Source organism: Salibaculum griseiflavum, from assembly GCF_003129565.1.
In the GTDB taxonomy this organism is placed as follows: Bacteria; Pseudomonadota; Alphaproteobacteria; order Rhodobacterales; family Rhodobacteraceae; genus Salibaculum; species Salibaculum griseiflavum.
Map to the genome: position 1 here is coordinate 222,871 of NZ_QETF01000002.1, position 83,557 is coordinate 306,427.

General features: G+C 64.6%; 91 protein-coding genes, 1 tRNA gene and 2 pseudogenes (1 of these 94 cut by a window edge). 33 read left to right on the forward strand and 61 right to left on the reverse strand.

Annotated elements, in window-relative coordinates:
• Positions 1 to 1,677 carry the 5' portion of a [protein-PII] uridylyltransferase family protein gene (locus DFK10_RS03015; RefSeq protein WP_109386424.1) on the reverse strand. The gene continues 1,101 nt to the left of window position 1, outside the view, so only the first 1,677 of its 2,778 coding nucleotides appear in the window; it begins with the start codon at positions 1,675 to 1,677; its stop codon lies off the left edge, out of view.
• Positions 1,674 to 2,048, reverse strand: coding sequence for a nuclear transport factor 2 family protein (locus DFK10_RS03020; protein ID WP_235866750.1), 375 nt, complete (start codon positions 2,046 to 2,048; stop codon positions 1,674 to 1,676). The genes DFK10_RS03015 and DFK10_RS03020 overlap by 4 nt, the downstream gene beginning before the upstream one ends.
• Before the next feature lie 61 nt (positions 2,049 to 2,109).
• Between DFK10_RS03020 and DFK10_RS03025 the strand changes: the two are divergent.
• The 4 genes and pseudogenes from DFK10_RS03025 to DFK10_RS03040 all read left to right on the forward strand — a co-directional run bounded on the left by DFK10_RS03025 (position 2,110) and on the right by DFK10_RS03040 (position 4,586).
• Positions 2,110 to 2,579: pseudogene (locus DFK10_RS03025) on the forward strand (YbaK/EbsC family protein).
• Between the two features lie 124 nt (positions 2,580 to 2,703).
• A complete protein-coding gene (locus DFK10_RS03030; RefSeq protein ID WP_109386428.1) occupies positions 2,704 to 3,153 on the forward strand; it encodes a DUF2852 domain-containing protein in 450 nt (149 codons plus the stop codon).
• An 81-nt stretch (positions 3,154 to 3,234) separates the two neighbouring features.
• Entirely contained in the window at positions 3,235 to 3,687 is a 453-nt protein-coding gene (locus DFK10_RS03035) for an RDD family protein (protein ID WP_109386430.1), read from the forward strand.
• 77 nt (positions 3,688 to 3,764) lie between these two features.
• Entirely contained in the window at positions 3,765 to 4,586 is an 822-nt protein-coding gene (locus DFK10_RS03040; RefSeq protein ID WP_109386432.1) for an arginyltransferase, read from the forward strand.
• 63 nt (positions 4,587 to 4,649) lie between these two features.
• Here DFK10_RS03040 and DFK10_RS03045 read toward each other — a convergent pair whose 3' ends face one another.
• The gene (locus DFK10_RS03045) at positions 4,650 to 6,398 is read right to left on the reverse strand and encodes a calcium-binding protein (protein ID WP_109386434.1); all 1,749 of its coding nucleotides are present in this window, start codon (positions 6,396 to 6,398) and stop codon (positions 4,650 to 4,652) included.
• A gap of 471 nt (positions 6,399 to 6,869) precedes the next feature.
• Here DFK10_RS03045 and DFK10_RS03050 point away from each other — a divergent pair, with 471 nt between their 5' ends.
• Positions 6,870 to 8,624 (forward strand): acetolactate synthase 3 large subunit, encoded by a 1,755-nt coding sequence (locus DFK10_RS03050; RefSeq protein ID WP_109386436.1) that lies wholly within the window; start codon positions 6,870 to 6,872, stop codon positions 8,622 to 8,624.
• Between the two features lie 296 nt (positions 8,625 to 8,920).
• A complete protein-coding gene (ilvN, locus tag DFK10_RS03055) occupies positions 8,921 to 9,484 on the forward strand; it encodes an acetolactate synthase small subunit (protein WP_109386438.1) in 564 nt (187 codons plus the stop codon).
• A gap of 117 nt (positions 9,485 to 9,601) precedes the next feature.
• Here the strand turns inward: ilvN and DFK10_RS03060 are convergent, their stop codons facing one another.
• Positions 9,602 to 9,859, reverse strand: a complete 258-nt coding sequence (locus DFK10_RS03060) for an EF-hand domain-containing protein (protein ID WP_109386440.1) — start codon at positions 9,857 to 9,859, stop codon at positions 9,602 to 9,604.
• Positions 9,860 to 9,903: 44 nt separating this feature from the next.
• Positions 9,904 to 10,110: a hypothetical protein gene (locus tag DFK10_RS03065; protein ID WP_109386442.1), complete on the reverse strand. Its 207-nt coding sequence runs from the start codon at positions 10,108 to 10,110 to the stop codon at positions 9,904 to 9,906.
• A 95-nt stretch (positions 10,111 to 10,205) separates the two neighbouring features.
• Between DFK10_RS03065 and DFK10_RS03070 the strand changes: the two genes are divergently transcribed.
• From DFK10_RS03070 to DFK10_RS03090, 5 genes are read left to right on the forward strand one after another with little or no spacing between them, the layout of a single operon-like run.
• Positions 10,206 to 11,351: an aromatic ring-hydroxylating oxygenase subunit alpha gene (locus DFK10_RS03070; protein ID WP_109386444.1), complete on the forward strand. Its 1,146-nt coding sequence runs from the start codon at positions 10,206 to 10,208 to the stop codon at positions 11,349 to 11,351.
• Positions 11,344 to 11,553, forward strand: coding sequence for a hypothetical protein (locus DFK10_RS03075; protein ID WP_109386446.1), 210 nt, complete (start codon positions 11,344 to 11,346; stop codon positions 11,551 to 11,553). The genes DFK10_RS03070 and DFK10_RS03075 overlap by 8 nt, the downstream gene beginning before the upstream one ends.
• A 41-nt stretch (positions 11,554 to 11,594) precedes the next feature.
• The gene (locus tag DFK10_RS03080; RefSeq protein WP_109386448.1) at positions 11,595 to 12,545 is read left to right on the forward strand and encodes a nucleoside hydrolase; all 951 of its coding nucleotides are present in this window, start codon (positions 11,595 to 11,597) and stop codon (positions 12,543 to 12,545) included.
• Positions 12,542 to 12,988, forward strand: a complete 447-nt coding sequence (locus DFK10_RS03085) for a GNAT family N-acetyltransferase (protein WP_109386450.1) — start codon at positions 12,542 to 12,544, stop codon at positions 12,986 to 12,988. Before DFK10_RS03080 ends, DFK10_RS03085 begins: the two co-directional genes overlap by 4 nt.
• Positions 12,989 to 13,025: 37 nt before the next feature.
• On the forward strand, positions 13,026 to 14,405 hold the full coding sequence (locus DFK10_RS03090) for a protein adenylyltransferase SelO (protein WP_109386452.1): 1,380 nt from the start codon (positions 13,026 to 13,028) through the stop codon (positions 14,403 to 14,405).
• Here DFK10_RS03090 and DFK10_RS03095 read toward each other — a convergent pair.
• From DFK10_RS03095 to DFK10_RS03110, 4 genes are all read right to left on the reverse strand, one after another.
• Positions 14,348 to 15,274 carry a DMT family transporter gene (locus tag DFK10_RS03095; RefSeq protein ID WP_109386454.1) on the reverse strand — a complete coding sequence of 309 codons (927 nt, stop codon included), beginning with the start codon at positions 15,272 to 15,274 and terminating at the stop codon, positions 14,348 to 14,350. The two genes, DFK10_RS03090 and DFK10_RS03095, sit on opposite strands and share 58 nt — an antisense overlap.
• Before the next feature lie 122 nt (positions 15,275 to 15,396).
• Positions 15,397 to 16,362 (reverse strand): DUF3179 domain-containing protein, encoded by a 966-nt coding sequence (locus DFK10_RS03100; RefSeq protein WP_109386456.1) that lies wholly within the window; start codon positions 16,360 to 16,362, stop codon positions 15,397 to 15,399.
• Between the two features lie 77 nt (positions 16,363 to 16,439).
• A complete protein-coding gene (locus DFK10_RS03105; protein ID WP_109386458.1) occupies positions 16,440 to 16,997 on the reverse strand; it encodes a peptidylprolyl isomerase in 558 nt (185 codons plus the stop codon).
• Positions 16,990 to 17,496: a peptidylprolyl isomerase gene (locus DFK10_RS03110; RefSeq protein WP_109386460.1), complete on the reverse strand. Its 507-nt coding sequence runs from the start codon at positions 17,494 to 17,496 to the stop codon at positions 16,990 to 16,992. Before DFK10_RS03110 ends, DFK10_RS03105 begins: the two co-directional genes overlap by 8 nt.
• A gap of 133 nt (positions 17,497 to 17,629) precedes the next feature.
• Between DFK10_RS03110 and DFK10_RS03115 the strand changes: the two genes are divergently transcribed.
• From DFK10_RS03115 to DFK10_RS03145, 7 genes are all read left to right on the forward strand, one after another.
• Positions 17,630 to 18,805, forward strand: a complete 1,176-nt coding sequence (locus DFK10_RS03115) for a phosphoglycerate kinase (protein ID WP_109386462.1) — start codon at positions 17,630 to 17,632, stop codon at positions 18,803 to 18,805.
• Between the two features lie 82 nt (positions 18,806 to 18,887).
• Complete coding sequence (locus DFK10_RS03120; RefSeq protein ID WP_109386464.1) at positions 18,888 to 19,778, forward strand: fructose bisphosphate aldolase; 891 nt, start codon at positions 18,888 to 18,890, stop codon at positions 19,776 to 19,778.
• 98 nt (positions 19,779 to 19,876) lie between these two features.
• The gene (locus DFK10_RS03125; RefSeq protein WP_109386466.1) at positions 19,877 to 20,176 is read left to right on the forward strand and encodes an FtsB family cell division protein; all 300 of its coding nucleotides are present in this window, start codon (positions 19,877 to 19,879) and stop codon (positions 20,174 to 20,176) included.
• A gap of 144 nt (positions 20,177 to 20,320) precedes the next feature.
• The gene (pdhA, locus tag DFK10_RS03130) at positions 20,321 to 21,331 is read left to right on the forward strand and encodes a pyruvate dehydrogenase (acetyl-transferring) E1 component subunit alpha (RefSeq protein WP_109386468.1); all 1,011 of its coding nucleotides are present in this window, start codon (positions 20,321 to 20,323) and stop codon (positions 21,329 to 21,331) included.
• Between the two features lie 15 nt (positions 21,332 to 21,346).
• A complete protein-coding gene (locus tag DFK10_RS03135; RefSeq protein WP_109386470.1) occupies positions 21,347 to 22,714 on the forward strand; it encodes a pyruvate dehydrogenase complex E1 component subunit beta in 1,368 nt (455 codons plus the stop codon).
• A gap of 12 nt (positions 22,715 to 22,726) precedes the next feature.
• A complete protein-coding gene (locus DFK10_RS03140; RefSeq protein ID WP_109386472.1) occupies positions 22,727 to 24,034 on the forward strand; it encodes a pyruvate dehydrogenase complex dihydrolipoamide acetyltransferase in 1,308 nt (435 codons plus the stop codon).
• A gap of 244 nt (positions 24,035 to 24,278) precedes the next feature.
• Positions 24,279 to 24,611, forward strand: a complete 333-nt coding sequence (locus DFK10_RS03145; protein WP_109386474.1) for a carboxymuconolactone decarboxylase family protein — start codon at positions 24,279 to 24,281, stop codon at positions 24,609 to 24,611.
• On the opposite strand, the gene DFK10_RS03150 is transcribed toward DFK10_RS03145, so the two are convergent.
• Both DFK10_RS03150 and cysE read right to left on the reverse strand, forming a co-directional pair.
• Positions 24,608 to 25,810 carry a permease gene (locus DFK10_RS03150; RefSeq protein WP_109386476.1) on the reverse strand — a complete coding sequence of 401 codons (1,203 nt, stop codon included), beginning with the start codon at positions 25,808 to 25,810 and terminating at the stop codon, positions 24,608 to 24,610. The two genes, DFK10_RS03145 and DFK10_RS03150, sit on opposite strands and share 4 nt — an antisense overlap.
• Positions 25,811 to 25,835: 25 nt before the next feature.
• On the reverse strand, positions 25,836 to 26,645 hold the full coding sequence (gene cysE / locus DFK10_RS03155; RefSeq protein ID WP_109386478.1) for a serine O-acetyltransferase: 810 nt from the start codon (positions 26,643 to 26,645) through the stop codon (positions 25,836 to 25,838).
• A gap of 82 nt (positions 26,646 to 26,727) precedes the next feature.
• Here cysE and DFK10_RS03160 point away from each other — a divergent pair, with 82 nt between their 5' ends.
• A complete protein-coding gene (locus tag DFK10_RS03160; protein WP_235866751.1) occupies positions 26,728 to 27,066 on the forward strand; it encodes a TraR/DksA C4-type zinc finger protein in 339 nt (112 codons plus the stop codon).
• Here DFK10_RS03160 and DFK10_RS03165 read toward each other — a convergent pair whose 3' ends face one another.
• The 25 genes from DFK10_RS03165 to DFK10_RS03285 form a co-directional block, all read right to left on the reverse strand.
• Positions 27,067 to 27,366 (reverse strand): DUF7742 family protein, encoded by a 300-nt coding sequence (locus DFK10_RS03165; RefSeq protein ID WP_109386482.1) that lies wholly within the window; start codon positions 27,364 to 27,366, stop codon positions 27,067 to 27,069. It abuts the gene before it with no gap.
• Positions 27,366 to 31,271, reverse strand: a complete 3,906-nt coding sequence (locus tag DFK10_RS03170) for a baseplate multidomain protein megatron (RefSeq protein WP_109386484.1) — start codon at positions 31,269 to 31,271, stop codon at positions 27,366 to 27,368. Before DFK10_RS03170 ends, DFK10_RS03165 begins: the two co-directional genes overlap by 1 nt.
• Positions 31,272 to 31,274: 3 nt before the next feature.
• The gene (locus tag DFK10_RS03175; protein WP_109386486.1) at positions 31,275 to 31,718 is read right to left on the reverse strand and encodes an NlpC/P60 family protein; all 444 of its coding nucleotides are present in this window, start codon (positions 31,716 to 31,718) and stop codon (positions 31,275 to 31,277) included.
• Positions 31,715 to 32,593 carry a DUF2163 domain-containing protein gene (locus DFK10_RS03180; RefSeq protein WP_109386488.1) on the reverse strand — a complete coding sequence of 293 codons (879 nt, stop codon included), beginning with the start codon at positions 32,591 to 32,593 and terminating at the stop codon, positions 31,715 to 31,717. The genes DFK10_RS03175 and DFK10_RS03180 overlap by 4 nt, the downstream gene beginning before the upstream one ends.
• Positions 32,590 to 33,222, reverse strand: a complete 633-nt coding sequence (locus DFK10_RS03185; protein WP_109386645.1) for a DUF2460 domain-containing protein — start codon at positions 33,220 to 33,222, stop codon at positions 32,590 to 32,592. Before DFK10_RS03185 ends, DFK10_RS03180 begins: the two co-directional genes overlap by 4 nt.
• Before the next feature lie 10 nt (positions 33,223 to 33,232).
• Entirely contained in the window at positions 33,233 to 33,892 is a 660-nt protein-coding gene (locus DFK10_RS03190; RefSeq protein ID WP_109386490.1) for a phage tail tape measure protein, read from the reverse strand.
• Positions 33,879 to 34,073: a rcc01693 family protein gene (locus tag DFK10_RS03195; RefSeq protein ID WP_109386492.1), complete on the reverse strand. Its 195-nt coding sequence runs from the start codon at positions 34,071 to 34,073 to the stop codon at positions 33,879 to 33,881. Before DFK10_RS03195 ends, DFK10_RS03190 begins: the two co-directional genes overlap by 14 nt.
• Before the next feature lie 5 nt (positions 34,074 to 34,078).
• Complete coding sequence (locus DFK10_RS03200) at positions 34,079 to 34,393, reverse strand: gene transfer agent family protein (RefSeq protein ID WP_109386494.1); 315 nt, start codon at positions 34,391 to 34,393, stop codon at positions 34,079 to 34,081.
• On the reverse strand, positions 34,393 to 34,809 hold the full coding sequence (locus DFK10_RS03205; RefSeq protein ID WP_109386496.1) for a phage major tail protein, TP901-1 family: 417 nt from the start codon (positions 34,807 to 34,809) through the stop codon (positions 34,393 to 34,395). Before DFK10_RS03205 ends, DFK10_RS03200 begins: the two co-directional genes overlap by 1 nt.
• Positions 34,810 to 34,835: 26 nt before the next feature.
• Positions 34,836 to 35,246, reverse strand: coding sequence for a DUF3168 domain-containing protein (locus tag DFK10_RS03210; protein ID WP_109386498.1), 411 nt, complete (start codon positions 35,244 to 35,246; stop codon positions 34,836 to 34,838).
• The gene (locus DFK10_RS03215) at positions 35,243 to 35,578 is read right to left on the reverse strand and encodes a head-tail adaptor protein (protein ID WP_109386500.1); all 336 of its coding nucleotides are present in this window, start codon (positions 35,576 to 35,578) and stop codon (positions 35,243 to 35,245) included. Before DFK10_RS03215 ends, DFK10_RS03210 begins: the two co-directional genes overlap by 4 nt.
• Positions 35,578 to 36,174, reverse strand: a complete 597-nt coding sequence (locus DFK10_RS03220; protein WP_109386502.1) for a head-tail connector protein — start codon at positions 36,172 to 36,174, stop codon at positions 35,578 to 35,580. Before DFK10_RS03220 ends, DFK10_RS03215 begins: the two co-directional genes overlap by 1 nt.
• Positions 36,175 to 36,342: 168 nt before the next feature.
• A complete protein-coding gene (locus DFK10_RS03225) occupies positions 36,343 to 37,536 on the reverse strand; it encodes a phage major capsid protein (protein WP_109386504.1) in 1,194 nt (397 codons plus the stop codon).
• 38 nt (positions 37,537 to 37,574) lie between these two features.
• Positions 37,575 to 38,114, reverse strand: a complete 540-nt coding sequence (locus tag DFK10_RS03230; RefSeq protein WP_109386506.1) for an HK97 family phage prohead protease — start codon at positions 38,112 to 38,114, stop codon at positions 37,575 to 37,577.
• A gap of 12 nt (positions 38,115 to 38,126) precedes the next feature.
• A complete protein-coding gene (locus tag DFK10_RS03235) occupies positions 38,127 to 38,354 on the reverse strand; it encodes a GTA head formation protein, RCAP_rcc01685 family (RefSeq protein ID WP_109386508.1) in 228 nt (75 codons plus the stop codon).
• Complete coding sequence (locus DFK10_RS03240) at positions 38,347 to 39,528, reverse strand: phage portal protein (protein ID WP_109386510.1); 1,182 nt, start codon at positions 39,526 to 39,528, stop codon at positions 38,347 to 38,349. Before DFK10_RS03240 ends, DFK10_RS03235 begins: the two co-directional genes overlap by 8 nt.
• Positions 39,529 to 39,658: 130 nt before the next feature.
• On the reverse strand, positions 39,659 to 40,897 hold the full coding sequence (locus DFK10_RS03245; RefSeq protein ID WP_217810045.1) for a glycosyltransferase family 87 protein: 1,239 nt from the start codon (positions 40,895 to 40,897) through the stop codon (positions 39,659 to 39,661).
• A 74-nt stretch (positions 40,898 to 40,971) separates the two neighbouring features.
• A complete protein-coding gene (locus tag DFK10_RS03250; protein ID WP_109386647.1) occupies positions 40,972 to 42,348 on the reverse strand; it encodes a DNA-packaging protein in 1,377 nt (458 codons plus the stop codon).
• A complete protein-coding gene (locus tag DFK10_RS16410) occupies positions 42,236 to 42,589 on the reverse strand; it encodes a hypothetical protein (protein WP_217810046.1) in 354 nt (117 codons plus the stop codon). The genes DFK10_RS03250 and DFK10_RS16410 overlap by 113 nt, the downstream gene beginning before the upstream one ends.
• Before the next feature lie 163 nt (positions 42,590 to 42,752).
• Positions 42,753 to 43,913 carry an endolytic transglycosylase MltG gene (gene mltG / locus DFK10_RS03260; protein ID WP_109386516.1) on the reverse strand — a complete coding sequence of 387 codons (1,161 nt, stop codon included), beginning with the start codon at positions 43,911 to 43,913 and terminating at the stop codon, positions 42,753 to 42,755.
• Positions 43,914 to 45,173: a beta-ketoacyl-ACP synthase II gene (gene fabF, locus DFK10_RS03265; protein WP_109386518.1), complete on the reverse strand. Its 1,260-nt coding sequence runs from the start codon at positions 45,171 to 45,173 to the stop codon at positions 43,914 to 43,916. It abuts the gene before it with no gap.
• A gap of 181 nt (positions 45,174 to 45,354) precedes the next feature.
• Complete coding sequence (locus DFK10_RS03270) at positions 45,355 to 45,588, reverse strand: acyl carrier protein (RefSeq protein WP_109386520.1); 234 nt, start codon at positions 45,586 to 45,588, stop codon at positions 45,355 to 45,357.
• Between the two features lie 192 nt (positions 45,589 to 45,780).
• A complete protein-coding gene (gene fabG / locus DFK10_RS03275) occupies positions 45,781 to 46,518 on the reverse strand; it encodes a 3-oxoacyl-[acyl-carrier-protein] reductase (protein WP_109386522.1) in 738 nt (245 codons plus the stop codon).
• Between the two features lie 85 nt (positions 46,519 to 46,603).
• Positions 46,604 to 47,542, reverse strand: a complete 939-nt coding sequence (fabD, locus tag DFK10_RS03280) for an ACP S-malonyltransferase (protein WP_109386524.1) — start codon at positions 47,540 to 47,542, stop codon at positions 46,604 to 46,606.
• A gap of 119 nt (positions 47,543 to 47,661) precedes the next feature.
• A complete protein-coding gene (locus DFK10_RS03285; protein WP_109386526.1) occupies positions 47,662 to 47,859 on the reverse strand; it encodes a hypothetical protein in 198 nt (65 codons plus the stop codon).
• A 261-nt stretch (positions 47,860 to 48,120) separates the two neighbouring features.
• Between DFK10_RS03285 and rpsF the strand changes: the two genes are divergently transcribed.
• The 3 genes from rpsF to rplI are packed head-to-tail and all read left to right on the forward strand — an operon-like array spanning position 48,121 to position 49,373.
• Positions 48,121 to 48,465 carry a 30S ribosomal protein S6 gene (gene rpsF, locus DFK10_RS03290; protein ID WP_109386528.1) on the forward strand — a complete coding sequence of 115 codons (345 nt, stop codon included), beginning with the start codon at positions 48,121 to 48,123 and terminating at the stop codon, positions 48,463 to 48,465.
• A gap of 29 nt (positions 48,466 to 48,494) precedes the next feature.
• Positions 48,495 to 48,722 (forward strand): 30S ribosomal protein S18, encoded by a 228-nt coding sequence (gene rpsR, locus DFK10_RS03295; protein ID WP_109386530.1) that lies wholly within the window; start codon positions 48,495 to 48,497, stop codon positions 48,720 to 48,722.
• 12 nt (positions 48,723 to 48,734) lie between these two features.
• On the forward strand, positions 48,735 to 49,373 hold the full coding sequence (rplI, locus tag DFK10_RS03300) for a 50S ribosomal protein L9 (protein WP_109386532.1): 639 nt from the start codon (positions 48,735 to 48,737) through the stop codon (positions 49,371 to 49,373).
• Between the two features lie 69 nt (positions 49,374 to 49,442).
• Here the strand turns inward: rplI and DFK10_RS03305 are convergent, their stop codons facing one another.
• The 6 genes from DFK10_RS03305 to DFK10_RS03330 form a co-directional block, all read right to left on the reverse strand.
• On the reverse strand, positions 49,443 to 49,919 hold the full coding sequence (locus DFK10_RS03305; protein WP_109386534.1) for a hypothetical protein: 477 nt from the start codon (positions 49,917 to 49,919) through the stop codon (positions 49,443 to 49,445).
• 131 nt (positions 49,920 to 50,050) lie between these two features.
• Complete coding sequence (gene tig / locus DFK10_RS03310; RefSeq protein ID WP_109386536.1) at positions 50,051 to 51,385, reverse strand: trigger factor; 1,335 nt, start codon at positions 51,383 to 51,385, stop codon at positions 50,051 to 50,053.
• Between the two features lie 104 nt (positions 51,386 to 51,489).
• Positions 51,490 to 52,473, reverse strand: coding sequence for an NAD-dependent epimerase/dehydratase family protein (locus DFK10_RS03315; RefSeq protein ID WP_109386538.1), 984 nt, complete (start codon positions 52,471 to 52,473; stop codon positions 51,490 to 51,492).
• Positions 52,470 to 53,477 carry a glycosyl transferase family 90 gene (locus DFK10_RS03320; RefSeq protein WP_109386540.1) on the reverse strand — a complete coding sequence of 336 codons (1,008 nt, stop codon included), beginning with the start codon at positions 53,475 to 53,477 and terminating at the stop codon, positions 52,470 to 52,472. Before DFK10_RS03320 ends, DFK10_RS03315 begins: the two co-directional genes overlap by 4 nt.
• Before the next feature lie 90 nt (positions 53,478 to 53,567).
• Positions 53,568 to 53,652 (reverse strand) — tRNA-Leu (locus DFK10_RS03325).
• A 68-nt stretch (positions 53,653 to 53,720) separates the two neighbouring features.
• Positions 53,721 to 54,776 carry a Hint domain-containing protein gene (locus tag DFK10_RS03330; RefSeq protein ID WP_109386542.1) on the reverse strand — a complete coding sequence of 352 codons (1,056 nt, stop codon included), beginning with the start codon at positions 54,774 to 54,776 and terminating at the stop codon, positions 53,721 to 53,723.
• A gap of 246 nt (positions 54,777 to 55,022) precedes the next feature.
• Here DFK10_RS03330 and DFK10_RS03335 point away from each other — a divergent pair, with 246 nt between their 5' ends.
• Entirely contained in the window at positions 55,023 to 55,487 is a 465-nt protein-coding gene (locus tag DFK10_RS03335; RefSeq protein WP_109386544.1) for a Hint domain-containing protein, read from the forward strand.
• A gap of 56 nt (positions 55,488 to 55,543) precedes the next feature.
• Here DFK10_RS03335 and DFK10_RS03340 read toward each other — a convergent pair whose 3' ends face one another.
• The gene (locus DFK10_RS03340) at positions 55,544 to 57,085 is read right to left on the reverse strand and encodes an NAD(P)H-hydrate dehydratase (protein WP_109386546.1); all 1,542 of its coding nucleotides are present in this window, start codon (positions 57,083 to 57,085) and stop codon (positions 55,544 to 55,546) included.
• Between the two features lie 180 nt (positions 57,086 to 57,265).
• Between DFK10_RS03340 and DFK10_RS03345 the strand changes: the two genes are divergently transcribed.
• From DFK10_RS03345 to DFK10_RS03355, 3 genes are all read left to right on the forward strand, one after another.
• Positions 57,266 to 57,604 (forward strand): P-II family nitrogen regulator, encoded by a 339-nt coding sequence (locus tag DFK10_RS03345; RefSeq protein ID WP_109386548.1) that lies wholly within the window; start codon positions 57,266 to 57,268, stop codon positions 57,602 to 57,604.
• A 45-nt stretch (positions 57,605 to 57,649) separates the two neighbouring features.
• Positions 57,650 to 59,056: a type I glutamate--ammonia ligase gene (gene glnA, locus DFK10_RS03350; protein WP_109386550.1), complete on the forward strand. Its 1,407-nt coding sequence runs from the start codon at positions 57,650 to 57,652 to the stop codon at positions 59,054 to 59,056.
• Between the two features lie 228 nt (positions 59,057 to 59,284).
• The gene (locus DFK10_RS03355) at positions 59,285 to 60,148 is read left to right on the forward strand and encodes a hypothetical protein (RefSeq protein WP_146193219.1); all 864 of its coding nucleotides are present in this window, start codon (positions 59,285 to 59,287) and stop codon (positions 60,146 to 60,148) included.
• Here the strand turns inward: DFK10_RS03355 and DFK10_RS03360 are convergent.
• A complete protein-coding gene (locus DFK10_RS03360) occupies positions 60,136 to 60,873 on the reverse strand; it encodes a heme-dependent oxidative N-demethylase family protein (RefSeq protein WP_109386554.1) in 738 nt (245 codons plus the stop codon). The two genes, DFK10_RS03355 and DFK10_RS03360, sit on opposite strands and share 13 nt — an antisense overlap.
• Positions 60,874 to 60,969: 96 nt before the next feature.
• Between DFK10_RS03360 and dddP the strand changes: the two genes are divergently transcribed.
• Both dddP and DFK10_RS03370 read left to right on the forward strand, forming a co-directional pair.
• Entirely contained in the window at positions 60,970 to 62,313 is a 1,344-nt protein-coding gene (dddP, locus tag DFK10_RS03365) for a dimethylsulfonioproprionate lyase DddP (RefSeq protein WP_109386556.1), read from the forward strand.
• Positions 62,314 to 62,398: 85 nt separating this feature from the next.
• A complete protein-coding gene (locus DFK10_RS03370; protein ID WP_109386558.1) occupies positions 62,399 to 63,610 on the forward strand; it encodes a bifunctional alpha/beta hydrolase/OsmC family protein in 1,212 nt (403 codons plus the stop codon).
• Between the two features lie 157 nt (positions 63,611 to 63,767).
• Here the strand turns inward: DFK10_RS03370 and DFK10_RS03375 are convergent, their stop codons facing one another.
• Both DFK10_RS03375 and DFK10_RS03380 read right to left on the reverse strand, forming a co-directional pair.
• Entirely contained in the window at positions 63,768 to 64,364 is a 597-nt protein-coding gene (locus DFK10_RS03375; protein ID WP_109386560.1) for a biotin transporter BioY, read from the reverse strand.
• A gap of 141 nt (positions 64,365 to 64,505) precedes the next feature.
• The gene (locus DFK10_RS03380; RefSeq protein ID WP_235866752.1) at positions 64,506 to 64,928 is read right to left on the reverse strand and encodes a DUF6314 family protein; all 423 of its coding nucleotides are present in this window, start codon (positions 64,926 to 64,928) and stop codon (positions 64,506 to 64,508) included.
• A gap of 102 nt (positions 64,929 to 65,030) precedes the next feature.
• Here DFK10_RS03380 and purB point away from each other — a divergent pair, with 102 nt between their 5' ends.
• Complete coding sequence (gene purB, locus DFK10_RS03385; protein WP_109386562.1) at positions 65,031 to 66,335, forward strand: adenylosuccinate lyase; 1,305 nt, start codon at positions 65,031 to 65,033, stop codon at positions 66,333 to 66,335.
• A gap of 61 nt (positions 66,336 to 66,396) precedes the next feature.
• On the opposite strand, the gene DFK10_RS03390 is transcribed toward purB, so the two are convergent.
• The gene (locus DFK10_RS03390) at positions 66,397 to 67,071 is read right to left on the reverse strand and encodes an acyl-homoserine-lactone synthase (protein ID WP_109386564.1); all 675 of its coding nucleotides are present in this window, start codon (positions 67,069 to 67,071) and stop codon (positions 66,397 to 66,399) included.
• Between the two features lie 128 nt (positions 67,072 to 67,199).
• Positions 67,200 to 67,970: a helix-turn-helix transcriptional regulator gene (locus DFK10_RS03395; RefSeq protein WP_109386566.1), complete on the reverse strand. Its 771-nt coding sequence runs from the start codon at positions 67,968 to 67,970 to the stop codon at positions 67,200 to 67,202.
• Between DFK10_RS03395 and DFK10_RS03400 the strand changes: the two genes are divergently transcribed.
• The gene (locus tag DFK10_RS03400; RefSeq protein WP_109386569.1) at positions 67,951 to 68,451 is read left to right on the forward strand and encodes an autoinducer binding domain-containing protein; all 501 of its coding nucleotides are present in this window, start codon (positions 67,951 to 67,953) and stop codon (positions 68,449 to 68,451) included. The genes DFK10_RS03395 and DFK10_RS03400 overlap by 20 nt on opposite strands.
• 125 nt (positions 68,452 to 68,576) lie before the next feature.
• Entirely contained in the window at positions 68,577 to 69,599 is a 1,023-nt protein-coding gene (locus DFK10_RS03405) for a FliG C-terminal domain-containing protein (protein WP_109386571.1), read from the forward strand.
• Here DFK10_RS03405 and DFK10_RS03410 read toward each other — a convergent pair.
• The gene (locus DFK10_RS03410; RefSeq protein WP_109386573.1) at positions 69,596 to 70,294 is read right to left on the reverse strand and encodes a DUF1223 domain-containing protein; all 699 of its coding nucleotides are present in this window, start codon (positions 70,292 to 70,294) and stop codon (positions 69,596 to 69,598) included. The two genes, DFK10_RS03405 and DFK10_RS03410, sit on opposite strands and share 4 nt — an antisense overlap.
• 235 nt (positions 70,295 to 70,529) lie before the next feature.
• Between DFK10_RS03410 and acnA the strand changes: the two genes are divergently transcribed.
• A complete protein-coding gene (gene acnA, locus DFK10_RS03415) occupies positions 70,530 to 73,277 on the forward strand; it encodes an aconitate hydratase AcnA (RefSeq protein WP_109386575.1) in 2,748 nt (915 codons plus the stop codon).
• Positions 73,278 to 73,439: 162 nt separating this feature from the next.
• Positions 73,440 to 74,228: a dimethylarginine dimethylaminohydrolase family protein gene (locus DFK10_RS03420; RefSeq protein ID WP_109386577.1), complete on the forward strand. Its 789-nt coding sequence runs from the start codon at positions 73,440 to 73,442 to the stop codon at positions 74,226 to 74,228.
• On the opposite strand, the gene DFK10_RS03425 is transcribed toward DFK10_RS03420, so the two are convergent.
• The 12 genes and pseudogenes from DFK10_RS03425 to DFK10_RS03480 all read right to left on the reverse strand — a co-directional run.
• Positions 74,211 to 75,569, reverse strand: a complete 1,359-nt coding sequence (locus DFK10_RS03425; RefSeq protein ID WP_109386579.1) for a phosphohexomutase domain-containing protein — start codon at positions 75,567 to 75,569, stop codon at positions 74,211 to 74,213. The two genes, DFK10_RS03420 and DFK10_RS03425, sit on opposite strands and share 18 nt — an antisense overlap.
• 24 nt (positions 75,570 to 75,593) lie before the next feature.
• Positions 75,594 to 76,127: a DsbE family thiol:disulfide interchange protein gene (locus DFK10_RS03430; protein ID WP_109386581.1), complete on the reverse strand. Its 534-nt coding sequence runs from the start codon at positions 76,125 to 76,127 to the stop codon at positions 75,594 to 75,596.
• Positions 76,120 to 76,281, reverse strand: a complete 162-nt coding sequence (gene ccmD / locus DFK10_RS03435) for a heme exporter protein CcmD (RefSeq protein WP_109386583.1) — start codon at positions 76,279 to 76,281, stop codon at positions 76,120 to 76,122. The genes DFK10_RS03430 and ccmD overlap by 8 nt, the downstream gene beginning before the upstream one ends.
• Entirely contained in the window at positions 76,278 to 77,003 is a 726-nt protein-coding gene (locus tag DFK10_RS03440; RefSeq protein WP_109386585.1) for a heme ABC transporter permease, read from the reverse strand. The genes ccmD and DFK10_RS03440 overlap by 4 nt, the downstream gene beginning before the upstream one ends.
• Before the next feature lie 42 nt (positions 77,004 to 77,045).
• Positions 77,046 to 77,702 carry a heme exporter protein CcmB gene (gene ccmB / locus DFK10_RS03445; RefSeq protein WP_109386587.1) on the reverse strand — a complete coding sequence of 219 codons (657 nt, stop codon included), beginning with the start codon at positions 77,700 to 77,702 and terminating at the stop codon, positions 77,046 to 77,048.
• Positions 77,699 to 78,316: a heme ABC exporter ATP-binding protein CcmA gene (gene ccmA, locus DFK10_RS03450; protein WP_109386589.1), complete on the reverse strand. Its 618-nt coding sequence runs from the start codon at positions 78,314 to 78,316 to the stop codon at positions 77,699 to 77,701. The genes ccmB and ccmA overlap by 4 nt, the downstream gene beginning before the upstream one ends.
• 22 nt (positions 78,317 to 78,338) lie before the next feature.
• Positions 78,339 to 78,692, reverse strand: a complete 354-nt coding sequence (locus tag DFK10_RS03455) for an Mth938-like domain-containing protein (RefSeq protein ID WP_109386591.1) — start codon at positions 78,690 to 78,692, stop codon at positions 78,339 to 78,341.
• A 3-nt stretch (positions 78,693 to 78,695) separates the two neighbouring features.
• Positions 78,696 to 79,412, reverse strand: a complete 717-nt coding sequence (locus DFK10_RS03460) for a sulfite exporter TauE/SafE family protein (protein ID WP_109386593.1) — start codon at positions 79,410 to 79,412, stop codon at positions 78,696 to 78,698.
• A 66-nt stretch (positions 79,413 to 79,478) separates the two neighbouring features.
• Positions 79,479 to 82,115, reverse strand: coding sequence for a protein translocase subunit SecD (gene secD, locus DFK10_RS03465; protein ID WP_109386595.1), 2,637 nt, complete (start codon positions 82,113 to 82,115; stop codon positions 79,479 to 79,481).
• A 71-nt stretch (positions 82,116 to 82,186) separates the two neighbouring features.
• On the reverse strand, positions 82,187 to 82,468 hold the full coding sequence (gene yajC, locus DFK10_RS03470; RefSeq protein ID WP_109386597.1) for a preprotein translocase subunit YajC: 282 nt from the start codon (positions 82,466 to 82,468) through the stop codon (positions 82,187 to 82,189).
• A 346-nt stretch (positions 82,469 to 82,814) separates the two neighbouring features.
• Positions 82,815 to 83,414 (reverse strand): outer membrane beta-barrel protein, encoded by a 600-nt coding sequence (locus DFK10_RS03475; protein WP_217810047.1) that lies wholly within the window; start codon positions 83,412 to 83,414, stop codon positions 82,815 to 82,817.
• 28 nt (positions 83,415 to 83,442) lie between these two features.
• Positions 83,443 to 83,557: pseudogene (locus tag DFK10_RS03480) on the reverse strand (IS5/IS1182 family transposase); the annotation flags it as partial.

The window sequence follows — 83,557 nt, forward strand, 5'->3', positions numbered from 1 at the left end:
CACCCCCGGCCACTCCTCGAAGAAGCTGCCGCCGATCACCGCGTCCAGAACGCCGGAGTTGCGGCCGAGATACTGCGCCAGCGCCGGGGCCGTGGCGGCGATATCGACGATCAGCCGGGTCAGCTGCGGGTTCGCCTCGAAGAGCGAGAACAGTTGCACCCCGGCAGGCAACCCGCGCAGGAACCCGTCAAAGGCCAGCAGCGCCTCGTCGGGTTTCGCGGCCTCGGACAGGCGCGACAGCAGCATCGGCTTCAGCCGGTTGAAGATCTCCACCGCCCGGTCCGAGCGCAGCGCCGGATAGGTCAGCCAGCGGTCGGTGATCTCTTCGCCGAAATCGGGCGCGGCGGTGGTGGGTTCGGTGGGGGCGAAGAACCCCTCGGTCAACTCGTGGACCTCCTCCAGCCGATCCTTCAGCGTCGCCTTCAGGCTCTCCGCATCCGTGCCGCAGAAAGCCGCGAGCCGGTCGAACTCCTCGTCCGATTGCGGCAGGTCGTGGGTCTGGGCGTCGCGGATCATCTGCACCCGGTGCTCGATCTCGCGATGCGCGCGGTAATGAGCAAAGAGCGTTTCGGCATCAGCGTCGGGCACCCAGCCGGCTGTGGCCAGCGCGGCCAGCCCCTCGCCCGTGCCACGCACCCTCAGGCTTTCGTCGCGCCCGCCCGCGATCAACTGGCGGGTCTGGGTGAAGAACTCGATCTCGCGAATACCGCCCCGGCCCAGCTTCATGTTGTGCCCCGGCAGGGTGATCGGCCCGCCCAGCCCCTTATGGGCGCGGATGCGCAGCCGCATGTCATGGGCATCCTGGATGGCGGCGAAATCGAGGTGCTTGCGCCAGACGAAGGGACGCAGGGTTTCCAGGAACCGCGCCCCCGCCGCGATATCCCCGGCAGAGGGCCGCGCCTTGATATAGGCCGCCCGTTCCCAGGTGCGGCCGACGCTTTCGTAGTAGCGTTCGGCGGTTTCCATCGACAGGCAGACCGGCGTGACGCTGGCATCGGGGCGCAGGCGCAGGTCGGTGCGGAACACGTAGCCCTCGGCGGTGTTTTCACCGATCAGGGCGCACATGCGGCGGGTCACCTTGATGAACCCGGCGCGGGCCTCGTGGTAGTCGCCCGGGTCGAACCGGGTTTCATCGAACAGGCAGATCAGGTCGATATCGCTGGAATAATTCAGCTCAAAGGCCCCGCCCTTGCCCATGGCCAGCGCCACCATGCCGCCCGCGCTCTCGGCATCCTGCTCGCTCAGCCCCGGCAGCTTGCCGCGCCCGATCTCTGCGGCGACCAGCCGTTTCAGCGCGGTATCCACCGCCATGTCGGCCAACCGCGTCAGCGCACCGGTCACATCTTCCAGGGGCCAGACCCCGGCCAGGTCGGCCAGTCCGGCCAAAAGGGCCACGCGCCGCTTGGCCTGGCGCAGACCGTCCCCCAGTTTCGGCAGCTCCAGCGCGGCCTTGTCCGACAGTTCCGCCTCCAGCGCCGCCTCGGGATCGTCCAGCGCGCCGGGCAGCCAATCGCGCTCCTTCTGCATCAGGCCAAGCAGGTAGGGGCTGCAGCCCGCGGTGCCCTCGATCACGTCCAGCACCTCGGGGGCAAGATCCGGGAACAGCGCCCGGCCATCGGCGCCGCGCTCGGTATCATGAGGATGGGGCGACCGGGTGATGCGGGACGCGAACCTCATGGGACAGGGCGTCCTTCGGGGGTATCCTGGCTGAAGAGGTTGACCCAGCCCGCCCCCTCGCGCCGCCAGAGAGACGAGACGCGCATCTCTTCCCAGGCGGTTTGCCCGGCCCGCTGGAACCGCGCGTGATAGGACAAGAGCGCATGATCGTCGCCGATCCGCCGCACCCGTTCCTGCGACAGTTGATAGGCGGCGACGGTCGGGCCGGTGGTCAGCGTGGCGATCTGATCCTCGCGCCCGAAAAAGCCATCGGGATAGACGCCTTCGAAATCCTCGGACAGGGCCGCGCGATAGCTGCGCGTGTCACCGGACACCAATGCGTCCCAGACCATGCATTCCATGGTCAGCACATCCTGCAAAAGATCATCCATGCTCTTGCCCTTCATGCCGGGATCACTAGCCTTCGGCGCGAAGCTAGAGAGGGCGAAGACCATGAGCAAGAGCCTGAAACGCGTCAAAGGCGCCCTGTCAGCGGCCGGGATCGATGCCGAGCCGATGGAAATGGGGGCCGAGACCCGCACCGCCGAACAGGCGGCGGCCGCAGCCGGCTGCGCCATCGACCAGATCTGCAAGTCGATCATCTTCCAGGGCCATGACAGCGGCGACTGCATCCTGTTCCTGACTGCCGGCGGCAACCAGGTGGACGCGGCCAAGGCGGCAAAGGTCGCGGGCGAGGCACTGGACCGCGCCGATGCAAACGCGGTGCGGGCGCAGACCGGGTTCGCAATCGGGGCGTTGCGCCCGTCGGGCACCTCAACCCGATCCGCGCCTACTGGGATCCGCGCCTGTCCGATTTCCCCGAAATCTGGGCCGCAGCGGGCACGCCGCGCCATATCTTCCCGATCCCCCCGGAAAAACTGCAGCCGCTGGCAGAGGCGCAAGTCGCTGATTTCACGGCCTGATCCGGGACGACTCCGAAAAAATGTAAAAAACATTCACATCTTGTCTTGAAGGACAGGCAAGGCTTGCCCATCTGTGTTCATGTGAAAAGCATTCACATCGAAAACGCAAACCTTGGGAGCCGAAATGTCCACCTCGACCACGAATATCGATTACACCGCGCCTTATGCCCGCGAAGTGCGGCAAGGCAACTGGTTCACCCGCGCCGAAGCCTGGCTGGACGACAAGGGCAAGGGCGCATGGATCGCCGCCATGGTGCTGGGATTCATCTTCGTCTGGCCCGTCGGCCTTGCCATTCTCGCCTACATGATCTGGAGCAAACGCATGTTTTCTGGAAACTGCGCCGCCAAGCGCACCCGCCATTCCTATCGCGCCGCGACCAAGTCCAGCGGCAACACCGCCTTCGACGCCTACAAGCAGGACACGCTGCGCCGCCTTGAAGAGGAACAGCAGCAGTTCGAGGATTTCCTCCAGCGCCTGCGCGAAGCCAAGGACAAGGCCGAGTTCGACCAGTTCATGGAAGACCGCGCCAAGCGTCGCGACGACGATGGCGACGAAAGCGAAAACGCGGCCTGATCCGTTCTGATCGCCCGCGTCCCCGGCCGCCCGTCCTGTCCCTGCGGGCGGCCACCCCATTTTCGCAGACGGAGACCCCCAATGAACCCGCGCCGCCCCAACACCCCCGGTCACCCAAGCCCCGAGCGCCTGCCCGAGTTCTACGAAGGCGTGCCGCTCAAGCGGCTCTTTGCCTGGCTCATCGACTGGATGGTGGCCGCCGTGATCTCGGCGCTGCTTCTGCCGCTGACCCTGTTCATCGGCCTCTTCGTCTTTCCGCTGATGGTCGCGGTGGTCGGCTTCTTCTATCGCTGGTCCACGTTGGCGGGCGGCTCGGCCACCTGGGGCATGCGCCTGATGGCGATCGAGATGCGCGACGCCGAGGGGTTCCGGCTCGACGGTCGCACGGCCTTCTGGCACGTCGCATTGCATTACGGGTTGATGATCGTTTCTCCCGGCCTGCTGATCTCTGCCCTTACCACTCTGATGACCCGCAAGAAACAGGGCCTGCACGACCTTCTACTGGGCACGGTGGCGCTCAACCGCGCGCTCTGACGCGGATCGACCGTTGGGGGCTTGGCCCCCGCTGCAGCCCTTGCTAGGCTTTCCTCAAAGCTGCAACAGAAAGCCCCATGCGCCACTCGCTTCCCATCGCGCCGCAGTTCTACGTGACGGCCCCTCAACCTTGCCCCTATCTGCCGGGCCGGATGGAGCGGAAACTGTTCACCGCCCTTCAAGGCGAGAATGCAGAGAAGCTGAACGATACCCTGTCGAAACAGGGCTTCCGGCGGTCGCAGAACGTGCTCTATCGCCCGTCCTGCGCGGATTGCACGGCCTGCCTGTCGGCCCGGATCCGGGTGGCCGATTTCAAGATGTCGCGCAGCCAGCGCCGGGTCTGGAAGCGCAATTCCTATCTGCGGCGCACCGCCTCCTCGCCCTGGGCGACCGAGGAACAATACGAGCTGTTCCGCCGCTACCTGGACAGCCGCCACGCCGATGGCGGGATGGCCGATATGGACCTGTTCGAATTCGCCGCCATGGTCGAGGAAACCCCGATCCGCACCCGGCTGATCGAATATGCCGAGGGCGGCAGCGGGCGCGGCGGCGAGCTGCGCGCGGTCAGCCTGACGGATATGCTCGATGACGGGCTGAGCATGGTCTATTCCTTCTTCGACCCGGATCTGACACGGGAGTCCCTTGGCACCCACCTTATCCTCGACCATGTCCAGATCGCCCGAGAGCTGGGCCTGCCCTATGTCTACCTGGGCTATTGGGTGCCGGGGTCCGACAAGATGGGCTACAAGGCCAAGTTCGCCGCGCTGGAAGTCTATCGCCGGGGCAACTGGGAAGACCTGAAAGACCCCGCCTCCTACGAGGCGGAAACCCACCCGCTGGAGGTCGATCCGATCGCCGACCAGGTGGCGCGCATCACCCTGCCCGACGGTGGCCGCTAGAGGTCTTCTGCAAGGGCGCCGGACAGGCCGGAAATGCAAGGAGCGCCCGCAGGCGCCCCCCGGTCAGAAGACGAAATCGTCGGCGTCAAGGTCCTCGGCATCGGTGCCTTCGAGGCGGATCGTCACGTCCCCTGCGGCAATGATCGCTGCGCTCTCATCCTGGCTCAGGAACAGGTCATCGAAGGTCAGGCCGGTCTGGGACAGGTCGATCTTGTCGGCGCCATTTCCGAAATCCTCGATCACGTCCGACCCGTCGCCCGCGGCATAGGCAAAGATGTCGTCGCCATCCCCGCCACGCAGCACGTCGTCATCGACGCCGCCCATGATATAGTCGTTATCCTTGCCGCCATGGATGATGTCATCGTCATCGGCGCCGAACAGGCTGTCATCGCCGGCATGACCACGAATGATGTCCTTGCCATTATCCGTCACCAGGTCGCCCATGTCGTCGGCGACGTTCAGTGCATCGGGGAAGGACGGATCGAGCCCGCCATAGATGATATCGTCGCCCGCGCCGCCGATCAGCGTGTCGTTGCCCTCGCCGCCGATGATCGTGTCGTCGCCCTCGTTGCCGCGCACGAAATCGTCGTCGAAGCCCGCGTCGATGTAGTCGTCGCCCTGCCCTGCTCGGATCATATCATCGTCGTCACCGGTGATGACCGTGTCGTTGCCGCCCCCGGCATTCACAACGTCGCGGTCATCGGTGGGGTCGTCATCGGCCTCGAACAGGCCCGGATAGCCCCGGTCGGGACTGCCGGACAGGCCGAACACCGCGTCCACGTTGCCCGAGGTGTCGATGTAGTCATTGCCGCCACCACCCCAGGCGGTATCGGCGCCATCGCCGCCATAGACATGATCCCAGCCATTGCCCGCCCGCAGCAGGTCGTCGCCTTCGCCGCCAATCAACGTATCGCCCTGGGTGCCACCGAAGAGCGCGTCGTCGCCCTGCGCGCCGACCAGCGTGTCGTGCCCCTTTGAGCCCCAGAGCGTATCGTTGCCCGACGCCCCGTGCAGGAAATCGTTCTGGCTGCCGCCATACAAGAAGTCATTGCCCTTGTTGCCATGCAACCGGTCGGCCCCGGCCCCGCCATAGAGCGTGTCGTTCCCGTCTCCGCCATGCAGGCTGTCCTCGCCGAGATTGCCATAAAGCGTGTCGTTGTTATGCCCGCCATAGGCCTCGTCATTGCCCATGCCGCCGTTGATGAAATCATGGCCTTCACCGCCATGGATGTAGTCATGCCCGGTATAGCCGCGGATGATGTCGTCGCCCTTGTTTCCGAACAGGCTGTCATCGCCCTGGTGGCCATGGATGGTATCGCCGCCGCGCCCGCCATAGACAACATCGTCGCCCGACCCTGCCGCGATGAAGTCATGGGCATGACCGCCGGTGATATAATCGTCGCCGTCGCGCCCGAAGAGCCCGTCGCGGAACGGCGTGCCGTCCAGACCCTCATAGGCCAGGGCACCCAGAAGGACGGAATCCGCCACGGTGAGGTTGACGCGGGTCTGGTCCTCGCCCGGCACCCCGAACTCGACCCCGATCCCGTCATTGAAATAGGCCAGCGAGATCGCCGTGTCGTCGAGGTCGTCGACCAGCACGCCCAGCGCCACCGTCTCGACACCGCCCGATTGCGGCACCACGTCGCCATCCTCGTCGGCGGCCGCGAAAACCCACTCGTAGACGTCCGGATCGCCGGGCGTCGCCACCAGCCAGAGCGCAACCTCGCTGCCGTCATTGGCGGTTGCCATCATACCCCCGCCCCAGCTGTCCAAGGCGGCCTGGGCATTGAAGAGATCAATCAGTTTGGTCATTCGGAATCCCCTATCTGGCCATCCGAAGGGATGGCCGTGCAAAACTATGGATGTCCGAAAAAGGCCGGTGACCCCGGCAGAACATCCCCCACAGGACAAAACGATACAGGCGAAACCGCCCCCCGGAACCTGTACTTAAGGACAGCGAGGGATTGTTTCCCATTTGGAAACATAGAGTTCCCGGCCTTCACGAACCTGCCCCGCGCCCGACATATCCAGAAAGAAAATTCCAAAAAGCCACCCCGGTGCGACATTTTCTCCGAATTCGCGGTTGACCCTCGGGCGCGTGCATGCAAACTGGCGCGCACGCAGAAGGAAGCCAACGAGAATGACCGACATCCTGGTACTTGTAGGGACAAAGCGCATGGGCCGGTAACGGTATTGCCATAACGGACACCCATGCGCCCTCGGACACCGCCGGGGGCTTTTTTATGCGCAGCGCAAACAACGTCACGAGATGAGGAAAAGACGATGTCAGCACAGATGACCGGAGCGAAAATGGTGGTTCAGGCCTTGATCGATCAGGGTGTGGACACGGTATTCGGCTACCCCGGCGGCGCCGTCCTACCCATCTATGACGAAATCTTTCAGCAGAACTCGATCAAGCACGTGCTGGTGCGCCATGAACAGGGTGCGATCCATGCGGCCGAGGGCTATGCCCGCTCGACCGGCAAGGTCGGCGTGGCGCTGGTGACCTCCGGCCCAGGCGCGACCAATGCCGTGACCGGCCTGACCGACGCGCTGATGGATTCGATCCCCCTGGTGGTCTTCTCGGGGCAGGTTCCGACCTTCATGATCGGCTCGGACGCCTTCCAGGAGGCCGACACCGTGGGCATCACCCGCCCCTGCACCAAGCACAATTGGCTGGTCAAGGATACCGCGGCCCTGTCGGGCACCATTCACGAGGCCTTTCACGTCGCGGCCTCCGGCCGTCCCGGTCCGGTTCTGATCGACGTGCCCAAGGACGTGCAGTTCGCCAGCGCCAAGTATACCGGCCCCAAGGCGATGACCTCGCATTACCAGCCCCAGGTCAAGGGCGATATCGAGGGCATCACCGACCTGGTCGCGGCCATCGAGAAGGCGAAGAAGCCGATCTTCTACACCGGCGGCGGTGTCATCAATTCCGGGCCGGCGGCCAGCCAGCTCTTGCGGGAACTGGTCGAGGCCACGGGCTTTCCGATCACCTCGACGCTGATGGGCCTGGGCGCCTACCCCGCCTCGGGCGACAAGTGGCTGGGAATGCTGGGTATGCACGGCCTTTATGAAGCCAACATGGCGATGCATGATTGCGACCTGATGATCAATATCGGCGCCCGGTTCGACGACCGGATCACCGGCCGGATCGACGCGTTCAGCCCCAAGTCGAAGAAGGTGCACATCGACATTGACCCGTCCTCGATCAACAAGGTCATCCAGACCGATATCGCCATCATCGGCGATGTGGGTCACGTGCTGGAGGACGTGCTCAAGGTCTGGAAATCGCGCGGTCGCAAGACCGAACGCGAGGCGCTGGCCGGCTGGTGGGACCAGATCGGCGAGTGGCGCAAGGTCAACTGCCTGGCCTACGCCCAGGAGGGCAACACGATCCGCCCGCAATACGCGCTGGAACGGCTGGAAGCGCTGACCAAGGACCGCAAGGACAGGTTCATCTGCACCGAGGTCGGCCAGCACCAGATGTGGGCGGCCCAGTTCATGGGCTTCGACGATCCCAACCACTGGATGACAAGTGGTGGATTGGGCACCATGGGTTACGGTTTCCCCGCCTCGATCGGCGTGCAGCTGGCCCACCCTGACGCACTGGTCATCAACGTCGCCGGCGAAGCAAGCTGGCTGATGAACATGCAGGAAATGGGCACCGCGGTGCAGTATCGCCTGCCGGTCAAGCAGTTCATCCTGAACAATGAACGGCTGGGCATGGTCCGCCAGTGGCAGGAATTGCTGCATGGCGAGCGCTATTCGTCCAGCTGGTCCGAGGCCCTGCCCGATTTCGTGAAACTGGCCGAAGCCTTCGGCGCCAAGGGCATCCAGTGCCACGACCCCGCGGACCTCGATGACGCGATCATGGAAATGCTGAACCATGACGGGCCGGTGATCTTCGATTGCTTGGTCGAGAAGCACGAGAATTGCTTCCCGATGATCCCGTCGGGCAAAGCCCATAACGAGATGCTGCTGGGCGAGGCCGAGACCCAGGGCGTGATCGACAGCAAGGGATCGGTGCTGGTTTGATCGTTAGTCGAAATACCTCCAAGACACTAATCACCCTACTCGTTTGTCTTGGGCAGCCAGCTTGGTCTGACGAACGAACTGAACCGTTGGTACAGTTCGTTGAAAGGATGCCATTGGGCGTATTGGGAATACCAGACCAATGGTTAGAAATGGAGTCGGTCTTGGGCTGGGAAAAGATGATGCTGATCGTCGGATATGCGGATAATCGCACTGTCTGTCTTTCACTTTCGGAGATCGCCAGGAAAGAGAGTCCCATGCGCAACTTTCGCTGCGTCGACGCAAACTGAGGAACAAACATGTCCGCGCTAAAAATCAAGAAAGGCTCCACGAGCCACTCCGCCTACAACCTGCGGCCCACCTTCTCGGACCACGAGGAACGGCACACGCTGGCCGTTCTGGTGGAAAACGAGCCCGGGGTGCTGGCCCGCGTGATCGGCCTCTTCTCGGGCCGGGGTTACAACATCGAGAGCCTCACCGTGGCCGAGGTGGACCATACCGGGCACCTATCCCGCATCACCATCGTCACCACCGGCACGCCGCAGGTCATCAACCAGATCACCGCCCAGCTGGGCCGGATCGTGTCGGTGCACGAGGTGCATGACCTGACCGTGGCAGGCCGCAGCGTCGAACGCGAACTGGCGCTCTTCAAGGTCACCGGCAAGGGCGAAGACCGGGTCGAGGCACTGCGCCTTGCGGACGTGTTCCGCGCCAGCGTGGTGGACAGCACGCTTGAAAGCTTCGTCTTCGAGATCACCGGCACACCGGAGAAGATCGACGCCTTCGCCGACCTGATGCGCCCCATCGGCCTGGTGGAAATGGCCCGCACCGGCGTCGCCGCCCTGTCGCGCGGAGCCGCCTAGGCCGAACCCCGCCCCGGGGCATGTCCCGGGACGGGGCGGATCAGGGGCGCGGGTGCAGACCGGCTTGGGGGGACCGGTCGGGGGTTCTGCATGTCCTGCGCCCCGATGCGGGGCTGATCAGCCTTCGCTGTCGTCCATCGGCATGATGCCCGCCTCTTGCCCAGCGGTCAGTTCTGCCATGTCGAGCAGACCGTCGCCAGTGGTGTCCATCTCCGAAAAGGTCTCGGCATCCAGTTCGGGATAGGCTGCGCTGAGTTCGGGGAAGCTGTAGAAGCCGTCGCCGTTCACATCGATCACCGGGTCGGCCTCCTGGGCGAAGGCGGCACCGGCCACCAGGACAATGGCGGCGATCGCAAGGATGGGAGTCTTGGTCATGGGGATCTCCTGTTGAGGCTTGGGCCGGATCCTGTCCGGCCCGGTCAGATCAGCATGACCGCCCCGCCCTCGCGACAGCGGCGCCGCACGGGGCATGTTTTGCGCACGCCGCCGCCCCGGGCCGGGGTCACGATCGGCGGCGCTTGGCCCGTCTGCGGGCGGCGCCCGACCATGGGCGGAAAACCGGCATCTTCGGCCACCGCAACCGGCAATCCACCGCCCGTGCGACCCTCCGACTCGCCGTCAGGCATGTCGCGGTGAGAAAACCGCATGTCGCTGCGATAGCGGCCCGGACGCCCGGCGCGGGCTATTCTTGGTCACCACGCGACAACAGGAGATTCGCCCGATGGCCAAGGATATCGAGCTCGATGCGCTGGATGCGGTGCGCCGCCCGGTCGAAACCGCGAACGGCCTGCCGAACGCGCATTACACCGATCCCGCGATGTTCCGCACCGAGGCACAGGCGCTGCTGATGTCCACCTGGGCGGGGCTGGCCGTGACCGCGGACGTGCCCGAACCGGGGGACGCCGTGCCGATGGATTTTCTGGGCATGCCGCTGCTGCTGATCCGCGACAAGGACGGTGACGTTCGGGTCTTCCAGAACATCTGCCGCCATCGCGGCATGGTGCTGGTGACCGAGCCGCGTAAGATCGAGGGCGCGATCCGCTGCCCCTACCATTCCTGGTGCTACTCGACCAAGGGCAAGCTGGTCTCGACCCCGCATGTGGGCGGGCCGGGCCACAACACGCACGAGGCGATCAAGAAGGACGACCTGGGCCTGGTCGAAGTGCCCAGTCATGTCTGGCGCGAGGTGGTCTTCATCAATGTCGACGGCACCGCGCCGCCCTTCGAAGAGGTTCATGCGGACCTGCTCGAGCGGTGGAAAGAGCACGACGTGCCGCTCTACCATGGCGGGGCGGACAGCACCTTCATGCTGGACGTGGGCACCAACTGGAAACTGGCGGTCGAAAACTACTGCGAAAGCTACCACCTGCCCTGGGTCCATCCGGGCCTGAACAGCTATTCGCGGCTGGAAGACCATTACAACATCGAGGTGCCGGGGCAGTATTCCGGCCAGGGCACGCTGGTCTACCGGCAGCTGCGCGGCGTCAACGAAGAGGTCTTCCCGGATTTCCCGGGCTTGTCGGAAAAGTGGGACGAAGGCGGGGAATACGTGGCACTCTATCCCAATGTCCTGTTGGGGGTGCAGCGCGACCATGCCTTCGCCATCATCCTCGAACCCATGGCCCATGACCGCACCCGGGAGCATATCCACCTGTTCTATGCCACGCCCCAGACCGACGAAGGCATGCGGGCCAAGAACGCGACCCTTTGGAAAACCGTTTTCGAAGAGGATATCGGCGTCTGCGAGGGCATGCAGAAGGGCCGCAGCGCGCCGGGCTTCGACGGCGGCCGGTTCAGCCCCGTGATGGACAGCCCGACCCATTGCTTCCACGACTGGGTCGCGGGAAGGCTTCAGGCCCATGGCTGACCTGGCCCGCCGCCTGCTGGACGCCCATGCCCGCGATGATCGGGTCGCGCTGGTCGCCCTCTACGAAGAGGCCGCGACCACCTCCAACGACATGGACGCGGCCTGCTTCTACCTGACCCATGCCTGGGTCTTCGCGCTGGATGTCGGGCATTCCGCCGCCGATGCGCTCTATGAACGGCTGCGCGGTCTGGGCCGGGCCTGATCGGGCCTTGCGCCCCGGCCGCGCCGGGGTGACAAGGGGACATGAGCAAGACCCAAGCCCCCCGCAAGATCATCATCGACACCGATCCCGGCCAGGACGATGCCGTGGCCATCCTTCTGGCGCTGGCCGCGCCCGAGCTGGACCTGCTGGGTATCACCGCCGTGGCCGGCAACGTGCCGCTGGAGCTGACCCAGACCAATGCCCGCAAGATCTGCGAACTGGCGGGCCGGACGGACGTGCCGGTATTCGCCGGTTGTGACCGGCCATTGGCCCATAGCCTTGTCACCGCCGAGCATGTCCACGGCAAGACCGGCCTCGACGGCCCCGAGCTGCCCGAACCGACCATGCCGCTACAAGACCAACACGCGGTCGATTTCCTGATCGAGACCCTGCGCCGCGAGCCGCCGAAATCGGTCACGCTTTGTCCCATCGGGCCGCTGACCAATATCGCCACCGCCTTCCAGCGGGCCCCCGATATCGTGGACCGGGTTCAGGAGATCGTGCTGATGGGCGGCGCCTATTTCGAGGTGGGCAACATCACCCCGGCGGCGGAGTTCAATATCTACGTGGACCCGGAGGCCGCCGAGATCGTGTTCCGGTCCGGCGTGCCGCTGGTGGTCATGCCGCTGGACGTGACGCACAAGGCGCTGACCACGCCCGCCCATATCAAGGGTTTCCGCGAGATGGGCACGGCGGTGGGCGATGCGGTCGCCGCGTGGACGGATTTCTTCGAACGCTTCGACAAGGAAAAATACGGCAGCCAGGGCGCGCCGCTGCATGACCCCTGCACCATCGCCTACCTGCTGGAACCTGACCTGTTCTCGGGCCGTCATATCAATGTCGAGATCGAAACCGCCAGCGCCCTGACCCGCGGCATGACCGTCGCCGATTGGTGGCGCGTGACCGACCGGGCGCCCAACGCGCTGTTCATCGGCGACGTGGAGGCCGACCGGTTCTTTGCCCTGCTGACGAACCGGATCGCACGCCTATGACCCAGCTGCACCTATGCGGGCCCGAAGACGCGGCCAAGCTGCTGCCCCTCATCGCAGCCTTTCACGCGGAATTCGGACTGGACCTCGATGACGCGCACCGCGAACGCGCGGTGCTTCCCCTGCTGGAGGGGTCGCCCCTTGGGGCGATCTGGCTGCTCGGGCCGCGCCGGGCGCCGGTGGGCTATGTCGTGGTCAGTTTCGGCTGGGCGATCGAGATGGGCGGCCTCGACGCCTTCGTCGACGAGCTGTTCGTGCGCCCAGCGGTGCGCGGCCGCGGCCTTGCAACCGAAGCGCTGAACGACCTCGCCGGTGCCTTGCGCGAGGCGGGCGTGACCATGCTGCACATGGAGGTCGACCGCGAGGATGCGGCGGTTCAGCGATTCTACGGGCGGGCGGGTTTTGCCCTGCGCGACCGTTACACGCTGATGTCCCGCAAACTGTGACCCTTCGCTTTCGGAAATTCGCGCCTAGATTCGGCTCATGACCCTTTCGATCCCCTTCGACAACAGCTACGCCACCCTGCCCGACCGGTTCTATACCCGGCAGGGCGCGGCCCCCGTGCGCGAGCCCCGGCTTTTCGCGTTCAATGACGCGCTGGCCCGGACCCTCGGCTTGGAGGGTTTCGACGACCCCGCCGAGTTGGCCGAAATCTTCGCGGGCAATACGCTGCCCGAAGGCGCCGCACCTTTGGCCCAGCTTTACGCGGGCCACCAGTTCGGCGGGTTTTCCCCGCAACTGGGCGATGGGCGGGCGTTGCTGCTGGGCGAGGTGGCAACCGGCACGGGCCGGTTCGACATTCAGCTCAAGGGCTCGGGCCCCACCCCTTATTCGCGCATGGGCGATGGGCGGGCCTGGGTCGGGCCGGTGATCCGCGAATACCTGATGTCCGAGGCGATGGCCGCCATAGGCGTGCCCACCACGCGCGCGCTGGCCGCCGTGACCACCGGAGAGCCCGTCCTGCGCGAGGACGGCCCCCTGCCCGGCGCCATCCTGACCCGTGTCGCCGCCAGCCATATCCGGGTCGGCACCTTCCAGGTCTTTGCCGCTCGCGCCGACCGCGACGCGCTGCAACAGCTGACCGACTACACGATCGCCCGGCATTTCCCTCGGGCCGGTGGCCCGATGGGCTTGCTGCACGCCTTGATGGAGGTGCAGGCCGATCTGGTGGCACACTGGATGTCCATCGGTTTCATCCATGGCGTGATGAACACTGACAACATGGCGATTTCCGGCGAAACCATCGATTACGGCCCCTGCGCCTTCATGGATGCCTATCACCCGAACACGGTCTTTTCCTCGATCGACCGGCAAGGGCGCTATGCCTATTCAAACCAGCCGCCCATCGCCCATTGGAACATCGCCCAGTTCGCCAGCGCGCTGGTGCCGATCATGGGGGACGAGGACAAGGCGGTCGATGACCTGACCGAGGCGATCAAGGCCTTCCCGCCGCTCTACGAGGCGGCCTGGCTGCGCCATTTCGGGGCCAAGTTCGGGCTGGCCGAGGCCACGCCGGACGACCGCCCGTTGATCGAAGAGTTCCTGACGCATATGGCGCAGGAAGGCCTGGATTTCACCAATACGTTCGCCGCCCTGCCGGATGTGCCTGCGGGGCTGCAGGATTGGGCGCGGCGCTGGCAGGCACGCGGGCCGGACATGGACCTGGTGGCCCGATCCAACCCGCGCGTGATCCCGCGCCTGCACCGGATCGAGGCCGTGATCCAGTCCGCCGTGGCCGATGACTTCGCCCCGTTCGACGAGATGCTGTCGGTGGTGACCGATCCCTTCGCCCCGGCTGATCCGCTCTATACCGCGCCGCCCGCGCCGGAAGAGCGCGTCTCGCGCACCTTCTGCGGCACCTGACGGTTGATCAGAAAAAGGCCTGCCGCCACCAGCGCAAGGGCCACCAGCAGTTCCGCCCCGACCGCCTCGTCCAACAAGAGCCAGCCCAGCCCGACCCCGAAAACCGGCGTCAGAAAGCTGAACGAGGCCACAGCCGCCGCCGGGTATATCGACAACAGCCAAAGCCAGAAGATGAAGCCGGCCCCGACGACGATGAGAATCTGGAAGGCCAGCCCCCAGAGGTGAATGGCCTGCACGTCGCGGATCAAGTCCCCGAAGAGCGGCGCCGCCACCAGAAGGATCGGCGCCGAGACCAGCACCTGCCAGAACAACTGCACCTCGGGGCGCAGGGTCCGGAGCCGGGTGCCCTTGGCCAGAAAGGCGAGGCTGGCCCAGCTCATCGCGCCCGCGATGGAAAGCAGGTCGCCGGCCAGGCTGGCCGGCCCGCCCTGCCGCCCGGCGAATGCCACCACGACGCCCGCCACGGCCAGTGCCAGACCGGCCCCTTTGAGCGGGGTGAGCGCCTCACCGGGGATGAAGAAATGCGCCAGAAGCGCCAGCCAGACCGGCATGGTATAGAAGAGCACCGAGGTCCGCGCCACGGTGGTCAGGTCCAGCGCGATGAAAAGAAAAATGAATTCGACCGCGAAGGCGACCCCGATCAGCACCGCGAAGGGCAGCACATCGCGCGGCACGGTCAGGGACAGGCCCCGGTAACGCAACCAGAGCGCCACGACGACGATGGCCCCGGCGCTGCGCAGCCCGGCGAAAAAGACCGGCTGAAACCCCTCGTTCGTGACCTTGATCACGACCTGGTTGAAGGCCAGAAGGATCGCGAAGCCGATCAGCGACAGCGCACCGAAGCGGTCCATTTCGGTTTTCTTTTCCATCGGGCCAACGGACGGGGGAACGGCGCGGAAGTCAATGGGCCAATCCCGAGGCCGGGGGCGCTGCCCCCGTCGCGCGGGACGCGCGACTCCCCCGCGGTATTTCGGCCCCAAAGAAGCGGTGGTCAGTTCCCCAGCATCCAATGTCCGTCGGGCCAGAAGGCATGGAAGGCGAAAGCGAACATCACGTCATGGGGCACGTCCGCGCCCTGCTCGTCGCGGACCCGAACGGTGCCCACGTCGCGCGCATCCGCGATCAGCGCCGTATCCAGCGCCGAGGCCTGCCCCGCAGACCATGACAGGACATATCCCGCTTCCTCGATCCGGCCCTCTTCGGCCAGACGCGTCAGAGGCCAGGCCTGCCCGTCGATCGCGACGACACGCACCAGCGGCGGGATTCCATGTGGTGGATTTTCTCCACGATAGAGAAAGGGCCGCGTGGAACTGTCGTATTTGACATACGGATTTCGGCCGTAGTCGCGCGGATAGGCCGGTTCGTCCATCACGAGCCCGTCGGGATTGCGGGCGATGAACTCGTCCCAGCTTTCCATCCAGGTGGGCAGCCGGTCCAGTTCCATGCCGGTCAACTCGCCGACGATTGCCTCGCCCAGCGCCTGTTGCCACCAGCTCTCGGTCTGGCGGTCATACATGACCATGTCGGAATGGCGCAGCTTGCCGGAGACGCCGAACTCCAGCACCCCGGCCTCGGTCCGACGATCGAAGGTGATGCCGGAATTGCACAACGGGCAGAAGGTCACGGCGATGGGGCGGCCGCCGACAACGTCGTTCACGATCTCATGCCATGTGAGATAGCGGATCGGATAGGCGCGTGGCGTTTCGCCCGCGATCTCGACGGTGATGACAGGCTCGCGCCCGGCGATGCGGGTTTCGTCGGCGGCCGGCAGAAAACCGGGGTCGGTCAGGGCCGGGATGCCGTCCTTGGGGGGACCGCCGGACATGATCTCGGACCAATCGTCGATAACAGTCGTCTCGAAATCCGTATCCGGCCATGCCCGCGCCCAGTCTTGCGGGTCGGCAAGACTGGCACTGCAGAAGAGCGAGAGTGTGAGGGCGAGCAATGTATGGCGCATGGAATTGTCCTCCTGCGCCCAGCATGGCGAGGCCGGGCGTCGCCGCCCAGCCCCCCTGACCGGAACGTGATGGGACGTCAGTCGGTGACCGAGACCGAAACCATCCAGTCCGGTTCGCCGATCACAGCGCCATTACGGCCCTGTCCACGCTTGATGGCATCGACCACCTCCATGCCTTCGGTCACTTCGCCGACGATGGTGTATTGGCTGTCCAGATGGGGCGCGGGCGCGAACATGATGAAGAACTGGCTGTTGGCGCTGTCGGGATCGGCGGCGCGGGCCATGCCGACCACGCCGCGATCAAAGGACAGGCTGTCCGAGAACTCGGCCTCGAGGTTACCCCGATCCGACCCGCCGGTGCCGGCGCGGCGCATGTCGAAATCATCGGCATTGCGGTCGCCGTATTGCACGTCGCCGGTCTGGGCCATGAACCCGTCGATCACCCGGTGGAAGACCACCCCGTCATAGGCGCCCGCTTCGGCCAGCGCAGTGATCTGGTCCACATGGCCCGGGGCGCTGTCTTCGAAAAGGTCGATGGCGATGGTGCCGGTGGCCTCGCCGGCGACCTCGATCTCAAGACCCGCCGCGGCGGCCTGCGTGCCCATCAGGGCGGCGATGACAGCAAGCTTACGCATCGGCGGCCACCTTCACGGAGATCATCTTGTCGGGGTTCATGGGCGGCTCCCCTTTGGTAATGTTGTCGACCAGGTCCATCCCCTCGATCACCCGGCCATAAACGGTGTATTGGCCGTTGAGGAAATGGTTGTCCTTGAAATTGATGAAGAACTGCGAATTGGCCGAGTTGGGGTTCGCCGCGCGGGCGGCGCCCAGCGTGCCGCGATCATGGGGCAGCTTCGAGAACTCGGCCGGCAGGTCCGGCTTGTCCGACCCGCCAGTGCCGGCGCGGGCCAGGTTGAAGCCGTCATTGGTATTGCCGAATTGCACGTCGCCCGACTGGGCCATGAACCCGTCGATCACCCGGTGAAAGATCACCCCGTCATAGGCCCCGGCGCGGGCCAGCTCTTTCATCCGGTCGCAATGCTGGGGCGCCACGTCGGGCAGAAGCTCGATGGTGACGGTGCCACCCTCAAGCTCGACGAGGATGGTGTTTTCGGGGTCCTTGATTTCGGCCATGCCGGTCTCCTTGATTGACTGTTATCGGGCAACCTATGCCGCCCCCCGGCCCTTGCCAAGGCAGGAGGTTGACGCGACGGGCGGAAAAGCACATCACCCCGATCAGCCTTGATCCACAGCGGGAGAAGACGAGATGAGCTGGAAGACCCTCGACGACATGGACCTGAACGGCAAGACCGTGCTGACCCGCGTGGACATCAACGTGCCGGTCGAGGATGGCCGGGTCACCGACACCACCCGTATCGAGCGGATCAGGCCCACCATCGACGATATTCTGGCCAAGGGGGGCAAGCCGGTGCTGCTGGCCCATTTCGGGCGACCCAAGGGCCAGCCCAACCCCGATATGTCCCTGCGCCTTGTCCAGCCCGCGCTGGAACAGGTTCTGGGCCGCGACGTGACCTTCATCGAACGGCCCGACAGGGGCGCCATTGACGGCGCAGAAGGTGTCATTCTGCTGGAGAACACCCGGTTCAGCCCCATGGAAACCGATAATGACCCGAAGATGGCCCGGTTCCTGGCCAGCCTCGGTGACATCTATTGCAACGATGCTTTTTCCGCCGCGCACCGCGCCCATGCCAGCACCGAGGGCGTGGCGCACCTGCTGCCCAATTGCGCGGGCCGGCTGATGGCGCAGGAACTGGGCGCGCTGGAAAAGGCGCTCGGTACGCCCGAGCGGCCGGTGGTGGCCGTGGTGGGCGGAGCCAAGGTGTCGACCAAGCTGGACCTGCTGGGCAACCTGATCGAAAAGGTCGATACGCTGGTGATCGGCGGCGGCATGGCCAATACCTTCCTGGCGGCCAAGGGCATCGACGTGGGCAAGTCGCTTTGTGAACATGACCTGGCCGAGACCGCGCGCGAGATCATGGCCAAGGCCGAGGCCGGCGGCTGCTCCATCCTGTTGCCCTCGGATGTCGTGGTCGCGCGCGAGTTCAAGGCCGGCGCGGCACATGAGGTCGTCGCCGCTGACGCCTGCCCGGCCGATGCCATGATCCTCGATGCCGGGCCCGAAGCGGTCAAGGCGGTGGTCTCGGCGCTGGAGGGCGCGAAAACGCTGGTCTGGAACGGCCCGCTGGGCGCCTTCGAGATCGAGCCTTTCGATGCGGCCACCAATGCCGCCGCCGCCCGAGCGGCCGAGCTTTCCAAAGCGGGCCAGCTGGTCTCGGTCGCAGGCGGGGGCGACACCGTGGCCGCGCTCAACAAGGCCGGGGCCGCGCAGGATTTCAGCTATATCTCGACCGCCGGGGGGGCCTTCCTGGAATGGATGGAGGGCAAGACCCTGCCCGGCGTCGCCGCGCTGGAGCCATCCTGACGCCGTTAGCGCGACCATGATTGCGGGGCCGGCGCCCCTTGCCTTAGAAGACGCAGGAACAGACAAAGCACGGAGCCAGACCATGACCGACCAAGCCCAAGCCGACCAGATGCGCAACGCCACCGGCTTTATCGCGGCGCTGGACCAGTCGGGCGGTTCCACCCCCAAGGCGCTGGCCCAGTATGGAGTCGAGGAAAGCGAATATTCCGGCGAGGCCGAGATGTTCGACATGATCCACGCCATGCGCTCGCGCATCGTCAAATCCCCCGCATTCACCGGCGACAAGGTTATCGGCGCGATCCTGTTCGAAATGACCATGGACCGCGAGATCGACGGCATGCCCAGTGCGCAATTCCTGTGGGAAAAGCGCGGCGTCGTGCCGTTCCTGAAGGTGGACAAGGGGCTTGAAGAAGAAGCCAACGGTGTGCGCCTGATGAAGCCGATCCCGACGCTGGACACCCTGTGCGAACGCGCGGTCAGCCACGGGGTCTTTGGCACCAAGATGCGCTCGGTCATCGACGCGGCCAATGCCGAGGGCATCCGCGCCAACGTGGCCCAGCAATTCCAGTATGGCGAACAGATCATGCGCCACGGGCTGATGCCGATCCTCGAACCCGAGGTAACCATCTCGATCGCCGACAAGGCAGAGGCCGAGGACATGCTGCTGGCCGAAATCCTGTCCGCTCTGGACGCCCTGCCCGAGGGGCAGGAGGTGATGCTGAAACTGTCCCTGCCGACCAAGGCGAACCACTACAAGCCGCTGATCGACCACCCCAAGGTCATGCGGGTCGTGGCCTTGTCGGGCGGCTACAGCCGGGACGAGGCCAACGCCCTGCTGGCGCAGAACGAAGGCATGATCGCCAGTTTCAGCCGGGCCCTGGCCGAGGGACTGTCGGCCAAGCAGTCGGACGCCGATTTCGACGCGACCCTCGCCGCCTCGATCGACAGCATCTACGGGGCATCCGCAACCTGATCCGAGCCCCCTGAAAAAGGGGATTCACAAAGCGAATCAAACATGCGATTCTGGTCGGTGAGCGGGGCGAAAAGACCCCGCCGCACCGAGGCAGAACCATGAGCACACGCAGACGCGCGCCCCTGGGCGTGATCCTCTACTTCACGACGCTCCTGCTGTTGGGGCTCTATTTCACCTTTGCCGCGGTGCAGGGTGACTACGGCGTGTTCAAACGCGCCGAGATCGAGGCCGAGGGCCGCGTTCTGGCCGAGGAACTGGCCGTGCTGGAGGCCGAGGTCGCCCGGATGGAGAACCTGACGCGACGCCTGTCCGACACCTATCTCGACCTCGACCTGCTGGACGAACGGGCCCGCGATGTACTGGGCCTGATCCGCGCCGACGAGATCGTCATTCGCTGACGCCGCCCAAGCCATGCAGCCCGCGCAACGCGGGTTTTCACGCCGCCAGCCGCCTGCCCCGATATTGCCGGTAGATTTTTGGATGCCCCTCTTGTAGGGATAGTTTAATACTAAACTATCCATTCCGCGTAAGGGGGAGGACCCATGGCCGCGAAGAAAACCGCAAAGAAACCAAACATTTCAGCCGATGAGCTGAAAGCCTATTACAAGGACATGCTGCTGATCCGCCGATTCGAGGAAAAGGCCGGCCAGCTTTACGGCATGGGCCTGATCGGCGGGTTCTGTCACCTCTATATCGGTCAGGAAGCGGTCGTGGTCGGGCTCGAAGCTGCCGCCGAAGAGGGCGACAAGCGCATCACCACCTACCGCGATCACGGCCATATGCTGGCCTGTGGCATGGACCCCAAGGGCGTCATGGCCGAACTGACCGGCCGCGAGGATGGCTATTCGCGCGGCAAGGGCGGCTCGATGCACATGTTCTCGAAGGAAAAGCACTTCTACGGCGGCCACGGTATCGTCGGCGCCAACGTGCCGCTGGGCGCCGGTCTGGCCTTCGCCGACAAGTACCGCGAAAACGACCGTGTGACCTTCACCTATTTCGGCGACGGCGCCGCCAACCAGGGCCAGGTCTACGAGACCTTCAACATGGCCGCCCTGTGGGATCTGCCGGTGATCTTCGTGATCGAGAACAACCAGTATGCCATGGGCACCGCGCAGAAACGGTCCACCTCGACCCCGGATCTCTACAAGCGCGGCGAGGCCTTCGGTATCCCCGGCGAGATGGTCGACGGCATGGACGTGCTGGCCGTCAAGGCCGCCGGTGAGAAGGCCGTTGCGCACTGCCGTTCTGGCAAGGGCCCTTACATCCTTGAAATCAAGACCTACCGCTATCGCGGCCACTCCATGTCGGACCCGGCGAAATACCGGACCCGCGAGGAGGTGCAGAAAATGCGCGAGGAACGCGACCCGATCGAGCATGTTCGCACCATGCTGCTGGACGGCAACCATGCCAGCGAGGAAGACCTCAAGGCGATCGACAAGGAAATCAAGGAAATCGTCAACGAAAGCGCCGAGTTCGCCAAGGAAAGCCCCGAGCCCGCGCTCGAAGAGCTTTGGACGGATATCTACGCGGACGAAATTCCGCAGGAAGCCTGAGGGAGGATCACAGACATGGCTACCGAAATTCTCATGCCCGCCCTCTCGCCCACGATGGAAGAAGGCACGCTTGCCAAATGGCTGGTCAAGGAAGGCGACACCGTGAACAGCGGTGACATCCTGGCCGAGATCGAAACCGACAAGGCCACGATGGAATTCGAGGCCGTCGACGAGGGCGTCATCGGCAAGATCCTGGTCGAAGAAGGCACCGAGGGCGTCAAGGTCAACACTCCCATCGCCGTGATCGGCGAAGAGGGCGAGGACATGTCCAACGCCGAGACCGCCTCTGACGCGGCCACCGAGACCAAGGAAGAGGTCACCAAGGATCAGCCCATGGCCCAGCAGCCTGCCGCTGTGCCGGCCAAGGCCGACCGCAGCCCGGACTGGCCCGAGGGCACGGAAATGACGACCATGACCGTGCGCGAGGCGCTCAACACCGCCATGGTCGAGGAAATGGAGCGCGACGACGGCGTCTTCCTGATGGGGGAAGAGGTCGCCGAATACCAGGGCGCCTACAAGATCAGCCAGGGCCTTCTGGACAAGTTCGGCGAAAAGCGCGTGATCGACACGCCGATCACCGAGCACGGCTTTGCCGGCATCGCCGTCGGCGCCGCCTTTGGCGGGCTGAAGCCCATCGTCGAGTTCATGACCTTCAACTTCGCCATGCAGGCGATCGACCAGATCATCAACTCGGCGGCCAAGACGCTCTACATGTCCGGCGGCCAGATGGGCGCGCCCATGGTGTTCCGCGGCCCCAATGGCGCCGCCGCCCGCGTCGCCGCGCAGCACAGCCAGGATTACGCCGCCTGGTATGCGCATATTCCCGGCCTCAAGGTCGTGATGCCCTATACCGCCGCCGACGCGAAGGGCCTGCTGAAATCCGCGATCCGCGACCCCAATCCGGTGATCTTCCTGGAAAACGAGATCCTTTATGGCCGCTCCTTCGAAGTGCCGGTGCTGGATGATTTCACCATCCCCTTCGGCAAGGCCCGCATCGCCCGCGAAGGCAAGGACGTGACCATCGTCAGCTTTGGCATCGGGATGAGCTACGCCATGGAAGCCGCGGAAAAGCTTGCTGAAGAAGGCGTTGACGCCGAGGTGATCGACCTGCGGACCCTGCGTCCGCTCGATTACGACACCGTGCTCGACAGCGTGCGCAAGACCAACCGCATGGTCACCGTCGAGGAAGGCTGGCCCGTGGGCGCCATCGGCAACCACCTCTCCGCCCATGTCATGACCCATGCCTTCGATTATCTCGATGCGCCGGTCCTGAACGTCTGCGGCAAGGATGTGCCGATGCCCTATGCGGCCAATCTCGAACGCCACGCGCTGGTGACCACGGACGAGGTCATCGAGGCCGTGAACCAAGTCACCTACCGGTAAGGAGCGTCAGACATGGCTACCGAAATCCTCATGCCCGCCCTGTCCCCCACCATGGAGGAAGGCACGCTCGCCAAATGGCTGGTCAAAGAGGGCGACACCGTGAATGCCGGCGACCTGCTGGCCGAGATCGAAACCGACAAGGCCACGATGGAATTCGAGGCCGTCGACGAGGGCGTCATCGGCAAGATCCTGGTCGAGGAAGGCACCGAGGGCGTCAAGGTCAACACCCCGATCGCCGTGATCGGCGAAGAGGGCGAGGACATGTCCAGCGCCGAGGCCAGCGCCCCTGCCCCCGAAGCGGCCCCGGCCGCCGAGGAAAGCACGCAAGAGCGCGCGAAACCCGCCGGCGATACCCCGGCGCAGGCCGCGCCGCCCGCCCCGGAAAAGGACGGCGAACGCATCTTCGCCTCGCCCCTGGCGCGCCGCATCGCCGCCGACAAGGGGCTGGACCTTGCGCAGATCAGCGGCTCGGGCCCGCGCGGCCGCATCATCAAGGCCGATGTCGAAAGCGCCCAGCCTCAGGCCGCAAAGGCGCCCGCCGCCGCAGAAGAAGCCGCCGCACCGGCCGCTGCCGCCGCCCTGCCCGCCGGGCCGGGGGCCGACGCCGTGCGCAAGATGTTCGAGGGGCGCGACTACGAGGAAGTCACGCTCAACGGCATGCGCAAGACCGTCGCCGCCCGCCTGACCGAGGCCAAGCAGACCATCCCGCATTTCTACCTGCGCCGGGATATCCAGCTCGATGCGCTGCTGAAATTCCGCAGCCAGCTCAACAAGCAGCTGGAGCCGCGTGGCATCAAGCTCAGCGTCAACGACTTCATCATCAAGGCCTGCGCGCTGGCACTGCAAACCGTGCCCGACGCCAATGCCGTCTGGGCCGGAGACCGGATTCTCAAGCTCAAGCCCTCGGATGTGGGCGTCGCCGTGGCCGTCGATGGCGGGCTTTTCGTGCCGGTTCTGAAGGATTCCGAGCAGAAATCCCTCTCCTCGCTATCTGCCGAGATGAAGGATCTCGCCACCCGCGCCCGCGACGGCAAGCTTGCGCCGCATGAATATGTCGGCGGCAGCTTCGCCATCTCCAATCTCGGCATGTTCGGGATCGAGAATTTCGACGCGGTCATCAACCCGCCGCATGGCGCGATCCTTGCCGTGGGCGCCGGCGTCAAGAAACCCGTTGTCGGAGAAGATGGCGAACTGACCGTGGCCACGGTGATGTCCACCACGCTTTCGGTCGATCACCGGGTCATCGACGGGGCGCTGGGGGCCGAATTTCTGGCCGCCATCAAGGACAATCTCGAAAACCCGATGACCATGCTCGCCTGACCGCCTGCATCTCGACCATGACAGGGCCGCTCCCGCACCGGGCGCGGCCCTTTTTCGTGCCAACTCTCTCATCTCGCCACAAGTACTCCGGGGGGGCCGCCCGCAGGGCGGGCGGGGGCAGCGCCCCCACACTCAAGAATCCTGCGCGCCGCAGGCGCACCTTTTCACAAGCCTTTGATCTGGCGCAAGGAACGGCCTGATCGGCCCATCTAGTCAGGGCCGACTGCAACAAAGGATCCCCCCGATGAACTGGAAAGACGAGCTGCGCCACACCACCGGCATCCTGCGCCCCATGCGCGCCGAACAGGCCGATACGGCAAAAGGCTTCCATGCCCTCCACGAGGCCGCCCTGGCCCCCGGCGCCATGGCCACCAAGGAAAAGGAGCTGATCGCGCTGGCCATCGCGATTTCCAAGCAGTGCACCGATTGCATCGGCTTTCATATCAAGGCTGCAATTCACGCAGGCGCCAGCCACGACGAGGTCGCCGAAACGGTCAATGTCTGCGTGCTGATGAATGGCGGGCCGGGCTACATGTATGGCGCCAAGGCGATGGAGGCTTTCGACCAGCTGGCCTAGAGCACAGCGGCCAGCCCCAGCCCCGCCAGCAGCCAAAGCCAGGCCAGGCAGGCCAGCCAGAACAACACCCGGTCCAGCCCGCCGCCATGGCTGTGGTCATGCCGATGACCGTGGCCCCGGCGCCTCCAGGCCAGCCAGCCGAAGGCGGCTGTGATCGCCCCGAAGACGAGGTTGAGCCAGAAGGTGTAATCCACTGAGAACCGCTCTTCCGGGGCACGGCGGCTGGCGGTCCCCGCCTCGGGGACCATGTCCAGCGCGTGAAAGCCGTAATGCAGCACAAGCGCCACCGCGACCAGCGCCGCAAGGAACACCGCCGCGATATAGAGCGCCATGCGCCAGCCGTAATAGGTCGCGTGCACCCGGATCACCGGAAACACCACCAGGTCGGAAAAGATGAAGGCAAGCACGCCGGCCATGCTGACCCCGTTGGCGAACAAGAGCCCGGCCAGCGGGATGTTCCCCATCGACCCGATGAAGGTGAAGAACGCGGCCACCGGTCCGATCAGGGCATCGCCGAGGACGGCCAACGGCCCGGCGCCTGCGCCGCTGCCTGGAAACAGCCAGGTGAAGAACGCGGCCGGAACGAACACGGCAATGATCCCGGCCAGGGTGAAGCCCACCGTCACGTCCTTCCAGACCATGTGCCATTCGCCGAAATAGCGCCCTGCCAGGTCCGACCAGACCGCCCGGCTCTTCAGCAGGTCCGCCGGGTCGGCATCGGCCTCGTCCGTGTCGGCCTGCAAGCGCTCGCGCACCGCCCCGATCAGGCGCCGGGGCCGGGTCAGGGCAACGATGCCCCACATGGCGAGGATCAGCAGGAGCCCACCGACATATTCGGCCACCACGAAGTGCCAGCTCAGGAAAACCGAGATCACGATGCCCAGCTCGATCACCAGGTTGGTCGAGGACAGAAGGAACGCCATGGCGGGGATGAACCCTGCCCCCTTGGCGAAAAGCGCCCGCGTCGTGGCGAGGGCCGAGAAGCTGCAGGAGGAGGAAATGAACCCGAAAAACGTGGCCAGCGCCACCGCGCGGGCCTGCTTGTCGCCCATGGCACGGCGCATCTGGGCGCGGCCCACGAACAGCTGGATGGCGGAACTGATGACATAGCCCAGCCCGAAGGCCCAGAACGCCATCCAGAAGAACCCGGCACTGGTCAGCGCCGCATCCGCCCAGAGCGTCAGGAACTCGGCGGTCAAACCGTGTGGGGCAGATGGTTGGCCATCACGGCCCCGCTTTCAGGATCTGGTCCATGGTGATGGCCGGCTGGGCACAGCCCGCCTCGCCCACCACCTTGGCCGGGACGCCGGCCACGGTGGTCTTTTCGGGCACATCGTTCAGAACGACCGAGCCGGCCGCGATACGCGAGCAGCAGCCGACGCGGATATTGCCAAGCACCTTGGCCCCGGCCCCGATCAGGACGCCGTCGCCGATCTTGGGGTGGCGATCTTCCTCTTCCTTGCCGGTCCCGCCCAGCGTCACCGAATGCAGCATCGAGACATTGTCGCCCACCACGGCGGTTTCCCCGATCACGATGGAATGGGCGTGGTCGATCATGATCCCCTTGCCCATGCGGGCGCCGGGGTGGATGTCCACGCCATAGACCTCGGAACTGCGCATCTGCACGAAATAGGCCAGGTCGCGGCGGCCCTTGTCCCACAGGTAATGGGCCAGACGATAGGCCTGCATCGCCTGGAACCCCTTGTAGTAGAGGATCGGCTGCAACAGGCGGTGGCAGGCCGGGTCGCGTTCCTGGATCGCGGCCAGGTCCGCGCGGGCGGCCTCGACCAGGTCGGGCGCATCGGCATAGGCCTCTTCGGCGATCTCGCGCAGCAGGACCATGCTCATTTCATTGGAGCTCAGCTTGGCCGAGAAGCGATAGGACAGCGCCTTTTCCAGCGTCTTGTGATGCAACACGCAGGCATGGATCAGGCCGCCCATCAGCGGCTCGTCCAATATGGCCTGCTCGGCCTCGGCGGTGATCCGCGCCCAGACCGGATCCAGCTGGGCAAGTTTGGGGTTCGGCTGTGCCATGAGGCGCCTCCTTTTCGGCCACTCCTATCCCAGATAGGGTGGGTTGGCCAAGAATAAACCCGTGATGGAAAAGGTCACTGAAATGGATGACCGCGAAATCGTCGAATTGAAACAGGCGCTTCTCGACCGGCTGGCGGCGCTGGACGAGGAGGATGCGCGCGGCTCGGACGGTCAGAAGACGGTCGAACTCGACCAGCAGGCGGTCGGGCGGCTCAGTCGGATGGATGCACTGCAGAACCAGGCCATGGCCAAGGCGCAGGCGGCGCGCCGCGCGGGGGAACGGCGCCGGATCGCGGCGGCCCTGGCCCGGATCGCCGAGGACGAATACGGGTATTGCACCGATTGCGGCGAAGCCCTGGGGTTGGACCGGCTGCGCGCCGACCCGACCCTGCCCCGCTGCCTGTCCTGCACAAGGGGCTGATCAGCGGCGGCGATCCGGGTCACGGCGCCATTTATCCAGGGCCGTCAGCAAGACGACCAGCGCATCGCAATAGGCGGTGTCGCAGCCCCGCCTTTCGCGGCTGCGCCGCCAGCCCATGGCCTCGGAGGCGAGCGAGCCGCAGCCGCGCCCGGCGACCGGACGCCGCAGACGCTTGCGCAAGCGATCCGACAGATGCGCCTCTCGCACCAGGGCCGCCGCCACAGACGGCCATTCGACCCGAGGTCGGGCCAGCAAAACCCGCACCCCCGCATCGAGGTCATGCCACCCCGGCTGCCGCATCAGAGCGTGACGACCACCGACCGGGCCGGACCGGGGCCGTAGCGGTCCGAGAGTTGCGCCACCGAGATCGTGATCTCGCCGGACGCCCCGTCACTGGCCTGGTCCCCGACGCTATAAGTCCACTCCGGACTGGACCGGGTAACTTCGCGCAGCAGGGTTTCGCCCGCATGCACCTGCACGCGGTAGTTTTCGGCGGTTTCGCCCAGCGGCACCTCGGCCTGGTCCCAGCTGTCGCCGTCGATCCGGGTCCGTCTGATCCAGCTCAAAGCCAGATCGCCGCCGCTGCCGGACCGGGCGCGCAGATGCGCCACCGGGTAAGGCCGCAGCCCGTTGCCGCGGAAACTCTCGGCGCGATACTGGTAGCTCGGGTCGGACATGGGCCGGGTCGCCGGTCCATAACGGTAGTGACGCAGGGTGCCGCGTGCGGCGGGGGCCAGCGCCAGTTGCCCGGGCACGGCATCCATCAGCACGAAAATTGATCCCACGGGCCGAGCTGCGGGCATCAGCCCGTCGCTGCCCGCCTGCCCGCGCAGACGCAAGCGCAGGTCATAGGTCCGCTCGCCGACCAGCGTGGCCTCGGCGAACTGGAACACTTCCCATGCATCGACGCTACCATCGCCGATGGCGGCCAGGTTGCCGCCGCCCAGCACCTGCGCACGGGGCAGGCTGTCCAGCGTGCCCCGGATCAGCCGCACCCGCAATGCCGGGCCCGCGTCCCAGACGCCTGGCGGGGCGCTGGTCATCTCGGTCTCGGTCACGCCGATCACCGCCGGGTCATGCAGGATCCGGCCCAACTCGTATCCCGCGTCCTGGTCTGACGTGTAAAGCGCCACGCTGCCCGGCCAGGGCACGCCGCTGACGGCGGCATGGGGGGCGATCTCGTCCTCGTCACCGCGCATCAACGGCAGGTCCATGAGCATCAGCTCCACCGGGATCGGCGCCACATAGGGCGACAGGACCGGCGCCGTGCCCGGCACCGGATGGCGGGTATAGACCGAGGGGTCGATCCGCACCGCCTCAAGAAGCTGCCGGTCGGTCTGTTCCACCTGGTCGACACGAAAGAGCCAGCCCCCCTGCCCTTCGGGCAAACGCACCACGTCGCCCGGTCCGATTTCGGCGCGCGACGGCGGCAGGGCGAATTGCGCCGTATCGCGAGCCAGTCGCGCCTCGGCCAGCCAGCGCTCGGCGATCCTCAGCCCCTCTCCCGGCGTCAGGGCCAGCGACAACTCGCTGCGGGCGGTGGTGGGGGTCGCGTCACCCGGATGGACGGCCTCGGTCGCACGGATTTCATAGTCGCCATCCGCCTCCACATGGGCCAGCTGGACGCGCCCGACGATCTCGGGGGCCTGAGCGCGGGTCAGTTCGATTGCGCCGGCCTCGTCCACGGCCTGGGCGAACTCACCGCGATCAACCGCCGTCGCGGCCCGTCCGGACCGGCTGCGGAAAATCAACTTGCCGTCCCGTTCCAGGGCGTCGAACCCATAGGCCAGCATCAACGGCTGCAAGGCCGCGCGCCCGGTCTCGACCTCGGCCACGGTATAGCCCCGCACCACGCCGTAAAGCTGGCTGACATCGACATCCGCGATCCCGGCGCGGGCGCAAATCTCGGCCACGACCGAGGCCAGCGACCGGGCCATGACCCGTCCGTTGATCCAGTGCCCGAGCGTGTAGTTCTCGGAATCCGACCACAGGTCCGCCCGGCCCGGAAAGGCCGGAAACGGCCGCGTATCCCAGGCCCAGACATGGATGCGCCCGGTATCGACCATGCTCTGACCCGTCACCGAAGAGACAGGGTTGCCCGCCTCGGAGGCATAGTGGTCCAGCAGAACCGAGAGGTATTGGCGCTGGATGAAATCGTCCCGCACACCTGTCGAGGCCCGCGGCAGCCCGCTTTCCGAGGATTTCGGATCGACGAACCGGTTGGGTTGGTTGGTGCCCTTGTCGACCGCCGGACAGCCGATCTCGGTGAACCAGACCGGCTTGCTTTCCGGCTGCCAGGCGGTGGGATGGCTTTGCCGCACCCCATCCACCCGGTCATGATGAGGGTTCTGCCACCAGCCCCGAATGTCCTTGGCCCGCCAGATCCATGGCTCGCCGGCGCCATCGGTGATCGGCGTGCGAATCTGTGCCGCCTCGGCCTCTGGGGAATGGTAGTACCAGTCGTAATACTCGCCCCCTTTGATCCCGGCCCGCAGGTAGTCGGGATTGTAGATGCTGCCCCAATGGGCGTCGGCATGGGCCTCGCCCTCGCGCCAGTCGCTCAGGGGCAGGTAATTGTCGATCCCGATGAAATCGCAGTCGGGATGCGCCCAGAACGGGTCGAGATGGAACAGCTTGTCGGCGGTGCCCGGCTGATGGTAGCCGTGATACTCGCTCCAGTCCGCGGCATAGCTGATCCTGCACTCCGGCCCGAGGATGGCGCGCACCTCTTGCAGAAGATCGACAAGCCCGGCGACGAAGGGAAACCCGGACGCGCCCCGGATCTGGGTCAACCCACGCAGCTCGGAGCCCAGCAGGAACGCATCGACACCGCCGGCGGCGGCGCAGAGATGCGCGTAGTGCAGGATGAAGCGCCGATACGACCACTCGGGCGGACCACTGTAGCTGACCGTCTGGCCGCTGATCGTGAAATCGGCGGGCTGGGCGTTGCCAAGGAAGGTCGCAACCTCCTGATCGGCCTGCCCCGTGCCATCGGGGCTGCCCGCAACACCCGCCGCCAGCGCGCTGGTGATGCGCCCCCGCCACGGCAGATGCGGCTGGCCCTCGCTGCCCGTCCAGGGATCGGTCAGCGTATTTCCCGCAACCTGGTCCATCAGGATGAACGGGTAGAAGACCGGCGACAGGCCCCGCGCGCGCAGCTCGGTGATCGCCTCGATCACCGCCGCGTCCGCCGGAGTGCCGCCGTATAGCTTGGTGCCATCCTGCGTGGCAACCTCGTCAGCCTCTGCACGCGCCAGCCCGGAAACCTGCCACGGCATCCCACGCCCGTCGGCCTCTTTCTGATCGACCTTGGGTTTGAGGCTGCATTCGCCGCAGCGCAGGTCATTGCCGAACCACGAAACGACGAGCGCCGTCGACCCGCAATTGGGCACCTCCTCCTGCAAGGCGTCGAGCGAGGCCAGCATGTCGGTCTTGCCCGAGGCGGCGTTCAGATTTGCCGCCTTGCGATTCCCGAACCCGTGATCGAGGAAGACCGGCGTTGTCGCGAGCGCGTATTCCCCTGTGCCGGGGATCAAGGAGACCCCCCGGATCGCCTTGTCGATCCCCGGATGCGCCACATCGCCCTGGTCCGGGCGCATCACCTCGAAGGTGAATTGCGGCACCCGGTTCCCGAATTGCGCAAGCGGCAGATCCTCAAGCACCACATAGGCCGTGCCGCGATAGGCCGGCGCCAGGCCTGCCCCCTCGACCGCCTCGATCTTGGGGTCGGGCAGTTGATCGGGGGTGCCGGGATGCAGCCGCAGGTTCAGATCCTCGGGCGAGACTTCCCGCCCATCGGCCCAGACCCGGCCGACGCGGGCGACCTCGCCCTCGCAAAGCGCAATCGCCAGACTTATTGAATAGCTGTATTCGACGGTCGCCGGGCCTTGCGGCGCACCCTTGCCGCCCCCGGTGCGATGGCGGGTTTCCTCGAACTCCGTGGCCCAGATGACCTGACCGGGAATGCGCATGCGGCCAAAAAGCTGGGCGATCCCCGTGCCTTCGCTGGCGCCGGTCAGACGCAGCCGGTCCAACCGGCCCACCTCGACCGCATCGCTGCCAGCGCCCAGCAGGCGCTGGTCCAGCATCCGCCCCAGCGTCGCGCCCACGGCGCGCCCGATCACCGCCGAGCTCAGCCCCAGGACCGAACCACCAACGGCACCGCCGACCGCCATGCCGGCCGCAGAAAGAACGATCGTGGCCATGGGTTACTCCTCTTGGTTGGAAACGGGAAAAGCGAACGCCGCAACGAGGCGACGCCGCCAGGGGGGCGACAGATCGGCCTCGATCACGCCATGACCCTGGTAGGCATGAATGAAACGCGGACGCGGACCGGCCTCGGTCATCAGGCCCAGATGCTTGGACACGGCGCCATGTCGCATCCGGAACAGCAGCACATCGCCCGGACGGGCGGCCTCGGGCGGGGTCTGCACCAGACGTGCCGCCAGCCCGGCGGCCAGGGTCTCTTGGCCTTGCGGCTCCGACCAGTCCGGCGTGTAGGGCGGCACATCCAGCAGGGGCGTTCCGGTCGCCTCGGCCCAGACGCCCCGGATCAAGCCGAGGCAATCGCACCCGACACCGCGCAGGCAGGCCTGATGATGATAGGGCGTGCCGATCCAGCCCCGCGCGATCGAGACAAGCGCGGCCCTCACGCCAGGCTCCCGCCGGAATTGCTGTCGCCGCGCCGTGGCACCCGCATCAGCCAATCTTCGCCCGGAATATGAGGAAAGCCCTGGAAGTTTATGAAATTGCTGAATTTCAACCGGCAGGTTGCCGCCCTCTTGTCGCAACCCGCCACCAGCCGCACCCGGTCTCCGACCTGTGGCGCTGCCCCAAGGGGCTGCCAGAGTCCGACCGTGCGCGTCCCGTCGCCCGCGACATCGTCCTGCTTTATCGGCTGGAACAACCCCGCGACCGGGCCAGTCAGCACGTTCAGCGTGCCGCGGGTGAACCAATCGGGCTCGAACCCGTCCAGCCCGGAAAAGTGGAACACCCGTGCCGCGTCGACGGCGTCGATTTCCGCCTCGACGCTGTAGGCCGGCTCGCTCAGGTCAACCCCGCAGCGCGCGTCCCCCAGAACCGCAGCACAGGGCGCCTGGTAGACCCGACCCTGAGGCTGGTTCAACGCCTCGGTCAGCCCACGCAGCTCGGCATGAAAGGCGCCTGCCTTGCGGCGCAGCTCTCCGATATGGCCGCGGAACCGCAAAGCGCGCTGTTCAGGGTCCGCCCAGTTGACCTGCCAGAGCCGCACTTCGGCGGCGTCGTAGCGACCCGCCTCGATATCTGTCTCGGTGACGGCGGCATCGCTCAGCGCGCCCATGGCCTCGCTGTTGTCCACCGACAGCCCGCTTCCGGCCATGACAGCACGGGCCGTGAGACCGGATTGCGCCTTGAATTCAATCCCTTCAAACTCAAGGTTCAAGTCGTGATCCGTAAAGCCGAAGGTCACGCCGTCAGTTCGGACAATGGCCCAGCACCAGCAGGTCGTCGTCAATCCGGTGGCCAGGTGATCGATTAGCCCGCTCATACCCGCACCTCGACAACCGGCACGTCCGGAACCTCGCCCGCCTGAAAATTGGCGACGCTGGTGCGGATCTGGTCGATATCGAAGCGCACGGGCACGTCGAATTCGAACCCGGCCGTGACTTCGGCCTGCAGATCGGGCGGATGGGCGAAGGTGATCACCCCGGTGGTCAGGTCGATCTCGTAATCCACCCCGTCCTGCACGGGATCGCCGCTGACCTGGACATGCACGCGACCGGCAACCGGTTTCGAGATCGGGCGCATATAGCTGTTTTCACCTGAACGGTAGGTCTTAACCAATTGGAATTCCGTCCGAACCTCATCCCCGACGCCCAGAAGCTGATCGCCGCCGTCGATCTCTTGCGACGGGCGTGCGGACTTGAAATCGCTCCAATCCTTCCAGCGAAAGCCGAACAGCTGGCCTTGGCGCGCCTCGAAGAAGGCCACCAGCGCCTCGACATCGTCGAGCGAGCGCAACCCCATCCCTGCATCATAGCGACGCCGCGAATGGGCCCAGGGCGTGTTACGCTCCTCGAACCCGTTGGCGAGCGTGACCACCTCGGTCCGGCGCTCGGGCCCGCCGATCGAGCCGAAGCTCAGCGACGCGGGAAACCTGATCTCGTGGAAATTCATGGCTGCCTCCTCAGCGGTTGCGTTGACCGCGCGCCACAAGGCGCGTCATCTGCGCGGCGATCTGGCCCTGGCTACGCTGGAACCCGGCCACGTCGGGGGTCTGGATGTTCATGGTGACGTTGACGGTCCCGCCACCCTGGGCGCGGACCCCGAGGCGGCCGTCATCACCACGGGTCAGCGGCATGATCGCCTCTGGCCCCGCCTCACCCATCAGGCCGGTTCCGCCACGCATGGGAAAGGTCGTGGCGCGATCAACCACGCCACCACGGGCAAAAGGCAGGACCCGCCCATCCGAGATTGCGCCGCCCTTGGCAAAGGGCATCAGGCCCGAGACCAGCGAATTGACCCCATCGGCCAGCAGGCCCCCGAAATGGTCGGTCACCGGGCGCATGGCGTTGTTGTAGACCGTGCGCGACATGGCCTCGGCCACGGTCGACAGCGCATCCGAGAGTTTCATGCCGTCAAAGACCAGCCCGTCGAAGGCCCGCCGCAACCCGCCGGAAAAGCCGCGTTCCAGGTTACCCAGGTCCCGCGTCGTTTCGGTCAGCGCCGATTGGGTGCGGCGCAGCTGCCCCTCGAAGGCATCCGTCAGCGCGGTGACCGAGCCAAGGGTTTGTTCCAGCACCTTTGCCTCGCTTTCGAAATCGTCCAGACCGTCAATCTCGTCCATCTCTTGCTCCTTCGTCCGGGAAGGCCCGGCTCAATTCCTCAAGGCGCTGGCGGGCCATAGGCGCAGCGGTCATGTCGGCCCCCAGCATCAGCCACAGCTCTGCCGGGGTCAGCGCCCAGAACTCGGCCGGGCGCAGGCCCAGCGCGCCAAGTCCCGCGCGCATCAATGCCGCCCAGTCCATCGCCCCTACCCCGGCACCGCAAAGGCGCGGGCCAGCAGCTCGGCCGCCACCTGTGCGGCCCGCACGACCCCGCCCTCGATCTCGGCGCGCACCAGGTCGCCCGGCCCGCCCTGCCAGCCACCGCCCCGCAGCCCCGCCACGATCAATGCCAGCACGTCGCGGCTGGAATAGCGCCCCTCGTCGAAGCGGCGCACCAGGTCGGGCAGGCTCTCGCCTCCCAGGGAATGCTCCAGCTCGGCCAGCGCACCCAGGGTCAGCTTGCAGACATGGGCCTGCCCGTCGATCACCAGCGCGACCTCTCCTGCCTGCGGGTTCACCATCACGGCAGCGGCGTGAAATCGACCGCGCCCGCCGAAGCCAGCGACAGCTCGTAGGTGGCTTCGCCATCATGGTTGCCGGCATATTCGATCGCCCCCACCTGGAACGGCCCTTCGACCGTGCCGAATCCGGGAATGATCACCTGGAAATCAGGAGTTTCACCGTCGAAGAAGATCTGGCGCACGCGCTCGTCGGTTGCTTCGTCACGAAACACGCCCGAGCCGCTGATCGCGGCGGATTTCATCCCCGCCCCACCCAGCAATTCACGCCAACCGCCAGTGCTCTCGATGCTGGTCACATCCACGCTTTCGGAATTGAAGGCGATGCGTGTGGCCCGAAGGCCCGCCGCCGTCTGAAACTGTCCATCGCCGGTCATGTCGATCTTGATAAGGAGGTCCTTGCCGTTCTGGGCTGCCATGTGTCTTACTCCAATGGTTTTGAGGGTCAGTCATCGTCCACGCGGGCGCGGAAGGTCAGGTCGATGCGGCGCTCGTCGCCGGGGCTGACGCGCACCGCCTTGGCGCGGTGGAATCGCAGCGACACCAGGCGGCCACGGCTCAGCATCAGCGGCGCGTCGACCAGCGCGTCGGACACGGCGGCGGCCACGGCCTTGGCGCTGGCGAAACCGGCGCTGTCCGTCACCACCGAAACGGTAAAGTCGTGCCGCGCGCCACGGCCCGTCTGATCCGAGGCATCACTGGCCTTTTCGGGGCCAAGCGCGATGTAAAGCGACGGCACCGTGCCCGCAGGCAGCGCGTCGTAGATGTCAGTGCCGACCAGCGCGGTCACATCCGCATCGGCAGAGAGCGCCTGGTAGATCGCCGTTTGCAGGGCGGCGGAAATGGCATAGCTCATGCGATCACCTCTTCCTCGGCATCTGCCACCAGGTAGCGGCCGTCGGCATCGTCTTCGCTGACCGCCTGTATGCGATAGACCCGCGTTCCCTCGCGAAAGCGTTGATCCGGTTGCGGGCGCGAAGACGCCCCGATCGGCGCGGCACGCAGCGTGATGCGAAAGCGCACGCGGCTCAGCGGCATGGCGGCCCCGGCGGTCTCGCGGCCCGTGCGGGCCTCGACCTGAGCCCAGAGCGTGCCCAGAGATTGCCAGACCGTCTCGAAGCCCCCGGCCCCGTCGGCGACGCGCATCGGCGCCTCAAGCGTCAGTTTCCTGTTCAGCCGAATGGTCATCACACCAACCCCCGGCCAATACGCAGGCTGCGATAGCGTTCGATCAGCGCCGTCACCCCAAAAGGCATGCAGCCCCCATCGAATTGGGTTTCGTGGCGGTATTCGTAGTAATGCGCCGCCAGCAGCATCACCGCCTGTTGCAGGTCGCTGGGCAGGTCGGACCAATCCGGACCGAACCCGGCCAGAAACCGCAGCCGGACCGACCCGGCCTGGGGGATCGCGGGCAATCCGCTTCCCGTGGCCAGCAGAACCGGGCGCTGCATGTCCGGACGCAGGCGCCAGGCGGCCGCATTGACAGGGTGTTCCTGCCCGGTCCGGTCCAGCAGCGCCACCTCGGCCACGGCACTGACCGGGGCCACTGGCAGCGGCTGTTGACCCGGCTCGGCCCAGGCCGACAGCGTCAGCGCGAAATCGCGCTCGATCAGCACCTTGGAGGTGCGCGCCTCGATCGCCGCCATGGCCGAGCGCAGGAACCCCTCCAGCAGGCCGTCTTGCAAACCGTCATCGGAAAAGCCCGACCCAAGGCGCAGGTGCTCTTTGAACAAACCCACCGGTAGGGCGCTTTGCGGCACCGTGGTCTCTTCGATCAACATCATCAGCTTTCTCCGAAAACGGCTTGTCGTTTCTTGGGATTGGTGCCCGGGCGCAGACCCCCCGCATCGCTCGGACGGAAGGAAGCAGCTGGACAACACGGGGGTGCCCCGCGCCGTGCCTGCGCCCGGGCCGGGGGGCGGCATCATGTCCGCTCCCCGTCCTGGCTGGCCTTAGGACAGGCCGAACTTCAGCAGCTTGATCGCGGCATAGTCGCTGATCGCGCCGCCAACGCGCTTGGTGGCGTAGAACAGCACATGCGGCTTGGCGCTGAACGGGTCGCGCAGCACGCGCAGATCCGGGCGTTCGGCCACGGTATATCCGGCGGCGAAGTCGCCAAAGGCGATCGCCATGGCATTGGTCCCGATATCGGGCATGTCCTCGGCAATCAGCACGGGATAGCCCATCAGGCGCGCCGGCTCGCCAGCCGTCAGTCCATCCGACCACAGGAAGCGCCCGTCGGCATCCTTGAGCTTGCGCACCGCGCCGGCGGTCTTGGAATTCATCACGAAAGTGCCGTTGGCGCGGTATTCGGCGCCCAGCGCATAGACCAGGTCGATGATCGCATCGGCCGGGTTGGCCGCGTCAAAATCTCCGTCGGCGCCGGTGGCGACATAGCCCAGGCTGCCCCAGCTCCAGCCGGCATTGTCCACGCTGGAGGCGGTCAGAAACCCCTCGGGCTTGTCGATGCCGTCGCCCTCCACGAAGGCCGCCGCCTCGGATCGGGCGAACTTGTCGGCGATGCGGGTGGCCAGCCAGCCCTCGATGTCGAATGCGCTGTCATCCAAGAGGCGCTGTGACGCCTTGGGAAGCGCCGACAATTCGTGCAGCGGAATACTGATGCGGTCGATCTGCGGCGTGCCGGTCTCGCTGGCCGGGTCGGTCTCCGTGGCCCAGCCGGCGCCCATATCGGCATGGTCGACCAGCACGTCATAGGACGTGGCCTCGACCTGCACGACATTTGCGACAGCGCGGATCGACGCGGTCGAGGACAGGGTCGAGCGGATCATGTCCGAGGTCTGCGGATCGACCAGGTAGCCGCCATCGGCGGCCACGGCGCTGGACATCGCCTTGCCTTCGATGTCCAGGCCGCGCAGCCCGTCATCATCGCCCGAGCGCAGGTAGGCAGCAAAGGCCTTCTGGTGGGGGGCCTCTTCCGCGGCCGCACTGGCCAGGACCGGGCGGCCCCCGGCGATCATGGATTTACGGTCAAGCTTGCTCATGCGTTTGTCCTGTTCCTGAAGCTTCTGGTGAATGTCGTTCGAAAAGGCCCGGAAATCGGTCATGAACCCGGCCATGGCCGTCTTCAGTTCCCCGGCCGGAGACATGTCTTCCCCGGTCCGAGCCTTCGTCTCGGGTTTGCTCATCTGTCTTTTCCTTCAGATAAGGTGTTGAAACGCCGGGCCTATTTCGGGACCAGCACGCGGCGCGCATCATCGAACACGCCCGCCAGTTCACGCATGATCCGGGCTTCGGGCTCTTCTCCCTTCGCCCCGACCCGCGCATCGGGAAGCATCGGGAACGTGACCAAGGACACCTCCCAAAGTTCCAGCTCCGACAAAAGGCGTCCGCCCTTGTCATTCTTGGTGGCGCGCAAGGTGCGATAGCCGATCGACAACCCGTCGATCGCCCCCGCCTCGATCAGCGCGGCGGCCTCTCTGCCCTTTTCGACCTCGCGCAGGATGCGCCCCTTGACCCAGAGGCCGCGGTCATCCTCGCGCACCTCGTCCCAGACGCCGATGGGCTGGGCCGGATCGTGCTGCCACAGCATCTTGACCCGCGCGCCCTTTTGGCCGAGCCGCTCCAGCGAGCGGCCATAGGCGCCGCGCTCGACCACGTCGCCGCCCTTGTCGGGGGCCCCGAACAGCGAGGCATAGCCCGCAACCTCGGTGCCATCGACCACCAGCTGCGCCTCCGGCCCCATGAATTTGTGTTCCAGGTTCATGTCTTTCTCCTCTCAATGGGCCGTGACCAGCAGCGATTGTGCCGCCTGCGCCAGGATCACCCCCACCACACCGAAGACCGTCAGCCAAAGGCGGCGTTCCAGCCGGTGCATCATGTCCTCGATCTTGCCCAGCTGCGTGTGCAACTGACTGAATTGCAGCGCCGCCAGCCTTTCCTGCGCCTCGATGCGCATGGCAGGGGCACAGTCGAACGCCTCTCTCGGAAAGGGTCTGTCATCCATCCCCGACCTCCAGCGGCGGCAGGCCCAGCAAGCTGCGCTTTTCCGCATCGCTCAGGAATTCCGCTCCTCCGATCCGGGCCCATTGCGCCTCGCGTTCGCTGGCCAGGGCCGGCACCTGGTCGAGGTCGGGGCGCAGCGTGACGCTCTCGCCCGCGAAATCCCCCAGCCAGTCGGACAAGGCCCCGGTCACCCGCGTGGCCAAGGGCAGCACGGTCAGGCGATAGAAGGCGCGGTTGGCCTCCTGGTAGTTCGCATAGGTGGCGTCCCCGGGGATCCCGAGCAGCATCGGCGGCACGCCAAAAGCGATGGCGATCTCGCGCGCGGCGGCCTCCTTGGTCTTCTGGAATTCCATGTCCGAGGGTGAAAAACCCATCGGTTTCCAGTCCAGCCCGCCTTCCAGCAACATCGGCCGGCCCGCATTGCGCGCCCCCTGATGCTGGGTCTCCATTTCCAGCAGGAGGCGATCATATTGATCGGCGCTCAACTGCCCCTGCCCATCCGTTCCCGCATAGACGATCGCCCCCGAGGGCCGCGCAGCATTGTCCAGCAGCGCCTTGGACCAGCGGCTGGCCGCATTATGCACGTCCACTGCATTGGCCGCCGCCTGCATTGCGGACAGGCCGTAATGGTCGTCCTGGGGGTGAAAACTCTTGATATGGCAGATCGGACCGGGGCCGTCGCCGACATGGAACCGGTGCTTGCGCCCCCCGACGGTATAGTCATAGGCCACCGGCCAGCCATCCTGCCCCGGCACCAGCGCCATGCGCTCCGACCGCAAGACATGCAGCTCTGCCGGCACGCCCTCGGCACCGCCCACGGCCTCGACATAGCCATTGCCGGTCAGCAAAAGCTGCCCGATCAGCGCCTCGATCAGCTCGGCCCGACCCTGAGCGGCATTCGGGCGGCGGATCAGGTCCAGCACCGGATGGCTGTCATAGCGGCGGTCATGATCCTGAAGCACCAGCGGCAACGCGGCCACCGCTTCGGCGATCATCTTGACCGTGCGAAAGCCGATCGGGTTCGCGGCAAAGCCGGTCTTGGTCAGGGTCACGCTGTCGCGTGCGCTCCAGGTCACGCGCCCGGCACTGCCCCAGGCCGCCACGCGGCCCGCGGCCGAGGCCTTGGCCTCGGGGGCACCGGTTTCGGCCTCGCCACGCTTGAGAAAGTCGAACATCCAAATCTCCTCGATCCGCCACGATCTTGCGGTTCACGAGGGACACTGTCGGGGAAAGTCTTGAACGGGTGGGAAATGCACCGTGCGCCGCGGGCGCAACGCGCCTGAACGCGTGTAGCAGCAGCTATTTCTATGGCGATACAGACAGAATCGCCAGCCAGAACATGGCGCAAAGGCTCGCGGCCCCGAGGCTCATGAGCCAGACCGGGTCGGTTTGCCCGGCCATCAATACAACCTGCAAGGGCAGCGACACGGCAAGAACGATCATGACCAGCGCCGGGGCTGCCAGCCGGCGCGGAAGATGCCAGAGCACCCCCGGCAGCAGGTAGAGGGGCCCGATCAGGTAGTGGTTCCAGGCCAGCGGACCGCAAAGGATGACCAGCGCCCAGAGCGCCAACAGCCGTGGATAGACCGGCTGGCCCGCCCCGCGCGTCACTCGCCAGATCAAGGCCAGCCCCAGGATCAGAACAGCCATGGACAGCAGCCCGCCCCAGCCGCCGGATTCGACGACGGTCAAAGCTTTGTCCTCCATGCCGGAGCCGAGTCCGCCGGATATGACCTCCCCCCACCGGGCGATCACCGCTTCCAGCCCGAGGTTCAAAGGCGTAAGCACCATATATGCCGAGGCGCGTTGAAGCTGCTCCCAGAAGGCGATGTGCAGAGGCAGCCCGGCGATAGCCAGGCTGAGCATAAGCAGACCCAGGCCCGTGGCGGCCGCGACCCCAGCTGCGCGCCAGTGCCGGTCCATCAGGAAGATCACAGCCAGGATCGCAGGCGTGATCTTGATGGCCGCCGCCAGTCCCAACGCGATCCCGGCCATACGCCAGGCGCCCGCGCGATAGCGTTCGAAGGCCAGCAGGACAAGGAAGGTCACGGTTATCTGCGGTTGGTTGTGCCAGAAGGCATTCAGAAACGGCGTGCTGACCAGCGCGATGAGCGCGGCGATGCCGAACCAAGCCCAAAGAGGCGCGGAGCCCTGCGCCGCGATCCGGCGGGCAAGCAGGATCGACCACAGGAAAAACCCGATATGCACCACCAGGACGAGGTTATAGAACGCGATGGGATCAAGCCGTACCGCAAGCGGGGCAAGCACGGCCGCCCAGAGCGGCGCATAGACATAAGGCAGAACCAGCTCATCGCCATGCCCCAACTGCAGCGCCATGTCCTGCCATTCCGGCGAGGCGACGGCACCGAAGAACCGGTCCGGCGCGAGGTAGATCAATTCGGTCTGGCCAAGACCATAGGACCGCGCTGCGAAATAGAGGGCACTCAGATCCTGATGCCAGCTGTTACCGAACCCGGCCCAGATGAGCACGATGCTGGCCATGGCGGCGACCACAACGATCAACGTCTCGGTTCTGCGCCGCATCGGCATGGCCCTCTTTGCACGTTTCTCTCGGACTCAGACCGACACACCGGGACGTGTCAAGGACCGGTGGCCTGTCAAAGCCTGCGCACCTGCGGGCTGCGATGCCGCCGGGCCGGGTCCAAAACCAGTTCGGTGATCGCCCAGACCAGCGCATCGATGCGGTCCGGCGACCCGGCCCCCTGATACCCTTGGGCGGTCATCTGGCACATCTGATCCTCAAGGTCGCCCAGTCCGCGCAGATGAGCCACGCGTCCCTGCTCGTAAAGCGCCGCGACCGGTTCGGCCCGCGCCGACTTGGACCGCCCCGCATGGAGGGCCTTGTAAGGCACGGTCTCGTCAAGGGATCGCAGGATGGCCTCGACCATGGCCCCACCCTGGTTCACCTCGGCCACCAGTCGATCCGCTTGGTGACGTTCCATCGCCTCAAGGGCGGCAGCGGCCCAGCCATTGGGCGACAGCCCCTGCACGCTCGCATCTTCCAGAACATAGGCGCGCCAATACTTCGGCGGCCCTTGGGTGCGCGCGCCGACCACGACAATGCCACAGGTGTCGGCCCCTGCCCCCTGCCCGGCGGGCGGATCAACGGCGACGACCACACGATCCAGCTCCGGCGCCGCGTCGACCCGTGCGGCCTCCAACCGGTCGGTGGTCCAGAGCGCGCCATCGACATCCGACAAAAGCACCCCCTCCAGTTCCTGCCGCCCCAGCCGCGTGCCGGCATATTCGGTCATCACCTCTTCGAGAAACGTATCGGCCAGGTAGGCCCGGTTGGCATGGGTCGGGGCATGGGTCTGCACGGTCGATGGCCGTGCCAGAAGGTCGGTCAGCGCCTTGACCCGGCGCGGGGTCGTGGTGACGCAGGCGCGCGGATGCTTTCCCAGACGCAGACCGAATTGCAGCATCGGCCAGACCTCGTCCACCTTCTTCCACTTGGCCAGCTCATCGGCCCAGGCCGCATCGAATTGCGGCCCGCGCAAGGCCTCGGGGTCATGGGCGGAAAAGACTCGCGCCGTCGCACCGTTGGGCCAGATCAGCATCTGCCGCCCGGCGATCCATTGCGGGCGGCGATCATCGGGCGTGCAGGCCAGGAGGCCGCTTTCCCCGAACACCATCACCTCTCGCGCCTGGTCCATGGTTTCACCCACCAGCGCCACGCGCCTGGCAATGCCGGGGTCGCGCGGACGCGACCCCTCTACCATGGACCTGACCCATTCAGCGCCGGCGCGGGTCTTGCCCGCACCGCGCCCGCCCAGGATTACCCAGGTTCGCCAATCGCCCTCGGGCGGCAATTGGTGGCCCAGCGCCCAGAACTCGAACAGGTAGGGCAGCGCCCGCAGCTCATCCGCCCCCAGCGCCCGAAGAAACGCCTTTCTCTCGGCAGCACCTGCGGAGGCGAGCCAATCTGCACCCGATCTGGTATCGTGCCCGGTCGAAGTCGATCTCGCCCTCATCAAGCCCGGTTCCGAATTTTTCATTGAACTCCGCCTCCAGTTTCTGCGCATGGACCACGGCCGTTTCCAACTGCTTCTGCTTGGCCGCCAGGTCCTTGACCTCGCCCAATTGCCCGGTCTGCAGATCGCCCAGGATACGGGTCAGGGTCTCGTTGATGCTTCGGTAGAGCTGCCTAGCCTCCTTGATACGTTCAGCAGCGATTTCCTGATCGGCGGGTGTGCCGCCGCGTTGGTTGCTCATAAGGGTTCACCCCGCTGGTTGCTCCGCCCAGCGAGCGCGCCATGAAAAACGGCCCCCGGGGGATTGCTCCCCGGGGGCCGTCACAGCTTGCCCAGCATGTGAGAAAACTACGTCGGACCGTGCGAACGGTCAAAACTTGCGCCGAACTGACCGGGCGTTGCGTTTACTCGGCCTGTTCGGCCTCCAACGCACGGTAAGCGGCGACATTGCGGTTGTGCTCTTCCAGCGTGACCGCGAAATTGTGCCCGTCACGCGGATCCAGCGACTTGGCCACGAAGAAGATGTAGTCGGTCTCCTCGGGGTTCATCACCGCCTCGATGCTCAGCCGGCCCGGATTGGCGATAGGCGTCGGCGGCAGGCCCGAGATCACGTAGGTATTGTAGGGCGTTTCGGCGCGCAATTCACTTTGCCGCAAGCCCCGTCCCAGCACGCCGCGCCCCTCGGTAATGCCATAGATCACGGTCGGGTCCGTTTGCAGACGCATGCCGGTCTCCAGTCGGTTTTCAAAGACACTGGCCACCGTGCGCACCTCGTCATAACCGCCGGTTTCCTTTTCCACGATCGAGGCCAGGATCAACGCCTCTTCGGGGCTGTCGAGCGGCAGGCCTTCGTCGCGGTTCGCCCAGGCCTCGGCCAGGATCCGCTCTTGCGCGCTCTGCATCCGGGCGACCAACGCGCCGACGTCATCGCCGGGCGACACCTGGTAGCTGTTGGGCGCAAGGCTCCCCTCGGCAGGAACCTCGGAGATTTCACCGTCGAGGAATTCCAGGCCATTGAGCGCCGTCATCACCTGCCAGCTGGTCACGCCTTCGGACACCACCACGCGATACTGGGTGTCCGCAGCCTCGCGCTTCTGCAGATAGGCCTCGGGGGCCTCGTCCTCGGCGGGGTTGAACTGTGCCAGTTCCTCGTATTCCTCGGTTTCGGGGTTCAACTCACGCACCTCCGCCAGAACCCGCGTGACCCCGATGCGATAGACGATCTCGGTGCCGCAGGTGCTCTGCCCGCTGGCGGTGACGATGTCGATGATCTCTTCCATCGACGCGCCCTCGGGCACGAGGAAAGACCCGGCCTTCAACTGCGATGCCTTCTCGGAATAATCCGCACCGATACGAAAGATCGCCGGATAGGCAATGGCCCCGGCATCTGCCAGGTCCTCGCTGACGATGCGCATGTTCGAGCCGCTTTCGACCTTCAGGCAGATGGCCGCCTCAAGCGGGCCCTCGGCGCTGTATTGCCTGTTGCCCCAAGCCACCACGCCCGCCAGAAGGAACAAGGCCACGATCAGAAAGGTCAGCGCATTGCTGGCGATATGTCGCCACATCTAGCCGACCTTTCCGAACAGGACGCTCGCATTGGTGCCGCCGAAGCCGAAGGAGTTGGACAGGGCGACGTCGATCTTGCGATCGACTTTCTTGTTGGGGGCAAGATCGAGTGGCGTTTCCACGGCCGGATCGTCCAGGTTGATCGTCGGCGGTGCCACCTGGTCACGGATGGCGAGAATCGAGAAGATCGCCTCGATCGCGCCCGCCGCGCCCAGAAGGTGCCCGGTCATCGACTTGGTCGAGGACATGGTCACATTGGCCGCGTGATCACCAAGCAAACGTTCGACTGCACCCAGCTCGATCGTATCGGCCATGGTGCTCGTGCCATGGGCATTGATGTAGTCGATATCCGACGGCGTCAGACCGGCATCCTCCAGCGCGGCCTGCATGGACCGGAACCCGCCTTCGCCATCCTCGGACGGTGCCGTGATGTGATAGGCATCGCCGGTCAGGCCATAGCCGATGACCTCGGCATAGATCTTGGCACCGCGCGCCTTCGCGTGCTCGTAATCCTCCAGCACGACCATGCCCGCGCCCTCGCCCATGACGAAGCCATCGCGGTCGGTGTCATAGGGGCGACTGGCGGATTTCGGATCGTCCGCGCGCTTGGTCGAGAGCGCCTTGCAGGCATTGAACCCGGCAATGCCGATCTCGCAGATGGCCGCCTCGGCACCACCGGCAATCATCACGTCGGCCCGGCCCGCCTTGATCAGCTGCGCCGCGTCGCCGATTGCATGGGCGCCGGTGGAACAGGCCGTTACGACCGCATGGTTCGGCCCCTTGAAGCCATACTTGATGGCGATCTGGCCAGAGATCAGGTTGATCAACGCGCCGGGCACGAAGAAGGGCGACACGCGGCGCGGCCCCTTTTCCTTCATCATCACGGCGGTGTTGGCGATGGAGTTCAGCCCGCCGATACCCGACCCGGTCAGAACGCCCGTGCGCAGCAGCGCCTCTTCGTTCTCGGGTGTCCAGCCCGCATCCTCAACAGCCTGCTGGGCGGCAGCCATGGCGAACAGGATGAAGGTATCGACCTTCCGGGCCTCTTTCGGCTCCATGTATTTGTCAGGGTCGAACGTGCCGTTTTCGCCGTCGCCATAAGGCACTTCGCAGGCATAGGTGGTGGTGAATCCCTCGGGATCGAAACGGGTGATGGTGCCCGCCCCGCTTTCCCCGGCCAGAATCCGCGTCCAGCTTTCTTCCACACCGTCGGCCAACGGCGTGACCAGCCCCAATCCGGTTACAACGACACGACGCATGCTCTGCCCCTCGACTTCCAGTTTCCTCGCAGCCTGATACCCCGGCGCGGGGGAAAGGGGCAAGGGCCGAACATGCCGTAGACGCGAACCGGCAGCACCATGCGCGCGTCCGTGAGCGCCACAAACAAAAAAGGGCGGCCCATGGCGGACCGCCCTTTTCGAATTCTTTCCGACGCTCGGCTCAGCTGGCGTCGTTGATGAACTTAACGGCGTCGCCAAAGGTCTGGATGGTTTCGGCGGCGTCATCGGGGATCTCGATGCCGAACTCTTCTTCGAAAGCCATGACCAGCTCAACGGTGTCCAGGGAGTCGGCGCCAAGATCGTCGATGAAGGACGCGCCCTCGACAACCTTGCCTTCTTCAACACCCAGGTGTTCCACAACGATCTTGCGGACGCGGTCTGCGACGTCGCTCATGATAGTTCCTCACTTCTTCGGGGCCTTGTGCCCCCTGTTTGGGTTGCCCTCGCCGGGGATGGCTGCCGGGCGGCTCTTTCGGCCCTGCTCGAGGACCCGAATGGGCGGACGACATGCCCCCGCCGCGAAATCTGTGGGGCCTATATCAGAGATTCCTCACAACGCAAACGCTTTCAGACCCGCCAGGGGCGGCTATAGCATCGCCATGCCGCCGTTCACATGCAGCGTGGTTCCCGTGACGTAAGCCGCCTCGTCGCTGGCCAGATAGAGCGCCGCTGCGGCGATCTCCTCGGGCGTGCCCATGCGGGCGGCCGGGATCTGCGCGTTGATCGTGGCCTTCTGATCGTCGGACAGCTTTTCGGTCATCGCCGTGGCGATAAAGCCGGGCGCGACGCAGTTCACCGTGATGCCGCGGGTGGCGACCTCATAGGCGATGGACTTGGACATGCCCACCATGCCGGCCTTGGAGGCCGCATAGTTTGCCTGCCCGGGATTGCCCGTGGCGCCCACGATCGAGCTGATATTGACGATCCGGCCCCAGCGGGATTTCATCATCGGCCGGATGGCGGCTTTGCACAACCGCATCGTCGAGGTCAGGTTGACCTCCAGCACGCTGTCCCATTCCTCGTCACTCATGCGCATGAAGATGTTGTCGCGGGTGATGCCAGCGTTGTTGATCAGGATATCGACCGCGCCCATCGCGTCACTGGCGCGCTTGACCAAGCCATCCACCTCATCCCGATCCGAAAGGTTGCACGGCAGAACATGGGCCCGCTCGCCCAGCTCCGCGGCAAGCTCCTGCAAGGGGGCTTCGCGGGTGCCGGACAAGCCGACATTGGCCCCGGCCCCATGCAGGGCCTTGGCGATCGCGCCGCCGATCCCGCCCGATGCGCCGGTGATCAGCGCGGATTTTCCTGTCAGATCGAACATCTCGTGCTTCCTTTCCTGCGCCCCCGTATGCGAGGGCAACAAAATTCCAGACTTCTGACGCCCCCCCGGTCGGCGGAGCCATTCCTTACCCGTTCAGCGCCTCTGCCGCCGCCAGGACATCCTCTGGCGTGCCGACCGTGCGCGTGGTGACGGAACGGTCGATGCGCTTGACCATCCCCGACAGCGCCTTGCCCGCGCCGATTTCCCAGGCTTCGGTTACGCCCTGGGCGGCCATCCAGGCCACGCTTTCGCGCCAGCGGACCGAACCGGTCACCTGCGCCACCAGCAGGTCGCGGATCTCATTGGGGTCGCTGACCGCTTCGGCGCGCACATTGGCCACCAGCGGCACGGCGGGCGCGGCAATCTCGACCTCCGCGAGGGCCTCGGCCATGCGGTCGGCGGCAGGCTGCATCAATGTGCAATGGAACGGCGCGCTGACCGGCAGCAGCATGGCCCGCTTGGCACCCTTCTCCTTGGCGATCTCGACGGCGCGCTCCACGGCAGCCTTGTGGCCCGAGACCACCACCTGACTGGGATCATTGTCATTGGCGGCCTGGCACACCTCGCCCTGGGCGGCCTCTTCGGCCACGGCGGCAGCGGTGGCGAAATCAAGGCCCAGCAGAGCGGCCATCGCACCTTCACCCACCGGCACGGCCTCTTGCATTGCGGTGCCGCGAATGCGCAACAAACGGGCCGTGTCGCCCACGCCAAGCGCGCCGGCCGCCGCCAGGGCGGAATATTCACCAAGGCTGTGCCCGGCCACGAAATCCGCCGCCTCGATCGTCACACCCTCGGCCTCCAGGGCACGCATCGCTGCCATGGACGTGGCCATCAGCGCAGGCTGGGCGTTTCGAGTCAGCGTCAGTTCGGCGATATCGCCCTCCCAGATCAAGGCCGACAGGGACTCGCCCAAGGCCGCGTCCACCTCGTCAAAAACCGCTCTTGCTGCGGGATAGGCCTCGGCCAGCGCCTTTCCCATACCAATTGCCTGTGCGCCCTGTCCGGGAAATACGAAAGCCCGCATCGTTAGGGTCCCCTCCTACCTGTTCCCGACCTGACCTAGCGGAACGGGACCGGGGGCACAAGAATAGGAAGACCGCCGCGCCAAAGCGCGTCGGTTCCAAGCTCGGGGGTCAGGATGGGTCAGCGCGTCAAGGGGCCGGCAAAGGACGGCGGCGTCTGATCGCCCCGCGACATGGCAAGCGCGCCGCGCTCGACGGGGCTAGGGCCAATCTCGTAGCCCCAGAACTGCTCCTCTATGACCGGGCGTTCCAGCCGTGGTTCACCGTGAACATCCCTGTTTTCGGCAACGGTCTGCGCGCGTTGGCTATAGATGGTCATGGGTCTGCCCCCGATGGTTGCCTCTCGGGAAGAAGATGGCGGCGATTTGTGGCACAATCCGGGCGGGGGCAGGGAAATCTTGCGTTGGGGGCCCATTCATCAATGCCCGGCTCCGTTCACGGGCTTGATCCCGGACGCCCAAGCTGTATAAGGCCGCATCCTTCCGCGTAGCTAGATGAACTGCGCAGTCTCTCGTGGGCCGGGTGCGGAAGGCGAACTGCCCTGCCCTTTGAAATGCGCCGAAACATGAATGGAGTGCACATGCCGCTTTACGAGCATGTACTGATCGCGCGTCAGGATCTGTCCAACGCGCAGGCCGAAGGCCTCATCGAACATTTTGGCACCGTCCTTTCGGACAATGGCGGCAAACTCGTCGATTCCGAATACTGGGGCGTCAAGACGATGGCCTACAAGATCAACAAGAACCGCAAGGGTCACTATGCCATGATGCGGACCGATGCCCCGGCACCGGCCGTTCAGGAAATGGAACGCCTGATGCGCCTGCATGACGACGTCATGCGCGTGTTGACCATCAAGGTCGATGCGCACGAAGAAGGCCCGTCTGTTCAGATGCAAAAACGCGACGACCGTCGCGAGCGTCGCTAATCCACAGGATCAGGAAAGGACCATAACCCATGGCAGCCAAACCGTTTTTCCGTCGCCGCAAGACCGATCCGTTCGAGGGTGAGAACGCCCCGAAGATCGACTACAAAGACACCAAGCTTCTGCAGCGCTACATTTCCGAGCGTGGCAAGATCGTCCCCAGCCGCATCACGGCCGTGGGCGCCAAGAACCAGCGCAAACTGGCCCAGGCCATCAAGCGCGCCCGGTTCCTGGCCCTGCTGCCCTACGCCGTCAAGTAAGGAGAGACCCCAATGGATATCATCCTGCTCGAACGCGTCGCCAAACTGGGCCAGATGGGCGAAGTCGTCTCCGTCAAGGAAGGTTACGCGCGCAACTACCTTCTGCCCCAGGGCAAGGCCCTACGCGCCAACGAGGTAAACCTCAAGGCCTTCGAAGACCAGAAGGCGCAGCTTGAAGCCCGCAACCTCGAAACCAAGAAAGAGGCCGAAGCACTGGCCGCGAAGCTGGACGGCGCCAAGTTCGTCGTGATTCGCGCCGCCTCCGACGGTGGCTCTCTCTACGGCTCCGTGTCGCCCCGCGACATCGAGAAAGAGGCCGAGGCCAACGGCTACAACATCAGCCGCAAGCAGGTCGTCATCGGCGACCCGATCAAGGAGCTGGGCCTGCGCGACATCACCGTGCACCTGCACCCCGAGGTCGAGGCGACGATCACCCTGAACATCGCCCGTTCTCCCGAAGAGGCCGAGCTTCAGGCCTCCGGCAAGTCCATTCAGGACCTCGCCGCCGAGGAAGAAGCCGCGGCCGAATTCGAGATCCAGGAACTGTTCGAGGACATCGGTGCCTCGCAGCTGGAAGACCTCGAAGGAGAGGCCGGCCTGGTCGAGACCCCGGAAGGTGGCGACGAGGAAGAAAAGTCCGACGAGGACTGATCCTTCCTGCCAGCATGAACAAACCGCCCGTGACCCCGGCCGCGGGCGGTTTTCTTTTGCGCCTTGTCCCTATCGCGGAAAGGTCTCCAGCATCAGGCGCGCATCGCAGTATTCACCGTCATACGTGCCAACCCAGACATCGATCTGGCCACTGATCGGACGTGTCAGCACGATGCGCGGATCAAGATTGCCGTTGTCGTCATCATCGTAATACCAGCTGGCCGACTGGGTGTTGATGAGCAAGGCGCTGTCACATTGGCTGATGACCGACACGACAAGCTGATAGCGTTCCAGATCCGAAATGAAGAAACGGAAATCCGGGTTCGAGGTGAAATAGCCCGCCCCTTGATCCGACTGCGGATTGATGCCCCGACAATTCCAGATGTAATTCTCGCCGCCCGCGATCACATCCGCGCCCTGCGCCTTGCGCAGCTGATCGCCGGACAGGTTGTAGCTGGCCGCGGCTTCCAGTCGCCAATCCGGGCAGGCCTGGGCCGCCCCAGCCGCACCAAAGGCCAATAAGGCCATCGCCAAAATTCGTTTCATCGTCTTCCCTCGTTCTTGGTCTCATTGCTGCAAGGCTATACCCGAACGGCACCACATCACCAGTCGCGAAGGAAAAAGGGCCGCCCGAAGGCGACCCTTTAAGGAGAACAGGCAAGAAGCCCGGTTCGGTCTTATTCGTCTTCCAGTGCCTCGACAGCCTTCTGCAGGTCGTCCTTGCTGACCTCTTTCTCGGTCACCTTGGCGTTGTCGATGATGTGGTCCACGACCTTGTCTTCGAACAGGGGCGCGCGGATCTGCTGCTGCATCTGCTGGTTCTGCTGCACGAATTCGAAGAACTGGCGTTCCTGGCCCGGGTATTGGCGGGCCTGGTTCATGACCGCCTGGGTGAACTCGCTGTCAGACACCGCGACCTCGGCCTTCTGGCCGACCTCGGCCAGGTAGAGACCCAGCTTCACCCGGCGTTGGGCGAGCTTGTTGTGCTCATCCGTCGGTTCGATCTCGCCATGGTCATGGCCTTCGACCTCGGGGTTTTCTTCGTGCCACAGCTGATGGGCGATCTGCTTGGCCTCTGCCTCGACCAGCCCTTCGGGCAGGTCGAACTCGACGGCCTTGTCCAGCTCGTCCAGCAGGGCGCGCTTGGTCACGGCGCGGGCGGCGCCGCTGTATTCGGCCTCCAGACGTTCGGTGATCTGGCCTTTCAGGGCCTCGAGGTCCTCAGCACCGAACTGGGTGGCCAGCTCATCGTTGATCTCGGCCTTGGCGGGGGCTTTCACGGCCTTGATGGTGCAATCGAAGGTCGCGGCCTTGCCGGCCAGATGCTCGGCGCCGTATTCCTCGGGGAACGTCACCTCGACAGTCTTCTCTTCACCGGCCTTCACACCGACCAGCTGTTCCTCGAAGCCGGGGATGAACTGGCCCGAACCAAGCACAAGGGCGAAATCCTCGGCAGCACCGCCTTCGAATTCCTCGCCGTCGACCTTGCCGACGAAGTCGAACACGATCTGGTCGCCGTCCTTGGCCTTGGAACCCTTCTTGCGATCCTCGAAATTCTGGGCGCTTTCGGCCAGGTTTTCCAGGGCTTCGGTCACATCGGCTTCGGCCGGCTTCACCACCATGCGCTCCAGCTTGATCTTTCCGAAATCGACCTCGGGCACGTCCGGCAGGCGCTCGTAGGTCATGGTGACCTTGACGTCGTCGCCCTCTTTCCAGTTCTCGCCATCGACCATTTCAACGGCGGGCTGGGCCGCCGGGCGGTCGCCGCTGTCTTCGAAATGCTGTGCCATGGCACCATCCACGGCCTCTTGCATGGCTTCGCCCAGCAGGCGCTGGCCGAACTGCTTTTTCAGCAGCGGCAGGGGCACCTTGCCCTTGCGGAAGCCCTTCATCTCGATCTCGGGCTGGGCTTCGACCAGCTTGTCGGTGACTTTCTGCTCAAGCTCCGCGGCCGTGATCGTGATCTCGTATCCGCGCTTGAGGCCTTCGTTCTGCGTCTCGGTGACCTGCATGTCGTCCTTATCCATTGCATAGGGGCCGCGGAGGCGTCCGCGGCGGTCAAAATCACGGGCGTCATAAGAGCAGGGCCAAACCGGCGCAAGGCGAATCCGGCCTGTCAGGGGGATTCCGCCCCTGTCAGGGTCTTGCCAGGCCGGTCCAGCCGGGTCCGGAAATCGGCAATCGTCGCTGCCAACCCCTCCGATAGCGCAACCTCGGCCCCCCAGTCGAGAAGGCGACGGGCCCGGCTGATATCGGGGCAGCGACGCCGCGGGTCATCGGGCGGCAGCGGGCAATGCGTGCAGCTGGTGGGAACGCCAATAAGCCGGCCCAGTTCCTCCGCCAGGGTAAGGATCGTGACCTCATTGGGATTGCCCAGATTGACCACCTCGCCCGACAGCCCCTCTCGCAGACCCAAGGCCATCAATCCGCGCACCGTATCCGAGACATAACAGAAGCTGCGCGTCTGGCGGCCGTTCCCATAGACCGTCAGAGCCTCGCCGCGCAGGGCCTGGACTATGAAATTCGACACGACCCGCCCGTCCTGCTCCGCCATGCCGGGACCATAGGTATTGAAAAGCCGGGCGATCCGGACATCCGTGCCATGCACCCGGTGGAAATCCATCAGAAGGCTTTCGGCCGCGCGCTTCCCCTCGTCATAGCAGGCCCGCGGCCCGAAAAACGAGGTGTTGCCACGATAGGTCTCGGCTTGCGGGCTTTCCAACGGGTCGCCATAGACCTCCGAGGTCGACGCTTGGACCAGCCGGGCGCCCTTGCTGCGCGCCAGTGTCAAAAGGTTGTCCGTCCCGTAGACCGAACTGCGCCACGTGGCGATCGGATCGGCCTGATAGTGCACCGGTGATGCCGGACAGGCGAGGTTGAAGACCACGTCCAGCGGCCCGTCCAGCTGGAGCGGTTCAATGATGTCATGCTGCAGCACCTTAAGCCGCGGTGCCGGGGTCAGGCTGTCTGCCGACGCCGTCCGGTAGTTGTCGACCACGGTCACCTCTTCGGCGCCATCGCCCAGCAGGGCGCGGACCAGATGCGCGCCGATGAAGCCCGCACCGCCAGCAACCAGAACCCTTTGACCTGAATAGCTCATCCCGCACCCCTGCAAACCCTGTCGATCTCACGCCCAGCCCAGCGCGCCTCGGCCTCGAACGTCATGGCGCGCGCGACCGCTTGACCGTTTCGGGCGATCTGCTCTGCGTCTTGCGGATTGTCGCGCATCCACGCCACCTGCTCGGCCAGGTCAGACAGGTCCGCCCGCACCGGCACGAAATGCTCGAAGGGCCGCAGGCGGTCGTAATACCACTGGCGGAAGCCGCCCTGGCTTTCGACCTTCAGAACGCAACACCCGAAGAGCAGCCGATGAAAGAAATTGTCCCATGCGTTCGAGAACCCGTCCACGTCCACCGCATATTTCCGGCCCAGCCAGGTCTCGGCCGGCTGCCGTTCGCCAATCAGCCCGGCCCGCTCATAGGCACCTGCCCCGTCAATGGCCGACACGAACCGCATGTCGATCCCCGCCTCGGGCGCCTTCAGCGCAAGACGCACCCTCTGATTCAGCAGCGGGTTGTCAGCCATCGCGGGATCGGGGTCGAGCAACCCCTGCCCGGTATTTCCCCCACGCCAGACGATTTCCTCGCTGCGGTCGGCCCAGCGCACCGCGCCCTTTTCGGCCATGCGGCGCTGCTTGAGGTAACCACGGTCGCGAAAGAAGTAATAATCAGGCAGCAGGGCCACCCTCGCCGGGCGTCCGGAAAAGGCGAACTGACCAAGACCCATACGGTCCCCATCCGATGTATTCGCGGTGATTTCGGACACCTCCGGCCCCGCCTGCGTGAACCAATAGAGATAGGCCGCCATTCTCTGCAGGATGGAGCTTCTGGCCGAGCGGCTGCGCGCGGTCTCAGGGATTTCGATCTGAAAACCGCCACCGTCACGACGGATGCGGATATCCCATTGACCGAGCGGGGACTGTGTCGCCCCAATGCGAACGGGCGGAAGGTCAAGCGGCATCGCCGGGTCTGCGAAATGCGACTTCAGTGCCTGGTGACCGGCCCGGCGCATATAGGAACGGTGAAGCTTGGCGATCAGGGTCATGCACGGCCCTTTCCTTTGCCGTCCCCGGCGCCCTCGACGGGGCTGAACCCGGCACGCGCCCCGGCCAGCTGCGTTTCGTGCTCAGAGCGATGGTGCGGGTGGAGGGACTTGAACCCCCACGCCTTGCGGCGCCAGAACCTAAATCTGGTGCGTCTACCAATTTCGCCACACCCGCATCGGCCCGCAATGGCGGGCGCGGATCGCATAGCAAAGCCCCGGGGGGGATGCGAGAGGAAAATGCGGTCAGGCAATCAGCAACGCCGCCTCGGCCCGACGCAGCATGGGGCGCGCCGCCTTGTAGGGCGCCCGTTCCATCAGGTCCTGGTCGGGAAACAGTGCCTGAAGCTCGTCTCGTGCAGCGCAGTCCATCTGGCGCACCACCACCGGGCCGGGGTTGAAGCTTTCCGAGGGCAATCCATCCGAGATCAGCACTTCGTGCGCCGCGCATTGCAGGTGAACATAGATCACGTCCGACACCTCGGGACAGCGCAGGACCGTATGATCATTCACGAGATGGGCCGCAGCGACCAGAACCTCGCACTCTCCGAACAGCATCTCGGCGCGCCAACCGTCGACCAGGATACGATGCTGCGGCGACACTTTCATGTCACGGACGGGCCGGTTGTGCCCGAAAGCATGCGCCTTGACGAGGATCGGCCTCAACTCGGGATGCAGGGCTGCTCGCAAGCTGGACACCACGGTCTGCCCGGCCCATGTCAGCATCTGGGGGCCGTGATCTACGGTCTGCACGAGATCGCCTGCCACCAGCTGCTCGACCGGGCGCGGTCCATCGGGCGTTTCAATCAATGTGCCCGGCGTGAAGCAGGGAATGGCGATGTCTGCGGCCGCCACCGATGGCTGGCCATTGTTGCCCGGCCCTTCGGAGGACGCGGTGACGGTCAGGGGCACACCAACCGGGGGGACGACATCGACGAAAGTAATCCCTTCGATCGTAAAGCCGCTTCCATCATCGGGGTCGAAATTCAGCGCGACGGCCGTGTACTCGATGCCGGTATTCGGATCGAGCAGGGTCAACATGTATTCGGCCTGGTACTCGGTGTTGTGCGGGACAGTCTCACCATCGAAGGTCTGTTTGCCGGCGAACCGCTGCACCCCGTTCTTGTCGTCGTCGTCGAGAAAGGTCTCGTTGTCCTTGATCGAAAGCTGTTCGTAGCTGGCAGAGGTCAGCGTGATCGTCAGGCCCACCATGTGCGCGCCATCACTGGTGCCGTCCAGGGATCCACTCCCCGAAACGGACACAGCGCTGTCGCCCAATGCCCAGAAATCGTAATTCGCCATCTGCTCGGTTTTGTCGCTCGGCTTTCGGAGCCTTTTGACAAATCATATGGCGCGCGCCGGCCAAGGGCACAGGAATTGGAAGCGAACTCGAAACAATCTCGCCATTCTGAGTCACAATTGCCACGGTTCCGCCCCAATTCCCTCTTTTGACGGCCAACAATGCCAAAAAGGGCCTGACAGAACCGTTTTCTTGCCACAATTTGGGTCAAAAAATCGAGGCAGAGACAGCAAGGGTGGCCCATAGCTATGCAAGAGCAATTCCAGGAAACGCTTGAACTTGCCGGCAGATCCGGCGCGATTGCCGGCTTGACGGCCGGAACCACCGTTCTGTCGCTGGATGGCGAACTTCCTGTCGATCAGCTGACACCGGGTGACAAGGTCATCACCCGTGACACCGGCATCGCCGTCTTGCGCGAACTTCGTGTGCGCGACGTCACGGTCGCGGCGATCTCGGTCAAGGCCGGGTCGCTTGGCCACACCCGCCCGGACAAGACCATGCTTCTGGGTCCGGACACACGCATTCATATCCGCGACTGGCGGGCCAAGGCCCTGTTCGGCGCCGAGGTAGCCACCGTAAAGGCTCGCCGCCTGCTGGACGGTGAATTCGTGACAGAATCCAAGCCACGCAAGATGAGGATGTTCGAACTGGTCTTCGATGCCTGTCATATCGTCTATGCAGACGGGCTGGAGGTCGCCTCGGCCTCGGACTGAAACCGCATTTCCAGGACAGGCATACCAAAGGGGCCGGATGGCCCCTTTTTGCCTTTTCAGGCCAGGAGCTTGCGCAAGACCTCAGGCAGGGCCTCGGACAAATCCTCGGCAATCAGGCCGGGACCGAAACCGAGCGCGCATTCGGTATGCAACCACGCGCCTGTTTCGGCGGCCTGCGGGGGGGTGAAGCCCCGCGCCAGCAGCCCGGTGATGAAGCCAGCCAGCACATCACCAGCACCGGCAGTCGCGAGCCAAGGGGCCGCGCGGTCATAGGCGCTGGAATTCAGGGCGCAACGTCCGTCGGGGCTGGCGATGACCGTATCCGGACCTTTGAACAGCACGGTGCATCCCGTCCGCGCCGCCGCGTCGCGCGTTGCGTCCACCTTGGAATAGGCGGGGCCCTTGCTGGCCGGCTCCTTCAGTTTCGACGCGATATCCGGAAACAGCCGCGCGAATTCGCCGGCATGGGGTGTGAGCACGCATTTCTCATGCAATAGCGCGAAGAGTGTCGGATCGGCAGCGATCAGCGTCAGCGCATCCGCGTCCACCACCATCGGGCGGCCGCTCTTCAACGCCTCCGCGATCAGGGCCGGCTTTTCATCACCCAGGCCCAGCGCCGGACCAAGGCAAAGCGCGTTGATCCGCTCGTCTTCCAAGACGGTGCCCAGCGCGGGCGCCTCCCCGATCCGTCTCAGCATGATGGCAGTCAGCTGCGCGGCGGCCTCTTGCTGCGCGGCGGGCGGCACGCCCAATGTCACAAGCCCCGCCCCGATCCTGAGCGCCCCGCGCGCAGCAAGCCGGGCCGCGCCGGTATGACCGGGCCCACCGGACAGGATCAGCGCATGGCCATGTGCGAATTTGTGGGCGCTGTGCTTGTCCAGATCGTGGCCCGGCGCATCGACCAGACGCACCAGATCGTCCAGCCCCTCGGGGCGTGGCCCGCCCTCGATCCCGATGCTCTTGACGACGGATTTCCCGCATTTGACGGGACCCAATCCAAGAACATGCCCCACCTTGAAGGCATGAAAGCTGACGGTCAGCCCGGCCAGAACGGTTTCCGTCCCCGCCTTCAATTCCCGGCCGCTGTCGCTGCAAAGCCCCGAGGGGATATCGACGGCGACCGTCTTGGCCGCGGCATCAGGGTCTGACACATGATCCGCGACCCAGCCCAAGACATCGCCGTCCAGCGCACGCCCCAACCCGGTTCCAAACAGGGCATCGACGAAAAGATCCGCTTGATGGGCATATCGGGGCGCGTCGCGCACCGCCCCCACGTCGCCGCGGCCTGTCCACCGCTCATAGTTCACTCGCGCATCCGGGGGCAGTTTTTCCGCGTCGCCGTAGAGGAAAACCTCCACCTCCCAGCCCCAGTCCTTCAACAGTCGCGCGATCACGAAACCATCGCCGCCATTGTTGCCCGGGCCGCACAGGACCACCGCGTGTTGCGGCGCCTGCGCCAGGTGTGGCCATTCCTCGAAAACCGCCTCGACCACGCCGCGCCCGGCGCGCTCCATGAGTTCCAGCCCATTGACCGCGCCTGACTCGATCGCGGCGGCTTCAATGGCGCGCATTTGGGCGGCTGTCAGGACTTCGGTCATGTTCTTGGCATCACCCCGATTCAATTTCGCCCACGCGTGAGGCTGTTTGCACAAAATTTAGGCACATACCGGGGATTCGACCCCGCGCCCCTGCCCCGCTCAGCCTATCGGATTGAGGCGGCCTTCGGGAAGTGATCTCACACCATGCGAAGTAGGCCTGATGCAAAGGGAGTCGCGCCGATGAAAAAGATCGAGGCAATCATCAAACCGTTCAAACTGGACGAGGTGAAAGAAGCCCTGCAGGAGGCCGGCATTCAGGGCCTCTCGGTGGTCGAGGTCAAGGGTTTCGGTCGTCAGAAAGGCCATACCGAGCTTTACCGCGGCGCCGAGTATGTCGTCGACTTCCTGCCCAAGGTGAAGATCGAGCTGGTCCTTTCCGACGATCAGGTCGACTCTGCCATCGAGGCCATCATCAACGCCGCGAAGACCGACAAGATCGGCGACGGCAAGATTTTCGTATCGCCCGTCGAACAGGCGATCCGCATCCGCACCGGGGAAACGGGCGAAGAGGCCCTTTGATCCGCACCCATCCACCCATTTTCTACCCAGGGGAAAGAGAAAGACATGAGCAAAGCTGACGTTCTCAAGACGATCAAGGACGAAGATATCGACTATGTCGACATCCGTTTCACCGACCCGCGCGGCAAGTTGCAGCACGTGACCCTGATGTCGGATCAGGTCGACGAAGACTTCCTCGAAGAGGGCTTCATGTTCGACGGCTCCTCCATCGCCGGCTGGAAGTCCATCGACCAGTCCGACATGAAACTGATGCCCGACACCAACAGCGCCTATATCGACCCGTTCTATGCGGAAAAGACCCTGTGTCTGCATTGCTCGATCGTCGAACCCGACACCGGCGAAGCCTATGACCGCGACCCGCGCGGCACCGCCGAAAAGGCCGAGGCCTACCTGAAGTCCTCCGGCATCGGCGATGCGGCCTTCATGGGCCCCGAAGCTGAATTCTTCCTGTTCGACGACGTCCGCTTCTCGGTCGCCATGAACAAGGTGTCCTACGAGGTCGACGCGCTGGACGCCGCATGGAACACCGACACCGAATACGAGATGGGCAACACCGGCCACCGTCCGGGCGTCAAGGGCGGCTACTTCCCCGTCAACCCGATCGATGACGCGCAGGACATCCGTTCGGAAATGCTCTCCACGATGAAGCGGATGGGCATGAAGACCGACAAGCACCACCACGAGGTGGCCTCGTGCCAGCACGAGCTTGGCCTGATCTTCGACAGCCTGACCAAGCAGGCCGACGAACTGCAGAAATACAAGTACGTCATCCACAACGTGGCCCAGGCCTATGGCAAGTCCGCCACCTTCATGCCCAAGCCCATCGCGGGCGACAACGGCACCGGCATGCACGTGAACATGTCGATCTGGAAGGACGGCAAGCCGCTCTTTGCTGGCGACAAGTATGCCGACCTCAGCCAGGAAGCCCTGTGGTTCATCGGCGGCATCCTGAAGCATGCCAAGGCGCTGAACGCCTTCACCAACCCCTCGACCAACTCCTACAAGCGCCTGATCCCGGGCTTCGAGGCCCCCGTGCTGCGCGCCTACTCGGCCCGTAACCGGTCGGGTTGCGTGCGTATCCCGTGGACCGAAAGCCCCAAGGCCAAGCGCGTCGAGGCCCGTTTCCCCGACCCGTCTGCCAACCCCTACCTGTGCTTCGCCGCCCTGCTGATGGCCGGCCTCGACGGGATCAAGAACAAGATCGACCCGGGCGCGGCCTCGGACAAGGACCTCTACGACCTGCCGCCCGAGGAACTGGCCGACATCCCAACCGTCTGCGCCTCGCTGCGCGAAGCCCTCGAAGAGCTGGAAGCCGATATGGACTTCCTGCTGGAAGGCGACGTGTTCACCCGCGACCAGATCGAGGGCTACATGGAACTGAAGTGGGAAGAGGTCTACGCCTACGAACACACACCGCACCCGATGGAATTCAAGCTGTACTACAGCTGCTGATCCAGCGGACCGGAGAAAACCAGAGGGGCGCCCATGTGGCGCCCCTTTTTGTTTCTCTGGCGAGGACAGAGTTATTTCCCGAATGGAAGCAATGACCCGGTTTCCACCGCGATTGTTTCGCAGTTCCCCCTGAGGATGTGCGATTTGATCGCAATTTGACACAATTGCATCCTAAACCCGTCATTATCTCCGGCTTTGTTGACCAAAGACTTGTTGCCGGAGGCCACCATGACCCAATTCGCAAGAAGTACGATTGCAGCGCTGTGTTTCGCGCAACCAACCAAGATAGACTTCCAGACGCTCAAGCGGGAGCTTGGCGACGCCTTCGCCCAGTCGCAGAAGGGAAGCTACCGCATTACCGCAGAATATGATGATTTCATCATTTATGATCTTGCGGGCGGTCGCGTCTGTCTTGGGCATATCGACTTTCGCGAAGACCTGTGTGCGCCGACCCCTGCCGACCTGCCCGCCGAGGGGTTGATCGTTTCGGTCGGCGGTGGCCCCGACATGGCCGAAGATGGCCCGATCTATCGCAACCGCGAAGATCTCTGCCGCGGTCTCGCGCGCGAGATCGACCGGGCGGCACCCTCGGATCGCCTGTTGGTCTTCGATCGTGACGAAATGGTCGATTCCGAGGTCTACGACCGTCTGGTCGACCTCGTCCATCAGCTGGTATCCATCCGCACCGAACGCGAACCGGAGCCGGTGCACCCGGCCCACCCCGAGCCGCGCAGCGCGACAATGGCCCGCCCGACGCCGCGCCCGACCCATCCCGCCATGGCTGCCGACCGGCTTTCGGACATGCAACAGAAACAGGAAACCGAACGCCTGCGCGCCGCTCTCTTCGCAGAAGCCGAAGAAGAGGAAATCGAGCGCCAGATCGCCCAAAGCCTGACCCGGCGTCTGGCCATATATACCATGAACAGCAGCGTGATCCTGCTCTCGGCGCCCATCGGCATGGCCGCCCTGACCTATTGCGTTCTGGGCCGCGAGAGCGAACGCGTCCCCGCTCGGGCGCTGGCGTTGACGGGTACGGTGATGGGGCTGATGCACGCCGGGATCGGCGTGCCGGTGCTGTCTCACCTGGTCTGAGCCCGCACCACGACCGTGTGGATGGCAAAGATGACGGCCCCGGTTTCGGGCAAGCGCAACAACGTCTGATGTTCCGCCCGCTCATAGGCGGCACCGGCCCCGCCGACCGGGCGCGGGTCGGCTTCGCTGCGCGGTTGAAACAGGGCCGGATCGTCATACCGCAGATGATTGGCCCGCCATAGCGGCCGCTCCGGCCGGATCGCGTCGAAAAACCGTTGGACCCGCGCCGCGACATCCGGGTCATATTCCGCGACCGGGTCATGAATACGACTCAGCGGGCGACCAAGCTTTTCCACAAGGGTCCAGCTGGCCGGAAAGCACAACACCGCCGCCGCAAGCATATGTTCCCCCTGCCCCGGCAACAGGACGCAGATATCCTGTTGCAGCATGCGGCCCATCGTCGCCAGAGGGTCGTCGCGGTCGATCTCCACCGCGACACCATCCGGACCGATCACCCGATCCCTGTCGCGGCGAAATCTCTCCGGCAGGTCCTCCAGCACCCGTTCCAGGCACTCGGCCAGCGCCGCCTCGGCGCCAGAAACCTGTCCGATCACCTCCGACCGCCTCTGATCGATGAGCCGCCGACGCAGGGCCATTTGCGGGGCATAGGCCGCATCGAACCGAAGCCACGGCCCGTCCAGCGGCTGCATGCGTGGCAAGGGGGCCAGCGCGGCCTGTCGCATCTCCTCCGGCAGATTGTTTTGCAGGATCTGCTGCGTTTGCATGCCCCCTCCGGTCAGAAATCGTCACGCTCCTGTCGCGAATGCGACGGAAATTGCCCCCGGCCTGTTGCCTGCTGAACGTCAGGAGGAGGACAGCCCATGAACACCCATTACCGCGACCGGCGCAAGATCGACCCGTCCAAGGGGCTGCTTCTGGACGATGGCACCCCGAATGACGCGAACCGCGTCGAGATCGGCCCGACCCTTCTGGCCATGCGCGAATGGGAAGAGGCCGGCCTGACCCTGCCCAACCTGCCGGCCATGCGCGAGTATCGCTGGCGTCGCCTGACCCGGCACCTCGTCGAGCGCGACTATGCCGGCCTGCTGATGTTCGACCCGCTCAACATCCGCTACGCCACCGACAGCACCAACATGCAACTGTGGAACACCCATAATCCGTTCCGCGCGGTGCTGCTCTGCGCCGACGGCTACATGGTGATCTGGGACTACAAGAACTCTCCTTTCCTCTCTGAATTCAACCCGCTGGTGCGCGAACAGCGTTCCGGCGCGGACCTGTTCTATTTCGACCGGGGCGACAAGGTCGACGTGGCCGCCGACGTGTTCTCCAACGAGGTGCGCCTGCTGCTGGAGGAACACAGCCCCGGCAACACGCGGCTGGCCGTGGACAAGATCATGCTGCACGGGCTGCGCGCGCTTGAGACCCAGGGCCTGGAGATCATGGAAGGCGAGGAAGTCACCGAAAAGGCCCGCTCCGTCAAAGGGCCCGACGAAATCCTCGCCATGCGCTGCGCCAACCATGCCTGCGAACGATCCGTCAGGGCGATGGAGGATTTCGCCCGCGCCCACATGGGCGACGGCACCACCTGCGAGGATGACATCTGGGCGGTGCTGCATGCCGAGAATATCAGGCGGGGCGGCGAATGGATCGAGACCCGCCTGCTGGCCACGGGCCCCCGTTCCAACCCGTGGTTCCAGGAATGCGGTCCCCGCATTCCCAACCGAAACGAGATCCTGTCCTTCGACACGGACCTCGTTGGAAGCTACGGCATCTGCATCGACATTTCGCGCAGTTGGTGGATCGGAGAGGAGAAGCCCCGCCCCGACATGGTCTATGCCATGCAACACGCCGTCGAACACATCCAGACCAACATGGAAATGCTCAAACCCGGCGTGAACATGCAGGACCTGTCGCGCAACACCCACGTGCTGGACGACAAATACCAGGCACAGAAATACGGCTGCCTGATGCACGGCGTGGGCCTGTGCGATGAATGGCCTCTCATCGCCTATCCCGACCAGATGGTCGAAGGCGCCTACGATTACGACCTGGAACCGGGCATGGTCCTCTGTGTCGAGGCGCTGGTCGGCGAAGTGGGCGGCGATTTCTCGATCAAGCTCGAAGACCAGGTATTGATCACCGAGGACGGCCACGAGAACCTGACCAAATACCCCTTCGATGCGGCCCTGATGGGGCGGGTCTAGTCACCTTCCCGTCAAACCGCTGTCATCCGGCTTGCGAAAAGCCGGCGCGACGGGCACCTCTGGGGCAACCAAGCGGAGCGACGCCATGCCCACAGAACGTTTCACCTTTCCCGGCCATTCCGGCCATGATCTCGCCGCGCGGCTGGACCTGCCGGACGGCCCGCACCTTGCCACGGCCCTCTTCGCCCATTGCTTCACCTGCGGCAAGGATATCGCCGCCGCCCGCCGGATCTCCGCCCGGCTGACCGGGCTGGGCATCGCGGTGCTGCGCTTCGATTTCACCGGGCTGGGCCATTCGAAGGGCGAGTTTTCCAACACCGACTTCACCAGCAACGTCGAGGACCTGCTGGCCGCCTGCGATGCGCTCGGCGCGCGCGGCATGGCCCCATCGCTCTTGATCGGTCATTCGCTCGGAGGGGCCGCCGTCATCAAGGCGGCCGCGCAAATGCCGGGGATCAAGGCCGTCGCCACGATCGGCGCCCCGTTCGACCCGGCTCATGTGGCACAGAATTTCGAACAGGCCCTGCCCGATATCATGGAACATGGCGTAGCCGAGGTGAAACTGGCCGGACGCCCCTTCCGCATCACGCAGGACTTTCTCGACGACATCGAGCAAGGCTCGCTGACGCCGGCACTATCAGACCTCGGCGCGGCACTTCTCATCCTGCATGCGCCGCGCGATGAAACTGTCGGGATCGACAATGCCGCCGAGATCTTCCTTGCGGCCAAACACCCCAAGAGCTTCGTCACGCTGGACGATGCCGACCACCTGCTGACCCGCGAAGACGACGCCCACTATGCCGCCGACGTCATCGCGACATGGGCCAAGCGCTACGTGCCGCTGGACCGCCCCGCGCCGCCCCCCGGGGCGCCCGAGGGCGTTGTCCGTGTGTCCGAGGCCGGCACCCAGGGTTTGCTTCAGGACATCCAGTCCGGTCCCCATCACCTGCTTGCCGACGAACCCGAGAGCTACGGCGGCTCCAATATGGGCCTTTCGCCCTATGGTCTGCTTTCCGCCGCGCTCGGGGCCTGCACTTCGATGACCCTGCGCATGTATGCCCGCCGCAAGGGCTGGCCGCTGGAGCATGTGAAAGTTGACGTGACGCATGACAAGGTGCACGGACAGGATGCCGGGGCGCAGACCGGCGCCAAGATCGACCGCTTCCGTCGCTCCATCACGGTCGAAGGCGATCTCGACGCCGACCAGCGCCGGCGCCTGCTCCAGATCGCCGACAAATGCCCGGTGCACCGGACCCTAGAACGCGCCAACGAGATAGAAACGGAACTGGCGGACTAGGCGTCCTTCATCTTGGCCCGAAAACTCCCCCCGGAGGGCCGCTTTCGGCGGCGCACCCGCCGGGGCACCGGGCTCACGGCGCCGATATCCCCTCAAAACGGCGAAGGGCGGACCGACCGGTCCGCCCTTCTCAACTTGATAGCGGCTTCCCAAGGGATCAGCCGCGAGCGCGGCCCAACAGCTTCCACAGGCCGGGCACCAGCAGCGCCGCCAGCGCCAGTTTCAGCGCGTCGCCAACCAGGAAGGGCGTGATGCCCCATTCCAGCGTCTGCGCCCAGCCCGATGCGAACTGGTTCAGCCAAAGCAGCCCGGGCACATAGATCAACGCATTGCCGATCAGCATGGCCAGAGCCATCCAGGCGATGCTCCGATCCCATCCGCGACGGGCGAAATGGCCCAGCGCGGCGGCGGCCAGCGCGTAGCCCACCAGGTAGCCGCCGGTGCCCCCCATCATGTAGGTCAGCCCGGCCTCTTGCCCGGCAAAGACCGAGGCGCCCAGCGCGCCCAAGGCAAGGTAGCCCAGCACGGTGATCAGACCGAGGCGGGCGCCATAGGCCGCGCCAATGGTCAGAACACCGAAGGTGCCAAGGGTGATCGGAACCGGGTTCCCCGGCAGAAAGACCTGGATCTTCGCCGACGCCGCCAGCGCGGCGATGCCCAGCACGACCATCACGGCCTGCTTGGCGCGCAGGGCAGTGCCTTCGGTCGCCCCGAACGTGTCGAACAGAACGCGGTGTTGTGCGGTTGCAGCCATGTTCCGGCTCCTTTCATGATTTCGTTACCGCTCTGAATGCCCCAGCCATGGGGCATGTGCAAGAAATTTGGCCCGCCTGCAGGTGGCATTCACGCAAATATGCAAACCTAGAGTATAGCCAATGCGTGATTTTGCAAACTCTCAAAGTGGCGCGTAGTCGGTCCGGCTTTCATAGTCCTTGCGCGGCCCCGTCACCCGCCAGACCGCCCGCCAGCACGGCCACTCCGTGAAATCATAGGCCACCCGGTAGTAATCCGCGCCACAGGGATGATCGGTGCCCGCGCCCTGCCCCTCTGGGTCGAAGCGGTGAAACGGACGGCCATCGTCGAACAGAACCTCGACGCCCCGGTCGTCGAACCGCCACAGATAGCGCCGCTCGGCCTGCAGCGGGGCTTGCCCCGGCAGGTGCATCTGCCCGCTTTCCTCGTAGATCAGACCGGCATCGTCGCGCCGAAAGCGCACCTCGCCCTCGGCCCGTACCACCTGCCCCGCATGGGCATCCTCGATCACCCGGGCAAACCGGAACCCGGGCAGGAAATCCTCTGCCGTCAGCCGCTCAGCCATGACACGCATTTCGCCGCATATCCGGCGCCTCCCTTGCCCATTTCCTGCCCCCCTTTTAAGAGGCACGGAACCGAAGCTCCACCGACGAAAAGGCCGCGCTCCATGATCCCCCGTTATGCCCGCCCCGAGATGACCCAGGTCTGGGACCCCGCCACCAAGTTCCGCATCTGGTTCGAGATCGAGGCCCATGCCTGCGACGCCATGGCCAAGCTGGGGGTCATCCCCCAGGAAAACGCCGACGCGGTATGGAAGGCCCAGGATGTGGAATTCGACGTGGCCCGCATCGACGAGATCGAGGCCGTGACCAAGCATGACGTGATCGCTTTCCTGACCCACCTGGCAGAGCACGTCGGCTCCGAAGAGGCCCGCTTTGTCCATCAGGGCATGACCTCCTCCGACGTGCTCGACACCTGCCTGAACGTGCAATTGGTGCGCGCCGCCGACATCCTGCTGGCGGATATGGACAAGGTCCTGGCCGCGCTGAAAAAACGCGCGTTCGAGCACAAGATGACGGTCCGCGTCGGCCGGTCGCACGGCATTCATGCCGAACCCACGACCATGGGCCTGACCTTTGCCCGCTTCTATGCCGAGATGGACCGCAACAAGGCCCGGCTCCAGCAAGCTCGCGAAGAGGTCGCCACCGGCGCCATTTCCGGCGCGGTCGGAACCTTCGCCAATATCGACCCGGCGGTCGAGGAACATGTCTGCGAGCAGCTGGGGCTCAGCCCCGAGCCGATCAGCACGCAGGTCATCCCGCGCGACCGTCACGCGATGTTCTTCGCGGTCCTCGGGGTCATCGCGTCCAGCATCGAGAACATCGCCATCGAGATTCGCCACATGCAGCGCACCGAGGTTCTGGAAGGCGCCGAATTCTTCTCGATGGGGCAAAAAGGCAGTTCCGCCATGCCGCACAAAAAGAATCCCGTCCTGACCGAGAACCTCACCGGCCTTGCCCGGCTGGTGCGGATGACGGTGATTCCGGCGATGGAAAATGTGGCACTGTGGCATGAACGCGACATTTCCCACAGTTCCGTCGAGCGTGGAATCGGCCCTGACGCGACCGTGACGCTGGATTTCGCCCTGAATCGCCTTGCTGGCGTTATCGACAAGATGCTCATTTTCCCCGAGAACATGCTGGAGAACATGAACAAGTTCCCCGGTTTGGTGATGTCCCAGCGCGTGCTGCTGGCGCTGACCCAGGCGGGCGTCAGCCGCGAGGACGCCTATGCCATGGTTCAGCGCAATGCGCTCAAGGTCTGGGAAGAGCGGGTGGATTTCCGGGAACAACTACTCGGAGACCCCGAGGTCGTCGCCGCCCTTGGCGAAGACGGGATCAACGAAAAATTCGACCTCGGCTATCACACCAAGCATGTCGATACGATCTTCGCCCGGGTCTTCGGAGAATGACCGGGCCGTGGTCTGCGCCCCCACGGCGCAGACCACCTCTGCGACACCATGAACCAGCCGCCTAGGCCGCCGGGGCGTGCACGATGGCAGGCCGGCTGTGCTGGCGCGACGCGGCGGGCAGTCCGGCCGGAACGGCCTGGGCTGTCGGCAGCGACATCTGGGCCGGCATGGCCAAGACAGCATAGCGCCGTCCGTCGCCCTCGTTCTTGTAGGACTGGCCGATCTTGCGCGCGGCAAAGCCCAACTGGCGCAGGGCTCTCACCAGCGACAGCGGTGACAGCGAGATCATCTCGCGGGCACCGGCAAGCTCGGCCTCGTGGACAAGCCCGTTGACGATCAGCCAGAGACAATGGCTGCGATCCGCCTGGGTGCGCAGTTCGTCCGACACGACAAGGCGGGTGCATTCCCAGACCTCTGGCGTCTTGATCAGCGAAGGCATGACATCGGCCGGGATGTCGTCGAGCTTGCTCTCGAACGCGTCACGCAACATGTAGGTATGCTGGCCCCATTTCGCGTCTGTTGGCATGGTCCGAGCCCCGCCGACCACGCGCCCTTCGTGGACAACGAGCGAGTAATACGCGGTTGGGTTGTCGTACTGGTCCATCTCCATGTCGTTGTCATGAGGAATGTCCCAGCCCAGTTCATCGACGAAGAAATGCTTCCTCAGCTTGAGAAACTCGAAGAACGCGTCTCCGTGTTTGTGCAGGTCAGACAAGCGAAACGTGATGTTTTCCATTTTGACTCTCCTTTCTGGAGAGTCCATTTAGCCTGCTCATCGCCCCGCTGTTAACTATGGATTTTTCCCACTTCACGAAATGTGGCGAGAGTTGGGCGGATTAATGGAATCTTAAAGATTCTATGTCGCTAGATCAGGCCGAATTCGCTGGCCATGGCCGCCGCCTGGGCGCTGGTCTGTGCATTGAGCTTGGTTTTCGCGTTTTTCAACCGCTGTTTGATCGCACCTTCGGTCACGCCAAGCTCATGCGCCACCTGTTTCAGACGCAGACCGCGCTTGACCATGCCGAGTGCCTCGATCTCCGCCGCCGTCAGGTTCGTCGGCGGCGCCTTGGCACGATGCAGTTTTTCTACATATCTCTGAAATTGAAGAATTTCTTCATCAGTGAACTCCCGGTCCGCACGCACGAATGTGCCGAATGACCGCTGCCCTTCCCGGTTGCCGTCGAAACAGGCCACTGCCGCCCCATAGCGCAGCCCGAAGACCTGCGCCTGTTCCAGAACGCGCATCGGATCAGGCAGGTCGAGCTCGCTCCAACGGATCGAACCGGTATTGCCGTAAATCCAGCGGATAACAGGATCGTGAAGCATGAACCGGTTCTGCGTATAGTGATCCACCCACGCTTTCGGCAGTTCGTTCAATTCCTCCAACGGAAAGGCGAATCCGACTCTCAACGCGATGTAATAGCCCACACTGGCGGGGGCGAGCACATCATCCGTACACCGACCGAGGTTCTTCTGTTTTTCATCTGCGAGAGAGATGGCTGTTTTCCCTGTTCTTCTGCTCTCAATATGCTTAGCCTTAAGTGGCCTGCTTTGAGGTAATGTATGTCGTGTCAGCGGTAGCAGGCAACCATAAAGCGAGTTGGGGAAACGCCAAATGGCTGACAAAGAAGACATTCGAAGCATCCTTCTGCGGCTGGAAGAGCAGTCGCCGACAGGCTTTGCAATTGCGTTTCATGTAAAGTTCACGACACCCGAGTTTCTGCTCCAGACCTACCCGAAGGAGTGGATCGATCTGTATTCCGAACGCGGTTACGTCATGGTCGACCCAACGGTCAGCTGGGGGTTCAATAACGAGGGCACCAAGCGGTGGTCCGAGCTGGCCGACGATGACAGTGTCGGAATCTTCAAGGAATGCCAGAAATTCAATATGAACTACGGGGTTTCGGTGGCGCTTGAACAGGGCGGCAGTCGCAGTCTCGCCAGTTTCACCCGCCATGACCGGGACTTCGCCGAGGCCGAATGCCAAGAGCTGAGCGAACTCCTTGAGAAGCTGCATAACATGACCCTTTCGGACGGGTCCATGAGTGCTGAGCAGCGACAAAACCTGCACGACCTGTCGGTTCAGATGACCCATCCGGATTGGCGCAAGAGCTGACGCAACGTCATCTTGTCAAGGCTCCCTCTACCGGGATGTTCTACCGGCTCGGCGGACACTGATTAGGGGAATAGTAAGGGCACATGGGGCACTTAGGCGGTGTTCGTAACCGCCAGGGCCTTTTCATGACCCCACCCGCAGACCTGACGCGCGCCCGCAAGGCCGCCATTGTGGTGCAATACCTTCTCAACGAGGGGCAGGACCTGCCCCTATCGGACCTGCCAGAGGACAGCCAGCTACGCCTGTCACGGGAATTGGGCGCCCTTGATCTTGTCGATCGGACCACATTTCAGACGATCGCGTCGGAATTTACCGAGGCATTGGGAAATCTGGCCATGACCGTGCCCGGCAGCCTCGATGCGGCTCTGTCCGGGCTTGATGGCAAGATCAGCCCGCAGGCGCTGCAGAAGCTGCGCGACGAATCGGCCAACACGGCCGGGGCGGACCCATGGAAGCAGATCCTGGCGCTCGATCTCGACACGCTGCTCGGGCTGCTGGATGCCGAAGGGGTCGAGATCGGCGCAGTGCTTCTGTCCAAATTGTCCACGGCCAGGGCCGCCGAGCTCTTGGGGCGCTTGCCCGGCGAACAGGCCCGGCGCATCGCGCATGCGGTGTCCCGGACCGCCGATATCCGCCCCGATGCCGTCGCCCGCATCGGCGAGGCGCTTGCCGCGCAGTATTGCGGCGCAAGTGCACCTGCCTTCCCACAGACGCCGGGCCAGCGCGTCGGCGCGATCCTGAATTCCAGCGGCGCAGAGATGCGGGAAAGGCTGCTTGACGACCTGACCGAGCAGGATCCGGGGTTTGCCGAATCCGTGCGCAAGTCGATCTTCACCTTTGCCGATATCCCGACCCGGCTGTCGCCGTTGGATGTGCCCAAGGTGATCCGCGACATTCCCGGCGAGGATCTGGTCAAGGCGCTTGGCGCCGCGTCAGCGACAGGCGGGCCGGTGGCCGCTGGCGCCGATCACATCCTGTCGAACATGTCGCAACGCATGGCCGACAGCCTGCGGGAGGAGATGGAAGAGCTGGGCAAGATCAAGAAAGCCGAAGGCGAAGCGGCGCAGGCAGCCGTGGTCGCGGCCATTCGCTCGGCGGCCGATCGCGGAGAAATCGCCCTGATCGAACCGGGCGAGGACGAGGGCTAACGCACCTCGCCGGCCGCCAGGATCGCGCCGTGCCCGGCCTGCTGCACGATCACGACAGCCCGATCATCCCCCGGCAAGGGCAGATCCAGGGTCAGGTCGCTGTCGCCCGACCAGTCGGCGACCACCTGCCAATCCGTCACGATATTTCCATAGGTCAACTGACGCCCGGCATTCTCGCCCCGGCGAATATCCACGACCTGTCGCGGGTCATATCGCACCAGTTGCACCTGCGCCGGCCCAACCGGCGCGCCCTCCCGTTCCAGAATCAGTCTGAGCCCCCCGCCCTGCCGGGCAAGATCAAGCGCGATCCCGTGATCAGCCGCGGCATGTGTGCGAATGGCGTCGCTCAGTTCCATCGGCTTGGCGCCGACCACATGGGTGTGCCCGGCCACGACCATCTGCGGCGTGTAGATCGTCGCGTGGCCGGCGGCCTGGGCATAGGCCTTTTGCCGCTGCGTATAGGCGGGATCGGCAAAACTGTCGGCCCAACCGATATAGTCCCAGTAATCCACATGCAGCGCGAGGGCGATGACGTCCTCGCGCTCGGCCAGGTCAAGCAACATCGCATCGGCGGGCGGACAGCTGGAACACCCCTGCGAGGTATAGAGTTCGACCACGACGGGCGACGGATCGGCCGAAACCGGTATCGTCCCCCCGGACAACGCCAGGGTCAAAGCTGTCAGAACTGCACGCATGGTCGGTTTTCCGTTCTTGGCTTCCCTCTGATTACCGCAGCCGTCCGGCAAGGGCCAATCAACCGTTTGCGAGACTCTGTCACATCGACAACCGCAGGCCTGCACTTCAGGGTGAACCGACGCATAGAAGCACCGTTTCACCCTTGGCAAACGACTGCATACAATAGTATACACAGCTCGAATCCGGGTCATCCGGACCCCCGTTTCGTTTTTCGCACCCTCAGAGGAGGCCCCCATGCCCATCACCGTCGGCCATGACACGGCAAAAACCCGCAAAACGCTCAGCGTCGGCGACCAGTCGGTCGCCTATTACTCGATCCCCGCAGCCGAGGCCGCCGGGCTCGGCGATTTCTCAAAGCTGCCCGCTGCGCTGAAGGTGGTGCTGGAGAACATGCTGCGCTTCGAGGATGACAAGACCGTCACCACCGATGATATCAAGGCCTTCGCCGAATGGGCCAGCAAGGGCGGCAAGAACCCGCGTGAGATCGCCTATCGCCCGGCCCGCGTTCTGATGCAGGACTTCACCGGCGTTCCGGCCGTGGTTGACCTGGCCGCCATGCGCGACGGCATCAAGGCCCTCGGCGGCGACGCGCAGAAGATCAACCCGCTGAACCCGGTCGATCTTGTCATCGACCACTCGGTCATGATCGACGAATTCGGCAACCCGCGCGCCTTCCAGATGAACGTGGACCGCGAATATGAACGCAACATGGAACGCTACCAGTTCCTCAAGTGGGGCCAGAAGGCGTTCAACAATTTCCGTGTTGTGCCGCCGGGCACCGGCATCTGTCACCAGGTGAACCTGGAATACCTCGCCCAGACCGTCTGGACCGACACCGACCAGGACGGCCAGGAAGTGGCTTATCCCGATACGCTGGTGGGCACCGACAGCCACACCACCATGGTCAACGGTGCCGCTGTTCTGGGCTGGGGCGTCGGCGGGATCGAGGCCGAGGCCGCCATGCTGGGTCAGCCGATTTCCATGCTGATCCCCGAGGTCGTGGGCTTCGAGCTGACCGGCGAGATGGTCGAAGGCACCACCGGCACCGACCTCGTGCTCAAGGTCGTCGAAATGCTGCGTGAAAAGGGTGTGGTCGGCAAGTTCGTCGAATTCTATGGGGCGGGTCTTGATAACCTGCCGCTGGCCGACCGGGCCACGATCGCCAACATGGCGCCCGAATACGGCGCCACCTGCGGCTTCTTCCCGATCGACGACGAGACCCTGCGCTACCTGCGCAATACCGGCCGCGACGAGGCCCGCGTGCAGCTTGTGGAAGCCTATGCCAAGGAAAACGGCTTCTGGCGCGGCGCCGATTACGCGCCGGTCTATACCGACACGCTCAGCCTCGACATGGGCACGATCGTGCCGGCCATCTCCGGCCCCAAGCGTCCGCAGGACTACGTGGCGCTGGAGCGCGCGGCCGATGCCTTCTTCGACGTGGTCGCCGATTACCGCGGCGCGGATGAAAGCGCCGCCGCCACCGACATGGCCGATGAGGGCCCGACCCCCGACCCGGTGGTCGATCCGCGCAAGAGCCAGAAGGTCGAGGGGGAGGACTACGAGCTGCGCGACGGCTCTGTCGTGATCGCGTCGATCACCTCCTGCACCAACACCTCGAACCCCTACGTGATGATCGGCGCGGGCCTCGTGGCGCGCAAGGCCCGCGAGCTGGGCCTGGATCGCAAGCCCTGGGTCAAGACCTCGCTGGCGCCGGGCAGCCAGGTCGTGTCCGCCTATCTTGAGGCCGCCGGGCTGCAAGAGGACCTGGACGCCATCGGCTTCAACCTGGTGGGTTATGGCTGCACCACCTGTATCGGCAACTCCGGCCCGATCCAGAAAGAGTTGAGCGAAGCCATTGCCGAGGGCGACCTCGTGGCCACCTCGGTCCTGTCGGGCAACCGCAACTTCGAGGGCCGGATCAGCCCGGACGTGCGCGCCAACTACCTGGCCAGCCCGCCGCTGGTCGTCGCCTACGCACTGGCCGGTGACATGAACATCAACATCGCCACCGACCCGATCGCCCAGACGCCGGACGGCAAGGATGTCTACCTCAAGGATATCTGGCCGACCCAGGCCGAGATCGCCGACCTGGTCGAAAAGACCGTGACGCGCGAAGCGTTCCAGTCGAAATATGCCGATGTCTTCAAGGGCGATGAGAAGTGGCAGGGCGTCGAGACCACCGATGCGGAAACCTATGACTGGCCCGCAAGCTCGACCTACATCCAGAACCCACCCTATTTCCAAGGCATGTCCAAAGAGCCGGGCAAGATCACCAACCTTGAAGGGGCGCGCGTGCTGGCCATTCTGGGCGACATGATCACCACAGACCACATCAGCCCCGCCGGGTCGTTCAAGCCCGAAACCCCCGCGGGCCAGTACCTGACCGAACGCCAGGTGCCGGTGCGCGAGTTCAACTCCTACGGCTCGCGCCGCGGCAACCACGAGGTCATGATGCGCGGCACCTTCGCCAATATCCGCATCAAGAACGAGATGCTGGACGGGGTCGAAGGCGGCTATACCAAGGGGCCCAACGGAAAGCAGACCTCGATCTTCGAGGCCGCCATGGCCTACCAGGACCAGGGAACGCCGCTGGTCGTCTTCGGCGGCGAACAATATGGCGCCGGGTCCAGCCGAGACTGGGCCGCGAAGGGCACCAACCTGCTGGGTGTCAAGGCCGTGATCGCCGAGAGCTTCGAGCGAATCCACCGTTCCAACCTGGTCGGCATGGGCGTGATCCCGTTCGAGTTCACCGGCGGCGATACCCGAAAGACGCTGGGCCTGACCGGGGACGAGACCGTCTCGATCAAGGGTCTGGACACGATCAAGCCGCTGCAAGAGGTGCCATGCGAGATCACCATGGCCGATGGCTCGGTCAAGGAGATCACGCTGAAATGCCGGATCGATACCGCGATCGAGATCGAATACATCGAACATGGCGGTGTGCTGCATTACGTGCTGCGCAACCTCGCCAAGGCGGCCTGACCGTTTTTCAAGCCGGACCGTTATCAAGATGTCGCGCCCCCTGCCGGGGGCGCGGCTTTTTTTTCGAGGGGGCGCTGCCCGGTCCGCCCCTGGCGGACTCCCCGGGATATTTTTCGTCCAAAGAAATCTGGACGCGGGAAATGGTTGGGGTAGCTTGGCGAAATGACCCATAGAAGTTTTGAATTCACCCATGCGCTGTGCCGTGTCCCGGCGGACTCTGTCTGCGATGGATTACGAGCCAGTGACCGCGGTGACCCCGACCCGGCCCTCTTTCGGAACCAGCACGCAGCCTATGTGGCCGCGCTGCGCGATGCCGGCTGCGCGGTGACCGTTCTGGAGGCGGACGAGGCCTTTCCCGACAGCGTCTTCATCGAGGATCCGGCGCTGGTTCTGAACGGGGTGGCCATCGTGCTGCGCCCCGGTGCGCCAAGCCGGTTGGGTGAGGCGGCGGCGTTGCGCCCTGCCCTTGAAGAACATTGCCGTAAAGTCGTGGACCTCAAGACCGAGGGCTTTGTCGATGGGGGGGATATCCTGTGCACCGATGACCGGGTTCTGATCGGTCTGTCGGCACGAACCGATGCGCGCGGTGCCGAAGACCTGCGCCCTCTGGTCGAAGCGCAGGGCTACAGGTTGGAGGTGCTGCAAACCCCGCCCGAAATCCTGCATTTCAAGACCGAGAGTTCCCTGTTGGACGCCGAGACCGTGCTGGCCACGCCTGCCTTGGCGGCCTCCGGGGCCTTTGACTCCATGCGCGTGATCGAGACCGCGCCGGGCGAAGGGGCCAGCGCCAACGCGATCCGGGTGAATGATGTGGTGATGCTGTCGGCAGGTTATCCCGAAACGGCGGACCGTCTGACCCAGGCCGGATACGAGGTGGTGACGCTGGACACGTCGCAGGCCGCGCTGGTCGATGGCGGGCTGAGTTGCATGTCCCTACGCTATTCTCTCTAGCACGGCCCGAACCTCGGCCACCTTGGCCTCGACCAGACTGCGATCTCCCTTTGCCTCGACGTTCAGGCGCAACACCGGTTCGGTGTTGGAGGCGCGGATATTCATGCGCCACCCGTCACAGGTGAAGCTGACCCCGTCCAGACGATCGAGGTCAACGGTCTGGTCTTCGAAGGCCGCGACCACGGCGTCGATCGCGGCCTGGCTGTCGGCAACGGTGAAATTGATCTCGCCGGAGGACGGGAAATCGGCCCGCATGCGGGCGACCATCTCGCTCAGGCCCTGGCCCGAGCGCGAGACCAGCTCGGCCACCAGAAGCCAGGGGATCATGCCGCTGTCGCAGTAGTTGAAATCACGGAAATAGTGATGCGCAGACATCTCGCCACCATAGACCGCGTCGTGCTCGCGCATGATCTTCTTGATATGGCTGTGCCCGACCCGGCTGAGGATGGCGGTGCCGCCGCAGGCTTCGATACGATCCCGCGTGGCATAGACGACCCGGGGGTCATGAACGATGCCGGCCCCTGTTTCCTTGCTGCAAAAGGCCTGGGCCAGCAGCGCCACGATGTATTCGCCATCTATGAAGGCGCCGGTTTCGTCGAAGAAGAAGCAGCGGTCGAAATCCCCGTCCCAGGCCACGCCCATATCCGCGCCATGTGTCCGAACCGCATCGGCGGTTGCGGCGCGGTTTTCCGGCAAAAGCGGGTTGGGAATGCCGTTTGGAAAGCTGCCATCGGGGGTATGGTGGACCTTGACGAAGTTGAACGGCACCCCGCGCATGGCCTCTTGCAGCGCGTCGAAGGTCGGACCGATGGCACCATTGCCGCCATTGACGACGATCTTCAGCGGCCGCAGTCCCCGCGGGTCGATATAGCTCATCAGGTGGGCCACGTAATGCGGGCGCGGATCGCGCGGCTCGACCGCACCGCCGGGGATCGCAGGGCCGAAATCATCCGCCTCGGCCATGGCGCGGATCTCGCCCAGCCCGGTGTCTTCCGAAACAGGCCGCGCGCCGTCGCGCACCAGCTTGATGCCGTTGTAGTCGATGGGATTGTGACTGGCCGTCACCATCAGCCCGCCCCCGGCGCCAAAATGGGCGGTTGCGAAATAGACCTCCTCGGTGCCACACAGGCCGATATCGTGGACTTTGACGCCCTCGGCCACCAAACCGCGATGCAGGGCCGCTTGCAGATCGGCGCTGCTGTCACGGATATCGCGGCCGGTGACCACGCTGCCCGGTGTCATGACACGGGCAAATGCACGACCGATCGCCTCGCAGATCTCCTCGGTGAGGTCCTCGCCCAGCTTGCCGCGCACATCGTAACTCTTGAAACAAGACAGCATCGGGGGTCCTTTTGGGATTCGGTGTCAATCGGCGCGCGCGGCCTCGATCGCGGGGCGCAGGCGGCTTTCGATGGCGCGTTCCGTCACCGGACCGGCCACGCGCATCAGGATGGTGCCATCCCCATCCACGAGAAATGTCTCGGGCACGCCATAGACGCCCCATTCGAGACCATTGGCACCGTTCGGATCCGTGCCAAGGCCACGATAGGGGTCGCCCAGTTCCTGAAGGAACGCCAGGGCGTTGGCGTCCTGGTCCTTGTAATTGATTCCATAGACAGCCAGCCCTTCAGCGGCCAGCAGGGTCAGGTTGGGATGTTCAACCCGGCAAGGCGCGCACCAGCTGGCCCAGTAATTGACCAGCTTCAACTCTCCGTCGCGCAGCATCTCGTCGGTCAGCACCGTCTTTTCGCCCAGCGGATCGACGGCCAGAGAGGGGGCCGGGCGCCCCGCCAGTGCCGTTGGCAGGTCGTCGGGGTTGCCCGAGAACATCGAATAGGCAAACAGCCCTGCAATGGCGGCGAAGATCACCGGAGGAATGAACATCAGGGGCTTAGCCATCGCGCTTTTCCTTGCGGGCCTCGACGGCGGCCAGTGTCTCTCGTGCCTTGCGCGCCGCGCGGACTGAGATCCAGACAAGGCCAAGCAGCAGAACGATGGACACCGCATAGGCCGAGAGCACCTCGACCACGTATTTTCCAAGATCAGGCATCATGCGCGCATCCTTGTTTCCAGCGCCCGCGCCCGGCGCAGCCGGATCTCGGTATGCGTGCGCAGGATCACCAACGCCACGAACAACAGGATGAACCCGGCGATACAGACCAAGGCCGGGTACCAGAAGACATCGGCCACGTTTTCCTCGGCATCGAGCGACAGCGACGCGCCCTGGTGCAGGCCCTGATTCCAGAAATTGACGGCATAGCGGCTCAGCACGGCAAAGACCGACCCCACGATGCACAGCACGCTGGTCAGGTCGGCGGCGGTATCGTCATCCTCGATCGCGGTCCACAGCGCCATGTAGCCGAGGTAGAACAGGAACAGGATCAGGAATGAGGTCAACCGCGGATCCCAGACCCACCAGGTGCCCCAGATCGGCTGGCCCCAGACCGCGCCGGTGAACAGTGCGATCAAGGTCATCACGATGCCGATGGGGCCGGCGGCCTTGGCGGCAAGGGCACTGACATGGTGGCGGCGGATCAGCCAGATCAGGGATGTCACCAGCATCATCACCCAGATATTGATCGCCATCATGGCGGCGGGCACATGCAGGTAGAAGATCTTGACGGTGCTGCCCTGCCGGTAATCGTCGGGCGTGAAGAAGAACCCCCAGACAAGGCCGACAACAAGGGTCACGGCGGCCGCCCACATCACCCAGGGCAGAACCGGGGTGGTGGTGGCGATGAACTTCTTGGGGTTGGCATATTCCCAGATCGACATGTGTATCTCGTATCCTGTCCCGCGCGGCGGCTCAATGCCTGTTCACCGCAGATTGACCCGAAGCGCGGCCGCCGTGGCGAATGGCAGGAACGCGAAAACACCCAACGTGATGCCGCCCTGAAGGACGAGCGCATTGGTAGCCGAGAACCCGTCGGCCCCACGCCGCACCGCCTCTGCGCCGAAGATCAGCGTCGGAATATATAAGGGCAGCACCAGAAGCGACAAGAGCAGCCCGCCGCGCCGCAACCCGACGGTCAGGGCCGCGCCGAACGTGCCGATCATCGACAGGGCGGGCGTGCCGACCAGCAAGGTGATCAGCAGGAAGCCATAGGCACTGGGTTGCAGGTTCAGCAGAAAGCCCAGCGCGGGGGCCGCCAGCGTCAGGGGCAGACCGGTCGTGATCCAGTGGGCGACGCCCTTGACCAGCGCCACCGCCTCCAGCGGCAGGGGTGAGGTCGCAAGCAAGGGCAGTGACCCGTCCTCGTGATCGAGCGCAAAGATCCGGTCCAGCGACAGCAGCGCGGCCAGCAGCGCCGCGACCCAGAGAATGCCCGGCGCGATGCGGGTCAGAAGCTCGGCCTGGGGGCCGACCCCGAAGGGCACAAGCACGATCACGATCAGGAAGAACGCCAGGCCGAGGCCAAAGCCGCCCCCAGCCCGCACCGCCAGTGCCAGGTCGCGTTTGAGAAGGGCGATCAAAGGAAGGCCTCGTCGCTGCCGCCTGCGGCGTCCTGCGCGGCCTTGTAGGGCGTCAGGTCCAGAACCGGGGCCTCCAGTCCGAGGTCGATATGGGTGGCGATCACCGCGATGCCCCCCTGTCCAAGATGCTTGTCGCGCAGCCAGTCAGCGAACATCTTCACCGAGAACCCATCAAGCGACACGGTGGGTTCGTCCAGAAACAGCACCTTGCGCCCGATCACGCCCAGTCGGGCCAGCCCCAGCCGGCGCTTCTGTCCGGCGCTCAGCGTGCCGGCCAGCCGGTCCCGCAGGTCGACAAGGTCGAAGTCCTCCAACACGGTGTCATCCAGCACGCCGCCATGAACCTCGGCCCAGAAGGTCAGGTTTTCGGTCACGCTCAGCTGGGCCTTGATACCGTCCGCATGGCTGGCATAGGCACCGCTTTCTTCGGGGAAGTCCACCTCTCCGGACAGGCCGGGCTGCAGCCCGGCAAGCGTCCGCAACAGCGTTGTCTTGCCGATCCCATTGGGGCCGCGCAGGATCAGCGCATCACCCGGGGCACAATCGAAGCTGACCCCTTGCAGCACGGGGCGCCCGCCGCGGGCCACGCTCAGGTCTTTGACATGCAAACTCATGGGCCTACCGATAGCGCAAGGCTCAGACCGGCAACAGTGCCAAACCGACGCGGCGCCCTTCGGCCAGTAGCACGTTATAGGTGCGGCAAGCGGCCGGCGATGCGCTGAACTCCACGCCGATTCCCGCCTCTTCCAGCCGGTCGCGCAAGCCCTTTGGAAGCGGTGCAATCTCGGCGCCGGTGCCGACCAGCAGAACATCGATGTCCGGGGCCAATGCGACCAGCCGGTCGGTATCCTCCATCCCGTCCCATCCCTCGACACCCTTGGGCGAGATCACGACCGCGCCCTCGACGACCTCTCCGCCGATGCGGAAGAACCCCGGCCCATAACCGTCCACCGGCTTGGCATCATCGAAAACAACTTCGTTCAGGCGCATCCTTCACCCCCAGATCGGCAGTCCCATCACACCCGCCACCCCTATGATGGCGTAGGCCGTGCCCCGGTATAGGCCAGCCCGGGCCGGAATGAAAAGCCGGCGGCCCAGATAACCGCCCAGCGCATAGGCAGGCAGCATGATGAAACCCGTCATCACCGCCTCGCGCGTGACGGCGCCCTGCAGGCCCATGACCGGCAGAAGGGCAAAGCTGGAAAAGGACAGCACGATGATCGTGTTGGCGCGGGTGCGGGCGACCTCGTCACGGCCACCCAGCTGGAACAGAACAAGGACCGGCCCATTCAGGCCGACCGAACCGCCCAGAAAGCCAACCCCTGCCCCAACGCCAAGCCAGGCCGGGAGGCCCGGAACCTGGCGGTAGCGCCAGCCCGCCAGCAGAGCGGCCAGCGTGACGAAAACCACGCAAGACACCGCCCAGCGCAGTGCCGTGGGATCGCTGGTTCGCAGGAACCAGACGCCCAGCGGCTCCAGCGCGATCGCGGCGGCCAGCATGGTCAGCGTGGCGCGCCGGTCCGCCTGCGGCCAGGCCTGCGGCACCACGGTCAGAATCGACCCCAGCGATGCCACCGCGAAGGCGGCAACTGCCATCACGGGATCGACCAGCGCCACGGCAATGGGCATGTAGACCAGTGCCGCGCCGAAGCCGGCAAAGCCATAGACAAGCCCTGCCATCAGGCAGGTCAGGATCAGCCAGATTTCCATATGTCCCCTGCAAACGCGAACCGCCCCGACATTGCGGGGCGGTCCTGCGAATCGTTAGGGCCAATCTCAGGCGTCGATATTGCCAAACTGGTTGGAGACCTGCGTTGGGTCCTTCTTGGACCAGTCGCGTTTGACGCCCAGAACCAGCAGGATCGTCGAGGCCACGAAGATCGAGGAATAGGTCCCCACGATCACGCCCCAGATCATCGCGAAAACGAAGCCCCGGATCACGTCGCCACCCAGAATATAAAGCGAGATCAGCGCCAAGAGCGTGGTCAGCGAGGTCATGAAGGTTCGGCTCAGCGTCTCGTTGATGGAGATGTTGAGCACTTCCTTGAGCTCTTTCTTCTTATATTTTCGCAGGTTCTCTCGAACGCGGTCAAAGACGACCACGGTATCGTTGAGCGAGTAGCCGACGATGGTCAGGATGGCCGCGATGATGGCCAGATCGAACTTGATCTGCAATTCGCTGAAAATACCCATGGTCAGAACAACATCGTGAACCAGCGCCGCAACCGCGCCCAAGGCAAACTGCCATTCAAACCGCATCCAGATGTAGACCAGCACCGCCGCAATCGCCAGAAGCACCGCGATGGCCGCAGTCTGGATCAGCTCGCCGGATACGGTCGGCCCGACGGATTCCACCGATGGGAAGGTCACGTCCGGGTCGATGGCGCGCAACGCCTCCTGCACCGCGCCGATGGTCTCGTTGGTGACGCTTTCCTCGCCCTCCTGGGCCTGGATCGACACGGTCTTGACGTTCTGGTCCGCGGCGAATGTCGGATCGAAGACCTGTGTGATCGTCACGTCGCCCAGCTCAAGCGGATCAAGCGCGGCGCGATAATCCGCGACCGAGACCGCCTGTGGGCTGTCAGTGCGGATCGTGGTGCCCCCCTTGAAGTCGATCCCGTAATTCAGGCCCTGCAGCAGGAAGCTGACGAAGGCCACGACCACCAGAACCGAGGAAATGCCCAGCCACAGCTTGGAGCGGCTGAAGAAATCCCAGGACGTGTCTTCCTTGACCAGCCGCAGGTATTTGCCCGTGAACAGCTGCTTGGGCCGCTTGCGTTCGAACCACATGATGACCAGCAGGCGGGTGACGAAGATTGCCGTGAAGACCGAGGTCAGGATGCCGAGGCCCAGCGTCACGGCAAAGCCTCGCACCGGCCCTGCCCCCATGAAGAACAGGATGCAGGCCGTGATAAAGGTCGTGATATTGGCGTCGACGATGGCCGACAGGGCCTTCTCATAGCCCAGCTCAATCGCCCGCGCCGGACCCTTGGCAGATTTTCGTTCCTCGCGGATCCGTTCGAAGACCAGCACGTTGGCATCGACCGCCATGCCGATGGTCAGCACGATCCCGGCGATCCCGGGCAGGGTCAGCGTCGCCCCAAGAAGGCTGAGCGCCCCGAAGATCAGCGCCATGTTGATGATCAGCGCGATATTGGCGAAGACCCCGATCAGGCCATAGCTCAGCACCATGTAGATCAGCACCGCGATGAAGGCGACGATACAGGCGATGGTGCCCGCATCGATGCTGTCCTGCCCCAGCTCGGGCCCGATGGTCCGTTCTTCGAGGAAAATCAGCTCGGCGGGCAAGGCCCCGGCCCGCAGCAACACCGCAAGCTCCGTGGTTTCCTCGATGGTGAACTGCCCGGTGATGATCCCCGAGCCGCCCGGAATGTGCGACTGGATCACCGGCGCACTGACGACCTCGTCGTCCAGCACGATGGCAAAGGGCGATCCGATATTCTCGGCCGTGTAATCGCCAAAGGCACGCGCCCCGGCGGTGTTGAACCGGAAATTGACCGCGGGGCTGTTGTTCTGGTCCATCGTCGGTTGGGCATTGACCAGCTCTTCGCCCGACACGACCGGCGTGCGTTCGACGATGTAAAAGATTCCCTCCTCGTCCAGCGAAGGCAGGATGATGTTGCCCGCGCCGGGGCTGGCCTCGCCATTGGCGGTGCGGCTGACAACCGGGTGGAAGGTCAGGCGCGCGGTCGTGCCGATGATGTCCTTGACCTCTTGCGCGCTGCCCACGCCGGGCACCTGGACAAGAATGCGATCCGCGCCCTGACGCTGGATATTCGGCTCGCGGGTGCCGACCTCGTCGATCCGGCGGCGGATGATCTCCAGCGCCTGTTGCACGGTGCGGTCATCGCTGGCGGCCTTCTCGGCCTCGGACAATTGCACCACGATAACACCGTCGCGCGCCTGAACGTCGAGGTCCGATGACGCGGCCCCGGTCAGCGAGACCACAGGCTGCGCCAGACCGCGCACAAGCTCCAGCGCCCGCGGCATCGCCTCGGTGTTGGAAATGCGCACGTGCAATTGCCCGGAGGGTGCATTCTCTTCGCGGCTGACGAAGCCCACCACATCGCGTTCGGCGGCCAGCACGTCGCGCACATCGGGCCACATGGAGTCGATCCGACGGTCGTAAACCTCTTCCACCTGCACCTGAGCCAGCAGATGCGCGCCGCCCCGCAGGTCGAGACCGAGATTTACCAACCCATCGGGCAGGAATGTGGGCCATTGGGCGGCCTGCGCCTCCAACGCGGCGTCGGTGATCCCCTCGGCGATCACCGCCTCGGCGTCGTTGGATTGCTCAACCCGACTGTAAAAGGCGTTGGGCAGGGCCAAAAGGACCCCCGCCAGCACCATCAGCCAGATGGCCACACGCTTCCAAAGATCAATCTGTAGCATCGAAACTGCCCCTGCCCGGCTGCCCCAGGCCCCTTGCCATGAAAAACGGGGCCATGAAGGCCCCGTTCGGTTCAGCCCTCGGCGGGCTCGGTCTTGTTGAGGACCTGCGCGATGGTCGACTGCACGACGCGCACCTTGACGCCATCGGCCAGCTCGACCTCCAGCTCATTGTCCTCTTTGACCTTGGTGACCTTGCCGATCAGCCCGCCCTGGGTGACGACCTGGTCGCCCCGGCGCAGGGCGTTCACCATGGCCTGGTGATCCTTCAGCTTCTTCTGCTGCGGGCGGATCAGCAGGAAATACATGATCGCGAAGATCAGGATAAGGGGAATGAACTGTCCAAGCGCTTCCATCGGTCGTCCTTTGTCTGTTGGCCGGGCACCCCCCGGTCGTCGAAGTCGCGGCACGGTAATTGCTGCGCCGCCGATTGGCAACGCATCCGCGCGGGCTTGAAAGGCGATATGGGGCAAAGCGCCCCCGGGTGCAATGCGTCAGGGTTTCACGAGGGCAAGATTAGCGAGCAGGATCGAATTGAATCGGCGACGTAGATACCTGCTGGCCGTCGCAAGCGGCATTTACGGAACAATCATCAAGGCAAGAATATCGCACAAGCGACTGGAGCAAGGTCGATAGGCTGGATCGGCATGACGACATCGGGGGCGGTGATCCCGCCCCCTTACGCCATCAACGTGTTGGCTTTCAGAACGTAAAAACGGTCCGCAAGGAAAAGATTTCGAGGGTCTTCTCGAAATCCCCCGGATTGCTGCCCTCGAAACGGTCATAGACGAACTCCAGCCGCCCCATGCCGCCACCCATGGGACGTTGGCCACCGACCCCGATCGTCAAGCCGGTCGCAGTGGTATCGACATAGTTGCCCACCCCATCTTCGGCCAGACCGGCGACAGCGGCCACGCCAACCATGGACAACACCTCGATGTCACTGGTCACCTTCGCGCCATAGACCCCCCTGACCCGCGCGATGCCACGCACTTCACACCAATCAGGAGACTCGTCGCTGCATGACTCTACAGGAACACCAACAGTTGTCATGCGTTGACCCGTTGTGCCGTCCAGCGTGCCCTCGACACCAAACCAGCTTTGGTCATCGTGCGAAAAGCGGTATCCGAGAACCACACCCAAAGTTGCATCCTGACCCTCGGTACGGCCGATGCCGGCACTCTGACTCTCGAGTTTCGCGAAACCCAGTGCACCACCGTAATAGAACCCCTCTTCGGCGGTCGCGGTGCCGGTTGCCATCGACAGGCAGGTTGCAAGCGCCAAGGCTTTGTATCCGTTCATTTCCATTCCCCAATCCTAGGGTCAGGACTCATAGCCAGTAGATGACGAGTGCTGCGAGGGCGATGGCTGACAGGAAGACCTTCGGGCACCTGTCGTAGCGGGTTGCCACACGCCGCCAATCCTTCAACCTACCAAACATGATC

What these genes read in the sequence shown, in the direction of transcription:
- DFK10_RS03020 (WP_235866750.1), bottom strand. Translation starts at nt 2,048, where the DNA reads ATGGATGATCTTTTGCAGGATGTGCTGACCATGGAATGCATGGTCTGG.
- DFK10_RS03030 (WP_109386428.1), top strand. Translation starts at nt 2,704, where the DNA reads ATGTCCACCTCGACCACGAATATCGATTACACCGCGCCTTATGCCCGC.
- DFK10_RS03035 (WP_109386430.1), top strand. Translation starts at nt 3,235, where the DNA reads ATGAACCCGCGCCGCCCCAACACCCCCGGTCACCCAAGCCCCGAGCGC.
- DFK10_RS03040 (WP_109386432.1), top strand. Translation starts at nt 3,765, where the DNA reads ATGCGCCACTCGCTTCCCATCGCGCCGCAGTTCTACGTGACGGCCCCT.
- DFK10_RS03045 (WP_109386434.1), bottom strand. Translation starts at nt 6,398, where the DNA reads ATGACCAAACTGATTGATCTCTTCAATGCCCAGGCCGCCTTGGACAGC.
- DFK10_RS03050 (WP_109386436.1), top strand. Translation starts at nt 6,870, where the DNA reads ATGTCAGCACAGATGACCGGAGCGAAAATGGTGGTTCAGGCCTTGATC.
- ilvN (WP_109386438.1), top strand. Translation starts at nt 8,921, where the DNA reads ATGTCCGCGCTAAAAATCAAGAAAGGCTCCACGAGCCACTCCGCCTAC.
- DFK10_RS03060 (WP_109386440.1), bottom strand. Translation starts at nt 9,859, where the DNA reads ATGACCAAGACTCCCATCCTTGCGATCGCCGCCATTGTCCTGGTGGCC.
- DFK10_RS03065 (WP_109386442.1), bottom strand. Translation starts at nt 10,110, where the DNA reads ATGCCTGACGGCGAGTCGGAGGGTCGCACGGGCGGTGGATTGCCGGTT.
- DFK10_RS03070 (WP_109386444.1), top strand. Translation starts at nt 10,206, where the DNA reads ATGGCCAAGGATATCGAGCTCGATGCGCTGGATGCGGTGCGCCGCCCG.
- DFK10_RS03075 (WP_109386446.1), top strand. Translation starts at nt 11,344, where the DNA reads ATGGCTGACCTGGCCCGCCGCCTGCTGGACGCCCATGCCCGCGATGAT.
- DFK10_RS03080 (WP_109386448.1), top strand. Translation starts at nt 11,595, where the DNA reads ATGAGCAAGACCCAAGCCCCCCGCAAGATCATCATCGACACCGATCCC.
- DFK10_RS03085 (WP_109386450.1), top strand. Translation starts at nt 12,542, where the DNA reads ATGACCCAGCTGCACCTATGCGGGCCCGAAGACGCGGCCAAGCTGCTG.
- DFK10_RS03090 (WP_109386452.1), top strand. Translation starts at nt 13,026, where the DNA reads ATGACCCTTTCGATCCCCTTCGACAACAGCTACGCCACCCTGCCCGAC.
- DFK10_RS03095 (WP_109386454.1), bottom strand. Translation starts at nt 15,274, where the DNA reads ATGGAAAAGAAAACCGAAATGGACCGCTTCGGTGCGCTGTCGCTGATC.
- DFK10_RS03100 (WP_109386456.1), bottom strand. Translation starts at nt 16,362, where the DNA reads ATGCGCCATACATTGCTCGCCCTCACACTCTCGCTCTTCTGCAGTGCC.
- DFK10_RS03105 (WP_109386458.1), bottom strand. Translation starts at nt 16,997, where the DNA reads ATGCGTAAGCTTGCTGTCATCGCCGCCCTGATGGGCACGCAGGCCGCC.
- DFK10_RS03110 (WP_109386460.1), bottom strand. Translation starts at nt 17,496, where the DNA reads ATGGCCGAAATCAAGGACCCCGAAAACACCATCCTCGTCGAGCTTGAG.
- DFK10_RS03115 (WP_109386462.1), top strand. Translation starts at nt 17,630, where the DNA reads ATGAGCTGGAAGACCCTCGACGACATGGACCTGAACGGCAAGACCGTG.
- DFK10_RS03120 (WP_109386464.1), top strand. Translation starts at nt 18,888, where the DNA reads ATGACCGACCAAGCCCAAGCCGACCAGATGCGCAACGCCACCGGCTTT.
- DFK10_RS03125 (WP_109386466.1), top strand. Translation starts at nt 19,877, where the DNA reads ATGAGCACACGCAGACGCGCGCCCCTGGGCGTGATCCTCTACTTCACG.
- pdhA (WP_109386468.1), top strand. Translation starts at nt 20,321, where the DNA reads ATGGCCGCGAAGAAAACCGCAAAGAAACCAAACATTTCAGCCGATGAG.
- DFK10_RS03135 (WP_109386470.1), top strand. Translation starts at nt 21,347, where the DNA reads ATGGCTACCGAAATTCTCATGCCCGCCCTCTCGCCCACGATGGAAGAA.
- DFK10_RS03140 (WP_109386472.1), top strand. Translation starts at nt 22,727, where the DNA reads ATGGCTACCGAAATCCTCATGCCCGCCCTGTCCCCCACCATGGAGGAA.
- DFK10_RS03145 (WP_109386474.1), top strand. Translation starts at nt 24,279, where the DNA reads ATGAACTGGAAAGACGAGCTGCGCCACACCACCGGCATCCTGCGCCCC.
- cysE (WP_109386478.1), bottom strand. Translation starts at nt 26,645, where the DNA reads ATGGCACAGCCGAACCCCAAACTTGCCCAGCTGGATCCGGTCTGGGCG.
- DFK10_RS03160 (WP_235866751.1), top strand. Translation starts at nt 26,728, where the DNA reads ATGGATGACCGCGAAATCGTCGAATTGAAACAGGCGCTTCTCGACCGG.
- DFK10_RS03165 (WP_109386482.1), bottom strand. Translation starts at nt 27,366, where the DNA reads ATGCGGCAGCCGGGGTGGCATGACCTCGATGCGGGGGTGCGGGTTTTG.
- DFK10_RS03170 (WP_109386484.1), bottom strand. Translation starts at nt 31,271, where the DNA reads ATGGCCACGATCGTTCTTTCTGCGGCCGGCATGGCGGTCGGCGGTGCC.
- DFK10_RS03180 (WP_109386488.1), bottom strand. Translation starts at nt 32,593, where the DNA reads ATGAGCGGGCTAATCGATCACCTGGCCACCGGATTGACGACGACCTGC.
- DFK10_RS03185 (WP_109386645.1), bottom strand. Translation starts at nt 33,222, where the DNA reads ATGAATTTCCACGAGATCAGGTTTCCCGCGTCGCTGAGCTTCGGCTCG.
- DFK10_RS03190 (WP_109386490.1), bottom strand. Translation starts at nt 33,892, where the DNA reads ATGGACGAGATTGACGGTCTGGACGATTTCGAAAGCGAGGCAAAGGTG.
- DFK10_RS03195 (WP_109386492.1), bottom strand. Translation starts at nt 34,073, where the DNA reads ATGGACTGGGCGGCATTGATGCGCGCGGGACTTGGCGCGCTGGGCCTG.
- DFK10_RS03200 (WP_109386494.1), bottom strand. Translation starts at nt 34,393, where the DNA reads ATGGTGAACCCGCAGGCAGGAGAGGTCGCGCTGGTGATCGACGGGCAG.
- DFK10_RS03205 (WP_109386496.1), bottom strand. Translation starts at nt 34,809, where the DNA reads ATGGCAGCCCAGAACGGCAAGGACCTCCTTATCAAGATCGACATGACC.
- DFK10_RS03210 (WP_109386498.1), bottom strand. Translation starts at nt 35,246, where the DNA reads ATGAGCTATGCCATTTCCGCCGCCCTGCAAACGGCGATCTACCAGGCG.
- DFK10_RS03215 (WP_109386500.1), bottom strand. Translation starts at nt 35,578, where the DNA reads ATGACCATTCGGCTGAACAGGAAACTGACGCTTGAGGCGCCGATGCGC.
- DFK10_RS03220 (WP_109386502.1), bottom strand. Translation starts at nt 36,174, where the DNA reads ATGATGTTGATCGAAGAGACCACGGTGCCGCAAAGCGCCCTACCGGTG.
- DFK10_RS03225 (WP_109386504.1), bottom strand. Translation starts at nt 37,536, where the DNA reads ATGAGCAAACCCGAGACGAAGGCTCGGACCGGGGAAGACATGTCTCCG.
- DFK10_RS03230 (WP_109386506.1), bottom strand. Translation starts at nt 38,114, where the DNA reads ATGAACCTGGAACACAAATTCATGGGGCCGGAGGCGCAGCTGGTGGTC.
- DFK10_RS03235 (WP_109386508.1), bottom strand. Translation starts at nt 38,354, where the DNA reads ATGGATGACAGACCCTTTCCGAGAGAGGCGTTCGACTGTGCCCCTGCC.
- DFK10_RS03240 (WP_109386510.1), bottom strand. Translation starts at nt 39,528, where the DNA reads ATGTTCGACTTTCTCAAGCGTGGCGAGGCCGAAACCGGTGCCCCCGAG.
- DFK10_RS03245 (WP_217810045.1), bottom strand. Translation starts at nt 40,897, where the DNA reads ATGCGGCGCAGAACCGAGACGTTGATCGTTGTGGTCGCCGCCATGGCC.
- DFK10_RS03250 (WP_109386647.1), bottom strand. Translation starts at nt 42,348, where the DNA reads ATGAGGGCGAGATCGACTTCGACCGGGCACGATACCAGATCGGGTGCA.
- DFK10_RS16410 (WP_217810046.1), bottom strand. Translation starts at nt 42,589, where the DNA reads ATGAGCAACCAACGCGGCGGCACACCCGCCGATCAGGAAATCGCTGCT.
- mltG (WP_109386516.1), bottom strand. Translation starts at nt 43,913, where the DNA reads ATGTGGCGACATATCGCCAGCAATGCGCTGACCTTTCTGATCGTGGCC.
- fabF (WP_109386518.1), bottom strand. Translation starts at nt 45,173, where the DNA reads ATGCGTCGTGTCGTTGTAACCGGATTGGGGCTGGTCACGCCGTTGGCC.
- DFK10_RS03270 (WP_109386520.1), bottom strand. Translation starts at nt 45,588, where the DNA reads ATGAGCGACGTCGCAGACCGCGTCCGCAAGATCGTTGTGGAACACCTG.
- fabG (WP_109386522.1), bottom strand. Translation starts at nt 46,518, where the DNA reads ATGTTCGATCTGACAGGAAAATCCGCGCTGATCACCGGCGCATCGGGC.
- fabD (WP_109386524.1), bottom strand. Translation starts at nt 47,542, where the DNA reads ATGCGGGCTTTCGTATTTCCCGGACAGGGCGCACAGGCAATTGGTATG.
- DFK10_RS03285 (WP_109386526.1), bottom strand. Translation starts at nt 47,859, where the DNA reads ATGACCATCTATAGCCAACGCGCGCAGACCGTTGCCGAAAACAGGGAT.
- rpsF (WP_109386528.1), top strand. Translation starts at nt 48,121, where the DNA reads ATGCCGCTTTACGAGCATGTACTGATCGCGCGTCAGGATCTGTCCAAC.
- rpsR (WP_109386530.1), top strand. Translation starts at nt 48,495, where the DNA reads ATGGCAGCCAAACCGTTTTTCCGTCGCCGCAAGACCGATCCGTTCGAG.
- rplI (WP_109386532.1), top strand. Translation starts at nt 48,735, where the DNA reads ATGGATATCATCCTGCTCGAACGCGTCGCCAAACTGGGCCAGATGGGC.
- DFK10_RS03305 (WP_109386534.1), bottom strand. Translation starts at nt 49,919, where the DNA reads ATGAAACGAATTTTGGCGATGGCCTTATTGGCCTTTGGTGCGGCTGGG.
- tig (WP_109386536.1), bottom strand. Translation starts at nt 51,385, where the DNA reads ATGCAGGTCACCGAGACGCAGAACGAAGGCCTCAAGCGCGGATACGAG.
- DFK10_RS03315 (WP_109386538.1), bottom strand. Translation starts at nt 52,473, where the DNA reads ATGAGCTATTCAGGTCAAAGGGTTCTGGTTGCTGGCGGTGCGGGCTTC.
- DFK10_RS03320 (WP_109386540.1), bottom strand. Translation starts at nt 53,477, where the DNA reads ATGACCCTGATCGCCAAGCTTCACCGTTCCTATATGCGCCGGGCCGGT.
- DFK10_RS03330 (WP_109386542.1), bottom strand. Translation starts at nt 54,776, where the DNA reads ATGGCGAATTACGATTTCTGGGCATTGGGCGACAGCGCTGTGTCCGTT.
- DFK10_RS03335 (WP_109386544.1), top strand. Translation starts at nt 55,023, where the DNA reads ATGCAAGAGCAATTCCAGGAAACGCTTGAACTTGCCGGCAGATCCGGC.
- DFK10_RS03340 (WP_109386546.1), bottom strand. Translation starts at nt 57,085, where the DNA reads ATGACCGAAGTCCTGACAGCCGCCCAAATGCGCGCCATTGAAGCCGCC.
- DFK10_RS03345 (WP_109386548.1), top strand. Translation starts at nt 57,266, where the DNA reads ATGAAAAAGATCGAGGCAATCATCAAACCGTTCAAACTGGACGAGGTG.
- glnA (WP_109386550.1), top strand. Translation starts at nt 57,650, where the DNA reads ATGAGCAAAGCTGACGTTCTCAAGACGATCAAGGACGAAGATATCGAC.
- DFK10_RS03355 (WP_146193219.1), top strand. Translation starts at nt 59,285, where the DNA reads ATGACCCAATTCGCAAGAAGTACGATTGCAGCGCTGTGTTTCGCGCAA.
- DFK10_RS03360 (WP_109386554.1), bottom strand. Translation starts at nt 60,873, where the DNA reads ATGCAAACGCAGCAGATCCTGCAAAACAATCTGCCGGAGGAGATGCGA.
- dddP (WP_109386556.1), top strand. Translation starts at nt 60,970, where the DNA reads ATGAACACCCATTACCGCGACCGGCGCAAGATCGACCCGTCCAAGGGG.
- DFK10_RS03370 (WP_109386558.1), top strand. Translation starts at nt 62,399, where the DNA reads ATGCCCACAGAACGTTTCACCTTTCCCGGCCATTCCGGCCATGATCTC.
- DFK10_RS03375 (WP_109386560.1), bottom strand. Translation starts at nt 64,364, where the DNA reads ATGGCTGCAACCGCACAACACCGCGTTCTGTTCGACACGTTCGGGGCG.
- DFK10_RS03380 (WP_235866752.1), bottom strand. Translation starts at nt 64,928, where the DNA reads ATGGCTGAGCGGCTGACGGCAGAGGATTTCCTGCCCGGGTTCCGGTTT.
- purB (WP_109386562.1), top strand. Translation starts at nt 65,031, where the DNA reads ATGATCCCCCGTTATGCCCGCCCCGAGATGACCCAGGTCTGGGACCCC.
- DFK10_RS03390 (WP_109386564.1), bottom strand. Translation starts at nt 67,071, where the DNA reads ATGGAAAACATCACGTTTCGCTTGTCTGACCTGCACAAACACGGAGAC.
- DFK10_RS03400 (WP_109386569.1), top strand. Translation starts at nt 67,951, where the DNA reads ATGGCTGACAAAGAAGACATTCGAAGCATCCTTCTGCGGCTGGAAGAG.
- DFK10_RS03395 (WP_109386566.1), bottom strand. Translation starts at nt 67,970, where the DNA reads ATGTCTTCTTTGTCAGCCATTTGGCGTTTCCCCAACTCGCTTTATGGT.
- DFK10_RS03405 (WP_109386571.1), top strand. Translation starts at nt 68,577, where the DNA reads ATGACCCCACCCGCAGACCTGACGCGCGCCCGCAAGGCCGCCATTGTG.
- DFK10_RS03410 (WP_109386573.1), bottom strand. Translation starts at nt 70,294, where the DNA reads ATGCGTGCAGTTCTGACAGCTTTGACCCTGGCGTTGTCCGGGGGGACG.
- acnA (WP_109386575.1), top strand. Translation starts at nt 70,530, where the DNA reads ATGCCCATCACCGTCGGCCATGACACGGCAAAAACCCGCAAAACGCTC.
- DFK10_RS03420 (WP_109386577.1), top strand. Translation starts at nt 73,440, where the DNA reads ATGACCCATAGAAGTTTTGAATTCACCCATGCGCTGTGCCGTGTCCCG.
- DFK10_RS03425 (WP_109386579.1), bottom strand. Translation starts at nt 75,569, where the DNA reads ATGCTGTCTTGTTTCAAGAGTTACGATGTGCGCGGCAAGCTGGGCGAG.
- DFK10_RS03430 (WP_109386581.1), bottom strand. Translation starts at nt 76,127, where the DNA reads ATGGCTAAGCCCCTGATGTTCATTCCTCCGGTGATCTTCGCCGCCATT.
- ccmD (WP_109386583.1), bottom strand. Translation starts at nt 76,281, where the DNA reads ATGATGCCTGATCTTGGAAAATACGTGGTCGAGGTGCTCTCGGCCTAT.
- DFK10_RS03440 (WP_109386585.1), bottom strand. Translation starts at nt 77,003, where the DNA reads ATGTCGATCTGGGAATATGCCAACCCCAAGAAGTTCATCGCCACCACC.
- ccmA (WP_109386589.1), bottom strand. Translation starts at nt 78,316, where the DNA reads ATGAGTTTGCATGTCAAAGACCTGAGCGTGGCCCGCGGCGGGCGCCCC.
- DFK10_RS03455 (WP_109386591.1), bottom strand. Translation starts at nt 78,692, where the DNA reads ATGCGCCTGAACGAAGTTGTTTTCGATGATGCCAAGCCGGTGGACGGT.
- DFK10_RS03460 (WP_109386593.1), bottom strand. Translation starts at nt 79,412, where the DNA reads ATGGAAATCTGGCTGATCCTGACCTGCCTGATGGCAGGGCTTGTCTAT.
- secD (WP_109386595.1), bottom strand. Translation starts at nt 82,115, where the DNA reads ATGCTACAGATTGATCTTTGGAAGCGTGTGGCCATCTGGCTGATGGTG.
- yajC (WP_109386597.1), bottom strand. Translation starts at nt 82,468, where the DNA reads ATGGAAGCGCTTGGACAGTTCATTCCCCTTATCCTGATCTTCGCGATC.
- DFK10_RS03475 (WP_217810047.1), bottom strand. Translation starts at nt 83,414, where the DNA reads ATGAACGGATACAAAGCCTTGGCGCTTGCAACCTGCCTGTCGATGGCA.